This is a genomic window from Ciceribacter ferrooxidans (assembly GCF_004137355.1).
In the GTDB taxonomy this organism is placed as follows: Bacteria; Pseudomonadota; Alphaproteobacteria; order Rhizobiales; family Rhizobiaceae; genus Allorhizobium; species Allorhizobium ferrooxidans.
The window spans coordinates 1-103,028 of record NZ_SDVB01000249.1; the positions used below are offsets into that span (position 1 = coordinate 1).

The window sequence follows — 103,028 nt, forward strand, 5'->3', positions numbered from 1 at the left end:
CCACGCCCATATCCATCACCGCACCTTCATCAACGGCAACCGCACCGTCGTCTTCCCCGCTTCCCCGGGGAGCTATGCGTCGGAGCGAATGGGCTGAGCCCCAGCGACCATTAACCGCAGAACAGATCTATCCCGGCAGGAAGGCTCTGCCGGGATAGACGCCTGCTTTTCCTCTGATAATCTCCGGTCAAGGATTCTCGAGGGAGGCCAACCATGTCCGACAATGCTTCTGTGCAGCGCGCCCGGCTGCCGCGGCCGAACGTCAGTGCGGAACAGGCAGCGAGGATCCTGCGGGAGCATTACGGATTGGAAGGCTCGATCCGCGAACTCGGCAGCCAGCAGGATCGCAATTACCTGATCGATACCGGCGCTTCGCGCTTCGTCTTGAAGATCGCCCGGGCGGAATACGCGACGGTGGAACTCGAGGCGCAGAATGCCGCGATGCATCACCTGGCCGGTCTCCAGAACATGCCGCGTGTACCAGTCCCCCTCGCCGACGGCGCCGGACGGCACATTCTCGCGCTTTCCCTCGATGGAGAGGATTGCCAGGTCCGTCTCCTCACCTATCTCGACGGCGCCCCCCTGACACGGCAGCACTTCCTGTCGACGCAAGCGGTCTCGGCGCTCGGCACGCTCTCGGCACAGATCGCTCTCGGATTGCGCGACTTCTCTCATCCGGGCCTCGACCGTGACCTGCAATGGGACCTGCGCCGGGCGGGGCCGGTGGCGCTCCAGCTCCTCGGCTCCGTGACCGACCATGCGAGACGCGACGCCATCGCCAAGGCGATGGTTGCCGCGGTAAAGCACATCCGCCCGCTGCAAGCAGCCTTCAGGACCCAGCCGATCCACCATGACGTCACCGACGACAACGTCGTCAGCCGCCGAGACCGGCATGGTCGCTTCGTGCCCGACGGCGTCATCGACTTCGGCGATGTCATGACTGGCTGGCTGGTCGCCGACCTCGCGGTCACCTGCGCCTCTCTGCTGCATCATGCCGACGGCGATCCCTTCTTCATCCTACCGGCGATCCGCGCCTTTCACGAGCTTTATTCCCTGAAGGAAGAGGAGTTGCGGGCGCTCTGGCCACTGGTCGTCGCACGGGCGGTGATCCTCGTCGCGAGCAGCGAGCAACAGCTTACGATCGAGCCCGACAACGCCTACGTGCTCGGCAATATCGACCACGAACGGAAGATCTTCGAGGTCGCGAACGCGGTGCCGTTCTCGCTGATGGAGGCGGCAATCCTGCAGGCGGTCGGGATGGACGCGGAAAAACCGCTCCCGCCGATCGGGCGGCTTCTGCCCGGCATCGCCCCCGAGGACGTCCGCCTCACCGATCTCTCGGTCCTCAGCCTCGATTTCGTCAACGACAACTGGTCGGACCACGAGATCGACTGGAAGCTCCTCGCCAAGGCCGCGGCGGAGACCGACGTCGCCTCGACCCGCTACGGCGAATACCGGCTTTCCTACACGCGCCTGCGCAGTGACCGGGCGCCGGCGACCTGCGCACTGCACGTCGATATCTGCCTGCCGGCGGGTGCCGAGGCGGTCGCGCCCTTCGACGCCACGATTGCTCGCAACGGCCATCACCTCGTGCTTGTGTCAGACGACATGTGCCTCCACGTCGACGGCCTCGACTGCCCGCTCGAAGCCGGCGAGGCTGTGACCGCCGGCCAGCCCATCGGCCACGTCGCGGGTGCGGCCGGCGCCGTCGGCGGCTTGCGTCTCCAGCTCTGCCGCGACGCGGATCTCGTGCCGCCGCTCTTCGCGACGCCCGAACAGGCGGCCGCCTGGTCGATGCTCTGTCCTTCGCCCTCGCCGCTGCTCGGGGCCAGCGTCGATGCCCCGGCACCGCATAGCGCCGAACTCCTCGCCATGCGGCAAAGGAGTTTCGCCCGACCGCAGAAGAACTACTACTCCAACCCACCGCAGATCGAGCGTGGCTGGAAGGAGCATATGTTCGACGTCTGCGGCCGCGCCTACCTCGACATGGTCAACAACGTCACCATTCTCGGCCACGGCCATCCGCGGCTGGCGCGCGCCGTGGGCCGGCAATGGTCGCTGCTCAACACTAATTCCCGCTTCCACTATGCCGCCGTCGCTGAGTTTTCCAACCGGCTGGCGGAGCTCGCGCCCGAAGGGCTCGACACGGTCTTCCTCGTCAACAGCGGTTCAGAGGCGAACGATCTCGCCCTCCGCCTCGCCTGGGCCTATGCCGGCGCGCGCAATATCGTCAGCCTGCTGGAGGCCTACCATGGGTGGACGGTGGCGAGCGACGCCGTGTCCACCTCGATCGCCGACAATCCGAGAGCGCTCGAAACCCGGCCGGACTGGGTGCATCCGGTCACGGCGCCGAACACTTATCGCGGCCCCTTCCGCGGCAAGGATTCGACTGCCGACTACGTCGGCGCGGTGGCGAAGACCCTGCAGCACATCGATGACAGCGGAACTGGTCTCGCGGGCTTCATCTGCGAGACGGTCTACGGCAATGCCGGCGGCATCCCGCTGCCGCCCGGCTACCTGCAGCAGGTCTACGGCATGGTCCGCGAGCGCGGCGGGGTCTGCATCGCCGACGAGGTGCAGGTCGGTTACGGCCGTCTCGGCCACTATTTCTGGGGTTTCGAGGAACAGGGCGTCGTACCGGACATCATCACCGTCGCCAAGGGCATGGGCAACGGCCAGCCGCTCGGCACCGTGATCACACGTCGGGAGGTCGCCGATGCGCTGGAACAGGAAGGCTACTTCTTCTCCTCCGCCGGCGGCAGTCCGGTCAGTTGCGTCGTCGGCATGACCGTGCTCGACATTATGCGCGACGAGCGCCTGCAAGAAAACGCCCGCGAGACCGGCGACCACCTGAAGGCACGGCTCGAAGCGCTCGGCCAGCGCTTTCCGCTCGTCGGCACGGTCCACGGCATGGGGCTTTACCTCGGGCTGGAATTCGTCCGCGACCGCGAGACGCTGGAACCGGCGACGGAAGAAACGGCGGGCATCTGCGACCGCCTGCTCGATCTCGGCGTCATCATGCAGCCGACCGGCGATCATCTCAACGTTTTGAAGATCAAGCCGCCGCTCTGTCTCTCCCGTGAGAGCGCCGATTTCTTCGCCGACATGCTGGAAAAGGTGCTGTCAGAGGGCTGGTGACGGCTCCCGCACCTGCCCCTGCGGTTCCCGCTCGGCTTCCTCGACGATCCAGTTGCGGAAGGCGACGAGCGGCGGATAGCTCGCCCGCTCGCGACTGTAGGCGAGATAATAGCGTTCGCTGCTCTCGACCTCCTTGTCGATCGCCGGCACCAGCTCCCCGCGCCGCAATTCCTCGCGGATGAGGAAGACCGGCAGGAGTGCCACGCCGAGCCCGCCCATGGCGGCCTGCGAAGCCGTCGCGAACTGGTCGAAGAGCATGCCGTGCACGCTTTCCGCATGCACGCCGCAACGGGCGAACCACTTCTCCCAGGCATCGGGCCGGGTGGTGAGATGCAGTAGCGACACGTCGAGGAGGTCCGCCGGCTGCTCGATCTTGTGGGCAGCCTTGAAGGCCGGGCTGCAGGCGGGGATCGTCGTCTCCTTCATCAGCAGCGTCAGTTCCGCGCCCGGCCAGACCGGCTGGCCGAAGTGGATGGCCGCGTCGATCGCGTCGAGACGGAAATCGAAGGGTGACAGCCGGGTGACGAGATTGATGGTGATCCCCGGGTTGGCGTCGAGAAACCGTCCGAGCCGGGGGGCGAGCCAGCGCGCGCCGAAGGTCGGCAGGATGGCGAGGTTCAGCGTGCCGCCACGCGGATTTGCCCGAAGGTTCAAGGAAGCGCTGGAGATGCGGCGCAAAGCCTCGCGAATCTCGTGGGCGTAGCTTTCTCCGGCGACGGTGAGGCGGATCGTCTGCCGCTCGCGCACGAAGAGATCGACCCCGATCTGGCTTTCCAGTGCCTTGATCTGGCGGCTGACGGCGCTCTGCGTGAGATCAAGCTCCTTGGCCGCGGCGGTGATGCTTCCCGTCCGCGCCGCCGCCTCGAAAGCAGCCAGCAGAGAGAGCGAAGGCAGGAAGCGCCGTGCGGGCAGCATGTTATACCCCTTGGGAATGAACTCTTGAGAATTTATCGGTACTGCTGGATAAAATCCTCTTCTAATTTCCGCAAGACAGCGCGCACGGAATGAATGGCCGCTTTGGCCCGGCAGCGGACCCGGACCGAATTTGACCTTGCTGCATCCCGATGTCGGGCCGAAGGATTTACCCGCCGCGCCGGAGCGAAGCTGCCGGCAGGCATCACACGGACGACACTCATGTTGAATGATCCACGCTCCCACGGCCTGTGGGAGAAGACCGCTCCCGCGGCTCCTCGAACATCTCCTCTCGCCGGCGACCTTACGGCGGATGTCGCCATCGTCGGCGGCGGCTATACCGGCGTCTCGGCGGCGCTGCATCTCGCCGAGAAGGGCGTGAAGGTCGTTCTCCTCGAAGCGACGGAAATCGGCTTCGGCGGCGCCGGACGCAATGTCGGGCTGATCAACGGCGGCATGTGGGTCATGCCTTCGGAGATCCCGGGTGTGCTCGGATCGGTCTACGGCGAGCGCCTGCTCGACCTCCTTGGGAATGCACCGCTGCTCGTGCGCGAACTGGTCGAAAAGCACGGCATCGACTGCGAGATCGAGAAGAACGGAACACTGCACTGCGCGGTCGGCAAGTCCGGGCTCGACGAGATCAAGGAGCGCTGCCGCCAGTGGGCGGAACGGGGTGCCGATGTCCGCATCCTGTCGGCGGACGAAACGGCAAAGCGCACCGGCACGACCGCCTATGCGGGCTCGCTGCTCGACATGCGCGCCGGGACGCTGCAGCCGCTGGCCTATGTCCGTGGCCTTGCAAAGGCGGCGATCGCGGCAGGCGCGACCATTCACACGGGGAGCGCCGCCGTCTCAACGGAACGCGCCGGCGACCGCTGGATCGTTCGCACGACAGGCGGTTCGGTTTCCGCCGACTGGATTATCGTCGCATCGGAATTCTATTCGACCGGCCCCTGGGAAGCCGTTCGCAACGAGCAGGTTCTGCTCCCTTATTTCAACTTCGCTACGGTTCCCCTGCCGAAGGAGCTCCTGAAGACGATCCTGCCGGGCCGCGAGGGCTGCTGGGACACCAGGGAAGTGCTCTCCTCCTTCCGCATGGACCGGGCCGGCCGCCTGGTTTTCGGAAGCGTCGGGGCGCTGCGCAACACCGGCCTCAGCGTTCACAAGGCCTGGGCGAAGCGGGCACTCAGGAAACTCTTCCCCGCGCTCGCCGGCATTGAATTCGAGGCCGAATGGTACGGCCGCATCGGCATGACGAGCGACGCGCTGCCGCGCTTCCACGTCTTCGCGCCTAAGGTCGTGGGCTTCTCAGGCTATAACGGCCGCGGCATTGCACCGGGCACGGTTTTCGGTAAGACGATTGCACGTCACGTTCTCGGCGAGCTCTCCGAGGCCGATCTGCCGCTGCCGGTAACGACGGTCGAGAAGGCATCGCTACGCACGTTGAAGGGCGCCTACTACGAAGCCGGTGCGCAGATCGCCCATTTTGCTGGTGCCCGCTTCTAAACAAGGGCATCGCCCCCGAGCCATAGCAAAACGAAAGAACTGGAAGGACCCCAATGACCCTCGCCAATCTTGGCCTTTCGGCCGAAGTCAGCGCCATCCTCACCCGTCTCGGCGTGCCGCAGGCAAAGCTTTCCGGCGGCACGCTCGCCGTCCGTTCTCCGGTCAACGGCGAACAGCTGGCGAGACTCGCCGAGATCAGCGCGATCGAGACGGACAAGGCAATTGCCGCCGCGCACGAGGCGTTCCTGGAGTGGCGGCTGGTTCCGGCGCCGAAGCGCGGCGAACTCATTCGCCTGCTCGGCGAAGAGCTGCGTACCGCCAAGGCCGACCTCGGCCGCCTGGTTTCGATCGAAGTCGGCAAGATCCTCTCCGAAGGCCTCGGTGAGGTTCAGGAGATGATCGACATCTGCGACTTCGCGGTCGGCCTGTCCCGTCAGCTCTACGGTCTGACGATCGCTACCGAGCGCGCCGACCACCGCATGATGGAAACGTGGCACCCCCTCGGTGTCACCGGCATCATCTCCGCTTTCAACTTCCCCGTCGCCGTCTGGTCGTGGAACGCGGCACTTGCTCTCGTCTGCGGCAACTCGACCGTCTGGAAGCCGTCCGAGAAGACCCCGCTCACCGCGCTCGCGACCCAGGCGATCTTCGAAAAGGCGCTTGCACGCTATGTCGCCGAGGGCGGCAAGGCACCCGCCAACCTGTCCACCCTGCTCATCGGCGGCCGTGATGTCGGCGAAGTGCTGGTCGATCACCCGCGCGTCCCGCTCGTATCGGCAACCGGCTCGACGGCCATGGGCCGTGCCGTCGGGCCGCGGCTCGCCAAGCGCTTCGCCCGCTCGATCCTCGAGCTCGGCGGCAACAACGCCGCGATCGTCTGCCCGACGGCCGATCTCGATCTCACGCTGCGTGGCGTCGCCTTCGCTGCGATGGGTACGGCCGGCCAGCGCTGCACGACGCTTCGCCGCCTCTTCGTGCACGAGAGCGTTTATGACAAGCTGGTTCCGCGGCTGATCCAGGCCTATGGCTCGGTCACGATCGGCAATCCGCTGCAGTCGTCGACGCTCGTCGGTCCGCTGATCGATGGCGGTTCCTACGAGCGCATGCAGAAGGCGCTTGCTGAGGCAAAGGCCGCCGGTGGCAAGGTTTCCGGCGGCGATCGGGTGCTGCAGAACGAAGCGGCAGACGCCTTCTACGTCCGGCCTGCCGTCGTCGAGATGCCGGCCCAAACGGGACCGGTGAAGGAAGAGACCTTCGCCCCGATTCTCTATGTCATGAAGTACAGCGACTTTGACGAGGCGCTGACACTCAACAACGACGTGCCGCAGGGCCTCTCCTCCTCTATCTTCACCAACAACATGCAGGAAGCCGAGACCTTCGTCTCCGCCCGTGGCTCCGATTGCGGCATCGCCAACGTTAATATCGGCCCGTCGGGCGCCGAGATCGGCGGCGCGTTCGGCGGCGAGAAGGAGACCGGCGGCGGTCGCGAATCCGGCTCGGATGCATGGAAAGCCTATATGCGCCGCGCCACCAATACGGTGAACTACGGCAAGACGCTTCCGCTGGCACAGGGCGTGAAGTTCGACGTCGGCTGATCCAACCGGCCGATCCGGCAATCGTAAGGCCGCGCGACGCCCCTGTCGTGCGGCCTTTTTTTGTACCGTTTCAGCGCCCGTCGGCCGATGGTCGCAGGCGCGCAATAGCGTATGGCCATCGCTACCGGAATCGGACAAGGTGACATGAGACTGTCGCGCCGCATGGAGAGCGAATGGACATTCAAGACCAGTCCCCGACGATCGATTTTCTCACACGGGGCGAAAGTTACGGCTTTACCGGTCCTGTCAAAGTCATCGAAACGCATATCTCGATCGTCTTCCTGATCGACGGGCGCGCCTTCAAGCTCAAGCGCGCGGTGAAGCTCCCCTATGTCGACTTCTCCACGCCGGAACTCCGCCTCGCCTTCTGCTATCGCGAGGTAGAACTCAATCGCCGCGCGACACCTGAACTCTATCTCGGCGTCCGGCGGATCACCCGTGAGGCAGACGGCAGCCTCACCTTCGGCGGCGAGGGCGAAATGGTCGATGCGGTGGTCGAGATGGAACGTTTCGCCCAGCATTCGCTGTTCGAGCGTATGGCCGCCGAGGGCAAACTCACGACCGCGATGATGGAGGAGACGGCCGAGATAGTTGCCGCTTTTCACGCGACGGCGCCATTGGTCCATGAAACCAGCGGCTCAGCGAACATGGCCGGCGTTCTCGATATCAACGAGGCGGGCTTCGCCACCAGCCATGTCTTTGCCGAGGTGGACGTTCGCGCTCTGGCCACGGCTTTCCGGAATGCCTGGGCGGATGTCGCTCCGCTGATGGACGAGCGCGAGGTAGCGGGAAAGGTGAGGCTCTGCCATGGCGACCTGCATCTCCGCAACATCTTCATGGGTGACGCCGGACCGCGCATGTTCGACTGCATCGATTTCAACGATCGGATCGCGACCGTCGACGTACTTTATGACCTCGCGTTCCTGCTGATGGATCTGTGGCATCGCGGCTTCTATGCCTTCGCCAACGTCGTCATGAACCGCTATTTCGACCTGACCGGCGAGGATGCAGGTTTCCGGCTCTTGCCGTTCTTCATGGCGGTTCGGGCCGCCGTCCGCGCCCATGTCACCGGCACGCAGATCGAGGAGGATGCCGATCCGGACGGTGCGCTGACCCGATCCGCCAAGGGCTATTTCGATTTCGCGCGAGAACTCCTGCACCCCCACTCACCGCGACTCCTCGTCATTGGCGGCCTGAGCGGATCGGGAAAATCGACGCTCGCCGACGCCTTGGCTCCACGGCTCGGCAGCGCGCCGGGCGCACGGATTCTTGAAAGCGACCGGTTGCGCAAGGCGATGTTCGGACGTCGACCGAAAGAGCGGCTGCCGCCCGAGGCCTATCGGCCCGAGGTTTCGGCCAGGGTCTACGATGCACTGTGCGAAAAGGCAGGCGCCATTCTGACCGGCGGCGGACAGGTCGTGGTCGATGCCGTCTATGACACCGAAGAGCACCGCAATGCGATCGAAGCGGTGGCGACGAGGCTGGGAGTTCCCTTCGCCGGGCTCTGGCTCGATGCCGACCCCGAGGTTCTGAAAGAACGGATCAAGACACGTCCGGAGGGAACCTCAGACGCGACCGTCGACGTCCTCGAGCGACAAATGGCGAGAGATCCGGGAACGATCGGCTGGAACCGGCTGAGCAGCAACACGGCATTGGACGAGCTCGTCGGGAAGGCGGAGCGGTACGCTGCAAGCGTTATCGGGACGTCCGAGCGGCGCTGATGCGGCCGCTGCCTTCTATTGCGCGACCTTGCCTGCCATACCGCATCTTCTGTGGAAGGCGAGCGCCCTCTCCAGACGGCCGTCATAGCCGAACTCGTCCATCATGTCGGCCGCTTCCAGCATCTCCGCCGTGCTCGCCGGCTGATGCTCGGTACTGTCGCGGCACATCACCTGGACGAGACCGGCCCAATCGACGGACGGGAAATCCCCAGCGAGGCTCTGGTATACGGCCTTCTCGACGCCGGCATGGCGCGCGATGGCCAGGCAATCGTCGAGCAGGGCTTCGAGGCCCTCAACCAGGAGATTGCGGCAAAGCGCTGCCGCCGACACACGTCCGAGATCGGCCGAGAACGGCGTGATGCTCATGCCAAGAGGATTGAGACGGGTTGCGAGAACCATCGCGTGAGCGCCGCCCGAAAGAATGGGGACATGCAGGCCGCGCTCGGCGACCGGGGCCATGATGGCGCCTTCGACGTAAAGACCGCCGGCACACTCGATATGCGATGCCGCTCGCTGCTTCGTCTTCGGCGAGGAGGAGTTGAGATCGAAGTAATACTGCCCCGGGCTGATGCAGTCCGCCGCCGCCATAGCGGCTTCCTCGCACTCGTCGGCAGTGACTGCCGAAATCACGACATCGGCATGGCATGCGCCGAGCGAAGGGCAATCGACCGCCTGAACGCCCATGGCGCAGGCGTGATCCCAGAGCCAACCGCCCTTGCCCAGGAACTGGGTATCGAAAGCGGCAACCGACACATGGTTCCACTTCAACAATTCGGTGGCAAACGCTTGCCCCACGTCCCCGAAGCCCACCAATGCGATTTTCATTATATCCCCCCGCACCGGAGAGGGCGATGGTGAGGTCGTCCGTCCGGCATGCGCCCCACTGCTTCCAGGAAGGCAAGTCCAATTCTTCTTTTTTGTCGGCACAACCGACCAAGAGCCCTGCAGTCGACGCACGGTGCCTTCGGCCGGAGGCCGGATCAGTATCCTCGCGGATACCGACGAACGCTCCTCCATCCTGGCAGCGGACATGATGTACACCGATCCGCGCAGATTCCGCCTCGCCGACCGCCGTCACCGCAGTGAGACGGCCCGACATCCGTCCAAGATGTCGATCCGCGTAAGGTCCCACCCCCGCGCCAGACTAGGCATCGAATAAGCGCAGAACCACCGTGCAATTCAAGGGGTATTATGCGCTCAGACCGGGCTGACATCGATAAAGTGCCTCTAAAAGTACGATTCTTGGCCAACGAGTGGGCATGCAACCTTGCAGATCCGCGACCCCTCAGGCTGGCAACGTTGATTTTTGTCAAAGAGACCAGCGCACGTAGGGCCTATGGTCGAGGCATCACTGATCATGTTCCGCCACGTCCTCATCTGTTCGGGAGGCTATCCATGTCTGCAGTCGCTCAATCCATCGCATGGTTCGAAACGCTTGGTCGCCGCGACGTTCCGCGCGTGGGCGGGAAGAATGCCTCCCTCGGCGAGATGGTGCAGACGCTCTCGTCGAAAGGCATCGACGTCCCACCGGGCTTTGCCACCACGGCGGACGCGTACTGGAACTATGTCACGGCCAACAAGCTGGAAGACCGCATGAAGGGCCTGCTCGCCGACTGGGAAGCAGGCAAGGCGACGCTTGCCGAGACGGGTCAGGCGATCCGTGCAATTTTCCTGCGGGGGGACTGGCCGGCGGATACGGAAAAGGCAATCCTGGAAGCCTACCGCGAGCTCTCACGACGCGCCGGTGTGTCGGACGTCGAGGTTGCCGTCCGCTCGAGCGCCACGGCGGAGGACCTGCCGGACGCCAGTTTTGCTGGGCAGCAGGAAACCTTCCTCAACATCAAGGGCGAAAAGGCGCTGATCGACGCCTGCCGCCGCTGCTACGCCTCGCTGTTCACGGACCGCGCGATCAGCTACCGGAAAGCCAAGGGCTTCGACCACATGAAAGTCGCATTGTCGATCGGCGTGCAGCAGATGGTTCGGTCCGACCTCGGCGGATCGGGGGTCATGTTCTCGATCGATACCGAGACCGGCTTCGACAAGGTGGTTCTGATCAATGCCGCTTGGGGGCTCGGGGAGAACGTGGTCCAGGGGACCGTCGATCCCGACGAGTACCAGGTCTTCAAGCCTCTGCTCGGAAAGCCCTCGCTCATGCCGATCATCGAAAAGAAGCGCGGTGCCAAGGACATCAAGATGATCTACGGGACCGGCGAGACGCCGACACGCAACGTCCCGACCTCGAAGGCGGAGCGTGCCGCCTATGTCCTGAGCGATCGGGAAATCCTGACGCTTGCCGAATGGGCGACCACCATCGAGGCGCACTACGGCTGCCCCATGGACATGGAATGGGCACGCGACGGCAAGACCGGCGCCATGTACATCGTCCAGGCACGGCCCGAAACGGTGCAGGCACGGCGCGGCGCCGGCGTCTTCAAGACCTACGAGATCAAGAACAAGGGGAAAGTGCTCGCGAGCGGCCTCTCGATCGGTGATGCGGTGGCGACCGGTCAGGTGTGCCTGATCGAAACGGCCAAGGATATCGGCAAATTCGTCGACGGCTCCATTCTCGTCACCCAGACGACGGACCCGGACTGGGTTCCGATCATGAAGCGGGCCGCAGCGATCGTCACCGATCATGGTGGGCGGACCTCCCACGCGGCGATCGTCAGCCGCGAACTCGGACTACCGGCCGTTGTCGGTACCGGCAACGCGACCGAACTCCTCCATACCGGACAGGAGGTGACGATCTCCTGTGCCGAAGGCGACGAAGGCTTCATCTACGATGGGATCGCCGACGTGACCGTCAACGACCTCGACGTCAGCGACCTGCCCCTGACGGCAACCGACGTGATGCTGAACCTCGCCAATCCCGGCTCCGCCTTCCGCTGGTGGCGGATGCCGTCCGACGGCATCGGCCTCGCCCGCATGGAATTCGTCGTCAGCAATGCCATCCGCGTTCATCCGATGGCGCTCGTACATTTCGACAAGCTGAAGGATGAGGCAGCGAAGACCGAAATCGCCGCGCTGGCGGCCGGCTACGACAACAAACCGGATTATTTCGTCGACAAGCTTTCCCGCGGACTGGCGCGCCTGGCCGCAGCCGTCTTTCCGAAACCGGTGATCGTCCGCATGAGCGACTTCAAGACGAACGAATATGCCGGCCTCGTCGGCGGTGCCGAGTTCGAGCCGGACGAAGAAAATCCGATGATCGGCTTCCGCGGTGCATCGCGCTATTACTCGCCCCGCTACCGCGAAGGCTTCGCTCTCGAATGCAAGGCGATCAAGCGGCTGCGCGACGAAATGGGCTTCACCAATGTCGTCGTCATGATCCCCTTCTGCCGTTCCGTGGGCGAGGCAGACAAGGTCCTCGGCGTCATGGAGGAAAACGGTCTGAAACGCGGCGAAAACGGCCTTCAGGTCTATGTCATGTGCGAGATCCCGTCGAACGTCATCCTCGCGGCCAAGTTCGCCGACCGCTTCGACGGCTTCTCGATCGGCTCGAACGACCTGACACAGCTCACGCTCGGCGTCGACCGCGATTCGGGTGAACTCGCCGACCTCTTCGACGAACAGGACGAGGCGGTGAAATGGATGATCGAGAAGGTGATTACCGAAGCGCGCAAGGCGGGTGCCAAGATCGGTCTCTGCGGGCAGGCCCCGAGTGACCATCCGGAGTTTGCCGAATTCCTCGTCGACTGCGGCATCAATTCGATGTCGGTAAGCCCTGACAGCTTCATCGCCGTGAAGCGCAAGGTTGCCGAGGCGGAGGCGCGGAAAAGCCGAAAGTAACCGAGGGGAGTTCATCGGGGTGAAGACTTTCCGGCGCGCATCCGCAAAGTTTATTTCACTTGATCCTTATCAAAGGAAGTTCGAAAATTAGCTATAATTTCGACAGTGCTCACCCGTTTCCCGCAAGCGGGACCGGATGAGCGAAACAACGTCGAAATACAGGCAGATTTTCAACAAGCGGTTCCGGGGTCTCTCCGGCAATCGATGAAAGCTCCGGGAGGTCACCATGCTTTCGGTAAAATCGCTTATGACGGCGGTGGCCGTCACTGCATTGCTGATGCCGGCATCTTCTTATGCCGGCGGAACTGTTGAAGTGCTTCACTGGTGGACGTCGGGGGGCGAGGCGAAGGCCGTCGGCACCCTGAAGGAAGCCTTCGAAAAGAAGGGCGGCACGTGGATCGATTCTCCGATCGCCGGTGGCGGCGGTGATGCCGCAATGACGGCGCTGCGAGCGCGGGTCATGGCTGGCAATCCGCCGGCCGCCGTGCAGCTCAAAGGTCCCGGCATCCAGGAATGGGCCGACCAGGGCAGCCTGAACGACGTCGAGGACGTGGCCAAGGCCGAGAACTGGGATTCCGTCCTGCCGCCGAGCCTCGCATCGATCATGAAGTACAAGGACAAATACGTCGCCGCGCCGGTCAACATCCACCGCGTCGACTGGATGTGGGTCAACCCGACCGTGCTGGCGAAGGTCGGCGCCGAGGTTCCGACCACCTGGGAAGAGTTCAATGCCGTCGCCGACAAGCTGAAGGCCGCCGGCATCACGCCGCTCGCTCATGGCGGCCAGCCGTGGCAGGATGCGACCGTGTTCGAGACGATCGTCCTCAGCCAGGGGGCCGACTTCTATCGCAAGGCGCTCGTCGAGCTGGACCAGGACGCGCTCTCCGGTGAGACGATGGTCAAGGTCTTCGACCAGCTCCGCAAGCTGCGCGGCTACGTCGACCCGGGCTTCTCCGGACGGGACTGGAACCTTGCCACCGCCATGGTCATGAACGGCGAGGCTGCGTTCCAGATCATGGGCGATTGGGCGAAGGGCGAGTTCCTCGCCGCCGGCAAGGTGCCGGGCAAGGACTTCCTCTGCGCGCCGACGCCCGGCAATGGCTACATCTTCAATGCCGACAGCTTCGCCTTCTTCAAGGTTTCCGGAGAGGACCAGGTCGAAGGACAGAAGGTGCTGGCGAGCCTGATCATGTCGCCGGAGTTCCAGGAGACCTTCAACCTTGCCAAGGGCTCGATCCCGGCACGCACCGACGTCGGCCTCGACAAGTTCGACTCCTGCGCGCTGAAATCGCACGAGGATCTGACGGCATCCGTCAAGAACAATGCCTTCGTACCCTCGATGGCGCACGAGATGGCGATCCCGCGGACGGTTCGCGGCGAGTTTCTCGACGTCGTGACGAACTTCTTCAACTCCGACATGAGCTCGGCCGACGCCGCCAAGGCGCTGGGCGAAGCGGTCAAGCGGGCGCAATAGCCCTACACAGCGACCGAGCCGGGCTCCCCACGGCGCCCGGCTCATGAAAAGACCGTTCCGGCAGGCGGCCCGTGCGTGGGATCACGGGGGAAGGGAGGAGCGCAAGCCATGGCAGGTTCAAAGACCGGGCGGGTCGTATTCGATCGCTTCCTCGAGCGATGGCTGCCGCAAATCGTCGTCTCGCCACTGTTCGCGACAAGCCTTCTCTTCGTCTACGGCTTCATCGCCTGGACCGTCTACATCTCCTTCACCAGGTCCGGCGTGATGCCGAACTACACCTTCTCAGGGTTCTCCCAGTACATCCGGCTGTGGACCACGCCACGCTGGCTGGTGGCATTGGAGAACCTGTTCGTCTTTACGAGCCTGTTCATCGTCGGCTGCATGGTCATCGGGCTGCTGCTCGCCATCCTGCTCGACCAGCGCATTCGTTCCGAAGGCCTGATCCGCACCATCTATCTCTACCCGATGGCGCTCTCCTTCATCGTGACCGGCACGGCGTGGAAATGGATACTGAACCCGACGCTCGGCATCGAGAAGATCATCCAGGGGCTCGGCTTCGAGAGCTTCAATTTCGACTGGCTGGTCGACCCGAAGATGGCGATCTACACCGTCGTCATCGCCGGGGTCTGGCAGTCTTCGGGCTACGTCATGGCGCTCTTCCTTGCCGGGCTACGCTCCGTCGACGACGAGATCATCAAGGCCGCGGCAATCGACGGCGCCGGGCCAGTACGCATCTATGGCTCCATCATCCTGCCCATCGTCCGGCCGGTCTTCTTCTCCGCCTTCGTGATCCTGTCGCACCTGGCGATCAAGAGCTTCGACCTCGTCATGGCACTGACGGGCGGCGGACCTGGCTATGCGACCGACGTACCGGCGACCTTCATGTATTCCTTCGCCTTCCAGAGGAGTGAACTCGGCACGGCGGCGGCGAGCGCCGTCATGATGCTGGTCACGATCACTGCGATCTATGTGCCCTACCTCTATTCGGAACTGAGGAGGCCCACGAAATGAGCAGACAGGAGTCCGGCATCGTCCGTCCCAAGGGCCTGCGGCAGGCCGTGTTGCGCGGCCTGCTCTTCGCGGTGCTCATTCTCTTCTGTCTTTACTATCTCATGCCGCTCATCGTGATGGTTTCGACCTCGCTCAAGTCGCTGGACGAGATCCGCACATCCTCGCTCATCAGCCTGCCGCAGGCCGTCACCTTCGAGGCTTGGGCGAAGGCCTGGTCGTCGGCCTGCGTCGGCGTGCGCTGCACCGGGCTCGAACCATATTTCATGAACTCCGTGCTGATGGTCGTGCCGTCGGTCATAATCTCGACGATGCTCGGCGCGCTCAACGGCTATGCGCTGACAAAGTGGCGCTTCCGCGGAGCGGACGTCATCTTCGCCCTCATGCTCTTCGGCTCGTTCATTCCCTTCCAGGTGGTACTGTTGCCGATGGCCCGCATGCTCGGCTATTTCGGACTGGCGGGCAGCGTCTACGGCCTCATCCTCGTCCACACCGTCTACGGACTTGCCTTCACCACGCTCTTCTTCCGCAACTTCTTCGTCGGCGTCTCCGACGGCATCGTGAACGCCGCCAAGATCGATGGGGCCGGCTTCTTCACGATCTTCTTCAGCGTCCTCCTGCCGATGTCGCTCCCGACCATCGTCGTGACGGTCATCTGGCAGTTCACCCAGATCTGGAACGACTTTCTCTTCGGGATCGCTTTCACCGTCGGCGACAGCAACCCGGTGACGGTCGCGCTCAACAATATCGTGGCGACCAGCACCGGCGTGAAGGAATACAATGTCGACATGGCGGCCGCGATCATTGCGGCGCTGCCAACCCTCCTCGTCTACATTATCGCCGGCAAGTACTTCGTCCGCGGGCTCTCTGCCGGCGCCGTGAAAGGTTGATGGAATGGCTCGCGTGGAACTGCGCAACGTGTGGAAGAAGTTCGGCTCCGTCGAGGTCATCAAGGGCGTGGACCTAGACATCGAGGACGGCGAATTCATCGTCCTCGTCGGTCCGTCCGGATGCGGTAAGTCCACCCTGCTCAACCTCGTGGCCGGTCTCGAGACACTGACCAGCGGCGACATCCGCATCGGCGAGGATGTCGTCAACGATGTTCCTCCCAAGGACCGCAACATCGCCATGGTATTCCAGTCCTATGCGCTCTATCCGACCAAATCGGTGCAGGAAAACATCACCTTCGGCATGCAGACCCGTCGTATCGCGCACGACCTGCAGGAGCGTGCCCTCGCAGACGTGTCGCAATTGCTGCACATCGACCAACTCCTCGACCGAAAGCCGGGCCAGCTTTCGGGGGGGCAGCGCCAGCGCGTGGCGATGGGGCGGGCACTGGTGCGCAATCCGGATGTATTCTTGTTCGACGAGCCGCTTTCGAACCTCGACGCGAAACTCCGCATCGAGATGCGTACCGAGGTCAAGAAGCTACATTTGAGGCTGGGCAAGACGATCATTTACGTCACCCACGACCAGATCGAGGCGATGACGCTCGCATCGCGCATTGCGGTCATGGACAATGGGCACATCCGCCAGTTCGGCACGCCCGAGGAGATCTACGAAAACCCCATCGACCTCTTCGTCGCCGGCTTCATGGGCTCGCCATCGATGAACATCGTGCGCGGTCGGGTAGCCGGGAACGGCGGTACGGTCATCGAAGTGAGCGACGAGGAAGGAACCGTGCAGTTTCCGCTTTCACCGAAACAGGCGGAGAAGGTTGCAGACCGGCTCGGGAGCGATATCTATCTCGGCATGCGCCCGGAGACGATCGCCCACAGGGGCGCCCATGGAGCTGATGGCGGGGAAACCTTCGTCTTCGAACGCAAGGTCGACGTCGTGGAACCGACAGGTCCGGATACGATGCTCGTCTTCACGCTCGGCGGCACGGAGGCGATTGCAAGGGTGCGGCCGGAAGAAAAGGTGAAGCCGGGCGAGTTCTTCTCGTTCGAAGTCAACATGGCGAAAGCGAAGCTGTTCGACGCCGAGAACGGTAACCGCCTTTAGGTCAACCGGCTCTACCCGCTACAGGTCAGCGCATTGCCTTGGCGTGTGCCGCATGGGCCCCGTAGAGGTCGAGCACGTCCTGTCTGCGGCAGAGCTCGGTTCCCGGCGTCATCACCGCGGCGGCGCCTGCAGCAAGCCCGAAGCGGAACGCCTCGCCGATATCGTGCCCCTCCGCCAACGACCAGGTCATGGCGGCAACAAAGCTGTCTCCGGCCCCGACCGCGGACTGGACCGGCACCTTGATTGCCGGAAGACGCACGACATCGTCGGCGGTCGCCAGCAGGGCTCCATCCTTGCCCATTGTGAGGGCGACGTACTGCGCCGCACCGCTCTGGACGATCTCACGTGCAGCCTCCCCGGCTGTGCTGTGGTTCAGCCGGCGCCCGACCAATCCTTCGAGTTCCCCGACGCTCGGTTTCACCAGAAAGACGCGTGACCGCGACAAGGTTACCTTCAGCGCATCGCCGGAGGTGTCCAGGACGAACCGTGCGCCCTTGCGTGACGCGATGTCGGCCATGCGTGAGTATATGTCCGTTTCTACGCCGCGCGGCAGACTGCCGCTCGCGATGAAATAGTCGGCGTCGCTCTTCTCCAGAAAGTCGAAAAGCGGCTTTACTTCTTCTTCGCTCACAATCGGCCCCTCCGGCACGAAGCGGTATTCCAGTCCCGTCGACGCCTCGTGCACCATGTAGGCGATGCGCACCGGATCCTTGATGTGGACAGGAACGTGCCGCACGCGGATACGCTTCAACATATTCTCCAGCAGTTCGCCCGTTGCTCCACCGGAAAGGTAGACGAGGTCACATTCGCCGCCGAGTTCGGCGATCACGCGGGCGACATTGATGCCGCCCCCGCCCGGAAATTGCTGCTGGTTATGGGTTCTCGTCTTGTGCGTGTGCCGTATGTGGTCCGCTTCGCTCGCGATGTCGATGGCCGGATTGAGTGCGATCGAAAGTATCTTTGCCATGTCGGTTGCCAGCGTTCCTGTGTATCGGCGGCGGATGTGGGAACAGTCCCCGCCGCTGCGAGGGAGATAGCGCCGGAGGGGCTCCATACCGTTGGCGACCACCCGGACACACCGCGCTTCTTAGCACGCCTCGCTGTCCAACCGGTAAACGCAAATGACGGCAGCGGTCGGGACCTTCGCGCAGGCTATCTAGAAGCCGGGGGAGAATGTCCCGGACCGATCCCGACCAAGGCCCCGACAATGGCAAGGTAGTCCGCAGGCTTTCGGGCACAGAGGTCCAAGGGCACGCCCCCGGCTGCGAGTTCCGCGGCGGGCGATCCCGTGACAACCCGGTAGGGAATATGCCGCTCGGACAACCGTTCGATCAGAGGTGTCACGGTTCCGTCGCGGACATGAAAATCAAGGATGGCGGCGGATATGTCCTCGCGCTCGAGGATGCCGATCGCATCGGTGACGCTTTCAACGGTGACCGCCTCCACGCCGGCGCAACTGACGCTGTCGGCAGCATCCATGGCAACGAGGGCATCGTCTTCGACAATCAGTACGAGGGCTTGCTTCCTGGACATCGGTCAGCTCCTTTTGAACTCAGAACGCATCGCACCTCTCTTTGTTCAGCATTCGCTGATTAACGGATTGGATATGGTAAACAAAACGTTGTATCATATTGAAACATTGGCGGTGCGTTCGACGCGGCAAAACAATGCGACGCCCTCGACGGGGAACTTCCGCTACCCGATCGCGTTCCCCAAGGAACGCACAGCAGGGGAGAAAAGGCGATGCAGGTTGTCGGAATTCAGGTTCACGAAGAAATGGGCGGCAAGAGCGGCTATACCGTCGAGTTCGTCGGCGACGGCGGGGAAGTCATCTCCGTCCTGATGCGCCAGTCCGAAACCGGCCAAGTGAACCGCCTGAATGCCGTCGAAAAGGCAAAGGTGCTTCTTCTCCAGGTCGGAGGCATGCCGGAAGGGGACGAGGGCGGGATGACAACGAGGGAAAGCGCTGAGAAGTGGACGCCAAGCGCTCGCAGGAAGGGCGACGCCGCCGAACTCGAGGAAGAACTGCAGGAGGGACTGGAGGATACCTTTCCTGCAAGCGATCCCGTTTCGGCGGCCTATTCATCGACGCCAGGCGCAGCGAAGCCCACGAGAGAATGACGGTAACCGCGAGGGCACTGGACGACGGGAATCGTTGGGATTCGTGGATGGAAAACCTGCTGACCGATCTGGGAGTAACGACTTGGCTTCCGGATTCACTGGTTGCGGTCCGTCTCTTCGCCGCGCTGCTTTGCGGCGCTGCAGTCGGGTACGAACGTGAGCGCCGGAGCCGTGCAGCAGGATTGCGCACCCACATGCTCGTGTGTCTCGCAAGCGCGGTCGTCGCGCTCCTGACAATCGAGATCACCCACCACAAGGATTTTGCCGAGCAATCCATCCGCGTCGACCCGATCCGGCTGATCGAGGCGGTCACGTCGGGCGTCGCCTTTCTCGCCGCAGGGCTGATCGTCTTCACCAAGGGCGAGGTGAAAGGGCTCACGACCGGAGCCGGTCTATGGCTTTCCAGCGCGACAGGACTGGCTTGCGGTCTCGGCCTTCTGCGGCTCGCATTGCTCGCCACCGCCCTGGCGCTCATCGTTCTCTGGTTGCTGCACATCCTGGAGATTCGATTGAAGCTCCGGGACAAAGGCTGACCGCATCGATCACGCTCAGCCTTACTTGGAGGCGTGCTCCGGCTTTCCCTTCCGCTTCGTCGACGCCAGATCCTCCAGTTCTTTCTCCGTCATGGACTTCAGCATCCCCTTTGATGCCCCCTTCAGATCGCTCTTCTTAGCCTCGCCGCGCTTCGCCGCCAGGGCAGCGCCGGCCGCCTTCTGCTGTGCTTTCGATTTCGCTGGCATATGTGCCTCCCTTTTTCCGGTCGCGACCACGTGACAACCGTCAGGGCTGCAACCGGAGAAGGGCAAAAATGTTCCACATCGGCCAATGTCGGGCTTACTCTGCGGCGAGCGGAAGTTCCTCCTGTCGAGGTTCGGGCTCCCGCTCCAGCTCCGGCGCATGTGCGTTCTTCGGTTCGCGACCGAAGAACAGGGCGTAGCCTGCAGGAAGAGCAAAGACCGTCAGCAGCGTTGCCACGAGGATGCCGCCCATCATCGCATAGGCAAGCGGCCCCCAGAATACGCCCCGCGAAATCGGAATGAGCGCAAGCACCGCGGTCATCGCCGTGAGCGCGATCGGCCGGAAACGCCGCACGGCCGCACCGATGATCGCATCCTGCCGCGAGACCCCGGCGGCGATGTCCTGATCGATCTGGTCGATCAGGATGATCGAGTTGCGGATGATGATGCCGAGGAGCGCGATCACCCCGAGAATGGCGACGAAGCCGAACGGTGCCCCGGTGATCAGCAGCGCTGCAGCCGCGCCGATGATGCCGAGTGGCCCCGTTGACAGGACCAGCAGCGCCTTGCCGAAATGCTGCAATTGCACCATCAGGAGAACCAGCGTGACCACCAGCATGATCGGCACCTTGGCGGCGATGGACGCCTGGCTCTCTGCCGATTCCTCCGCACCACCCTGAATCTCGATCGCATAGCCAGCCGGCAGGCTATCGCGCAGATCCTGCATGCGTTCGAAGAGCTTGAGGCCGACCTCGCTGCCTTCTGCGCCGTCCGGGATCGTACCGCGCACCGTGATCGCCGGCAGACGGTTGCGGCGCCATTCGATTCCCTGCTCCAGTGCGGGTTCGACCTTCGCAATCTGCGAGACCGGAACGAAGCCGCCGTAATCGGTCGGGATATAGACGGACTGGACCGCTGAGAGAAGGTTGCGCGAAGCATCCGGCTCCCGGGCAACGATCGAGACCGTTTCCTCGCCGTCGCGGAAGGTATCCAGCGGAACGCCGGAAACCGCAGCCTGGACCATCTGCCTGACGCGCTGCGACGTAACGCCGAGCGCCCGCGCCCTGTCCTGGTCGATGACGAGTTTCATCGTCGTCACTGGCTCCAGCCAGTCGTCGTGAATGGTCCCGATCAGGGAATCCTCGGCGAAATAATCCTTCACCTTGTCCGCGATCACGCGAACCTCTCCAGGCTCCGGTCCGACGACGCGGATCTGTACCGGCCAGCCGACCGGCGGACCGAGGAAGAGGCGGTCGACCTTCGAGCGGACGGACGGGAAGTCCTCGGCAAGTATGCCGCGCAGCTTGGCAATCATTCGCTCGCGAGCGTCTTCGTCCTTGGCCATCACCAGCAACTGCGCGAAATTGGGATTGGTGAGTTGCTGGTCGAGCGGCAGGAAGAAGCGTGGAATCCCTTCACCGATATAGGTCGCGACGAAGGTCTTGTCCGGATCATCGAGAACCCGCTTTTCGAGTGCCTTCGCCTGCCGTTCGACTTCGAGAATGCTTGTTCCCTCGGGCAACCACATATCGACGAGAATTTCCGGACGAGAGGACCTCGGAAAGAAGCTCTGGGTGATGGCGGTGAACGAGAGAAGGCTCGCCACGAAGACCGCAAGTGTGAGCGTCAGGACGATGACGCGGTGCCGGACTGCCCAGCCGACCGCCCCGTGTAGCCGCCGATAGGAGGGCGTGTCGAAGACATCGTGATGCCCCTGGCCGGCATGCGCCCGCTGCTTGAGGATCATGTGGCCGAGCCACGGGGTAAAATAGACGGCGACGAACCACGACGTCACCAGCGCGATGCCGACGACGTAGAAGAGAGACCGGACATATTCGCCTGCGGTCGACGCCGCAAAGCCCACCGGAATGAAGCCGGCGACGGTGATCAGCGTACCCGTCAGCATCGGAAACGCGGTCGACGAGTAGGCGAAGGTCGCCGCTTCGAGTTTCTCGAGCCCCTCGTCGAGCTTCCGCTCCATGAGTTCCACGACGATCATGGCGTCGTCGACCAGCAGCCCGAGCGCGATGATCAGAGCGCCGAGCGATATGCGCTGCAACTCGATCCCGAGCTGGTACATGATGGCCAGGGTCGCGGCGAGCACCAGCGGTATGGTGATTGCGATGACCATGCCCGATCGCCAACCGATCGACAGAAGCGAAACCACGAGAACTATGACCAAGGCCTCCATGAGCGCCTGGGAAAATTCGCCGATTGCCTCGTGCACCACCTCCGGCTGATTGGAAATCTGGTCGACGGACACGCCGACCGGCATCGATGCTGTGAAACGCTCGTAGGTCGCTTCGATCGCCTTGCCGACATCCGTCACCTTGAAGCCGGGCGCCATCACGACGCCGATCTGGACACTGTCACGACCGTTGAAACGGAACTTCCGGGTATACGGTTCGGCGAGACCCGATGAAACATAGGCAATGTCGCCGAGACGAATGACCTCACCACCGGCCTTGATCCGCAACTCACGCACGTCATCCTCCGAGCGGACGTCGCCTTCCACGGAAACGCGCACGGACCGAGCGGCGGATTCGACCGAGCCCGCCGAGTCGACATTGTTCTGTCCGGAAAGGGCGGCCTGAAGGTCGCCGAGCGTCAGCCCGCGCTCGGCGAGCACCTTGGAGGAGACGTCGATGTGGATCTGCCGCGGCTGATCCCCGAGGATCACCGCCTTTTCGACGCCGGGGGTGGCAAGCAGCATGTCACGCGCGCGGATGGCGAAATCCTTGAGTTCCGGGAGGCTGTAGCCGTCGCCGGAGAGCGCGTGCATGGTGACGAAAGTGTCGCCGAATTCATCGTTGAAATACGGCCCCATCAGACCATCGGGCAGTTCCTGCTCGATGTCCCCGACCTTCTTGCGAACCTGGTAGAAGGCATCCTTCACCTCCGCGGCATCGGTGTCACCCTTGATGTTGATGGTCGTGATCGCCATCCCGGCACGTGTATAGGAGTGGATATAGTCGAGATGCGGGGTTTCCTGCAGCTTCCGCTCGATCTTGTTGACGACCTGGTCCTGCATTTCCTCGATACTGGCGCCAGGCCAGACAGTCTGGACGACCATGACCCGAAACGTGAAGTCGGGGTCTTCCTTCTGTCCCATGTTGGCGATCGCGAGCGCGCCCGCCACGATGATCAGCGCGAACAGAAAACGCGCAAGACTGCCGTGCGCGATCGCCCAGCGCGACAGGTTGAACGGCGTCTTTTCTCGGTCGGACGTGCTCATAAGGGGCCCTCTGGTGGAGACGTTTTCAGGAGCGAGCGTCAGCGCGCCACGATGGCGGCGGGAGCCGCATTCACGGCCGTCTGCTGTGCATCCGCTGCGGAGACTTTCACTTTCATGCCATCGCGCATGAATTGCGTGCCCGCAGAGACAACCATCTCGCCGGGGGAAAGCCCTTCGCTCACCACCACCCCGTTATCGGAGAACTCGCCGAGCCGGACGGAGCGCGGACGAACGGTGTCGGAAGCCCGCTCGACCACCCAAACCACCGGATTGCCATCCTTCTCTGCAAGCGCGCTCACGGGAATATCAAATCCCGCGGGCCCGCCACCGACCTGTGTTTCGACCGTTGCAGTCATTCCAAGCAGCACCCGCGGACCGTCGGGGATGCGGACCCGTACGGAAAAGGTTCGAGAACGAGGATCGGCACTGCCGGCAACCTCCCTGACGGTGCCGTCCAGCACCATTCCCTGCTGCGACCAGAACCGAACCTTCACTGCGGCACCCGCCGCGAAGTTCGTGATTTCGGTCTCCGGTACGGCAACCTGGACCTCCTTCTCTCCGTCCATCGCGACAGTAACAACCGGCGTGCCTGAGCCGACCACCTGGCCCGGCTCACCATTGACGGCCGTAACGATGCCGGCCATGTCGGCATGAAGCCTCGTATAGGCAACCTGGTTCTTTGCCTGTTCCAAAGCGGATACGGCCGACTGCTCAGTCGAGAGAGCCTGGTCGTAGGCAAGCGTGCGCTGGTCGAGTTCGGCTTTCGACGCAGCATTCTTTGCATAAAGCGTCTCGGCACGCTGCTTGAACAGTTTGAGCGTGCCGACCTGCTTGACGGCCGAACGAAGATCGGCCTCCGCACGAGTGACTGCGAGCTCGTAGTCGGCAGCGTCAAGTCGAGCCAGAAGGTTCCCCGGACGCACCCTGTCGCCGACATCAACCGGGCGCTCGGTGATCTTGCCGTTGACCCGGAAAGCGAGATTGATCTCGTAGCGAGCCTTGACCGCGCCCGAGTATTCGAGCTTGCGCCCGCTCTCGCCGGCCGCCACCTCGATCACCTTGACGGGGCGAACAATGGCTTCCGCCTTGCTTTCCTCGTCGCCGCACCCGGAGGCCAAAACCGCCGTCGTCAGTAGGGACAGGCCGATCAGCAGCCTACCTGCGAGTCCGTTCATACTCGACCTCATGCTATGCTCCTGATGTGTCAGATTGGCGAGGCGGCCTCTGCCGCGGTCTAGTTCTTCACGGCCTTCAGAGCGAATTCGATCAGTTCTTCCGCGCCCGGACGGTTCTGCTTCATCAGGCATTGGGTCACCATCTGCGGATGAATGAGGATGGCGAGAGATGCGCTGAAGCAGCGTCCGGCGCTCTCTGCATCTTGCGGAGGAAATTCGCCGGCCTCGATCCCGTCACTGATGATCGAGGTAATCACCTGGTCGAGGCGGGTGACGTGTGCATCGATGACCGGCCACGCCTCCTCGATGGCGACAACCACCATCTCATGAACCTTCTCCTGATCGAGCATCGTCTCGACGGTCATGTTGTGCATCGCATGTCCGTACCGGCGGAGCCTCTCCTCGGCACTGACCGGCAAGCGTGCAATCGCCAGGGCCACCTCGTAGCCCGCATCCAGCATGCGCTGCGCCAGCGCCTGGTGAATTTCGGCCTTCGATGAAAAGAACCGGTAGACGTTTGCCGGCGACATGCCGAGGTCCTTCGCGATGTCGGCGACATTGGTCTTGTAGTAGCCGTAGTGGCGAAACAGCCGCTCTGCCGCATCGAGGATGCGGGTGACGTTGTCTTGCCGGGCGCTCTCTGCCGTATTGTCGGCGGCTTCGGACATCTGCTTCGCCTTGATATTACTTGTGACGTTTTTCATATTTCGTCAGTCGTAAATCAAAAGAAGGTATCAGTCAATTCTGGAAGCGGGAACCTTTCGCATGGAAACACCTGCGCGGCGGTCCTACGCGCCACCGACAGCCGCGGAACATCCTTGCCGGGATGCCGTTGCTCGCGGTATCTGGGATTATCATTCAAGGAGAACAGTCATGCGAAGGACCATTGCCGTCGCGATCGCGGTCGTGCTTTCATCCTGTACCGCGACACCATACCTTGGCGGCCCACGACTGGAGCCCGTCCCGGGCAGCATCACCTATGGTGGGCAGCCCCGTACCAAGCTGACCAAGGCCCCCGTTGGCAGCACGTTCGAACACCGCTTCCAGGACCGGTTCGGCCGAACCGTGATCGAGGTCTACCGCATTGAACCGGATAGAAGCCTCACGATCGTCAGGCGCTATGTCAGAAACATCTTCCCCGACTTCTGATCCGTTGCCACCGCTGCATGGAGGTACCCTCGACGGCTTCTTCGACCGCAGCGCGGTCGACGTCGCACGGGATCTCATCGGGGCGACGATCACGCTGGAGGGCGTCGGCGGCATCATCGTGGAAACGGAGGCCTATGAAGGGGACGATCCCGCGTCGCACAGCTACGGCGGGCAGACCCTGCGCAACCGTTCGATGTTCGGCCCGGCTGGTCACGTCTATGTCTACCGATCCTATGGGATCCACTGGTGCCTGAACGTGGTCTGCCGCACGGCAAGCGCCGTTCTCGTCCGCGCGATCGAGCCGGCGTGGGAACTCGAAAAGATGCAGAGCCGGCGCAATCGCACGGACCTGAAGACGCTTTGTTCGGGGCCGGGCCGCCTGACCGAGGCATTGGCGGTCACGCGGGCACACGACGGGTTGCCCCTGCTTTCCCCGCCGTTCGGCTTTGCTCTGCCAGCGATGGACCTTCCGGTCGCGGTCGGCAGGCGAATAGGCATCACGAAGGCAGTCGACCGGCCCTGGCGATTCGGCCTCGCGGGATCACCCTTCCTGAGCCGGAAGTTTCCGGATTTACCCGCGGTTTAGAAGCCTCTGCCGTCGCGTCAGCCGGCAGGCTGCAGCAGGCGCACCACATTTCCGGAGCTGACCGGCACCGGCGCATTCCGATGGAGTGCGCAAATGGCTTCGAGATCGTATGCTTCACCAGCAACCAGCAAGCGTTTTCCCGAGATCAGGACGGGAAGCACTCTGCCGTCAACTCCCCGGATCTCGGCGGTCTCGGAATTGTAGCCGCCCTGCTGCTCGAGCAGTTCGAGACGGCGTTTGCGTCCGGGGCTGTCGACAGCGACGCCGCTTGCCAGCATTTCGCAACCGTTGAGGTCGGCCCACGAGCGTCCCGTCAGGTCCAGGTAGGACTGATTTACGCTCACGAAGCGAGAGCTCTGATACCCGGTCGTGGATACCGAAAAGGCCACGGGCGCAGTCTCGAAGAGCGCCTCGTCGATCACTTTCTGCAAGCCCGCGGGGATGCCCGGCTTTCCATTTTTCGCGACCGAGACCGCGGTCAGATGGTTCTTGCCGCCGGCGAGCAGAAACTCGTCCCGGAGAACAGCCACCATCCTCCAAGTATCCGCCTCCAGAAAAACAGGTCTGCTCGATTCCCGGACATCAGCCAATGTCCTCGGCACAGAGCCGGCGGCGCGACACAAACGCAGACGTTCCGTCGGCTCTTCCGTCTTTATGGCGTGAGAATTCAGAACCTCGAGCGTCAATTGCCGGGCGATCCGGTAGCCCTCGTCGAGCAGGTCGTAGCGGACCCTGTTCGCGCCGGCCGCGGGCGCGGCCTCGAACGGCGTATCGATCAGTACCTGCAGAATACGCCAGACATCCTGCTCGCCGGCAGGTGTCCATGCCCTGGCCTTTCCGAGCGCGGGCGCGGAACGCACGATTGCGAAGGCTGTCGCAGCCGGCAAGCAGTCGCAGTCGACCTCCTCGAAGACACCGTCGTGCAGACGGTTCCCGGCAAGGCGCAGAGGGGCCCCGTTGTCGTCCAGATAGAGGGAAACTTCGATAACGTCGTCCGAGAGGTGCAACCAGGGATGATCAGCTCGAAATCGCGAGAGCGCATGCCTGTCTAAAACAATGACTGTATTCATTCCTGTCCAAACAGTCCGAAGAGTTTCGCCGCAGCAAGAGATGGGGGACGGCCGGCACGCGATCCAGCACCCCCTTCATCGATTTCGAAATACGCTATGAAAGGAAGAACTGAAATTAGCCAATCCGCGCATATAAAGGCCCGGATCGCCGCCGCGGCGCGACGGAAGCGGCTGATTTAAATCGAAGATTTCTGAGTCTGGGACAAATCGATGAGAGTGCGACCTTTTTTGGTGCGTCGTGCCGAAATGCATGGCTTCCCGGAGCAAAGGATGCGTCAGAGAGCCGCTTGCCCCTTTTGTGTGCAGACCACGATCGAAGGTCGCTGACACCGAAAAGGTCGTCGAGGCGCCTGTAAGGCGTCGTGACACTCCCTTATCGACCGCCGAACCCTGTCGCCTTGCGCAGGATCGCGATCTCGCTGTTCGTCAGGCGACGAACGTCGCCTTTCGGCAGGTCGCCAAGCTCGACGTCACCGATCGCCACGCGGACGAGGCGCAGGCACTCGACGCCGATCGCTTCCAGCATCCGGCGTATCTGACGGTTGCGCCCCTCCTCGAGCGTCACCTCGAGCCAGGTGTTCTTTTCCCCATGACGGATGATCCGGACGGAAGCGGCACGCCATGTCTCCCCCTCCACCGGCACGCCGCTCTTCAGTTGTTTGGCCTGACGGTCGTCGAGGCGCCCACCGACTTGCACGTGATAGATCTTGGGCACGTGGGTCGCGGGGTCCAGAAGCCTCTGGGCGAACACCGTATCATTGGTGAAGAGCAGCAAGCCTTCGCTCGCCTTGTCGAGCCGCCCGACCGGTGAAAGAAAGCCGAATCCCGCATCCTTGAGGCAGGAATAGACCGTCTCCCTGCCCTCCGGGTCGTCCCTGGTGGTGACCAGGCCGCGCGGCTTGTTCAGCATGACGTAGACCTTCTCTTCGGCGGCAACGGCCAGGCCGTCGACTTCGATGCGATCCGAATGAATATCCACCCAGGTCTCGAAATCGGTGACAGCTTTGCCGCCGACCGAAATCCGCCCCTCAGCCAGCAGCCTCTCCGCCTGCGTGCGAGAGCAGTAACCGAGCTTCGACAGCGCGCGGGTGATCGTCACCCGGTTGCCTGTTCCGCCTTTTGCCGTTCTTGCCACGAGTAGTTTCCGCACCGGTCGAAGTTGTTCGGACTTACCGCCGTGACGGATCACGACGACTAAAGGCCATTGATCGAACGACACGACAAGTCAAGCAAGAGGTTCGGATATGGAAAGCTCATCGTCGGTTGCGAAACAGGATCTCGCCCTTGCCGAACACTGCATTGTCGCCGCAGACGCGGGTCGGCGCGGTTCCCAGCAGCGGCTTATCGAGGATCTTCTCCGCGATCAGGAAGCGGTCGAACAGGCCGGAAAAGGCAATGTCGGCATTTCCGCAATCGACGAATGTCAGCGAGAGCGCCTCCGGCTGCCGGTCGAGGAGAAGCGACCCCCTCTTCATGAGATAGCCTGGCATGACGCCGACCCGACCCGTCACGACGATAGTTCCGGCGATCATGCCGAGCCCGAGATAATCGCCGCATCCCTTGAGCACCGCGATCAGTCCGCGCCGCATCCGCTCGCCGGCGCGATGCCCGGCCTTGCCACGCACGACGATCGTTCCGCCGCTGACACCCTGCAGCTCACCTGCCAGCGGAGCACCGAGGCGATCCCCGGCATTGCCGGTCACCTCGATACGGCCTCCTGAGAGACCGGAACCGAGTTCCTCGCCCGCGCTGCCGTCGATGACCAGCATACCGCCGCCCATTGCCCGGCCCGCCCTGAAGCCGACATCCCCGACGACGCGGATATTGCCGGACGTCATGCCCGCGCCGACCTGATCGAAGCGCCGCGATCCTCCGGCAAAAACGATGGATGATGTGTCCTTGCCCGCTATCCTGAAGAGGTCGCCGGCCTTGAGGCCGGTCCGCGTCGTTCCGACCGGCAAGGCCGCGATATCCGATACCGGCAAACCTGACAGGCGGTCCGGGACGAGCGCCGACAGATCGAGCCTCTCTTCGGGTTCGGCGAGGAGCGTGAAGGTCAGCGGCTTCATGGCAGCAGCTCCTTGAGGTGGTAATGGAACTTGCCGAGCTTGCCGCCGTAATTGCCGGCGCTGATCCTGAGTGCCCCCTGTTTCGGTCCGAGCTTGACGACGGCCTTGAGGCCGGCACGCATCGCGTCCGCGACGGCATCGCTGGTCTCGCCGTCGATCACGATCTCCAGCACCGCATTGGTGCCGGGCTCGAGCGCCGTCTTCACGGCTCCCTTGAGCGTCGGCGCGAAGGCGTCGTTGGTCGACGCCATCATCCCCTTGTACTTGCCGCCGACCTTCGAGCCGGAGCGCACGATCCCTCCCGGGAAGGGCATGATGACCCCCGGGACCTTCTCGATGGCGGCAACGGCGGTCTCGGCGGCCTTGAGCGCCTTTGCCCAGTCGGCGGCAAGAAGCAGCATGTTGCCGCCGCCCACGGCCTGCTTGGTCAAGCCCGTCGTCGCCTCGCAGAGGAACTCTCCGTCCATCACGGGGACACGCCAATAGTGCTTGCCGCCGAACCTCTTGGATATCTGCCAGCCGTCGCCGAAATAGCGGAGCGCCGAACCGAGATCGAGCGGTGCGCTGCCTTCCAGACCAGCGAAGCAGGCACTGCCGGGCGAGGTCAACACGCACTGGCCCAGGCGCGTTTTCAGCTGCTTCTGCAACTCGTCCGTCCCCATCGCGAACAGCATGACCCGGCAGCCGGGACGACCGTCCGGCGTCTCGGTTTCGGGCACATCCATATCGATGCCCGCCTCGCATCCGCAGCCGATAACGGAGGTGGCAAAGCCGGTCATGGTGATCGCGGCCTGACGTGCCCACTTAAGCGTGGGAGCGGTGATGATGATTGCGGTCGCCCGCATACCGAAGGCTTCGGCAAACGTGTCGTCGATGACGACGCCATTGCGGATCAGCTGTTGCATGGGACCTCCGCAAAGGCGTCGGCGCGAGCGATCGCCGTCTCCGGAAACGTGAACCAATCAAGACCGAGCCCGTAGCGGCTTTCGAAATAGTCGACAAGGCGGCGGGTCATCGCCCTGTCTTGCGGCGGATCGAGGCGCAGTGCCTTGCCCCACCGGTAATGAGTGACGGCACCGTCCTGAACCACGAGATCACCGTTCTTGAAGACCAGCGCCGCCTCGCGGAACATCCGGGCGATGTCCTTGCCCCGCCTGTAGACCGCAACGTCGGCGATCGCACCCGCACCGAGATGACCGCGATCCTTGAGCCCGAGGAGCCTCGCCGGGGCGGCACGGGTCATGATGGCAATCTCGTCGAGCGTGTATTCGCGCGCGATCGCAGACAGCGTCGAGTGCTTCAGCGCCGCCTGGTTGAGCTTCTCCGATTGGATGTCCCGCGCCTCGCGGCTCATCAGGAGTTCGAAAAGCTCCGGATAGGTGGTGAACGGCGCACCGTTCGGATGATCCGTCGTAAAGAAGACGCGCCACGGATCGGTGATCAGCAGGAAGAGCTCGAGCCCGATCGCCCATTGCAGCGAGCCGTAATAGTCCTGCTTGTAGCGGTAGGGCACGATCCCGCCACCATTCGCGTCACCGTCATAGATGACGGACTTGCGCGGGCTCGCGTGGCCGATGGCCGAGAACTGGCGAATAACGTCGGCGGAGATCGTCACCGTCTGGCCAAACATGACCTGACCGACATCGATCGTGACTTCGGGAGTTCCATTGACGAGTTCGGCGAGCCGGGCCGCCTCGGAGGAGAAGCCGCGTTTCCCCTCCGTCCCGTAGCCGTAGAACTGCAGGTGCGCGAGGTGGAGCCTTTCCCCCTCGGCCGCGCTGATGGTCTCCGCCGCCGTCGCGGCATTGCCGGGTATGCCGAGATTGTTTGCATGAACGTGGAGCGGATGCGGAATGCCGAGGCGACCGACGGCCGCCTGCAGGGTCTTGACGATCCTGCGGGAACTGGCGCCGTAGGCAGGCACCACATCGTCGAAGGAGAAGGCGCGAACGTTTTCCTTGAAAGCCGCCGCACCACCGGCATTGATGACCTTAACGCCCAGCGACCGGGAGGATGAAACGGTCCAGGCGACGTAATCGTCGATCATCGCCGCCGGCTCATTGTCCCGGATCATCGAGAGCAGGAAATCGTCATTGCCGAGGATCGCAAGCGTCGCCTTGTCGATAATCGGGATGTCGGAGAGTTCCAGATGCGTGTGGAGCGCGTTGAGCGGGTTCATCGCCGGCTCGACCACCGTCGTGAAACCCATCTGTGCGTAGAGCGTCCCGGTCCGGAAGGTCGACCACCCGGCATTGGAAAGCGGGGTGTGCAAGGGACGGGTCTGGTGCGCGCGATGGTGCTCGGGCAACAGCAGGCGCGCCGTGTTCACGTTACCGCCGCCGACATGGGAATGAATGTCGATTGCCCCGGCCATCACCACGCAGCCGGAAACGTCGAAAGTCTTGTCGGCGCGCCGGCCTTCCGGCCTCTCGACGATCAATCCGTCGCGAATCCACAGGTCCCGCCGGCGGCTTTCACCGTTCACCGGGTCAACGACCTCTCCTCCCGCCAGTCGGATCAGCACGGCAGCGCCTCCTTCTCCGGCAGGGCATCCGCCAGTTCGCGGAGAACCCCGGAAACACTGGGACGATGCGAGGGCGCGGACGCCTTCACCGCCATCAGCGTTCCGATACGGCTCGAATAAAAGACGCCGTCGTGGTCGACACCGGCCCGCCCGACGGTGATTGTTACCGCTGCCCCGGAAACCGCACCCTCGCCCGGAACGAAGGCGACGAGCGGCAGGCCGCGGCGATGCGCCGGCGGATCGCCTTCTCCATCCGAAATCCAGAGATGCAGGTCCACCTCCCGCTCGGCGATCATCCGCGTCACGTCCGAGAGCTGTGGATCGTAGACCGGCTTGCCGGCGCCGAAGCCGGTTCGCGGCGGAAAGCCTGTCATCCAGACGGATGCGAGCATGAGGCCCCAGGCACGATCATCGGAAGGCAGGAAGAGGCTGGTCGCACGTCGACTGCGATTGAGATCACCGACCAACCCCTGCAGCATGGCAAGCGTAAAAATCCCCTGCTGCCGACCAGAGAAGACAAAGACGGGAAATGCGGCTTTGCCCAGTGCGGCCGCCAAGTCATCAAGCCCCTCGACAACTCCGACGCTCTTCCTGCCGCCGAGACCGGCCCGCACCGAGGCGAGAACGGCTGCCAGCAGTTGGCCGGGAGCCTCGACGACGCTCGCCTTCACCCGTTTCAGTATGGCGGCGATCTCGGATGCGGTGTCCTCGCGTCTCGCGTCCGATATGTGGAACCAGCGCCGCTTGTGCGAAGGCACCAGGTCCGGACGCGCTGCATGCCAGGACAGAAGGAGTTCGTGACGAGCGGCCGGGATTTCGCCGACCAGAACGATCAGGTCGGCCCGCCGGCGGGTCTCGAGCGGAGTCGTGAAGAAGCCGCCATGATCGGTGAAGAGCGCCGCCTCTTCGGCGAGTTCGCATCCGCGGACATGGTCATAAGCCGCTCCGACTCGTTCGGCCAGCGCGATCACACTTCGACAACCATGAATATCCGAATCGACTGAAATAACCGGGCAGCGGCACGACACCAGAAGCTTCGCCGTCTCCTGAATAGCGGCTGTCAATGAAACTGCCTGGTTGCCTATCCACGCAACCGACATACCCCACAACTTTCTGGTGCCGGTCTAGATTCTAGCCAATTCTCTGAGAAAGTGAACCCCCGCCCGGAATCAAAATCGCCGATCAGTCGTCGTACTTCAAGTAGGCAAACCGCTGGTCGGTCCGCGGAGTACCTTCGAGGGCGCCGCCTTCCCTGCCGGGTTGCCACTGCACGACTTCCTCGATCTTGCGGGCGAGTTCGAAGTCCTTGTCGGTGATCCCCTTGGCCACATGCGTCATCAGCTTGACCTCGACCCAGGCATAGGACGCCTTGAGATCGGGATGATGCCACGCAGCTTCGGCCAGGTGGCCAACCGTGTTGATGACCATCAGCGTCGATTTCCAGCTGTGGGTCTTGTACTTGCGGCGCAGCCAGCCATCCTCGTAACGCCAGTGCGGCAGTTCACGCTTCAGCCTCTCGAGGATCTCGGCTTCGGAGTAGACACGGTCCGCCTTGCCGGCGGCATCGGTGTGGTCGTTCATCGACATGGCCTCCCTCATTCTTTGATCACGCCGCTTGCGCTGCGACCAAAAGACGATATCATATCCCCCGGGCCCGATATTCTAGATTGTTAGAATTACATCAAATGTCGGACTCCGTCACCATTCAGGTCCCTGCGCGCTTGCATCTCGGTTTCCTCGACATTCCGGGAAAGACGAGCGGGCGTTTCGGCAGCATAGGCCTTCCCCTCGAGACGATCTCCACGGTCCTGACGGTCGCCAGAGCGCGCGAAACCAGCGTCGAGGGCGGGGAGCAGGCGCGTATTCGCGCGCATATCACCAAGCTGAGCACGCATCTCGGAATTGATAGCCATCACAAGGTGATCGTGCATCGCACGATCCCGAGTCACTCTGGCCTCGGATCGGGAACGCAGCTCGCGCTTGCGGTTTCCGCAGCGCTGCGGACGCTTCATCAGCTCCCGTTCGCCATTCGCGACGACGCCGTATTTCTCGGCCGCGGCACGCGCTCCGGCATCGGTATCGCCGCATTCGACCGGGGTGGGCTGATCATCGATGCCGGCAAGGGGCAGGATGACCAGGCCCCCACCGTGATCTCGCGGATTCCCTTTCCCGAGAACTGGCGCATCATCCTCGTGTTCGACCATCGCCATGAAGGTATCCACGGCGAGGCCGAAATCGCCGCCTTCCGCGCTCTCCCGCCGTTCGCCGAAACGAGTTCGGCAACCATCTGCCGCACGACGCTGATGGCGTTGATGCCCTCTCTGATCGAAGGTGATCTCGCCGCCTTCGGCAAGGCCGTGGAGACCATCCAGGCCGAAATCGGACGCTACTTTACTCCCGCACAGGGAGGCCTCTTCACCAGCAAGGCGGTCGAAGCCGCCGTCCGCAAGCTTGCGGTTCACGGCGCGGTCGGCATCGGGCAGAGCTCCTGGGGTCCGACCGGTTTTGCCTTCAGCGAGTCGCAGGAGGCGGCAGAACAGATCGTCGACGACGCCGGCATCGATCAGCCGGGCCTGAGTACCCGCATCGTACCCGCACGAAACCTCGGCGCGAAAATCACCCAGACGGTGATGCCGCCGCAGTTCGGCCTGAGACAAGGGCGCTTTCACTGAGGAGGAACGAGAACCTTGAGCCGCAAGACCATTCTCCACATGCTCACGCCGCTGAAGCAGATGAGCCCATTCGACGTCAACATGGCGCTCGATGCGGGGTATGATCACGTCATCCCCTATACCGACGTAACGCTCGCCGACGTCGGCAATCTCGTGCAGGACGCGATCTTCTCGCGGCCTCCGGATGCGGGCATGGCGACGGGGATTTTTCTTGCCGGCAAGGATGCGGCACTGGCGCTCGACATGCTGGATGCAGCAAGGAAGGCCATGGTCCCGCCGTTCGAGGTCTCGGTGTTCGCCGATCCAGCCGGGTCTTTCACGACGGCGGCCGCGATGGTTGCCAAAGTCGAGAAGGCGCTGGCAAAGCAGCACGGCCGCGACCTCGGCGGGGCAAAGGTAGCGATCTTCGGCGCGACCGGCGTCGTCGGCTACTGCACCGCCGTCATCGCGGCCAGGGAAGGCGCCGCGGTCACCATCGCCGGCCATGACGGCGTCGAACGCGTACGGCACGTCGCCCAATCGGTGAAGGATCGCTTCGGCGTCGATGTCGAAGCTGTTGACGGATCGACGGAAGACGGCAAGAGGGCGATACTCGCCGAGGCGGAAATCGTCTTGACGGCCGCGAAGGCGGGCGTACAGGTGATATCCTCGGAACAGTTACAGTCATCCGGGAAACTCCTCGTCGCTGCGGACGTGAACGCCGTTCCACCGGCGGGCATCGAGGGTCTCAAGGTCAATGCCAACGGCGAGCCCCTCCATGGGCAAGCGATCGGCATCGGTCCCCTGTCGATCGGCAACGTCAAGTACAAGACCCAGGCGGGTCTCTTCGCACGGATGATCTCCGCCGAGAAACCCGTCATCTTTGATTTCCAGGATGCATTCACCCTTGCCCGCAGCCTCGCCAAATAGCCCCACGATCCTGGTGGTGGCGATTTCCGGGCGGTCGCTCGCAACAGCAGCCCGCCGGGCGGGGTATCGCGTGCTGGTGGCCGATCTGTTCAACGACATCGACACCTGTCGGCTGGCCGAACGGGCGACGATCCTGCCGGGCAGCTTACACAACGGGATCGACGGCCGTGAAATCGTGCCGAGCCTCCGGAGACTTGTCGGAGAGGACCGGCCGGAGGCACTCGTCTACGGCTCGGGCTTTGAACGCAGGCCGGAGATCGTCGAGATGCTGGCGGAGACTTTTCCGGTTGCCGGTAACAGCACGGATGCGATCAGGCGGGTGAAGGATCCTCTGTCACTTGCGTCGCTTTGTGGCGAGATCGGCATCCCCCATCCGGAGATATGCTTCGAGGCCCCGAAAGATCGACGAGGCTGGCTGACGAAGGTCCCCGGCGGCGCCGGCGGCTCCCATGTGCGGCAGGCCACGTCTTTCGGTTCCTCTCCGTCGGGCAGCTATTTCCAGCGGCACGTTCCGGGAGTGGGCCTCTCCGCCCTGTTCCTCGCCGGACGAGGTCGTACACGCGTCGTCGGCTACAGCCGTCAGTGGTCCTCGCCCACGGCGACAAGCCCGTTCCGCTATGGCGGCGCCGTTCGGCTCCCGCGTTTTCCCCGCGAAAAGGGGGAGAAGGTCAGCGGCTGGCTGAACGACCTCGTCGCCCGGACGGGGCTGGTCGGCCTCTGCAGCGCGGACTTCATCGATGGACCGGAAGGAACGTTCCTTCTGGAGATCAACCCGCGTCCGGGCGCGACGCTCGACATTTTCGACGGAGAAGACACCCCGTTGCTGACGCAACATCTTCGTGCGGTTCGCGGCGAGAGTATCGAGATCCCCCGTTTCCGGGGGGTGATGGCGTCGGCGGTGGTCTATGCCGCCCGGCCGATTCCCCGCTTTCCCGACCTGGAATGGCCGCCGCTGACGGCGGACCATCAGCGCCCCGGCTCCGCGCTCGATGCGGGCGATCCGGTCTGCACGGTGCTCGCGCAAGCCCGCTCCGCCGCGGCGGCCGAACGAGCGGTCAAGGCCAGAATAAACGAACTGACACCCCATTGGGAGGAGAATGCAGGATGAAGGACGGAGAAGCCTTCCTGAACAGAAGCGCACAACAAGTCGTCGACGGCATGATCGCCGAGGCCGGACGGCTCGGCATCGGCCACAGCCGCGGCAGCCTCGGCGAACACCTGATCGACGCGGGCGCACAAAGCCCCGGCTCCCTCGAGGCCGGGCTTCGCATGGTCGATATCTGCATGGGCGGACTCGGCATCGCATCGGTAAGTCTTGACCGACATTCCTCGCGCAGGCCGCTTTCGATCGAGGTCCGCTCGTCCCAACCGATCCTCGCCTGCCTCGCCAGCCAGTATGCCGGATGGCAGCTGACCCATGAGAAATACTTCGCCATGGGATCGGGACCGGTGCGCACGCTCGCCCGCGTCGAGCCGCTCTTTGAGGAAATCCGTTACAGGGAACCGGGAGCCGAAAGCTCGGTCGTCGTTTTAGAGACCGCAACACCGCCGCCCGCAGCCATCGTCGAGAAGGTGGCCAAGGCCGCCGGGCTCACACCGGACCGGCTCACCTTTGTTTATGCGCCGACGCAGAGCATCGCCGGCTGCGTCCAGATCGTCGGCCGCGTGCTGGAAGTGGCGCTGCACAAGGCGCACGACCTGAAGTTCCCGCTGGATGCGATCGTCGACGGCATCGGAAAGGCGCCTATCCCGGCGCCGCATCCCGATTTCCTGAAGGCAATGGGACGCACGAACGACGCCATCATCTATGGTGGCCTCGTCCAACTGTTTGTCCGGGGTTCCGCGGCGGCCGCCCGTGATCTTGCCGAACACCTCACAAGCGAGGGATCGCGCGATTACGGCCAGCCCTTCTCGGAAATCTTTCGCAAGTTCAATGGTGACTTCTACGCCATCGACCCGCACCTCTTCAGCCCGGCCGAGGTAATCGTTACCGCGATCGAGACCGGTGAGACCTTCCGCGCCGGAAAGACCAATATCGACATGCTGGAGCAGTCCCTTGGCTGACATGACACCACCTGTCCTGCGGGACAAGATACTGATTACCTCCGATCGTACCGACAGTCAGGTGCAACAGCTGAGCGCCGCCTTCGCGCGGCTTGGGATGGACGCCGTCTTCCTACGGCTTGCCGATGTCGCGTTCGATTCCCGCCACGTGTCCGGCATCGCCATTCCGGGATTCGATGGTGCGCTGCCGGCGGCGGTTGTCGTCCGTTCAATCTCTTCGGGCAGTTTCGAGGCCGTGACCCGGCGCCTCGGGATCCTGCATGCGTTCGGCCATCTCGGCGTACCGGTCTGGAATTCGGCAAAGGCGATCGAGCGCTGCGTCGACAAATCGACGACGACGTTTCTCATGGCCCGCGCCGGCCTTCCGGTGCCGGAAACTTTTGCCGTCGAGTCGATCGCCAATGCCCGCGCCATCGCCGAACGCGAACTGCCGAAGGGGCCGCTGGTCTTGAAACCCCTCTTCGGCTCTCAGGGCCGCGGGGTGCGGCTGATCGAAACGGTCGAACAGTTGCCGGACGGGCTGGAGGTCGACGACGTCTACTACCTGCAGCGCTACGTCGCCAGACCCGGTACGACCTTTTGCGACTACCGGGTGTTCACCTGCAACGGCGCCGTCCTCGGCATGATCGCACGTCGCGCGGACGGATGGGTGACAAACATCGCAAAGGGTGCGCGTGCAGAACCCGTGACGGGACCGCTTCGTCCGGCGCTGGAGACGCTCGCGCTTTCCGCCGCCGCGGTGATCGGAACGGACTTTTCCGGGATCGACATCATTCCTGCGGCAGACGGCAGACTCCAGCTTCTCGAGGTCAACAGCATGCCGGCATGGACAGGACTGCAGTCGGTGATCCCGGTCCGGGTCGCGGACTGCATCGCGGAAGCATTGGTGTCCCACATCGCCCCCGCGGAAGGAGAGAGGCCCGCCGCCTGATGCCGAAACCCGCCGAAATCGACGCAGCTTACCGCCACGCCTGCAGGATGGAGATCGAGGCGCTGAAGCCCGGCAACGTGCATCGCTTCGCCGACGGACACCGCATGTCTGCGCAGCAGTTTCTCGACAGTGCCGATGTATCGGCAGCCGCGGTCTGTCATTCGGGATGGCCGGTCGGGCGGCGAATCCTCCACGCAATCCGCGCGACGCGGGAAACCGTCGGCACCAACACCAATCTCGGGATTGTCCTGCTGTGTGCGCCCATCGCCAAAGCGGCAGAGGGGGGAGGAGACGACCTTCAGAAAGAGCTCGCAACTGTCCTAGGCGCGATGGATGACGGTGATGCGCAGGACGTCTTCCGGGCGATCGCGCTGGCCAATCCCGGAGGGCTTGGCGACGCGGAAAACGACGTCGCGGAACCACCGAGAGTGCCACTCCTTGTCGCGATGCGCGAAGCCGCCGACCGCGATCTGATCGCCCGGCAATACGTGAACGACTTCGCCGACATCTTTTCGGGCGGGCTTGCCGCCTACCGCACGGCCGAGGACAGTGGAGAAACGAGCATGTGGCCCACCGTCTTCACCTATCTCCACTTTCTCTCGCGATTTCCGGACAGCCACGTGGCGCGCAAGCACGGTATCGGAACAGCTGAGGAAATCCGTCTGGAGGCGGCTTCGGTCGCAGGCCAGCTCGGCGAGATCACCGCCGAACCGGAACGCCTGCAGCTGCTTGCCGATTTCGACCGACGGTTGAAAGCAGAAAACATCAACCCCGGGACGTCGGCAGACCTGACGGTCGCGACAGTTTTCGCCGAGAGGCTCAACTTCGTCTTGCATAATTCGCAGGTAAGTGCTTGAATTTCACCGGCGGAAGATTGGGCTTCTGCTGCTATCTGGCCAACCGACCCGAGTACAAAGGGTGCTGTGAACAAGGATAGCTGTCCATCGAGCGTCGTGTCTCGAAGGTACGGCATCTTTGGACAAACCATTTTGGAACGGTACAGGGAGGTACATGGCCGTGGCAAAAATCAATAAAGTTCTGGTTGGCGAATCTCTTGTTGGCGACGGTAACGAAGTCGCCCACATCGACCTTCTCATCGGTCCGCGCGGAAGTGCGGTCGAGTCTGCATTCTGCAATGCCCTGACGAACAACAAGGACGGATTTACCTCCCTCCTTGCAGTTATTGCGCCCAATCTGCCCTGCAAACCGAACACCGTGATGTTCAACAAGGTGACCATCAAGGGAGCCAAACAGGCCGTTCAGATGTTCGGTCCCGCCCAGTATGGCGTCGCCAAGGCGGTACAGGACAGCGTCGCGGACGGCACTATTCCCGCGGACGAAGCGGACGACGTCTTCATCTGCGTCGGCGTCTTCATCCACTGGGAAGCCGCCGACGATGCCAAGATCCAGGACTTCAACTACAGGGCGACCAAGGAAGCCATTCAGCGTGCCGTTGCCGGCAAGCCGACGGCGGCCGAAGCGACCGCGCAACGCGATCAGGTCAAGCATCCCTTCGGTGCCTAGATACGAAGCAACCCCGCACAGAGCACGCCCTCTGTGAATTCGGATGGCCTGTTGCGCCGGTTGGCTAAGATCTTCGGATTCTGAAGCATGGAAAGAGGGAGAAATCCCTCTTTCCAGTCACTCAACGGACCTGCGCGACGGTGTCCGTTCTTTCCATCATTCCGGCAATGGACTCACGCGTCAGCGTCCCGTTGTGAATCGACGTGGCGACGAGCGCGGCCGAAATGCCCATGCCCTCAAGCTTCCGCAGGTCGGCAGCATCGCGCACTCCGCCCGCTGCGACCACTTGCCGGGCGCCTGCCCGCACCTTGATCTCCGCAAGCCGGGCAAAGTCAGGGCCGGTCTCGGAACCGACACGAGCAAGAGTCATGACGATGACGCGGGAAGGCCAGAGGTCAGAGCGGGCAAGGACCTCCTCCGGTCCGGCAAACTTCTCGCCTTGGAAGTCGAGAGAGAGAATGGCGCGGGGATAGGCCGAAAAGTGGGTGAGGAAAGCCGCGTCGGTAAGCGATTCCGATCCGATGACCGGCGCCACGCCAGGCAAGGCGTGTGCGTGCGCAAGGCTTTCCGAACTCGGAAATCCGGCATCGAGCCAGACACCCGGCGCTGGCGTCAGCCGCGCGAGACGAAGAGCAGCGGAACAGTCACCCGTGCCGGTGGCAATCGCGTCGAGATCCGCGACATAGAAGATGGGAAAGGGGTAGACACTACGTAAGCCTTCCGCGACATCCTCCAGGGCGGGGCAAAGGCTCAACGGCGTCTCGATCGCGCGATACGCCTGCCGTTCGCCGCGGCGGGCATGGACGACGAGAGCATCTTTGATGTCGAGAACCGGAATGATAAGCACGAGCAGAAACCCAGAGAGGACGAACCACTCCATGGAAGACCGGAATTCCGCAGAAGGAAAGCGCTTTGTCGCCGGATGGGACATCGGCGGCGCTCATCTGAAGATGGCGCTCTGCGAGAATGGCGTCGTCACGCATGCGGCCACGCTGAAGACATCGATGTGGCTCGGCATCGACGACGTCCGAAAGGGCCTCGAAACCTTGCGGACGGAAGTCCCCGCCGGTGCCGCAAACGCCTTCACCATGACGGCCGAGCTTTCCGACGGATTTGCCAACCGGGGCGAAGGCGTGGGGGGTATTCTCACCCTCATCGAAGAAGAATTCGGCATGGAGCACACTCGTATCTATGCTGGCCGTGCCGGCTTTGCCGACACGGCGCATGCACGCGACCTCGCGACCGAGATTGCCTCCGCCAACTGGCATGCGACAGCCGCGCTCGCGGCAGGCATGGTCGGAGAAGCCCTGTTCGTCGACATGGGTTCGACGACCACCGACATCCTCGCTCTGCGGGACGGCAAAGTGGCAAACACAGGCTATTCGGATGCCGAGCGACTACTCTCCGGCGAACTGGTCTATACCGGTTTCACACGATCGGCGCTGATCGGCATCGCCGAGCGTGTTCCAGTCGGCGGCACAATGACGCCGCTGATGAACGAGTACTTCGCCAATACGGCCGACATCGCGCGTATCCTCGGCATGCTCGACGAGGCGGATGATCAGTATCCCTCAGCCGACCGGCGGGAGAAGACCGTGACCGGATCGATCGGCCGGCTGGCGCGAATGATCGGTCGGGACGGACCGGATCTATCGACCGAGGAATGGAGCGGTATTGCACTCTGGTTCAGCGAGCATCAGCTGCGGATGGTGCACGACGGCGCTTTCCGCGTCACCGCCGATCATCGGCTTGCCCGCGGAGCCCCTGTGGTCGGCGCCGGCATCGGCCGATCACAGATCCGCAGACTCGCCACACGACTGGAGCGGCCGTTCGTCGACTTCGGAACACTGATCAACGCGCTCGAACCCGTCCGCGACGCCGCCTGCAAGGCGGCGCCGGCTGCCGCCGTCGCTTTGCTCGCGGACGCGGAGATCAGCAAACCTGCGGATGCAGGCTAGCCTGCTGTCCGGTGCTGCTCGACCCGTGCCATGAGCCAGTTCCAGGCCTGCTGCTCGTCGGGGCCGGACGTCTTGTCGACGGCGATCTTCAGGTAGTCGATCTCCCGCTCGACCTTGTCTTTGGGCAGCATGTGCAGCCGGCTCACCAGAATGGCGAGTTCCAACACGGCGGCCTTGGCTCGGTTGAGCCCGGTGAAGGGCGCATGCATTGCCTCACCGACGACCTTGCAGAAGTGTCGAGGACGCACGCCGTCGTCGTCGACCGAGACCACCTGCAGCAGTGAATGGCTGAGCGCCGATTGCAGCCGCGGCACCGGCCAATCGGCGACAGGTACGAGCGGCCAGTCTTTCCGCCCGGTCAGGCAACCCGCGAAGACCAGCATGTCGTCGGTGTAGTTTGCGACGGCGAACGGCACCGCGGTCAGATTGTCGAGCGTTCGGGAGGGCCGAAATGGTGCGATCACCCAGCCGTCACCCTCGGCGATGATGCCGAGCGGCGCGATATGCGGATTGCCGGCAGCATCGACAGTGGTCACGATCACTTCGCGGATATAGCTCACTTGCCCTCCTTCTTCGCACGCAGCGTGTGGCCCGCCTCGGCGAGCCGCGTCCGGTCATCTGTCTTCTCCGGCACGGCGACACCCCAGGCGAGCGGCTCATCCTGCACGTAGCGCTTGCCGAGTTTCCAGGCAATTTCGGCCTTGGTGAGCTCCGCGCCGAGATAGAAGGCATGCGCACCGTCGGTCGCAACGTCGAGATCGGGAAAGAAGGAGAACGTATCCTGTCCGGTCCGGTGGCCCCGCACATTGAAGACATGCACGCCGTCCGCCGCGGTCATGATGCGGAAGTTGGCGTCGCGGACCGTGCTCGCCAGAGCCTCGATGTCATTCGTCGTAGAGGGGAACGGCTTGCGATCGTGCACCTGCAGTAGCCCCGGATCGTAGCCCTTCGGCAGAGCGCCATCGCCTTTGGCCGCGTACATGATCCGCCGCGCGCGATCATGCTCCTCCACCGTCCGCGCGGTGTGCGGGCTCACGTTCACCACCAGCACATTACCGATCGAGAGCTCGGAACAAAGGCCGAGGAGCACGGCCGTGACGCCGGAGGAATCGGCATCCGTGAGTTCCGTCAGGTTTCCCGTGCCCATCAGCATGGGAACGTCGGGCCAGCGCCGGCGCGCCTCGATAAAGCGGCCGAGCGAAGCTGCAAAACCGAAATGGATGGGATCGAGGACTGGATCGACGATGAATTCGATGCCCGCCTCGCGCGCCATCTCGATGGCCCGTCCGAGAGAGTCGAGATCGCCGGGGATGGCAGGAATCAGAACCGGCGTGACATTGTAACGGGTGGCAAGATCGAGCGTGTGTTCCGTGAGGCTCAGGAGAAAGTCCGCGCCCGCTTCCGCCGCCGCTTCCAGTTCGGCGAGATCGGCGGAGTCGACGCTGACGGTCAGTCCTTCCGCCTTCAGCCGTCGAACCGCCTCCTGCAAGTGCCCGAAAGGCGTATCCGGCAGGCATCCGAGATCGATGACATCTGCGCCCGCTTCGGCCAGTGCGCGGGCGCGCTCGAGCAGTAGGTCGGTCGGTAGCGCCGACGCATCGACGATCTCGGCGAATATGCGGAGGTCGTGGCGTGAGAGATCAACTTCCCTCCCTTTGCGTCCGAGAAAGACCGGCAGATCGGCGATCTCGTCCGGTCCGCGGACAAAGCAGACGCCAAACTCCGCCGTCAGCCGCTCGATATCTCCCCGGAAACGGCCGGGGAGAATGACACGATCCACCGCGGCAGGGCATTTGAGCCGCCGTTTGATGATCTCTTCCGTCATCAGGGCCGCAACTTTCACGCCGATATCGACAATATCATAGGTGAAATCTCTGTTCTCCAGCCCGGCGAGCACGCTCTCGAGCCTGGTCTTCGCCAGATGTCCGGTCAGGAAGACAAGATGTTCAACCATCGCCGGCGAGGGCCTCCTTGCGATGTGCGATCGCGAGTCTCAGCTCCGCCAGCGACTCGACGACCTGTGTGCGCTCGAACGTCTTGAGCTTTGCGGTGTTTTCGAGATCGATCCTCCGGGGATAAACCTTCACCATGCCGCCCGGCGCCATGGTCTCCAGCTCCGGCGCGGTATCGCAGGCGAAGACGATCGACGGCACCCGGCATTTTCCAGCCTGCGCGTAGACGTTCGTCGCCAGCGTGTCGGAAATGCCGACGACACATTTGGCAACCGTATTGGAGGTTGCCGGTGCTATGACGACGGTGTGATAGACACCATGATAGAAGCTGCCGACGGGAACCGAACTCGCCGTCTTGTCGTGCAGCACGCGCATCGTATCGGGAAAATCGAGCTTCAGCCTGTACATCCGCAGCACTTCGGCCGCGGCCTTCGACACGAAGACGTCGCAGTGGGTTAGCGTATGGATGAGTTCGAAGCTCTCGACGAAGAAGTGTCCGGAACCGGTCAAGACCCAGGCCCAGCGCGGCGTTTCGAGACGCGTCATGCCCCGTGAACCTCCTCCGCGAGCTTGCGGGCAACCAGACGACCGGGAACGTCCGATGCAGCAAGGGCGTCGCGTGCACTCCCGAGGCTCTCCGGTCCCGCGATATAGAGCTCCGTCTCGCCGCTCAGCGCACGCGGCAGGTAATCATCGACCAGTTGTCGAGCCACCAACATTTCGAGATCCACATCTTCGGAACCAATCTCGACCTGCTTGATCAGGAGAAGCCTTTCGGCCCGGATACGACCGGCCAACCAGGCCGCAAGGGAGTCGGACGTCACGCGCCAGGATTGCAGGATATCCGGCGCTCCGCGCGTCATTGTCGACGGCAGCCAGACCGGCACGAGCCCGGCGTTCCACGCCTGCTCCATGTCGCGGATCGTCATACTTGGCCGGAACCGTTCGTTTCGCTCGGCCACGACAAGCCCGAACTGGTCCATGGCAAGAATCGCCATGTCGTGAGCGGCCTCGTCGGAATAGCCGAGCGGCTTCTGCATCGCGCGGATATGGTCTGCAAAAGGACCGCCGCCAGGCACCAGAACCAAAGGCAAGGAAGCATCCGCGAGGAGATCGATCCATTGCTGCATCTCGTTGCTGCCGGCCGTGCTTCCTCCCAGCTTCACGACCAGCGGCTTCATGACGGCAGGACTCCCTGCCCCTGCCGGACAGCCGCAGGCCCGCCGGATCGCTCCCCGGCCCTCACCGCATTCTGCCGGTCCTGCTTGCGCTCGATGATCACCCCAACCCCACCCGGGCCAAGCTCCAGCTTTTCCGCCCGCACGACGACGTTGGTCACACGCGGATTCTCGAGCACGAACGCGGCGATCTGCTCGGCCAGCGTTTCGACCAGCTCGACATGACCCCGCGCAACGAGCGAGCGGATGCCGTCCATGATGATGTCATAGGAGACGACGTGCCGCATGTCCTCGGGGTTGCGGGTGACCCGCAGGACATCCGCCGTCACGTCGAAGCGCATTCGCTGCGTCTTGCCGTGCTCGAAGCTGTAGGCACCGATTTCCACCGGAAGAACGAAATCCCGAACAAAAATCTTGTCGGTTCCGAGGCCGAGTTCGGATGCATCCGGAAAGTACCCGCGCGCCGCCAGAAGCTTGTAGTCGACGCGCGATTGCGTGCCCGCCGGCTGTTCCTCGGGGATCAGCGCCCGCACCTTCAGCGCCGCGTCGCGATCGATCGCAGCGCCGCGCTCCAGATTGCTGCACAGCGCGCCCCGAAAGCCGATGAAATCGGGATTATAGGCAAGAAGCCGCGGCACGTCCGGCGCCTCCAGCGACCCGGCCAGACCGGCTGTGAGCCCACGGGCATGACACTCAGCGACGAAGGTGCCGAGACGGTCGGTGCTCAGATGCTGCAGCAAGCGACCTTTCGTCTTGTCTGCAGTGTCGATCATCACACCGTGGAAGCCCGCCTGCGCGAATATGTCGAGCACGTTCTCGGGATACACATGATCGGCGAAGAGAACCGCCACGAGCTTTTGGTGTGTCGCAATGCCGGAAACTGCCGTCGCACAATCCACCAGACGCTCCGACGGAAAAAAGCCGATCTTGACGAAATCAACACCGGTCGCGGCCAGCTCTTCGACCTTTGCGTGCACCACTTCCGCTTCCATCGGCAGGTCACCCGACGCGGCGCTGGTGGGCCGGCGACCATTCACGACAGCGACAATCTCAACGATGTCCTTCGTATCCACGGCGCCGAGCGCACCGCGCGTGGGTTCCTTGAGATCGATGATATCGGCACCGATCTGCAGGGCGACTTCCGCTTCCTGCCGGTTCCGAACACTTGCCAGCATCTTGGTCATCAAAATTCTCCTCGCACGAAAGGGTTAGCGTCTCCCGGGCGACGAGAAAAGCGTAAATCGAGACTTGAGATTACGGATAGGTTGTATAAAAACAACTTGGGCACCTTTACTGCGTCAGCCGTCGTCACTCGTGTGACGGCGTGGGAAGTGGTTTTCCTGCGGAGAGCACGGTGCCTGAAACTCTCGCGTTTTTATTGGGCTTTTTTTTGCTGCTCGTCAATGCGGCGAACCTGCGCGCGCAGGATGCCGCCGCGTCGCCGGCGCCGACTGAAGTCAGCATCGGCTACCTGCGCGCCTACGAACCGCAACTGGCGCTGTCCATCCTCGATGTCCCTCCGCGCGACGAGGGCGTGGCCGGCGCGACGGTCGCGATCAACGACAACAACACGACGGGCAAGTTCCTCGGTCAGTCCTTCAGTCTCGACGTCGTGGAGGTCAAATTCGAGGCGGACGTGGTCGCCACATTCAAGGAGATGTTGGCGCGCGGCGACAAGTTCGTACTGACCGACATCTCGGCTGCGCAATTGCTCTCGATCGCCGACCTCGCACGCGAAAACGGCGTTCTGCTCTTCAACGTCGGCGCCACCGACGATGTTCTGCGCGAGGAAGAATGCCGCCCAAACGTCTTCCATACGGCGCCGACCCGAAGCATGCTGGCCGATGGTCTCGCGCAGTATCTCGTGTGGAAGCAGTGGCGCAAGTGGGTACTGCTCTACGGCTCGCACGAGCGCGACCAGCTCTATGCCGACGCGATCCGTCGCGCTGCCACGCGCTTCGGTGCGACGATCGTCGAGGAACGTCTCTACCAGGATACGGGCTCGGCCCGCCGCACAGATACGGGTGTCATCCAGGTGCAACGCCAGATGCCCGTCTTCACACAGAACCTGCCGGAGCACGACGTCGTCATCGTTGCCGACGAGAGCGAAGTGTTCGGCAGCTACGTCCCGTACCGCACCTGGACGCCACGTCCGGTCGCCGGGACCGCCGGGCTCATCCCTTCCAGCTGGCATCCGGCCAGCGAACAATGGGGCGGATCGCAGATCCAGAACCGTTTCTCCAAGGCAACCGGCAGGCGCATGCTGTCCAAGGACATGCAGGCATGGACCGCCGTGCGCATCCTCGGCGAAGCCGCGACCCGCACGCAGGGCAACGACCCCAAGAAGATCGAAGCCTTCATGAAGTCGGACGACTTCTCGATCGCCGCGTTCAAGGGGCAGAAGGTCACCTTCCGCACCTGGAACTGGCAGTTGCGCCAGCCCATCCTGTTGGGCGACGGCCGCGGAGTCGTCTCGACCTCCCCCCAGGAGGGTTTTCTCCATCAATTCTCGGAGCTCGACACCCTCGGCGTCGACCGGCCCGAAACCAAGTGCAAGCTGAAATAGGAAGAGTGGGAGAAGAGGAATGCAGCGACTTCTCAGGCAGCTTTATTGCGCCGCCGTGGTGACGGTCATCACCCAGCCCGCTTGGGCGAATGCGGTCTACGTGTCCAATGAAAAGGACAACACCGTGACCATCGTCGACTCCGGCACGATGGAACCGGTCAAGACGATCAATGTCGGGCAGCGTCCCCGGGGAATTACCGTCTCCCGCGATGGCAAGTTCCTCTACGTCTGCGCCAGCGACGACGACACCGTCGAGATCATCGACACGACGACGCACGAGATCGTCGGCAGCCTGCCATCGGGTCCGGACCCGGAACTCTTCGTCCTGTCGCCTGATGGCAAGACGCTCTACGTCGCCAATGAAGATGACAACCTCGTTACCGTCATCGACGTCGAGCAGAAGACCGTCCTTGCTGAAATCCCGGTCGGCGTGGAGCCCGAAGGGATGGGCATAAGCCCCGACGGAAAAACCATGGTGAACACGTCCGAGACGACCAACATGGCCCACTTCATCGACACGGCGACCCACGAGATTGTTTCCAACGTGCTGGTCGACGCACGTCCGCGTTTCGCGGAGTTCAAGCCGGACGGCTCGGAGGTCTGGGTGAGCGCGGAGATCGGCGGAACGGTGTCGGTGATCGACAATGCCAGCCGTGAGGTCAAACACAAGATCAGCTTCGAGATCCAGGGATTGCGGTCCGAAGCCATCCAGCCCGTCGGCGTTCGCATCACCGCCGATGGCAAGAAGGCTTATGTTGCCCTCGGCCCCGCGAACCGTGTCGCGGTCGTCAACGCAGAAACCTACGAGGTGGAAAAATACGTCCTGGTCGGCCAGCGCGTCTGGCAGCTCGCGTTCACACCGGACGGCAAACACATCATCAGCACGAACGGACTTTCGAACGACATCACCTTCATCGACACGCAATCCGACGAGCCGGTCAAATCGGTGACGGTCGGCGCCCTGCCGTGGGGCGTGACGGTGGCACCAAACTGACCTGTATCGAGAAAAACGGAGGAACGAATGTCCAAGTTCAAGCTCGTCACCTGCGCAGCTATCATAGGCCTACTTTCAATCCAGCCTTACGCAGCAGCCCAGGAGGAAGACGACAACGACCAGCCGAAGGTCACACGCGCCAGCAAGAATCTGCCGGAATTGATCCTCGGCTCGAAGGAGGATGTCTACGCCGTCAACCAGAAGGACTTCGAACTCGTCGCCGGCCAGGGTTATCGCTGGAAAATCACGTCGGCGGCGGGCCTCGAATACAAATTCGTAACGGATCTCTTCCGGAACGTCTGGATGAATCAGATCGTCATCGACGATCTCGAAGTACACATGAACGGTGCTCCGGCCTGGCTGGAATTCGACGCAGAGGGGACGATCAACGTACAGTTCACGACCGTCAGGCCGGGAGAATACACCTGGTCCGTGCCCAATCTCGCCGAGAAGGGCATGAAGGGCAAGATCATCATCAAGTGACTGCCCACTTTCCGTGCAACACAGGGGCGGGTGGCGGCGTACCATCACCCGCGGGAAGGGGAACCTCCAATGATCAAAGCCGGATTGCCCGAAGACGTAAACACGAAGCCGAGACAGGATGCGGCACTGCCTCCGCTGGAACTGAGTTCCGTCAGCTACAGCTACGGCAGCCGCAAGGTGCTTGACGACGTCTCATTTTCGATCGAGGCCGGCCGGTTCGCGGTGCTGCTCGGTCTCAACGGTGCGGGCAAAACCACACTTTTCTCGCTGATCAGCCACCTGTTTTCACCGCAGACCGGCACGATCCGCATCTTCGGTCACGACATACGTCGCAAGGCCGGCAGTGCCCTTCGCCGCCTCGGCATCGTCTTCCAGGCACGCACTCTCGATCTCGATCTCACCGTCCAGCAGAACCTCGCCTATCACGCCTCTCTCCACGGGATCGGCTCGGGCGCGGCGCGGGACCGTATCCGGGAACTGCTCGCCTCGATCGACATGGAGGACCGGCTGCACGACAAGGCGCGCAGCCTCTCCGGAGGACAGATGCGGCGGGTGGAGATCGTCCGTGCACTGCTCCATCGTCCGTCGTTGCTGCTGCTGGACGAAGCGACCGTCGGGCTCGACATCAAGTCGAGGGCGGCGATCCTCGCCGATATCCGACAGCTCGTCGCGCAGGAAGGCATCAGTGTTCTCTGGGCGACTCACCTGATCGATGAAGTCAATCAGGCGGACCAGATCGTGGTTCTGGACGCCGGAAAGGTCGTCGCCGACGGCGCGGTAACCGAGGTGATCCAACAGACCGGATCCGCGACGCTGCATCAGGCGTTCTCCAGGCTCACCGGCATCGTCGACATTCGCGGAGGAGGGACACGGCCATGACCGATATCACGGGACATGATGGAGCGATGTCGCACTGGGCACCGCGCGAGCGCTTCGGGCTTCTGCAATATCTCGTCTGCCTGAAGGGTATTCTGAAACGTGAGGGCCTGCGTTACCTGAACCAGCGGGAACGCTTCATCTCCTCGCTCGTGCGGCCCCTGCTTTGGTTGTTCATCTTCGCGGCCGGGTTTCGCCAGGTCCTCGGCGTCTCGATCATCCCGCCCTACAAGACCTATGTGCTATACGAAGTCTACATCACACCTGGCCTCTGCGGAATGATCCTGCTCTTCAGCGGCATGCAGTCTTCCCTGTCGATGGTCTACGACCGCGAGATGGGCAACATGCGGACCCTTCTCGTCAGCCCCTTCCCGCGTTGGTTCCTGCTGGTCTCGAAGCTTCTTGCCGGCGTCGCGGTGTCGATCGTGCAGGTCTATGTCTTCCTTGCCATCGCCTGGTTCTGGGATGTGAAAGCACCTGTCGTGGGCTACCTTCTGGTGCTGCCGGCGCTGTTCCTGTCGGGCCTGATGCTGGGTGCTCTCGGAATGCTCCTGTCTTCCCTGATCCGACAGCTCGAAAACTTCGCCGGGATCATGAATTTCGTGATCTTCCCGATGTATTTCGCATCCTCCGCGCTCTATCCGCTGTGGCGCGTACAGGAAGCATCTCCCCTGCTCCATCGGATCTGCCTGGTGAACCCGTTCACCTATGCCGTCGAACTGGTGCGCTTCGCCTTCTACGGCCAGGTTGAATGGACATCCATTCTGGTGGTCACCGCCTTCACGTTTCTGTTCCTGGCAGGCGCCATTCTCGCCTACAATCCGAGCCTGGGCCTCACGACCCGCAAGCAAGACACGGGAGGAAACACATGAGGAAGTCGATCATTGTCTTGGTCGCTGCCGGCATCAGCATGTTGCCGGACCTCGCGGTGGCCGCCGGCAACAACGATCCGGACTGGCCCTGTATTCAGCGCAAAGTCCCGGAACTCTCCGTCGCGCAAGTATGGAGCGGCGACGCGCTTCCCGAAACAGCCAAGGAATGGAACAAGGATGCGGCCGTCACGCAGCTCGTCGACGAACTCGCAGCGCGACGTACTTCGATGGATGCAGCACAAAAGCAACTCGAGGCATTCGTGACAACGCTGCCCGCCGACCAGGCCGGCGAGAAGCTTGCGCAGGTCTTTCAGGGCCTGTTCGAAAAGCTCAACCGGGAACGGGAGCAGGTCATCTCCGGTATCGCCCGCTATGCCGGCAAACAACGGCAAATGGCGGCCGATCTCCGCAAGAAGGCATCGGATATCGACAAGCTGAGGCGCGATACGAATGCCGACCCGACCGAGCTCGAGAAACAGGGCGACCAGTTGAAGTGGGAAACACGTGTCTTCGAAGAGCGCGTTCAATCGCTGAGCTACGTTTGCGAGGTGCCCACGATCATCGAACAGAGACTCTACGGCCTGTCAAAACTCATCGGCCAACTCATGCCGAAGAGCTGACGGAGTGACGCGTCCGATGCGCCTGTACTGGAAACTCTGTACAGCTGCGTTTCTCTTCTCTGCCAGTTCCGCCATGCGGTGATGGAATGGCGACTTGATGCAGGCAGGATCGGTGGCGGCTGCGTCTCCGGCAATCGCCAGAGCCTGGCAGCGACAGCCGCCCCAGTCGATTTCCTGACGGTCGCAAGTGCGGCAGGGCTCGGGCATCCAGGTGGTGCCACGGAAGGCATTGAACGCATCGGACCGATACCAGATATCCGTAAGAGTGCGCTGACCGAACCTGTCGAACGTCAAAGAGGGAATGGTGGCCGCAGCGTGGCACGGCAGCACCGTCCCGTCGGGGGAGACGACAAGGGCATCCCTCGCCCAGCCGCCCATGCACGGCTTCGGATAGACGGCGAAATAATCCGGCGTCACGAAGTCGATCGCCATAATCCCGTGCAGCCGCTCCTGGGCCGCCTCGACGATCTCGACCTGCCGTTCGACATCCGCCCTGTCGGGCATCAGTGAGTTGCGGTTGAGAAGCGCCCAACCTGCATACTGGACGTTAGCGATTTCTAGCCGCTCCGCCCCGAGCGACAGGGCGAGTTCGATGAAGGCGGGCACTTCGTGCATGTTGTGCCGATGAATGGGCGCATTGATTGTAAGTGGGAGGCTGGCGGACCGCACCTGGCGAGCGGTCTCGAGCTTTTTGTCCTGCGCGCCCTTGTGATTGCCGATCAGCTCGGTTGTCGCAGCATTGACGCCCTGGAAACTCAGCTGAACATGGTCGAGGCCGGCATCTGCCAGTGTCTGGATGCGCCCTTCCGGTATGCCGACGCCGGCGGTGATGAGGTTGGAATACACCCCACGACGAGCGAGGCAGGCAACCAACTTTTCGAGATCGGGGCGAAGCGTCGGCTCGCCACCGGAAAGGTGAACCTGCAGGACCCCGAGATCGGCGGCCTCTTCGAAGAGCGACAACCAGCTTTCCGTCGAGAGCTCCCGATCGGCCTTCAATAGCTCCAGCGGGTTCGAGCAATAGACGCATTGCAGCGGACAGCGATGCGTGAGTTCGGCGAGCATGCCAAGCGGTGGAAGAATCTCGCTCATAACGCCACCACCAGCCTGTCCGCCCACTCCTGGAGAAAGTCTTCGACATCCTCGGCGATCTCCTCGGCCGGGGTCTCGTACTGCACAGCCAATCGGTCTACGACTTCGCGGACAGATCGCTGTCCGTCGCACAGCCGCAGGATCTCGAGACTGATCTCGTTCGGCCAATAGACCCGCTCCGGCGCCAGCAGCGCCCAGGCATCCCGGACGGGGTCGAATTGCAGCCGGCAGGACCGCTTCAGCATCGGCCTGGATGACGGTGAAAGAACGGCACGTTCCCTCACGAGGGTCATTACGCCGCCCCCGGATCGAAGGCGCCGGGCGGAATGTGCCCGTCCTCGCCATAGGCGTGTTCGAGCGCGTCCAGCATCGACCAAAGAAGATCGCATTTGAAAACGAGCGCGTCGATGACCGCCTGCTGCTTCCGGGGACTGTCGGCGTACTTCAGCACATAAGCCAGCGCGAACTCCGCATCTCTCGATGCCTGCACGGGGCGCGGCTTGAAGTAGGCGAGGATATCCTCGGTTACATAGTCGTATTTGGCGAGCATGGCCGGCACGCGTTCACCGATGATGACCGGTGAGAACAGCTCGGTCAGCGAGGAGGCGACCGCTTCCAGAAGACTGCGTTCGGTGCAGAACGAGAGATAGGCTCCGACCGCGAAACGGGTCGCCGGAAGCGCCAGACGTTCGCTCTTGACCATGGCTTCGTCGAGGCCGAGGCCTGTCGCAAGCTTCACCCAGCGGGCTATGCCGCCATCCCAGCCGTTGGTGCCGTCATGATCTTCGATACGTTTGCGCCATTCGGCACGGAAGCCCGGATCCTCCGCCCGTGCCAGAATCATCGCGTCCTTCCGCGGAATGATCGCCTGATAGCAATAGCGGTTCAGGGCCCAAGCTTGGAGCTGCACCCTGCTCAGCGCGCCGGATACCATCTTGTGATGCAGCGGATGGCGATTGTGATAGCGCGCCGCCCCCACCTCCCGCAGGAGCGCTTCGAGCGCGGCCGGCGTCAATCCATTCTTCGCAGCACTGGAAAATCTGGTCATAGTTTGATCTCCATCCCGTCATGACCGATCTCCCAGCCGTTCGCACGGACACCGTGGTGTTCGGGCGAGCCCTCATCGAGGATCGGATTTGTATTGTTGATATGAACGTAGACGCGCCGGCCGACCGGCACGTCGGCGAGCAGCACCATCGAACCCTGCGGCCCCGATATCTGCAGATGTCCCATGCGTTTGCCGGTCTTGGAGCCCACCCCGGCTGCAGGCATCTCGTCATCGGTGAAAACGGTACCGTCGAAGAGCAGGCAGGCAGCACCGGACAGGCGCGCCTTGAGACTCTCGTCGACCGCAGCGCAACCGGGAATGTAGAATGCCGAAGACCCTACATCCGGCTCGAAGATCCGCAAGCCCACGGTATCACCCTCTTCGGTGCCGAAGCCGTCGGCGGCGCGATCGGCATCCTCGAGGAAAAGGGCTATCTTGCCGGGAACAGAAAACGTCTCGACCAGGATGCCGGTCGGTTGACCGTCGCTGTCGGCAATCGGGATCACGCCCCCAAGGGGCAGGAGACGCCGCTCCACGTAATGCGGATCGAGCACATTGAAGATCGTATTTTGCTCGAGGACCTTGAGGACGCGATCGGTCGCGTAGATTACGAAGCGCTCACGCTCCCTGAGGCTCAGCAGGCCGGCGATATGGTCGACGTCCGCATTCGTCAGCACGACGGCACGAATGGGTGTCCCGCGAAGCTTGCCGTCTCGCGGCGGCTGCAGTTCCGGCGTGACGGCGATCTGGGAACGGATGTCCGGCGAGGCGTTGAACAGCACCCAGTCCCGACCGTTCGCGCATGCTGCAAGGCTCGATTGGGTCCGCGGGCGGAATCCCTGTTCACCGCTGCGGACCGACCTGCTCAGCCGATAATTGCAGTTCCACTGCGGAAACCCTCCGCCCGCGGCGGATCCCAGGACTTTCAACAACATCCGACAGATCGTCCTCCAGCAATGCATCGAAGGAGCCGCCCCGCCCGACACGGACGGGGCGGCCAAGTGTCTTACTTCTTCAGCTGTGCCGGGAAGTACCGCGACATTTCCATGCCCGCGGCGACAGTGCACATGGTCGGCTTCGTCCAGGTCTTCTTCATCAACTCCTCCTTCTCTTTAGGACCGAAAATGGTCTTGCTGGGCATCATACGCCTCATCGGCGTAAGATCTCGGGTTGCAGGGGAACCGCTTTTTCGACCGGCTGCCCGGCGGCGGTCCATCCGTCCGTTCCGTGCGGATACCAGAGAACCTGCTGGTATCCCCATTCAACTGCGCGCCTTGCGGCGTTCCAGGACATCCAACACTTTTCCTGGCAATAAAAGAGCAGAGCCTTCTCGTGGCTGCCGCTGGTGAGCTTTTCCAGGTTGGCGCGAAAAAACGCTTCCATCTCCTCGTTGAGCACGCCGTAACCGACATTTGCGAGCCACACACTGCCGGGAATGCCCTCCCTTATCTTGTCCTTCCAGACCGTCCCCGCCGGAAGCTCCGGCGGCTTCGGCGTGTAGGGCAGAACGTCGATGAAGACGGCCGCATGCTCCTTCCAAAGCTTGACGACCTCCGGCGTGTCGACGACCCGCGCACCCTTCAGAGTATCCGGCACCTCGGCACGGTAGTTCTCCGTCCTGTATTCCGACGGCTCCGGCACCGGCCCTGCGACGGCGTCCATCGCCGGCAGGAGGACCGTCGCTGCGGCCAGTACAAGTTCGGGCATTCGCATGGCCGTCGCGTGCTCCTCCCCGTGTCCGGACTACTCGGTAATCGGACGACTGTTCTCGTCCACCAGCGGAACGTTGTAGCCCAGCAGGATTCGGTTGATCTCCTTCTGATTTTCTCGAATGACCTTGTTCAAGGTCCGCTTCCACTCCTGGTCCGAAGGCCGAACGCCCATGGTGATGCGATAGGACATGTGATCCGGCTTTTCCTTCAGAAGAGGCACGACGACGAGGTCGCTACCGACCTGCTTCGCGTAGTAGCCGGCCATAGGGCCCCAAAGGACCGCAACCTCGATCTTCCCGGCCTCCATTTCCTTGAGCATCACCTCCGCCATCGATGGCGCAAAGCGCGTATCGACCATCAGCGGGTAAGGCTTGACCGTCCGCATCAACCCCAGGCGGGCGAGCGTCGCCGCCGGCGGCGTGCCGGCGACAACCCCGATCTTCTTGCCTGCCAGGCGCTGGTCCGAAAGGGAGTCGATGCCGTCCAGCCCGTCGCCCTTGCGATGCACGATCACATAAGTCGACTTGTAATAGGCATTGGTGTTCTGCACGAGCTCATCGCCTTGCGCGTATCCTATGACGACGTCGCAGAGATTGGCGCGCAGCGTGTTGCGAACGAAGCCCGTCGCCATCGGATACCAGGTATAGGCGACGGATTTCCGGCCGGTCTTTGCCGCGACGAGTTCCGCCAACTTGTTTTCGAAGCCGCCGCCGCTTTCATCGCTGAAGGGCATGTTCGACGGATCGGCGCAGACACGCAGCACGTCGGGATCGACCAATTCTCCCGCCGCGCCGAGCCCGGCGCCCTGGGCGAAGCCCGACGCCGGCAACGCCAGTATTACCAGTGCAGCGACAATACTCGAACGAAAGACGCCTCTTGCCATCTCATCCACCCATGCAGGAGGTTTCATGGTCCTTTGCGGCCTGCGGCTTCTCCTCCTTCTTGGCGGGGCGGCCTCTCGGAAGATCGCCGACGGCCCGGGCGCGAAGGTAGACATAAATATCATCCAGATAGCAGTAGACGTTCTTGTTGTTGCCAAAGGATGGCATCACGCTCTCCTTGCCCGCCGTCAGGTTCTTTCTCCCCTCGGCGACGATCTGCAGGAACTCTCCGTAAGTCAGAACTTTCAGAGAATCGGCAAGCACCGGTGCAAAGGACGATCCGGCGCCATCCGCGCCGTGGCAGACAAAGCACTCCGAATTGAACCGCCGGTAGCCGCTGTACGTGTACCAGTCGACGGTACCGTCTTCGGCAATCTTGAAGGTCGGCGACCCTTCGGCATCGAAATACTTCCCGTCCTCGTTGGTGACGGCTGCCGCGGCGGCCTTGTCGTCGGCGAAGGCCGAAGGCACGCCCGCCGGTAGCAACAACGCGAGCACAAGCGGAACATACTTGAAGGTAGAAGGCATAGGCACCTCGTGTTCGGCTTCGGCGGCCAGCCAGCGCCGCCACCCGAAGACCTGGAAAAGTCGTGAAGTCGAGAGACGATGAACCCGGCCCGCGGTCGCGCGACCGGGTTCATCCTGCTCAGGAGGTCATTCGAAGCTATGTTTCGCGTCCTCGGCTTACTTGCCGGGCAGCGCGAACACCGTCAGCTGGCCACCAAGGGTCGTGTAATCGGAAAGGCCGGCATAGCCGCCGACGGCACCGAGGCCGTCCGTTCCCTTCGTCAGACCCGCAGCGAGACCGATCCCGGCCCAGCCGCCCACGCCGGACAGCACGGCTATGTACTGCTTGCCGCCGTGTTCATAGGTGGTGACATTGCCGATAATGCCCGAGGGCGTCTTGAACTTGTAGAGTTCATTGCCCTGCAGGTCGACCGCCTTGATGTAGCCTTCGAGCGTACCGTAGAACACGACGTCACCCGCTGTCGCGAGTGCCCCGGACCAGACCGAGAACTGTTCCGGTTTCGACCAGACGATCTCGCCCTTCGCGGCGTCCCAGGCAATGAAGTTGCCCATGCCGCCGTGGCTGTTCGGTGCCGGATACATGGACAGCGTTGCCCCGATATAGGGCTGGCCGGCCGTATAACTGACGCGATACGGTTCATAGTCCATGCAGACGTGGTTGGTCGGGATGTAGAACAGCTTGGTTTTCGGCGAATACGCCGCCGGTTGCTGATCCTTCGTTCCCAGAGCCGCCGGGCAGATGCCGGTGGTGTTCACGTCCTCGCCGCCCTTGTGGGTGGAATACTTGTCCACCACGATCGGCCGACCATAGTCAGGGCTGTTCTTGTCCATGACCACTTCCGTGGCCCAGTTGACCGCCGGATCGTACTTCTTGGCAACCAACAGTTCGCCGGTCGCCCGGTCGAGCGTGTAGGCGAAGCCGTTACGGTCCGGATGGAACAGGATGTCCCGCGGCTTGCCGTCGATTTCCACACCGTCGGCAAGGATCATTTCATTGACGCCGTCGTAGTCCCATTCGTCGTGAGGCGTCATCTGGTAGAGCCATTTGGCGACACCGGTGTCGGCATCACGCGCCATGATGGTCATCGACCAGCGGTTGTCGCCCGGGCGCTGGCTGGGGTTCCACGTCGACGGATTGCCCGTACCGTAGAAGATCAGGTTGAGCTTGGGATCGTAGGAATACCAGCCCCACGTCGTCCCGCCGCCGATCTTCCACTGGTCGCCTTCCCAGGTATTCGTACCCGAGTCGCCGCCGACCGGCTTGCCGAGATGGGTGGTCTTTTCCGGATCGATGAGTGTCTCCTTGTCAGACCCCATCGAATAGGCCCGCCAGGCAAGAGAGCCATCCTTGATGTTGTATGCTGTCAAATGACCGCGCACACCGAACTCACCGCCGGAAATGCCGACGAGGACCTTGTCCTTGACCACCATCGGGGCAGACGTGCCGGATTCCCCGGTGCTGCCGTCGGCCGTCGAACCGTTCTTGACGGACCAGACGGGCTCGCCGGTCTTGGCATCGAGCGCTACCAGGGTGGTATCCGCCTGATAGAGGAAGATCTTCCCATCAGCATACGCCACGCCACGGTTCACCGTGTCACAGCACATGATCGGGATGACATTGGAATCTTGCTTCGGCGTGTATTTCCAGAGAATTTTGCCGTCGTTGTTCAGGTCGAGAGCAAAGACGGTGTTCGGGAACGGCGTATGTACATACATGACGTCGCCGACGATCAGCGGACCACCTTCATGGCCGCGAAGAACGCCGGTCGAGAAGGTCCAGGCGACCTGGAGATCCTTCACGTTATCCTTGTTGATCTGGTCGAGTTGTGAATATCGCGTATTGGCATAATCCCCGCTCTGGATCGCCCAGTTTTTCGAATCGGACATCATGCCTTGAAGATCATCATTCGCCATGGCTCCTCCAGCCAGGGCAAACGACAGAGCAGTGGTGGCCAGAGCCACGTTCATTACAGTTCTTGCAGGTTTCCGTGCACGCATATCGAGTCCTCCCTAAGTCCAAAACGGACGAGCTAGGCGGCATCCGCCTCGAAAGGCCTCACCGCGCCATCAGCTCACGCAAATGGGAAGTATTTCCGGCAGCGTGTCACGACCGAAGCCAAGGCGAGCGGAGGGCACCGTTACCGCCCACCCCGCTTTGGCCTGCGAAGACTGTCACCACTCCCTTGACGGCAACGTCCTTGAAGCCGGAAACAGGGAGACGATAGGTTATCGAAATCAAATGCGCAAGCGGTTTGTGAATTAATGTCTACTGCAGCGCAATATATCTATTCCGCAATGCAGTATACCATGAATTTTCATTGGTTTATTCGCAAAAGAAACGAAGGACGCCGTAAGCTTGTTCGACGATTGTTTTTAACGTTTGCCATCCATCAAATTCTACTGCTATTCTTTCTTTACACTTTACTGCTGTGCAGCATGAGGACCACCCATGAACGCGCCAAATGTCATCCAAGCTTCGATTCTCGCAATTGTCGCCGCGACCGGCTCGACAGCGGCAGCAATGGGGGCCGCCGGGTATCCGACGGCAACGGTCGCCGAATATGTCTACGGTTGCATGAAGGCAAACGGCGAGAACCGCGAGATGCTTGATCGCTGCTCCTGCTCCATCGACATCATTGCCTCCATCATTCCCTACGAGCACTATGTGACAGCCGAGACGTTCAAGGGCATGGGCCTCGTCGCAGGCGAAAAGGGAACGCTCTTCCGCGAGACGGCGCCCGCCAAGGCCGCTATGACCGAACTGAAGCGTGCGCAGGCAGAGGCCGACATCCGCTGCTTCTAGCCTCCGGAACGTTCAGGCGGGATCGAGCGGCCAGTGCCCCTTGAACACCTGGCCCTCCGTGTCGGTCGCCTCGACTTTGATCTCCTCGCCCGGCTTCGCAGCAAACTGGAAGCGGAAGTTCGGATCTTCAGAGATGGAGATGCCGCCCTCCATCTTCAGAATCAGTCTGTCTCCTTGCGAAATCGTCAGGCCGTGAACGAAATGCGCAGGAATGTAATACCGGGTGATCTGATCCATTTGCAGGCCTGAATTGTTCGGGTGGCGGATCATCAGTTGCACATCCGCCGCCTTCGACAAATCGGCGCCGCCCGATTGGACCGGGAAGATCCGGAGCTTCATCTTGCCGAGCGAGGCCATCGCCTCGTCCTGGTTCTTGCTGGCCGGGGCGCCACAGCCGCCGGAAGCCTTGACGAAGGTTTGCGTCATGTAAAGCTTACCGTCTTCCGTCTCCGCTATCGCCCGCACATAGGAGTAGGAATCGACGCGGATGCGGGTTGCGAGGTGCGTGATGCCGGCATCCTTGCCGAAGGTGAAGGTGGCGGCAACGGGAGACGGATTCTCGTCGATCACGAGAGTCACCGTCTTGAGAGCCGCGGTCCCCGTCCGGTCGGCGAAATGAAGATCGATCGGCACGATGGCCGCATCTTCGGCCCGTGCCGGCGCGTCGATCGTGACGATGCCGTCGGCCGCTTCGATTGTCCTGCTCCCGAAGATATCTGTCTTGAGGCCGTCCCACGTCGCCGTCTTAGCTGGAGATTGCGCCCAGACCGGCACACTCCCGACGGCGCAGAGCGAAAGGACAAAAAAAGCTATTGCGACTTCACGTCGCGTCAGCAGGTCAGAGCCATGTACAGTCATGTCTGCCTCCACCACAGAAACTGGCGGTGCCCGGCGACAGCAATAATAGCACCAAGGCCCGTGTCTCGGCAAATCACGGTTCTGCGTGCGGCGCGGCAGGCCCGCGCAGCCGCGCTACTCCCATTCCAGCTCCGCAAAGGCGGCCGTGGCATTACGAAGGTGATGCTCCTCGAAGAGCCTCCACCGATCGCGCTCTTCCGGCGCGATCCTGCCGACCGCCTCGGCCATCGGAATGCCGTCGGCGATTGCTTTGCGGACATCCCTGACGAGTGCCTCGAAATAGCGTCGCTCGTCTTGAAGCGCGTCCGGCCATTTTGCCGCCACGGGTCCGTGTCCGGGCACCGTTCGCTCGGCACCGATCGCGGCAAGGGGCTGAAGCTGTTCGATCCAGCCGCGGATGGAGCCGTCGAGCGTTGGCAGATGTTCCATAAAACAGAGATCACCGGCAAAGAGTGTCCGCGTCGCCTCGTCAAATACGGTGAGGTCATTGTCCGTGTGCGCCGGCTCCCAGGCCCTGAGGACGAGCAGCCTGCCGCCGAGATCGAGTTCTCGCTCTGTCTCCACCAGCACGTCCGGCGGCACGATACGGATGTCCCGCATGAGATCTCGGCCCATCGCGTCCGCGTAGCCCGACAGATAGAACGGGCCACGGTTTGCGAGCGCCCGCGGCAAATTCCGATGCCCGACGATCTCAGCACCGATCTCCGCAAAAGCGGCGTTGCCGAAAATGTGGTCGGGATGCATATGCGTGTTGACCAGATAACGGATCGGGCGGTCGGTGACGGCATGGACCGCCGCGATCAGCGCACGCCCCTCGACGACGCTTCCGCCGCTGTCGATCACCGCAACGGCATCCTTCCCGATGATGAACCCGACATTGCAGATCTCGCCCTGATTGGAGGCGTCCATCAATTCGTGCTTGCCGCCGAAGACGTGAATGCCTTCCGCAACCTCACGCATGGGCAGGGCCGTTCCGGCCGCGTCAAGTCGCGCAGCGGGCAGCAATGGCGACAAGCCGAGAAAGAGACCCGTCCTGAGGACTCTTCGCCGGTTGGGCAGGTTCGCCATCGGTCCGCTCCTCACCTGTAATCGGGGAACTTCTCCCGAAACGAACGTAACAGATCACTTCTGACCTGTTCACTGCGCATCTCCCTCGGAATACGGATCACGAACACCCCGGCGACCCGCGAGGGGCGGGGCGAGAGAAGGATGATCCGGTCGGCGAGCAAAATCGCCTCCTGCAGGTTATGGGTTACCATCAGGGTCGTCATCGGTCGTTCCGACCATGCCGCCGCCAACATGTGGCGGAGCTGGTTCGCGGTAGCCTCATCGAGAGAGACGAAGGGTTCGTCCAGCACCAGCAGATTCGGCTCGATTGCCAACGCCCGCGCGATTGCCGCCCGTCGGGCAAGGCCGAGGGAAAGTTCGCCCGGAAAGAACGACCGCATCGTCGAAAGGCCGAGCAGGGAGAATAGCTGATCGAGATTCTTGTCGCGCAGCGCCTTGGGCAGCGCGAGCCGCACGTTCGCCTCAACCGTCCGCCAGGGGAGCAGCAGGGGTTCCTGGAACACCACGCCGACGCGCGGGTCATCGGCGCGCGGCAACCGAATGCCACCCTCGAAATCCCTTTCGAGGCCGAGCAGCACCCTCAGCGTCGTCGTCTTTCCGCAGCCGGAGGGACCGATCACGCAGGCGAATTCGTTCTCCTCCACCTCGATGTGCAGATCGCGCAACACCTCCAGCATCTCGCCGGAGGCGGTCCGGAATGTCTTTCGCTCTATGTCGATCTCAAGCCGTGCGCCGGCGCCAACGGATGGATGCATGTTCAATGGGCTGTACCACCACCAATTCGATGAAGAGCATGACGGCGACGAAGGCCAGCGTGTAAGCGAGAATCGTCGCGACGTCGAAAAGCTGGAAATAGAGGTTGATCTGGAAGCCGACGCCGTCAGATCGCCCGAGCAGTTCGACGACGAGGACGATCTTCCAGATCAGCGAGATGCCCGAACGTCCGGCTGCGGCGAGATAGGGTTGCAGCTGCGGAAGCAGGACGTGTCGAAACCGGTCGAACGCACTGAACCGGTAGACTTGCGCCATTTCCGAATAGCGCAGGTCGAGCGCGCGCGTTCCCTCGCGCATTGTGACGACGACATTCGGGATCTTGTTGACCGCGACGGCGCCGATCGCAGCCGCCTCGGTGAGGCCGAACCAGATATAGGCAAGGACGATGATGACCAGCGCCGGAATATTGAGGAAGAGGATCACCCAGGGCTGGAGGAACTCGTCGACCCGCCGGTGGCCTCCGAGATAGATGCCGATCGCCGATCCGATCACCATCGCGAGTGAGAAGGAAGCAACGACCCGCCACAGCGTAATTCCGAGATGGTGAGGCAGTTCACCGGTTGCCATCTCGCGCAGAAACGCCACCATGACGTCGGCCGGAAGCGGCAGCGACCGGCTTGGCCAGATCGTTGCCGCCAGATGCCAGGCGAGGACAAGGCTCGCGAAGGAGATCGCGACCGTCATCATCGGGGCGCCGAAGCCGCGGCGCCGGCCTGCAGCACGTCCCGGCGAGGAAGCTGTCGCCCCGTCCGGCACCATCGTCATTTCGCTCTCCAGTACGTGCCGGGCATCAGCGTCTTCGACGAGCCGACGAGCTTCTCTCCGCCGAGGTCCGCAAGGACCGCATAGAGCGCGGCGGCGTCCTTCTCCTCGTCGTCGATCGTCCGCTTCGGGATGCCTTCGCGATAGCGATCGCGCAGCACCGTGAGCGCCTGGCCCTCCGCCTTTATGACAGGAGCAAGCCGCACCCATTCTTCATCCGAACTGCCGAGCAGCACCTTGGCTTCCGCGCTTGCAGCCATGAAACCGGCGACCGCGTCCGGGTGGTCGTTCGCCCAGCCTTCATGGAAAATATAACCGAGGGCGGATACCGGCCCCGATGCGCCGAGGGCCTCTGCCGCCTCGTTGGCGCTCACCAGCCGCCGGAAACCGGCGGCTTCCAGTCGGGCGCAGTAGTGCCAGAAATTCAGCACGGCATCGAGTTCGCCCTGCTGCGCCTTTTCCGCAAGCAGCGGAGGCGCTCCGTAGGCGACGTCGTTGTCGGCCGCGAGATCACCGGTCTTCTCCTTCCGCGCAAGTCCCTGCAAGAGCAACCAGCTCTTGTCGATTGGCCCGCCGGCCACCCCGATCTTCTTCCCCTTGAGGTCTGCAAGGGACCTTATCGTCGACCCGGCCGGCACCATGAGGGCACCGACGGAGGTCGAGTAAGGAAACATCGTCAGGTCCTCGCCGGACGCACGCTGCCGGGAAACCCAAAGCCAGTCGGAGACGATGAAATCCACCTCGCCGGCCATCAGGGCGACGTTCGTCGCGTCCTCCCCGGCGAAAAAGCGGATGTCGACGTTAACACCGTGCTTCTCGTCGATCTTGTGGTGCTTGATGGTGTCGAGCTCCCAATTCACCGTTCCGAACTTGAGGACGCCGACCCTGACGGTTTCCGCGGCCCTTGCGTCGACGCTCGGGATAAAACCGACGACCAACAGGGCCCCAAGCAGCCACAAACGGCAGCAGCAAAGCATATTCCGCATTCCCTCACCCCTCGTTGACCAGCAAGTAGACAGACTTCCGTTGCTAGATGTTGATGTCCCGTGAAGGATAGGCGCACCGCCACTTCACGACGCGCATGTTCGGATGCTCCTCCGACCATTTCGCGATATGCGTCGGCGCGAGAAACAGGCAGTTCAGCAAGCTGCCTGAAGCCTCGAAGTGCAAGCTCTGCTCACGGCATTCGCCGGGCGAACCTACGAGGCAGATCGTCAGAACAAGATTGATGATGTCCATGTCGCACCTTCCGTCCCGACGGCAAACTCCGTCACCTCTCCCGAGGAAGAGGACCGTCGCCATCACGTCAGGTTTCTCACGGTGCCCGGATAAGAAACTGAAACAAAGTTAGAGGCATCCGGCTCCCCCGTCAATCGCCCGGCAAAGGACGTGCCGGTTGACCAAGGTGACGGAAAACTCGTTCAGGCACGGGACCGATCAAGAGCGGCGTCATGTGATGATGATCTTAAGACGCGCCATCAGGGCGAAACTCTCTCTCTGGCCTCTCACGACGGCGATTTCCATTTTATCGAGCAGCCGATCGACACGTGTTGCTCCGCCGGACCGCGCCCGGTCCTCGCGACCTCCAGCATGGCCTCATAGAGATCGCGACGCAGGCCTTGATCGACGGCCTCCTTCCGCGATGCATCGAGACGACCGCGGTACTGCAGCTCGCCGGCGGCATTGAACCCGAAGAAATCCGGCGTGCAGACGGCACCGTAGGTCCGCGCGACGGACTGGTCCTCGTCGTACAGATAGGGAAAGGGCAGCGCATGCTCGGCGGAGAAGCGCTGCATGTTTTCGAAGGAATCCTCCGGATAGGTGAGCGCGTCATTGGAGTTGATGGCGACGAATCCGACGCCCGCGCCGGCAAGATCGCGCGCGTCGCGGACGATGCGGGCGATCACCGCCTTCACATACGGGCAATGATTGCAGATGAAGGCGACGACGAGCCCTCTCGGGCCTGCGTGATCAAGGATGGACGAAGTGCGGCCATCGACACCGGGAAGTCGCGCATCGACAGCCTTCCAGCCGAAGTCGCAAAGGGGAGCGGTCGCAGCCATTTTGCCTCCTCGCAAAGTATCGAGATTTGGTCAGGCGGCTTTCTGCCCTAGCGCTGCATCCGCAGCTGCCCGGATCGCGCTAATATTCTCCCTATACGCCTCCTTGTCACCCCCCTTGAAGACCGCCGAACCGGCCACCAGCACGTCAGCGCCGGCCGCCGCCACCAGCGAAGCGGTCGCAGGCGTGACCCCGCCGTCGATCTCGACGTGGATAGGTCGGTTGCCAATCATCGCCCGGACGCGACGCACCTTCTCGACCACGGCCGGAATGAAGGCCTGCCCCCCGAAACCGGGATTGACGGTCATCAGGAGGATGAGATCGACACGGTCGAGCACGTATTCGATGACGTTTTCAGGCGTGGAAGGATTGAGCGAAACACCGGCCTTCTTCCCGAGCCCCCTGATCGCCTGCAGCGAACGGTCGAGATGCGGGCCCGCCTCGGCATGGACGGTGATGATGTCACATCCGGCCTCGGCGAAGGCTTGGAGATAGGGATCGGCGGGCGCAATCATCAGGTGACAGTCGAACACCGCATCGGTGCGGTCGCGGATCGCCTTGATGACCGGCGGGCCGAAAGTGATATTCGGCACGAAGTGGCCATCCATGATGTCCAGGTGAATCCAGTCTGCACCCGCATGCACGACGGCCTCCACCTCGTCCCCGAGACGAGAGAAGTCGGCGGAAAGCACGGAAGGGGCGATGATGGTTTGACGTTTCATGGGTTCTCCTCCTGTCTGCCCTTCGCAGCGAACCGGAACACGCGGCTGACGGCGATATCACGGGCTGTGATGGTCGACAGCTGCTCCGCATCGACCGGCCCTTCAGCTTCCTCGAAGAGGCGGTTTGCCTGTCGCAGGCGGGCGCGGTCGAGCGCGTTGCGTATGGAGCGCGCATTGGCGAAGTGCGGCTGCGCACGGCGAAGGGCGATGTAGTCCGCCATGACCTTTTTCGCTTCCTGGTCGAGGTGGTAGCCCTGGCGCTCCAGCATGCTTTCGGCGATCAAAAGCAATTCGCCGTCGTCATAGTCGGGAAAATCGATGTGATGGGCAATGCGCGAACGGAAGCCGGGATTGCTTTCGAAGAATCGATCCATCCGGTCCGCATACCCCGCCAGGATGACCACCAGATCGTCACGCTGGTTCTCCATCACCTGCAGCAATATCTCGATCGCCTCCTGTCCATAGTCGCGCTCGTTGTCCGGTCTGTAGAGGTAATAGGCCTCGTCGATAAAGAGCACGCCGCCCATGGCCTTCTTCAGCACATCCTTGGTTTTCGGTGCCGTGTGGCCAATATATTGCCCCACGAGATCGTCGCGGGTGACCGAGACAAGGTGCCCCTTGCGGATATAGCCGAGCCGGTGGAGCAGATTGGCCATGCGTAAGGCTACTGTCGTCTTGCCTGTGCCGGGATTGCCCGTGAAGCTCATATGGAGCGACGGCGGCTCGTGGCTGAGCCCCATGGCTCGGCGGGCGCGCTCGACGAGGAGCAGTGCTGCCGTCTCGCGGATGCGGCGCTTGACCGGCTTGAGGCCGACCAGCTCGCGATCGAGTTCTTCCAGGATCTCGGCGACGCCGGAGGCCTTGTATTCCTCGGCAAGGTCGACTGTCGTCGGCGGTGTCTCGGTGATTGTCACGGCTTCCGGCATCGGTGTCTCCTTCTCGCTCAGCGGACCGCCGACCACGAATAGTGCTGAGAGCGGCCGACGACATCCGTTCGCGTCATCCTGAGTTTGGGCTCGACGTCGGGACGGTTGACGATGAAGGACATGGTCACGGTCTCGAAGCCGCGAGTGGAATCAAAGGCGTTCAGACGGATGTAGCTCTGCGGATGGGCCTTGCGGCATTCCTCGAGTTCCATCATCACACCCTTGGCGTCCTTCAGATCGAACATCGGATTGCCCCACATTTCCCAGTAAGTGTTACGCGGATGCGGGTCGTCGGTATATTCGACACCGATCGCCCAGTTCCGGCCCAAGCAGTACTCCACCTGGGCGGTGATCTGTTCGTCGGTGAGATCCGGCAGGAAAGAGAAGCATCCCTGGGTGATACGCATAGTCGTGTCTCCTTTCATGGCCTCACAGCGCGGTCGCCGTCGGAACGAAGTCCGAGGTGTCGGTCGAGGTGTAGTTGAAGCTGATGTTGCCCCAAGTATCGAGCGCGGCCTCGAGCGGCTTGCACCACTTGGCGGCGGCGCGCAGGATTTCAGGGCCCTCGTTGACGATGTCGCGGCCTTCGTTGCGCGCGAGCACCATGGCTTCGAGCGCGACGCGGTTGGCGGTCGCGCCTGCCTGGATACCCATTGGATGGCCGATCGTGCCTCCGCCGAACTGAAGAACCACGTCATCGCCGAAGAGATCGAGAAGCTGATGCATCTGTCCGGCATGAATGCCACCCGAGGCGACCGGCATGACCTTCTTAAGGTCCGCCCAGTCCTGTTCGAAGAAGATGCCGCGCTGCAGGTCGATCTCGTTCTTCATTTCCCGGCAGACGTTGTAGTAGCCCTGCACCGTCATCGGGTCACCTTCCAGCTTGCCGACTGCGGTTCCCGCATGCAGGTGGTCGACACCGGCCAGACGGAGCCACTTGGCGATGACGCGGAACGAGATGCCGTGGTTCTTTTGGCGTGTGTAGGTACCGTGGCCGGCCCGGTGCATGTGCAAGATCATGTCGTTCTGGCGGCACCATTCGGAAATAGACTGTATTGCCGTCCAGCCAATGATGAGATCCACCATGACGACGACTGAACCGAGTTCCTTGGCGAATTCGGCACGTCGGTACATCTCCTCCATCGTACCGGCGGTTATGTTGAGGTAGTGGCCCTTGACCTCACCGGTTTCCGCGCTGGCCTTGTTGACGGCTTCCATGCAGTAGAGGAAGCGATCGCGCCAATGCATGAAGGGTTGCGAGTTGATATTCTCATCGTCTTTCATGAAATCGAGGCCGCCCTTCAGGCCCTCGTAGACCACGCGGCCGTAGTTCTTACCGGAGAGACCAAGCTTCGGCTTGGTGGTTGCCCCGAGCAGCGGCTTGCCGAACTTGTCCAGCCGTTCGCGTTCGACAACGATGCCGGTCGGCGGTCCCTTGTAGGTCTTCACGTAGGCGACGGGGAAACGCATGTCCTCGAGACGCGCGGCCTTGAGCGGCTTGAACGAGAAGACGTTGCCGATGATCGACGCCGTGAGGTTGGCGATCGACCCCTCCTCGAACAGGATCAGGTCGTAGGCGACGTAGCAGAAATACTGGCCGGGCGTACCGGGAACGGGATCCACACGGTAAGCCTTCGCGCGGTACTGCTCGCAAGCCGTCAGACGGTCGGTCCACACGACCGTCCAGGTGGCCGTCGAGCTTTCACCGGCAACGGCGGCCGCGGCTTCGATCGGATCGACGCCTTCCTGCGGGGTGATGCGAAAAAGGGCGATGAGATCGGTGTCCTTCGGCTGGTAATCGCCGTCCCAATAGCCCATCTGTGCGTACTTCAGCACGCCGGCCTTGTATCGTTCCTTGCCCTTGATCTCGGTCTTTGCATCAATGTTCATGAGACTATCCTTTCGATCACGGAGGGGATCAGGCCGCCTTGGCGGTCGCTATTTGCGGGTCGAGTTGTCCGGTCGAATAACGCTTGGCCATTTCGTCCATCGGAATGACCTTGATTTTCGAGGCATTCCCGGCGGTACCGAAAGCCTCGAAGCGAGCCCGGCAAAGGTCGCGCATCGCGTCCATCGCCGGTTTCAGGAACTTGCGCGGGTCGAATTCCCCGGGCCGTTCCATCGCGACCTTGCGGAACTGACCGGCCATCGCCATGCGGCAGTCGGTGTCGATATTGACCTTGCGCACGCCATGCTTGATGCCGCGGACAATTTCCTCGACGGGGACACCGAAGGTCTGGGGCATTTCGCCGCCGTACCTGTTGATGACGTCCTGCAGTTCCTGCGGAACGGAAGACGAGCCATGCATCACGAGGTGTGTGTTCGGCAGTTTGGCGTGAATCTCCTCGATGACGCGCATCGCGAGGATGTCGCCGGTCGGCTTGCGGGTGAACTTGTAGGCACCGTGCGAGGTGCCACAGGCAATCGCCAGCGCATCGACCTTGGTGCGGGTTACGAAATCGACCGCCTGGTCGGGATCGGTCAGCAGCTGGTCGTGGCTGAGCTTGCCCTCGGCACCATGACCGTCCTCGGCTTCGGACTCGCCGGTCTCGAGCGAGCCGAGCACGCCGAGTTCGCCTTCCACCGAGGCGCCGACCCAATGGGCCATGCGGGCAACGCGCTCGGTGATTTCCAAATTGTACTCGTAGGAGGCGGGCGTCTTGGCGTCGGCCAACAGCGAGCCATCCATCATCACTGAGGTGAAGCCGTGGCGGATCGCAGTCATGCAAGTCGCCTCGTCGTTGCCGTGGTCTTGGTGCATGCACACCGGGATGTCGGGGTAGATCTCGGCGAGAGCGTCGATCATCTTCGCAAGCATGATGTCGTTGGCGTAGATGCGGGCACCGCGCGACGCCTGAATGATGACGGGCGCGTCACAGGCTTTCGCCGCCTCCATAATGGCGAGGCCCTGTTCCATGTTGTTGATGTTGAATGCCGGCACGCCGTAGCCGCGTTCGGCGGCGTGATCTAGCAGTTGGCGCAATGTTATCCTTGCCATGATCCGTATTCCTTCCACGCGAGTTCCAAGTGCCGCCGCAACGGCGGCGGCGATGACGGCCTAGCGCACCAGCCTGCAAGCCGCCTCCACCGCGGCCTCGGCGGTGATGCCGAAATGACGATAGAGCTCCGGCGCCGGCGCACTCGCGCCGAAGCCGTTCATTCCGATGAAGGTGCCATTCTCGCCGATGTAGCGATCCCAGCCGAGGCGGCACGCCGCCTCGATCGCCACGCGCGGGCCCGTGCCGAGCACCGAGAGGCGGTACTCGGGCGTCTGCTCCTCGAAGAGCTCCCAGGAGGGCATCGACACGACGGCGGCCGAAATCCCGTGATCGGCCAGGAGCCGCTCGGCCGCGGCGATGGCGATTTCGACCTCCGATCCGGTCGCAAGCAAGGTGACGTCCCGCGCCGTTGCCGCCTCCCTCAACACGTAGGCGCCGCGCACAGACAGGGCCGTCGAACTGTAGCCGAGTCGCAGCATCGGCAGGTTCTGGCGGGACAATACCAGCACGCTCGGCCGGTCCTGCTGCCTCAGTGAAATTTCCCAGCACTCGGCCGTCTCGACGATGTCGCAGGGTCGGAAGACGGTGATATTGGGTGTCGCCCGCAGCATTGCGAGATGCTCGATCGGCTGGTGGGTGGGGCCGTCTTCCCCGAGACCGATGGAATCATGGGTCATCACGTAGATGACCTGCTGGCCCATGAGCGCCGAAAGGCGCATGGCCCCGCGGGCATAATCGGAAAACACCAGGAAGGTGCCGCCATAGGGAATGAACCCACCATGCAGCGCCAGGCCGTTCATGGCCGCCGCCATGCCGTGCTCACGGATGCCGTAGTGGATGTAGCGACCGGAGAAGTCCTTCGCGGCCACATCCTCCATACCCTTGGTGACCGTCAGGTTGGAATGCGTGAGATCCGCAGAGCCGCCGATCGTCAGGTCCGTGAGATTATTGACCACGCCGAGCACCATCTCCGAGGCCTTGCGGGTGGCAACCTTGGTCGCCTTCTCGACATGCTCCCGGCGGAAGCCGTCGAGCGCCTCAAACAATGTCTCCGGCAGTTCCTTCCGAATCGTTCGCTGGAACGCCTCGGCCTCCGGCGAGGCTTCGAGCCGCGCCGACCAACGACGCCGTGCCTCGCTGCCGCGTTCGGCGACCTCGCTCCAGCGGTCGAGGATCGCCTCCGGTACCTCGAAGGGCGCGTGCGGCCACTGAAGCACCTCGCGGGCGGCCGCGATCTCCGCGTCGCCGAGCGGCGCGCCGTGGGTCTTCTCCGAGCCCTGCAGGTTCGGAGCGCCCTTGCCGATCACCGTTCTACAGGAGATCAGCGATGGCCGATCGGATTGCCTTGCACGGGCAATCGCCCGTTCCACCGCCTCGAAATCGTGTCCGTCGACCTCCTGAACGTCGAAGCCGGCCGCCGTGAAGCGCGCAAGCTGGTCCATCGAGGTCGAAAGGCTCGTCGGACCGTCGATCGAGATCGAGTTGTTGTCCCAGAGCACGATCAGACGCGACAACCGAAGATGACCGGCGAGATCGATCGCCTCGTGGCTGATCCCCTCCTGGAGGCATCCGTCGCCGGCGATCACATAGGTGTAGTGATCGACCAAAGCGTCGCCGAAACGGGCATTGGCGAGGCGTTCGGCGATCGCCATTCCGACGGCGGTCGAGATGCCTTGCCCGAGCGGACCCGTTGTCGTCTCGATGCCGCTGGCATGCCCGTATTCGGGGTGGCCGGCCGTCCGCGCGCCGAGCTGCCGGAAGCGCTTGAGCTCCTCAACGGTCATGTCCGGATAGCCTACGAGATAGTGCAGCGCATACTGCAGCATCGAGCCATGTCCCGCCGACAGAACGAAACGGTCGCGATCCGGCCAGTCCGGATGGGCGGGATCGATCTTGAGGAACCGCGTGAAGAGGACCGTCGCAACGTCCGCCATGCCCATCGGCATTCCCGGATGACCGGAATTCGCCCGCTGCACGCCATCCATGGCAAGCGCACGAACCGCGTTCGCCATGTCGCGATCACTCACCGCCACGGGTTCGGGACTCATCTTCAGGGCCTGTTCTTGCATGGGTTCCTCCTCAGGATGCGCGATTGCGGCGCTCGATCAGTTGCAGGATGAGCGGGGTCAGAATGAGCTGCATGGCGAGATCGAGCTTGTTGCCGGGGACGACGATCGAATTGGCCCGCGACATGAAGGAATCGTGGATCATCGACAGCAGGTACGGAAAATCGATTCCCCGCGGCTTCGCGAAGCGGATGACGAGCATGGATTCGTCAGCCGTCGGGATCCAGCGCGCCACGAAGGGATTGGACGTGTCGACGATCGGAACGCGCTGGAAATTGATGTCCGTCTGGGTGAATTGCGGCGTGATGTAACGGACATAGTCGGGCATCCGCCTCAGGATCACATCCATGACGGCCTCGGTCGAATAGCCGCGTGTCGCCCGGTCCCGGTGGATCTTCTGGATCCATTCGAGATTGATGACGGGGACGACCCCGATCTTCAGGTCGCCGAAGCGCGCGAGATTGACCTTCTCCGTTACTGCGCAGCCGTGCAGTCCTTCGTAGAAGAGGAGGTCGCTCGGGCCGAACTCCCGCCAGTCCGTGAACGTGCCGGCCGGCGCATTGTATTGGGCCGCCTCTTCGTCGTCGTGGATGTAGGTTCGGGTCCGACCCGAGCCGCGGCGGGAATATTCGTCAAAGACCTGCTCGAGAATTTCGAGCTCGTTAGCCTCGGCGTTGAAGTGGGTGAAGTTGGGATTGCCGTTCGCCTGCTCTTCGGCGACTTTCGCCTTCATGGCCTGGCGGTCGTAGCGGTGGAAGGCGTCGCCTTCGATGAACGCGGCCTCGATGTTCTCCCGGCGGAAGATCTGCTCGAAAATCCGCTTTACCGAGGTTGTGCCGGCACCGGAGGAACCGGTGATCGAGATGATCGGGTGCTTTGTGGACATCCGTCTTGCCTCCCGTCAGGCCCTGAACAGGCCGCGATTGTTGAAGAGAGGCGCACGCTCCCCGATGGAGCTCGGCTCCGTGTGGTAGCGGGCGATCCGGTGCACTTCGCGCGCCGAGCCGAAGACCAGCGGCACCCGCTGGTGCATGCTCTGCGGCGTGAGATCCAGGATCCGATTGACCGTATCCGTCGCCGCACCGCCCGCCTGCTCGATAAGGAAGGCGATCGGGTTGGCCTCGTAGATGAGCCGGATCCGGCCCTCGCCATAGCCCTTGCGTTTGTCCCCGGGATAGAGAAACACGCCGCCGCGCATCAGAATGCGATAGGTCTCGGCGACGAGCGAAGCGATCCAGCGCATGTTGAACTCCTTTTCCCGGGGGCCTTCCGTTCCTTTGAGGCAGTCGTCGACATAGAGACGGACCGACTCGTCCCAGTGCCGATAGTTGGCGGCATTGATCGCGAATTCCTGGGTTTTGGGCGCGAGCACCACGCTTTCATAGGCCTGCATGAACGTCCCGAGCCGCGATGAGAAGACGAAGACGTGCGTACCGTTGCCGACCGTCAGCACCAGCGCGAGCTGCGGACCGTAGATAAAAAAGCCGGCAGCGAGCTGGGCGCCTCCCGGTTGGAAGAAGGAGGCGTTTCGCTCGCTGACCGGTTCACCGACCACAGGGAGGATCGAAAAGATCGTGCCGATCGAGACGTTTGTGTCGATATTTGAGGAACCGTCGAGCGGGTCGATCGCGACGGCAATCGGAGCGCCCGGATCCAGCACGACAGGATGTTCCAGTTCTTCCGAACCGTAGAGGCAGACCGGCGCCTGCCGCATCGCCTCGATGAACATGTCGTCGGCATGGACGTCCAGGTCCTTTTGGGCGTCGCCGTCGCTGTTGGAACGCCCGCGATGCCCGGCGAACGCGCTGCCAAGGGCACCCTGGTTGATGGTCTTGCGCATCGTCACGGCAGTCAGGGCCAACTGCCGAACCGTCTGGGAGACCGCGAGCCTCAGCGGGTCTCCGCCTGCAACGTAGGAACTCAGAAAGGCGTCTAAGGTCGCCGAAACCATTGTCCTGTCCTCCCGCCCACTCCTCTTGTGGGCATGGAGGCATCGAAACAGAGATATCGAGCTTAGTAAAATTTATTATATTTACGTCGATGCTAAGAAAATTTAAGCTCACCTATTATGCGCAACCTGACCTTGAAAAATCTGCGGGCCATAGAGGCCGTTCTGAAACATGGGACCATCGCCGGTGCCGCGAACGCGATCGGATTGACTCCGTCGGCGATCACCATCCAGTTGAAACAGGTCGAGGAGGAGGCAGGCCTGCTTCTCTTCGACCGCACGAATGAGGGACTGCGCCCGACGGCCGCCGGATACGCCTTCGTCGATACGGCACGAACCGTCGAGGAACGCCTGCGGCTTCTGGACGACGAACTCGACGCGATCAAGGGACTGCGAGCAGGTAGCCTGACGCTCGGCTGCGTGTCGACGGCGAAATACTTCGCACCTCACCTGATGGCGACTTTTAAGAAAGAGCATCCGGACATCTCGATCACGCTTTCGATCGGGAACCGAGCGGAGATCATATCGAGCCTCAAGAACCACGAGATCGATATCGCTTTGATGGGACGCCCCCCGAAGGACCTGCCGCTGAGTTCGTCGATCTTCGGCGATCATCCCCTGGTGATGGTCGCCGCGCCGGATCACCCGCTTGCCGAGAAGCGCGGCATCACCAAGGAAGAGATCGCCCGGGAACATTTTCTGATTCGCGAACGGGGTTCCGGGACCCGCATCTCACTCGAGATATTCCTGAGCGAAATTCCGGGCAAGCTGGACGACCTCGGCACCGAAATGGCCTCGAACGAGACGATCAAGCAGGCCGTGATGGCGGGACTGGGTGTTGCGTTCATCTCCGCACACACGATCGCCATGGAGTTGGAATACGGCAAGCTGACGATGCTCGACGTCATCGGCATGCCGATCCGCCGGCAGTGGTTTTCGGTCATGCGCACGGACAGAACACTCTCCCCTGCCATGGCGGCTTTCCAGGACTTTCTGCGCCGTCGCGGGGCGCAATGCCTGCCCTTCTTCAATCGTCTTTATCCGGAAGTCGCCGGTTAGCAGCTCCACGCGGGGTAGCGCACGGTTCGGGGCCACCTGGCCCGGTGGAACAAACCGCCGCAGGCAGCGCCATTGCCTTCAGGGTCACCTATGAGATATCCCTAACGGGAACCGAGGATTCACGGGCGATGGCGAATCGACACAAGACGACACGCGGGCTGCTGCACGTTCTGTGCACGCTTGCGCTGTTCTTCGTCGGATTTGCGCACAAGACCCCCGATGTCTTCGGCAGCCCCTCGCCGCAGGAACTGGCCGCCTATACCTTGCCGGACGGCACGCTTCCCGAGCTCTGCCTCCCCTCCACGGACGGCAGCGACCATGACCATGGGACAGCCGGCACCGGCTGCGAGGCCTGTATCATCAGCGCCTCGATCATCCTTCCCTTGCCCACTGATATCGCAGCCCGGCCGCTGCTGCAGGTCGAAGAGGCCATTCTCCCCGTCCGCTACGAAGCGTATTATCGCCAACTCTATCCGCCGAACGCGGCTCCGAGAGCACCCCCTGCCGGTCTCGTTGTCTGAACACCGCGGCGCTTGCGCCCGGATTTCATCAACATGGCCGGCGACCCCGCCTGAACTCCGCCAGTTAGGAAGGAGCGGGTGACCGGCCAAGACCGGAATCACCACCATGCTCAACATTTCCGTTCCCAAGGACGCGGCCCACGTGGCACCGCCCGAACTCGCCCTGCCGTTCTCGCGGCAGGCGCGCTCCACCCAGAGCCGGATCATTTCGCCCGGGACGACGATCTACTTCGAAGGTTTCCGCCGTTCGCCTGCATACCGTCTCGTCGACGGTTGCGTGGCGATATCGCAGGCATTGCGCGACGGTCGCCGGCAGATCGTCGACATCCTGGGTCCCGGCCGTCTCTTCGGCCTCTCCCTCGGCGACAGCAACCCCTGCTCGGCAGAAAGCCTGACCTACAGCCACATCGAACAGCTGGACGAAAACCTGGAACCGGCCGAGGCCCAGCAGGAGATACACCTCATGCTGCGGCGGGCCCAGGCACACGCGACCCTCCTCGGCCGAAAGACGGCCATGGAAAAGGTCTCTTCCGCAGTTCTCGATCTTTCCTGCCAGTTCGCGCGCGCGTCGAGATCGCCGAAACGCCGTCGCGTGACCTTCACGCTCTATCTCACCCGCGCCGACCTCGCCGACTGGCTGGGCCTGACGGTCGAGACGGTCAGCCGCTGCCTCAACCAGCTCAAGCGTGAAGCACTGATCGACTTCACCCAACCGGAGATTGTCACGATCCTCGACCGCGACGCTCTGCTGGAGATCGCCGACGTCAACGGCACATGCCGCTCGATGTGAGGGCATAGACGCCGGAGCGGCACGGGAACCTACCTGTCGGGGAACAGGGCGAGCCCGTGCCACAGACTTCTTTCAAACACAGGGGACTATCCGATGAAGACACTGCTCAAATGCATGATCGCCGGGTTGGCGATGATCCTCGCCGGGCCTGCAATGGCCGAGATCAAGGTGACGGACGTCAAGGGTCGCGAGGTGACGCTCGCCGCGCCCGCAAAACGCGTCGTTCTCAATTTCTATTATGAGGACTACCTCGCCGTCGTCGGGCCGGGTGCGATGGACAAGGTGGTGGCCCTCTCGCTTTCCACCTGGAAGGATTGGCGTCCCAAACAGTTCGCAAAGTATCTCGAAGCCATCCCCGCAATCGCCGACATCCCGGATGTGGGCGACGCCGAGAACGGAACCTTCTCCGCCGAGAAGGTCATCGCAGCCAAGCCCGACCTCGTCATCCTCGGAGCCTGGACCTATGACGCCATGGGCGACACCGTGGGACAGATCGAGCAAGCCGGCATTCCGGTCGTCACGCTCGACTACAATGCCCAGACACTCGAAAAGCACATCCAGTCGACGCTCATTCTCGGCAAGGTCATGGGTTCAGAGGACAGGGCCGAAAAGCTCGTCGCCAACTACAAGAGCGCGATGGACGACATCGCAGCGCGGATCAAGGCTGCCGGCCCGTCGAACAAGAAAGTCTATGTGGAACTCGCGCAGAAAGGTCCATCCGAAGTCGGCAACAGCTATGGCAACGGCATGTGGGGTACACTGGTCGACTCCCTCGGCGGCCTCAACATCGCCAAGGGACAGGTCGAGAACTGGGGACCTCTCAGCCCAGAATATGTGCTGACCCAGAAACCCGACCTCATCTTCCTTGCCGGTTCGGAATGGCTGAACAAGCCGCTGGCCGTCTCGGTCGGCTTCGGCGCCGATCCGGCCGTCACGCGCGAAAGGATGAAGGCTTATCTCGGCCGGCCAGGCTGGTCGGAACTGCCGGCCGTTGCCACCGGCAACGTCCACGCCATCTATCATGGCGGCACACGGACGCTCTCCGACTACGTCTACGCCCAGTACATAGCAAAGCAGCTCTATCCGGAGGCATTCAAGGACGTGCATCCGGCGAAGAACCTCGCGCAATATTACGAGACATGGCTGCCCATCAAGGCCGACGGCGTTTTCGTTCTGCCCTATCCGGCGCCGGGTCAATGACCGCCGAAGCTTCGACGATCGAAAGGTTGCGCGGCGATTATCGCCGTGCAACCCTTCTGCGGGCGCTGGCACTGGCCATCGCGTCCGTCGGCCTCGTCGCTTTCATGGTCACCGACCTCGCGACCGGACCGTCTGGGATGCCGGTTTCGACCGTCTGGTCGACGCTGCTGGCCGGACCGCACGGTAACGACACGATGGCGACCACGATTCTCTGGCAGCTGCGGATGCCGCAGACGTTGATGGGCGTACTCGTCGGCGCCAGCCTCGGCATTTGCGGGCTGCAGATGCAGACCATCCTCTCCAATCCGCTTGCGAGCCCCTTCACGCTCGGCTTTTCGGCCGCGGCCGGTTTCGGGGCCGCACTCGCGATCATGTTCGGCGGGCTCCTGCCGCTTCCGGATCTTCTCGTGGTCCCGGTTTCCGCCTTCCTGATGACGCTCGTCGCCTGTGCACTCGTTTATTCAATCGCATCGCTTCGCGGCGCGACACCGGAAATCCTGGTGCTCGCCGGTATCGCCGTGCTTTTCTTCTTTCAGTCGATGCAGTCGCTGTTGCAGTTCCTGGCCTCCCCCGAAGTCCTGCAGCAGATCGTCTTCTGGCTCTTCGGCAGCCTCCTCAAGGCGACCTGGCTCAGCGTCGCGGTCCTTTCGGTCGTGCTCGCGCTCGCCCTGCCTTTCGTGCTGCGCGATTCATGGAAGCTGACCGTCTTGCGGCTCGGCGACGCCAATGCCGCGAGCCTCGGGCTGTCGGTGGAGAGCCTCCGCACGAAGACCTTCCTGCTGGTCGCCGTGATGACGGCAGCCGCAGTTTCCTTCGTCGGTACCATCGGCTTCATCGGCCTGATCGCCCCGCATGCGGCGCGAGCGGCTGTCGGCGAGGATCATCGCTTCGCCCTGCCGATGGCCGCACTGGCCGGCGCGACGATGCTGGTCGCGGCCTCGGTCTTCGGCAAACTCATTTCACCGGGTGCGGTCATCCCGGTCGGCATCATTACGGCGGTTGCCGGCGTACCCGTGCTGTTCGCCGTCATCGCTCGACGTGGTCGTGGAGGCGCCTGATGCTGGAAGGTCTCATACTGGACAAAGTAGCCGTCGAGCGTGGTCGAACAACGATCGTCAACCGCTTCTCGGCCGCTCTCGTTCCTTCGCAACTCGTCGCCCTCATCGGACCGAACGGTGCGGGTAAGTCCACCCTCCTCGGAGCGATCGCCGGCGACATCCCTCATAAGGGATCGATCCTCTGGAACGGACAGCCCATCGCGCGCGCCGCCGTCGGCTTCATGCCGCAATATTGCGCTGTCCGGGCGGAACTGTCCGTGCTGCAGGTCCTGTTGCTCGGCCGCCACGAAAAGCTCGGCTGGCACGTGCGCGAGGATGATCTCTTGGCTGCGGCCGGAATTCTCTGCTCCCTCGGCCTCGACCATCTGGCCGAACGACCCATGACGACGCTTTCCGGCGGGCAACAGCAAATGGTGCTCCTCGCACAGAGGCTCATGCGCGAGCCGCGCCTGCTCATCCTCGACGAGGCGACCAGTGCACTCGATCTGCGCCACCAGATCGGCGTGTTGGAGCTCCTCAAGGACTATGCGAAGCGAACCGGCGCGCTCGTTCTGATCGCCATCCACGATCTCAATCTTGCCGCCCGCCATGCCGACAGCCTGATGCTGCTGCACAACGGTGCGCTCGTGTCCCACGGAACCTCCTCGGAGGTCCTGACACTGCCGGCCATCCGGTCGATCTACCAGATCGAGGCGGAGGTGCTGCGCTGCCGCTCCGGACTGCCGGTCGTCGTTCCGCTCGGTGCCGCCGCCTTCGGCTCTATGTCCGACGCCGCACAGTAGCGCGGGTCACCCGCGCCCCTGACGGAAAATCAGATGTGCAAGGCGTGGCCGAGGGTCTTCAGTGCCGCTTCCTGCAGGGCTTCCCCACGAGTTGGGTGCGCGTGTACTGTCGCGGCGATATCCTCGACCCTGGCGCCCATCTCGATGGCGAGCGCGAAAGCGCTCGCCAGTTCGGATACGCCGGCGCCGACTGCCTGCAGACCGAGCACGACGTTGTTGTCGGCGCGTGCCACGACCCGCACAAAGCCGTCTTCGGCGAGCATGGTCATCGCCCGGCCGTTGGCGCTGAACGGGAACTGTCCCACGCGCACCTCAAGACCGTTGCGACGCGCCTCGTCCGGCGACAGACCCGCGCTGAGGATCTCCGGATCGGTAAAGCACACGGCCGGAATGCAGCGCTTGTCCCACCCGCGTTTCAGCCCCGAGGCGATCTCGGCGACCATCTCGCCCTGTGCCATGGCGCGGTGGGCGAGCATCGGTTCGCCGGTAATGTCACCGATGGCGAAGACACCGCGCATCGATGTTCGGCATTGGTCGTCGACACGCAGGAAGGGGCCCGAGCGGTCGAGATCGAGCCCGTCAAGCCCGGCCATGTCTGTGTTCGGCTTGCGCCCGACGGTAACGAGTATCCTGTCAGCCTGCAGCTTGTGTTCCTTGCCATCCTCAGTCTCGATGATGAGTGCATCACCTCCACTTGCGAGGCCCTTCGCCTTTCCCCCCGTCAGCACGCGAACGCCCAGCTGCTGCAAGTGCTTCTGGACAGGGCGGACGAGTTCCCCGTCATATTGCGGAAGCACCTGAGCCGCGGCTTCGACGACCGTCACCTCGCTTCCGAGTTTTGCGAAGGCCGTTCCGAGCTCGAGCCCGATATAGCCGCCGCCGACCACCACCAGCCTCTTCGGAAGTGTCGTGAGCGAGAGCGCCTCGGTCGAGGAGATGACAGGTCCGCCGAACGGCAGGAAGGGCAGCTCGACCGGCTTGGAGCCGGTCGCGATGACGACCATCTCGGCGCGGATCACCTGCATCCCGGTTTCGGTCTGTACCTCCACGGTCTTGCCGTCCCGGAAGGCGGCACACCCCTGGACGATCTTCACCCGTGCCTTGCGCAGGAGACCGGAAACACCGGCGTTCAAACGGCCGACGATGCCGTCCTTCCAGGCGATTGTGGCGGCGAGGTCGAGGCTCGGTGGCGCATGCAACGAAATGCCGAGCGGGCTCCGGCCCTCCGCCATTTGGCGGATCTTCTCGTATTCCTCCGCCGCATGGATCAGCGCCTTGGAGGGAATGCAGCCGACATTGAGACAGGTGCCGCCCGGCTTGCCCGCCTCGACGATCACCGTGTCGACGCCGAGCTGGCCGGCCCGGATCGCACAGACGTAGCCGCCGGGACCGGCACCGATGACCAGGAGCTTGCAGGAAATTTCCTTCATTGCTGTCAGTCCTCGATGAAGATGAGGGCGGGCGTTTCGAGCAGCGTCTTGATCCGCTGCACGAAGGTTGCGGCGTCCCAGCCGTCGATGATCCGGTGGTCGAAGCTGGACGAGAGATTCATCATCTTGCGCGGCACGAACTGGTTGCCGTCCCATACCGGCCGCACCATCATCTTGTTGACGCCGATAATCGCGACTTCCGGATGATTGATGATTGGTGTAGTGGCGATGCCGCCGAGCGCTCCGAGGGAGGTGATCGTAATCGTCGAGCCGGTCAGCTCCTCCCTGAGCGCGGTGCCCGAGCGAGCCGCGTCAGCAAGACGTGCGAGTTCGGCGGCACAATCCCAGATGCTGCGTGCTTCCGTGTGGCGAACCACCGGAACCGTGAGCCCCGTCGGCGTTTGCGTCGCGACCCCGATATGCACCGCGCCAAACCGGGAGATGATGCCGGTATTGTCGTCGAAGGTTGCGTTGACCTCAGGCTGGCGGGCGATCGCCTTCACCATGGCCCGCATCAGGAACGGCAGGATGGTAAGCTTCGGATGATCCGGCTTGCGGTCCCTGTTCATCGTCGTGCGCAGTTCCTCGAGGTCGGTCATGTCGACCTCCTCGACGTAGGCGATGTGGGGGATCCGCGAGGCCGAAAGCGTCATCCGTTCGGCGATCCGCCGCCGCATGCCCGTAAGCTTCACCTCCTCGACATGGGTGTTGCGGACCGGGCCGTGCGACGCTGCCAGTTGCGGTGCGCCGGAAGCGAGAAAGAGCTCGATATCCTCGTGCGTGATCCGACCTGCCGGGCCTGTGCCGACGACCTGACGCAGGTCTACGCCGCTCTCCCTCGCCCGCAACCGCACCGCAGGAGACGCGAGCGGCTTCTGCGATTCAGGCAGCGGGGACGGACGCGACGCGGGAGCAGTACCGGAGGCGCTCGGCGCCGCCTTCGTCTCGATCGTCGGCGAAGCCGCGGCGGCTGGCGTTACGCCCGCATTCTCCGTCGCGGCAGAATCGCCTTCATTCTCTCCTGAGGAGGACCCGTCGTCGTAACCGGGCACCTCGATCCTGAGCAGCGGCGCCTTGACGGCAACCGTGTCGCCGATCTCGGCGCCGACCCAAGTCACCACGCCGGCGACCGGTGACGGAATCTCGACGGTCGCCTTGTCGGTCATCACGGCGGCGAGCACCATGTCCTCACGCACCGGGTCACCGGGTTTCACATGCCATTCGACCAGTTCTGCCTCGGCGACGCCTTCGCCGACATCCGGCATCTTGATGGTGAATTCACCCATAGGTCAGCCCTCCATCACTTCGATGAGCGCGCGCCCAACGCGGGCGGGGCCGGGGAAATAGTCCCATTCCTGCGCGTGCGGGTAGGGCGTGTCCCAGCCGGCGACACGCACGACCGGCGCTTCGAGATGGTAGAAACAATGCTCCTGAACGAGAGCGGCAACTTCGGCACCGAAGCCCGACGTCAGTGTCGCTTCGTGAACCATGACGCAGCGACCTGTCTTGTTCACCGATTGCACGATGGTATCGAGATCGAGCGGGAGGAGACTGCGCAAGTCGATGACTTCGGCATCGACACCCGTCTCCTCCACCGCGGCAAGCGCGACGTGAACCATCGTCCCGTAGGCGAGAACGGTGGCCGCGGAACCCGGTCTGCGCACCTCGGCCTTGCCGATCGGGATCGCATAATGTCCCTCCGGCACTTCACCGAGCTCGTGTTTGGACCAGGGCGTCACCGGTCGCTCGTGATGGCCGTCGAAAGGACCGTTATAGAGGCGCTTCGGCTCCAGAAAGATCACCGGATCAGGATCTTCGATGGCCGCGATCAACAGGCCCTTGGCGTCGAACGGATTAGACGGCACCACCACCTTCAGTCCGCAGACATGGGTGAAGAGCGCCTCGGGGCTCTGGCTATGGGTCTGACCACCGAAAATGCCGCCACCCGTCGGCATCCGCACCACGATCGGGCAGGTGAAGTCGCCGTTCGAGCGATAGCGGATACGGGCCGCTTCCTGCGTAATCTGGTCGTAGGCCGGATACATGTAGTCGGCGAACTGGATTTCGACACACGGCTTCAGCCCGTACGCCGCCATGCCGATAGCGGTGCCGAGGATGCCGGATTCGCTGATCGGCGTATCGAAGCAGCGGGTCTTGCCGTATTTCGCCTGCAGCCCCTGGGTACAACGGAAGACACCGCCGAAATAGCCGACGTCCTCGCCGAAGACGACGACGTCGTCATCGCGCCCCATCGAGACGTCCATTGCGCTGCGAACGGCTTCGATCATGGTCATTCTGGGCATATCAGTAACCCGCCTTCTGCCGTTGACGACGGATGTGCGTCGGCATTTCCGCGTAGACTCCTTCGAAGATGTCGCGCACCGAAGGCTTGCCACCGGCGTGGAGCGTGCCGTGGCTTTCCGCCTCCTTCTGTGCCTGGATTACCTCGTCCATGATTTCGGATTCGGCCTGCGCATGTCGCTCGACCGACCAGCAGCCACGGGTGATCAGGTGCTTCTTCAGGCGCAGGACCGGGTCGCCGAGCGGCCAGGCCTCCGACTCGGCCTTGGGCCGGTAGGCACTCGGGTCGTCCGAAGTCGAATGGGCACCGACACGATAGGTGACGTATTCAATGAGCGTGGGTCCGAGATTGCGGCGGGCCCGCTCGGCCGCCCAGCGGGCAACCGCATGGACCGCGAGGTAGTCATTGCCGTCGACGCGGAGCGACGGAATGCCGAAGCCGAGGCCGCGGGCCGCGAAAGTGCCAGCACCGCCACGGGCGATGCCCTGGAAGGTGGAGATCGCCCACTGATTGTTGACGATGTTCAAGATGACCGGAGCCTTGTAGGTGGAAGCGAAGACCAGCGCCGAATGGAAGTCGGACTCCGCCGTCGAACCGTCACCGATCCAGGCCGCCGCAATCCGCGTGTCGTTCTTGATAGCCGACGCCATGGCCCAGCCGACCGCCTGGACGAACTGCGTGGCGAGATTGCCGGACACCGTGAAGAAGCCGTGCTCCTTCGACGAATACATGATCGGCAGTTGGCGGCCGCGCAGTGGATCCTTCTCGTTCGAGAATATCTGGTTCATCATGTCGACCATCGGGTAGCCGTCGGCAATCAACAGCCCCGCCTGGCGGTAGGTCGGGAAATTCATGTCGCCCTTCGCCAGCGCCTTGCGGAAGGCGCAGCTCACCGCCTCTTCGCCCAGATGCTGCATGTAGAACGAGGTCTTGCCCTGGCGCTGCGCCATCAACATGCGGGCATCGAAGGCCCTGAGGCGCATCATGTCCTTGAGACCAGCGAGCAGTTCTTCATCCGATAGCAGACCCGCCCAGGGGCCGACCGCCTCCCCTTCCCGGTTGAGCACCCGGATGATGGAAAAGGCGAGGTCGCGGATCGTCTCCGGTGCGACATCGACTTCCGGCCGCGGAACCGAGCCCGCCTTCGGAATCTTGACGTTCGAGAAATCTGGCTGGTCGCCGGGCCGGACCTCCGGCTCGGGTACATGCAGGCTAAGACGAACCGTCTCGTTCATGCCTTTCTCCTCCTTGTCGGCTCGACACCTTCCGTCCTCCCGGAAGGCAGAGCCGGAAACATTATAGACTGCGCGCGATCACGATGCGCTGCACATCGCTCGTTCCCTCATAAATCTGGCAGATCCGGACATCACGGTAGATGCGTTCGACCGGATAATCGGACATGTAACCGTAACCGCCATGGATCTGGATCGAATCGGAACAGACCTTTTCTGCCATTTCCGAGGCGAAGAGCTTCGCCATCGACGCTTCCGTGAGACACGGCTCTCCCCGCTCCTTGAGGAGCGCCGCATGCAGGGTGAGCTGGCGCGCCGCCATAATCTTCGTCGCCATGTCGGCGAGGCGGAAGGCAACGGCCTGGTGATCGATGATCGGCTGCCCGAAAGCATTCCTTTCGCGCGCATAGTCCCGCGCCGCCTCAAAGGCCGCACGCGCCATGCCGACAGACTGGGCAGCGATGCCTATGCGTCCACCCTCGAGATTGGCGAGCGCGATCCTGTATCCCTCTCCCTCTTCGCCGAGCCGCAACTCTGCGGGCACCCGCATATCGTTGAAGGCGATCTGGCAGGTATCCGAGGAATGAAGTCCGAGCTTGTTCTCGACGCGGACCACCTCGTAGCCCGGCGTGTCGGTCGGGACGATGAAAGCGGAGATGCCTTTTTTGCCGAGTTCCGGATCGGTCACCGCGAAGACGATGATGACCTGTCCGTTCTTGCCTGAAGTGATGAACTGCTTTGCGCCGTTCAGCACATAGTGATCTCCGTCACGGCGCGCACGCGTGCGCAGGTTCGAAGCGTCCGAGCCCGCCTGGGGCTCGGTGAGCGCGAAGCCGCCGATCCATTCCCCGGAGGCGAGTTTCGGCAGGAAACGTTCCTTCTGCGCCTCGGTGCCGAACTTGAGAATGGGTACGCAACCCACCGAACTGTGTACGCTCATGATCGTGGAACACGGTCCGTCGCCGGCCGCGATCTCCTCGAGTGCGGCGGCATAGGCGACGACGCCGGTATCCGACCCACCATAGGCCTCCGGCACCAGCATGCCGAGGAAACCGAGCTCGCCCATCTCCTTCAGCTCCTGCTTCGGGAAGGCATGCTCGACATCGCGCTGGGCCGCGCCCGGCGCCAGCCTTTCGCGGGCGAAGTCGCGCGCCATGTCGCGGATCTGTTGCTGTTCCTCGGTCAGTATCATTCCGGCTCCTCCCAGCCCCCTCAGTGTCGCTGCACGGCGATCGCGGTCGCTTCGCCGCCGCCGATGCAGACAGCGGCCATGCCGCGCCTCAGGTCGTAGCGCTCCAGCGCGGCGAGCAGGGTCACGATGATGCGTGCTCCCGACGCACCGATCGGATGCCCGAGCGCACAGGCTCCGCCATGGACGTTGACCTTCTCATGGGGCAGGCCGAGTTCATGCATCGCCGCCATGGGAACCACCGCGAACGCCTCGTTGATCTCGACGAGGTCGACATCCTTGAGATCCCAGCCGGTGCGCACGCCAAGCTTCCGCAACGCATCGACGGGGGCCGTCGGAAAGAGATGCGGCGCCTGTGAATGGGTAGCATGGCCGATGATGGTCGCAAGCGGCGTCCGGCCCTCCCGCTCGGCCTGCGAACGGCGCATCAAGACGAGCGCCGCGGCGCCGTCCGAAATCGAGCTGGAATTCGCGGCCGTCACCGTCCCCCCTTCGCGGAAAGCAGGGCGCAACGTCGGTATTTTGTCGAGCCTGGCCTTGCCGGGCTGCTCGTCGATGCACACGGTCGTTTCGGTCTTACCGTCGGCGATTGTCACCGGCGCGATCTCCGCCTCGAAGTCTCCGTTGGCAATCGCCTTCTGTGCGCGGGTCAGCGACGCGACGGCGTAGGCGTCCTGTGCGTCGCGGGTGAAGCCGAAGGCTTCCGCGCAGTCCTCCGCGAACGTGCCCATCAGGCGTCCCCTGTCATAGGCGTCCTCCAGGCCGTCGAGAAACATATGATCGATGACACGGCCATGTCCCAAACGATAGCCGCCGCGGGCGCGATCAAGCAGATATGGCGCGTTGGTCATGCTTTCCATGCCGCCGGCGACCGCCATGGTGGCGCTTCCGGCGAGCAACAGGTCATGTGCCAGCATTGTGGCCTTCATGCCCGAGCCGCACATCTTGTTGACGGTCGTGGCGCCCGTCGAGACGGGAAGGCCCGCCCCGATCGCCGCCTGACGGGCCGGCGCCTGACCCAGCCCTGCGGGGAGCACACAGCCGAACACCACTTCATCGACTTTCTCGGCGCTGACGCCGGACCGGGCAAGTGCCGCACGGATCGCGGCCGCGCCGAGATCCGGAGCCGTCGCGCGCGAAAGCACCCCCTGGAAGCCGCCCATGGCCGTGCGCGCCATGCCGACGATGACAACCGGGTCCTGAGGCATTCCCTGCATCTCCTGCATCACTGCTCCTTCAACGCGCACCCATGCGCAAAGCTCCGTCGAGACGGATCACCGTTCCGTTGAGCATCCTGTTCTCGCAGATGTGGCGGACAAGGCCGGCATATTCCTCCGGTCTGCCGAGACGGGAGGGGAACGGCACGCTCTTGCCGAGTGATTCCTGAACCTCTTGCGGCATACCCGCCATCATCGGCGTCTCGAAGATGCCGGGTGCAATCGAGACGACGCGGATGCCGTAGCGCGCAAGCTCGCGGGCGATCGGCAGGGTCATCCCGACGACGCCGCCCTTCGACGCCGAATAGGCGGCCTGGCCGATCTGCCCCTCGAAGGCGGCGACCGAGGCGGTATTGACGATGACGCCACGCTCGCCGTCCTCGTCCGGCTCCTCCCTGGAGATCGCGGCGGCGGCGAGCCGGATCATGTTGAATGTGCCGACAAGATTGATGCTGATTGCCCGCGTGAAGACGGCGAGCCGGTGGGGGCCTTCGCGGCCGATAACCTTCTCGCCGGGGGCGATACCGGCACAATTCACCAGACCATGGAGATGTCCGAACGTCTCCGTTGCAGCTCCGACGGCGGCCGCTGCATCATCCTCCGACGTGACGTCGGTCTTCACGAAACGAACGCTGTTCCCGAACTCTGCGGCAACCTTCTCACCGACCTCGGCGTTGACGTCGGCAATGATTGTCCGCGCTCCGGCAGCGGTAAGCGAGCGCACGACGGCGAGACCGAGGCCCGACGCGCCTCCGGTCACGATGAAGACCTTGTCTTCGATCAGCACTGAAGAACTCCCACGGTCGCGGAACGCACGACAATGAACACTCGATGCGCCATGCCGTCCTCCTCCTCAACATTCTGCATGCGAACCGGCTCCTCCGCCGATCCTTGTTGCCGGACTCTATGCGGACAGTATATTGCAAGCGATGACCAAAGCGGCCAGATTTTTTGGACAGTTTTACCATATCGGAGGGGCGAATGGCCGAGCCGGACAGACGGATGATTTCGCCTTCCTTCATCGAGGAAGCGCTCGATTGCCTGCGGCGACACGGCAAGCCGACGGCGCCGGTTTTGGCGTCGGTGGGGCTGCCGCCGGTGGTCAACCTTCCGGTCTCCGCCGAGATCTACGGCGCACTCTGGCTCGCCGTCGCAGCCGAAGTGGACGACGAGTTCTTCGGCATGGGTGCCCGACCGATGCGCAACGGCAGTTTCACGCTTCTCTGCCACTGCGTGCTGCACGCGCCGACGCTGGAGCACGCCCTGCGACGGGCGCTCCGCTTCCTGAACGTGATCCTGGAAGATCCCTCCGGCCGACTTGAAATCAATGAGGGTCTCGCCGAAATCGTGCTCGAGGACAGAACGGGACCGCGCTCGGCCTTTGCCTACCGTACCTACTGGATCCTGTTGCACGGCGTTGCCTGCTGGCTGGTCGGCCGACGCATTCCGATCCGCAAGGTTGATTTCCGTTGCGCCGAACCTGAACAGGGTGCCGACTACCGGCTATTTTTCGGTGCGCCGGTGCACTTCGGACAACCGGTCAGTCGCCTCTCTTTCGACCGGCAACTGCTCCGGCTGCCGATCGCCCGCACCGAACAGGCACTGAAGCAATTCCTCCGGGGCGCGCCCGCCAACATTCTCGTGCGCTACCGCTACGACGCCGGCCTCGCGGCCGGCATTCGGCGCAGGCTGCGGCAGACCCCGCCAACGAACTGGGGCAGCTTCGAGGGCATCGCGGCACAAATGCGCATGTCGCCGTCGACCCTGCGCCACCGGCTGCAGGCCGAAGGCCGGAGCTTTGCCGGGATAAAGGACGAGATCAGGCGGGAGCGCGCGATGGAACTGCTGCTCGAGAGCCGAAACAGCGTCGGCGAGATTGCCGCCCAGCTCGGCTTTTCCGAGCCGAGCGCCTTTCACCGCGCCTTCCGGAAGTGGACCTCCAGGAGCCCGGGTGTGTTTCGCCGTGAAGCCGCGACAGCCCGGATCTTAGAGGTCAGACGCCAGCGCCGCTCGCCAACGACCGACATGGGAGGTGACATCGAATAGCGGGGAAATGACAGCCGGGTGTCCTGCCCGCGGCCGCACCCCGGCGAGCATCGCCGCGCCGAGCGCGGTGCCGCTCACGCCGCCTTCGGCGTCGATTATTACGTCACGACCAGTGATCGACGCCAGCGCGGCGAGGAAAACGCTGTTCCGAGCCATCGGCCCTTCAACGACGATCGGCCCCGCGGCCTTCACAAGATCGAGGCACGTCGCCGTCATCATCGCCACGTAGAGCGAGACGGCAGCGACCCGTTCAGTATCCGACGCAGGCTCACCGACCCACCGTCCCTTGCGACCCGGGAAAGGTCCTGATCCTTCGACTGCATTGGGTAGGATCATCACGCCCTTGGCAATGACCGTCCTGGCGGCCGACTCCAGTGCGTCTGGCGACGGTTCGGCCACGCCTTGCGTCAGGATCTCGTATTCGCGACCACCCATGAAACGGGCCGACGGTACCGGCCGGGCGAAGGCGTCGACATTGGAAAGCGTGTCGCGCGCGGGATCGAGCCCTGCGGGATTTCCTCCGACCGCAAGGCAGATGACCCAGGTGCCCGTCGACACCACCGAGAAAGGCGGCTGTCGCATAACGAGATGCGGCAGTAATGACGCGTTGGAGTCGTGGATACCACAGTAGACCGGCACGGCGACGTCGAGACCGATCGTTGTGCGGACCTCCGGAAGCACCGGGCCCAGCACGTCGAAGGCAGAGCGTACCGACGCCATCTGCGCCTTTATTTCGAGCCTGTCGACGAGGGTCGAGTAAGCACCTTGCCCCGGGTTCCAGAGGTCGGTGTGGCAACCGAGGGAAGTCACCTCGTTGACCGCCACGCCGGTCAGACGGAAGGCCCAGTATTGCGGATAGGTGAGGATCGTCCTGACCTGCGCGAACGCCTCGGGAAAGACGGTTTTCTGATAGTGAAGCTGCGCTCCGAGATTGAGGCCGACCGGAAGCGCGGGTGAACAGGTCTCGGAAAATGCAGGACGCAGCGCCTCGTATTCGGCGACGACCTCCGCCGGATAGCCATGCTCGTAATCGAGGACCGGCATGGCGAGTTGCCCCCCGGCATCGAGGAGCGCTGCACTCGCGCCATGCGTGGTGATCGAAATCGCATCGTAGCCGGGTACTTCGGCAAACGAAGCCAGAGCAGTCAGGATGAACGACCACAGGGCCTCGACGTCGTAGTGGGGATAAGGAGGACCGGCGACGACGCTATTCGCAGTCTTGCGGATCGCGATCTCGGCACCGGTTTCCCCGTCGAGCACGACGACCTTGGCATTGGTCTTGCCGATGTCGATGACGGCGACGCGGGCGTGTTGCGCGGCAGTCATGGCAGGTGGAACACCGGAACGAGATCCGTGGCAACCGGAGAGTTGTCCGGATTGCTCTCCATGATGTCGGCCATGTGCGCCCACCAGCGCTTCATCACCGGATGCTGCGGCAGGCTTGCCATCGTGTGATCCTTCGGACGGGTCAGGACGCCAAACAGGATATTGGTCTCGCGGTCGAGATGGATCGTGTAGTCGCTGACGCCGGCCTGATGCAGCAGATCAATGAGTTCCGGCCAGATCTCGTCATGGCGCTTCCTGTATTCCGCCTCCATGCCGGGATTGAGCTTCATCTTAAAGGCATGCCGTTCCAGTTTGCTCATTTCGCTGGCCTCGCCTGCTTGATGCGCCGGCCGATGATCGGCAGCGCGATGGTGACGATCAAAAGCAGACCGATGAAGATCGACATGACGATGCCGGGCACGTTGAGGAGGCCGAGGCCGAAGGTCACGAGGCCCATGACGAAGGCGGCGATCACCACGCCGGCGATCGTGCCGGCACCGCCGAGGATTGATACGCCGCCAAGCACCACCATGGTCACCACTTCGAGCTCCCACCCCTGCGCGATCGACGGACGGGTCGAGCCGAGGCGCGAGGTGAGGCAAACGGCGGCGATGCCGCTCATCAGGCCGGTGAGCAAGAAGAGGATGAACTTCACGCGCTCGACCGGAATGCCGGAGAAGCGCGCGGCGAGCGGATTGTTGCCGATCACATAGACATGCCGGCCGAAATTGGTCGCATGCAGTAGCACGGCGAACAGGACGGCCATGACCAAGAATAGCACGAACTCGAAGGAGAACACCCAGAAGACATAGCCCTGGCCGAAGAAGGCGAAATCCGCCGGATACTTGCCATACGCCTGGTCGCCGAGCACGATGTAGGAAATGCCGCGGAACAGGCTCATCGTACCGATGGTGACGACGATCGACGGCAGTTTCAGCCCGGCCACCAGGATGCCGTTGAAGGCGCCGCAGGCAAGCCCGGTGCCGATCCCGATCGCCACCAGGCCGGGAGCGCCGATGCCTATCTGCGCGGCATAACCCATGGCGGTCGAGGCCAGTGCGATGATCGCAGCGACCGAAAGGTCGATCTCGCCGGCGATGATCAGCAGCGCCATGGCAAAGGCGATCATCGCCTTTTCGGTGAAGTTGAAGGTGGCGTCGGACAGGTTCCAGGCGTCGAGGAAATAGGGCGAGGCCAGCGAGTTGGCGATGAAGATCACCACCGCCACGCCGAACAGCAGCACTTCCCAGCTGGCCAGCAGCCGCTTGAACGGCGTCCCCAGCCGGTCCGGGATCTGCCGCCGGGTGGTCGCGGTTTCGGAAGTCGCGGTGCTCATGCGGTCACCTCCTGGCTGTCCTTGGCTGCGCGGTCGCGCAGGATGATGCGGCCCTTCTTGGCCTCGGCCCGGGCGTTGAAGACGACGGCAAGCACGATGACGACGCCGGAAATGGCCATCTGGGCGAACGGCGAGATGCCGATGACCGGCAGCGCGTTTTTGATCACGCCGAGGAACAGGGCGCCGAGGACCGTGCCGATCACCGAGCCGATGCCGCCGGCGATCGAAACGCCGCCGATGACATTAGCCGCGACGCTGTCCAGCTCGAAACCGGCGGCAATGTCGACATAGGCGACCGCATAGCGCGACACCCAGAGATAGCCCGAAAGACCGGCCAGCGCGCCGGACAGCACGAAGGCGAGGAAGCGCGCGCGTCCGACATCGATGCCGGCATAGACGGCAGCGGTCGGGTTGCCGCCTGCGGCATAGGTCGAGCGTCCGAACGGCGTGCGGGTCAGCACGAACCAGATGAGGAAGACGATCGCGATCGCCACCCATGACAGGATCGGCAGACCGAGGACGGCGATGCGCGGCAGGTCGAGGAAGTCGGGCGTCATCTGGTGGGCGTTGACCCAACTGCCGCCCGACAGCACGAAGGCCATGCCGCGATAGATGGTGAGCGTGCCGAGTGTTACGACGATCGGCGGGATCTGCAGGAGCCAGACGAGGAAGCCGTTGATGGCGCCGAGGGCCGCACCGATGCCGATCGCGAGAACGACCAGCAGCGCCAGCGGCAGGCCGGGATAGGCGGCGTCGAGCATGGCAACCGCCATGCCGGTGAAGGCGAGATTGGCGGCGACCGAGAGATCGATCGACTTGGTGAGGATCACCGTCATCTGGCCGAGCGCCAGGATGATCAGAATGGACGTGTCGTTGAAGATCGTCGCCAGATTGCCGGGCGTAGCGAAATTCGACGCCCGCGTCGAGAAGCCCGCGATCATCACGACGATGATCAGCGCCAGCAGGATTTCGCGGTTCTTGAGAAGCCGTTGCATGTCGAATGTCCTTAGCGGTTGCCGGTGGCGGCGCGCACCAGCGTCTCGGCAGTCAGTCCGTCGCGGTCGTAAAGCCCGGCCATCAGCCCCTCGTGCATCACGAGCACGCGGTCCGACATGCCGAGGATTTCCGGCAGTTCCGAGGAGATCATAATGATCGACAGCCCCTCGCCCGCGAGTTCCGAGATGAAACCGTGCACCGCCGCCTTCGATCCGATGTCGATGCCCTTGGTCGGCTCGTCGAGAATGATCACCTTCGGCCGGGTGGCGAGCCACTTGCCGATGACGACCTTCTGCTGGTTGCCGCCGGAAAGCGTGCCGACAGGCACGGAAAGCGCCGCCGCGCGCAGGTCGAGCCGCTCAGCATATTTGCGGGCAAGCGCGAATTCGTTGATCGCCTTCAGGAATCCGCGGACCGAGGTGCGCGCCAAGGACGGCAGCGACATGTTCTGGTAGATCGGCATTTCGAGCGCGAGTCCGTGACGCCCGCGCTCTTCGGGCACGTAGACGATGCCGGCGGCGATCGCATCGGCGGGCGTGCGGATCGTTATCTCCCGGCCTTCCAGCGTGAGCCGGCCCGACGCCGGTGTCGTGATCCCGAACATCGACTGGCAGAGTTCCGAGCGCCCGGCACCGATCAACCCGTAGACGCCGAGGATCTCACCCTGTTTCAGGTCGAAGGAGATGTCGCGGAACTCGGTGTCGTGGCAATAGCCCGCGACAGAAAGCACCGTGCCACCAATCTTGACGGGCAGCTTGGGGAAGACATCGTGGACGTCGCGGCCGACCATCAGGCGGACGATCTCGTCCTGCGGCGTGGTTTTTAGCGCGCCGGAACTGACCATCTTGCCGTCGCGGAAGACGGCGTAGTTCTCGGCGATTTCATAGAGTTCGTCGAACTTGTGGCTGATGAACAGGATTGCCTTGCCCTGGCGCTTGAGGCCCTCGACGATGCGGAACAGGTCGTCGATCTCCTTGCGCGACAGAGCCGCCGTCGGCTCGTCCATGATGACGATGCGCGCCTCGACCGACAGCGCGCGGGCAATGGCGACCAGATGGCGCTGTGCGATCGACAGATCTTTGAGACGGATGGTCGGGTCGATATTGCTTTCGAGCTCCGCCAGCAGCTGGCGGGAACGCTGGTTGATGGTCTTCCAGTCGATCAGCCCGAAACGCGTACGCGGTGCGTGGCCGAGAAAGATGTTCTCGCCGACGGTCAGCTCGTCGAACAACACGGTTTCCTGATGAATTGCGGTCACGCCCGCGTCGATCGCGCCTTGCGCATTGGCAAAGGCGATCGGCTGCCCGTCGATCAGGATCTCGCCCTCATTGGGGCGGTAGATGCCGGTCAGGATCTTGACGAGCGTCGACTTGCCGGCGCCGTTCTCGCCGATCAGCGCGGTCACCTGGCCGGGATAAAGCGCGATGTTCACCCCGTCGAGCGCCTTCACCCCTGGAAAGACCTGCGAAATGCCACGCATTTCGAGGATCGGCGTGTCGGCGGGCGCTGGCGCATCGAGCTTTTGGGTTTGAACTGTCATCATCCGGCTCTGCTTCAAAACCCCTCCCCACCCTCCCCACAAGGGGGAGGGCTTAACCTGGCCGCAGCGTGGAAGCCCAATTCGGACAACACGGATGCGGCAAGGTTTCTCCCCCTTTGTGGGGGAGATGGCCGGCAGGCCAGAGGGGGACTTGGTTTACTCAATCAGCGAGTTTCAGCAGATCAGAAGATCTTCGAGAACTCGTCGATGTTCGACGAATTGTAGACGAACGGATCGGCCATGGCGGCTTCGCCGTTGTCGCCGACCTTGATCTTGCCCATGCGGCCGGCTTCGATTTCCGCGCCCGGCGCACCGTCGGTGTCACCCTTCACCAGGTGATAGGCGATCTGGGTGGCCGAGTAACCGAGGTCGATCGGGTTCCAGATGGCGAATTCCTTGGTGGCACCCGACTTGATGGCGCCGGCCATTTCCGACGGCAGACCGAGGCCGGTTACATAGACCTGGCCGATCTTGCCGGCATCCTTGACGGCCTGCGAGGCGGCGAGAACACCGACGGTCGTCGGAGCGACGATGACCTTGACGTTCGGCGAGGACGACAGGAGGCCGTTGGCTTCGCGGTAGCTCTTGTCGGCCAGGTCGTCACCATAGACGGTCGTGGCGAGGTTGAGGCCCGGGAAATCCTTGAGCTGCTTCTTCATCTCCTCGATCCAAATGTTCTGGTTGGTCGAGGTGGTGGTCGCCGACAGGATGGCGAAGTCGCCCTTGCCACCTTCGAGGTGGTTTGCGGCGAGCTGCAGGCACATCTTGCCGATCAGCTCGTTGGAAGACGGGTTGAGGTGCATGATGCGGCCTTCGGCGGCAACGCCGGAATCCCACGAGATGACCTTGATGCCGCGCTGGGCGGCCTTCTTGAGCGCCGGAACGACGGCGTCCGGATCGTTCGCCGAGATCGCGATGGCATCGACGCCCTGGGCGATCAGCGAGTTGATGACTTCGATCTGGCCTTCGGCCGTGGTCGTCGTCGGACCGGTATAGATGATCTCGACGCCGCCGAGTTCCTTGGCGGCTTCCTCGGCGCCCTTGTTGGCAGCTTCGAAGAAGCCGTTGCCGAGCGACTTGACGACGAGTGCGATCTTCATGTCGGCCGCGTTGGCCGCGGACGCCATTGCCATGGCGGCAAAGGCCACGCCGGCGAGCAGTGTCTTGGACAGTTTCATTTCGTCTTCCTCCCAGGTTGATAGACTGCTTTGAACTCCCCCACGCGGCCTGATCACATCATGCGACCGACGTGGAATCCTCCTTCTCGGACGAAGCCATCGGCTTGACCGTTATGAGCTTCACACCGGCATCGGTGACCATTGCGGCCGCCTCGTCGGGAATCTTGTCGTCGGTTATGATCGTCGAGACATTGTCGAGCGGACACAGGATCAGGCTCGAGCGCTTCGAGAACTTGCTGGAATCGACCATGATGATCAGTTCCTCGGCCTGGCGCACCAGCTTCTGCTCGCTCTGGATGACCAGAGCGTCGGACTCCATTACGCCATGCGCATTGATGCCCTGCGCACCGATGAAGATGCGCCGCGCATAGAAATTGCGGATCGCGTCATTGTCGAAGGGCGACAGGATCAGGCTCTGGTCGCGGTAGATCGCGCCACCCGGCACCGAAACCGTGCACTTCGAATGCTTGACCAGATGCTCGGCGATGGCAAACGAATTGGTCATTACCTGCAGGCGGCGCGCCGACATGAAATGCACCATCTGGAAGGTCGTCGTGCCCCCGTTGATGATGATCGAATCGCCTTCCTCGCAGAGATCGACGGCGGCGCGCGCAATTGCGCGTTTCTTGTCGATATTGACCGATTCCGAAACGCGGAACGGTCGTGCGGCGAGATTTCCAAGCTGCGGCGGATGCACCGCCTCAGCGCCGCCGCGGACCCGGCGGAGCTTTCCCTGCACGTGAAGCGCTGCGATGTCGCGGCGGATCGTGGCTTCGGAAGCCTCGGTCAGCTCGGCGATATCCTGCACGGTGATGACCGGCTTTTCCTGGATCGCGCTTAATATGATGCGATGACGTTCGCGTTCGTGCATGGGCTCCTCCTGAGCGTGATTTATGCGGATTGCTTCTACGCTGTCAATCACAAACGATCAAAAAAGATAATGTTGCGTCGCACAATGAATGTTTGTGATCGAAATTGATTGACAAGCGTTCAGCGGATGCGCGATACCGTGCAGCAGAAGGAGATGGGTCCCGGTCGGGTTACCCATGAATCGACACGCACAGGGAGGAAGCAATGACGGGCCAAACCCGCCTTCTCGAAAACCGTTGGGACGACGCCTACGCCGCAAAGCTCAACGAGCCCGGCAAGCTGCTTTACCGCTCCAACCTCTTGGGCGCCGACAAGCGCATCACCAACTTTGGCGGCGGCAACACCTCCGCAAAGGTCATGGAAACCGATCCGCTGACCGGCGAAAAGGTCCGCGTCATGTGGGTCAAGGGCTCGGGCGGCGACGTTGGCACCATCAAGCTCGACGGTTTCGCCACCCTCTACATGGACAAGCTCGAGGCGCTGAAGACGCTTTACAAGGGCGTCGAGGACGAGGACCGCATCGTTGGCTTCCTGCCCCACTGCACCTTCAACCTGAACCCGCGCGCCGCCTCGATCGACACCCCGCTGCACGGTTTCGTGCCGTTCACCCATGTCGACCACATGCACCCGGATGCGATCATTGCGATCGCCGCTTCGAAGAACTCGAAGGAACTGACGCAGAGGATCTTCGGCGCCGACATCGGCTGGCTGCCCTGGCGTCGCCCCGGCTTCCAGCTCGGCCTCGACCTCGAAGCCTTCGTCAAGGCGAACCCGACCGCAAAGGGCGTCGTGCTCGAAAGCCACGGCCTGTTCACCTGGGCGAACGACGCCAAGGAATGCTACCTGCTGACGCTCGAGATCATCAACAAGGCGATCGAGTGGTTCGCCGAGGAAACCGAAGGCAAGACGATCTTCGGCGGCGCGGTGACCAAGAGCCTTCCGCAGGCCGAACGCCGCGCGATCGCCGCCAAGCTGATGCCGGAAATCCGCGGTCGCATCGGCAAGGCCGAACGCAAGCTCGGTCACTTCGACGACCAGGCCGCCGTGCTTGAATTCGTCAACTCGAAGGACCTGAAGCCGCTGGGTTCGCTCGGCACCTCCTGCCCCGACCACTTCCTGCGCACCAAGATCCGCCCGCTGATCGTCGATTTCGATCCGGCAAAGCCCGATGCCGACGCCGTGATCGCCGGCCTCGACAAGGCGCTCGAAGATTACCGCGCCAACTACACACGCTATTACGAGACCTGCAAGCACGACAACTCGCCTGCCATGCGTGACCCGAACCCGGTCATCTTCCTGGTTCCGGGCGTCGGCATGCTGTCCTTCGCCAAGGACAAGGCGACCGCCCGCATCGCCGGCGAATTCTACGTCAACGCCATCAACGTCATGAAGGGCGCCTCGACGGTTTCCGAGTATCAGGGCCTGCCCGAACAGGAAGCCTTCGACATCGAATACTGGCTGCTCGAGGAAGCCAAGCTCCAGCGCATGCCGAAGCCGAAATCGCTGGCCGGCCGCGTGGCCTTCGTCACCGGCGGCGCCGGCGGCATCGGCCGGGCGACGGCCGAGCGCCTGATGTCCGAAGGCGCCTGCGTGGTGCTCGCCGACATCGACGCCAATGCATTGGCCGACACGCTCGCCGACTTCTCCAAGCGCTACGGCGGCGACAGCGTCCGCTCCGTCACGCTAGACGTGACGAAGGAAGAAGCCGTCACGTCCACCTTTGCCGAAGCCTGCGTCGAATTCGGCGGCGTCGACATCCTCGTTTCCAACGCCGGCATCGCCTCTTCGGCACCGGTCGAGGACACCACGCTTCAGATGTGGAACAAGAACATCGACATCCTGGCGACGGGCTACTTCCTCGTTTCGCGCGAGGCATTCCGCCTGTTCCGCCGTCAGGCGATCGGCGGCAACATCGTCTTCGTCGCGTCGAAGAACGGTCTTGCCTCCTCGCCGAACGCATCCGCCTATTGCACCGCCAAGGCCGCCGAGATCCATCTCGCCCGCTGCCTGGCGCTGGAAGGCGCCGATGCCGGGATCCGTGTCAACACGGTCAACCCCGATGCCGTGCTGCGCGGTTCCAAGATCTGGAACGGCGAATGGCGCGAACAGCGGGCGGCATCCTCGAAGATCGAGGTCACCGATCTGGAGGAGCACTACCGCAAGCGGTCGATGCTGAAGCTCAATGTCTTCCCGGAAGACATCGCAGAAGCGATCTACTTCCTCGCCTCTGATCTCTCGGCCAAGTCAACCGGCAACATCATCAATGTCGATGCCGGCAACGCCCAGAGCTTCACGCGCTGAGCAAGCTTTAGCACCCCCTCTGCCCTGCCGGGCATCTCCCCCACAAGGGGGGAGAAGAACAGGAGTTGACCGAGCGTAACCGCGATGACTTTGCTTGGCGCAAAAGGCATCGGCAAACGCGAGTTAAGTCTCCCTCTTGTGGGGGAGATGTCACTAAGTGACAGAGGGGGAATACCTTTGGGAGGAAAGCCATGACCAATCAGCAAATCGCCGCCGACGTCATCGCGGCCGAAAACGAAAAGCGCGCGGCCGCGCTCAAGTCCGACTATTCGGCGCTCGGCGAAAAGCTCGCCCGCACCGGCACCGACATCGACGCCGTCACAAGCAAGGTCGCCGAATTCTTCGTCGCCGTTCCCTCCTGGGGTGTGGGCACCGGCGGCACCCGTTTTGCCCGCTTCCCCGGCCTTGGCGAGCCGCGCCATATCTTCGACAAGCTGGAAGACTGCTCGGTCATCAACGAACTGACCCGTGCCACGCCAACCGTGTCGCTGCACATTCCGTGGGACAAGGCGGACCCGAAAGAGCTGAAGGCAAAGGGAGATGCGCTGGGCTTAGGCTTCGACGCCATGAACTCCAATACCTTCTCGGACACGCCGGACCAGGCCCATTCCTACAAGTATGGCTCGCTGAGCCATGTCGATGCGGCAACTCGCGCCCAGGCCGTCGAGCACAACATCGAATGCATCGAGCTTGGCAATGCCATCGGCTCGAAGGCGCTGACCGTCTGGATCGGCGACGGCTCGAATTTCCCCGGCCAGTCGAATTTCACCCGCCAGTTCGAGCGCTACCTCGCCTCCATGGCAGACATCTACAAGGCCCTGCCCGACGACTGGCGGCTGTTCTCCGAACACAAGATGTACGAACCGGCCTTCTATTCGACCGTCGTGCAGGACTGGGGCACCAACTTCCTGATCGCCCAGACGCTCGGGGACAAGGCCTTCTGCCTCGTCGACCTCGGGCATCACGCGCCCAACACCAATATCGAGATGATCGTCGCCCGGCTGATCCAGTTCGGCAAGCTTGGCGGTTTCCACTTCAACGACTCGAAATACGGTGACGATGACCTCGACGCCGGCTCGGTCGAGCCCTACCGCCTGTTCCTCGTCTTCAACGAACTGGTTGACGCCGAGCATCGCGGCGTGAAGGGCTTCCATCCGGCCCACATGATCGACCAGAGCCACAATGTGACGGATCCGATCGAGAGCCTGATCTCCAGCGCCAACGAGATCCGCCGCGCCTATGCCCAGGCGCTGCTCGTCGACCGCACCGCACTGGAAGGCTTCCAGAACGACAACGATGCGCTGATGGCGACGGAAACGCTCAAGCGCGCCTATCGCACGGATGTAGAGGCGATCCTCGCCGAAGCCCGCCGCCGAGCCGGCGGTGCGATCGATCCGGTCGCCACCTATCGCGCCAGCGGCTACCGTGCCCGGGTCGCCTCCGAGCGCCCGGCCGTCAAGGGCGGCTCCGGCGGCATCGTCTGATCCACGTGATACCGAAACCAAAAAAGAACGTCGACACGACGCGCTCCGGCCATTCCGGAGCGCGTTTGCATGCACATCAGATGACCATCCGGCTTTCCTTCGTCTTCCGCCGGACGCAAGTGAAAACCAGTGTGGCACGGTCGCCGCACCTCGCAATTTGCCGACCCTGCAGGCGGGGAAAGAGCACTCTCCGGCAGGCTTCGGCAAGACCTGGTTAACCTTTATTTTCTAGTAAGATTGGCAGTGCCCGTTGTTCGTGTTCGAGAGATGTGCAGGTAGCCATGCGTTTCAGCCGTTCCAATTTCTCACGCCTTTCCAATGACTTGAAAGACGAACAGGCGGACGGCGAAGTCGGACGTACCAAGGCGAAAATGCCGGCGCCCCCCCAGATGCCGACTTCGAGCGAAACGGCGCGCAATACCGATTCGATTGCCGCCAGCGAGATCGAGGGCCGCGGCGACGCCCCGATCTGGCAGAGGGCTTTCGTGCTCGGACCGAACGTTCGCTTCACCCGCACGCCCGATACTGCACTGCCGAAGCGCGCCACGCCGGCCGACCCCGCGCCGGCAGGGATCATGAGCACACCCTCCCCTGCCCCCGAACCTTCTGCCACCGCTCCGATGGCGCCGGTCAGACTGCCGTCTGTCGCGGCGGAAAACTCCACGCCGATAGTCGCACAGCCGGAATTCCTTCCGCAGCCGCCGGATGCCACCGGCGCACGCGCCCTCAGCTACCGGCTCCGTCGCGAACTCGCCCGAAGCAGGCAGACCGAGGAGGCACCCGCCGAGGCCTCCGCGACGCAGGAGAACCTGCCGGCCGCCGCAACGATCGCACAGGCGATGAAGATGACTGCGGTCACACATCTCGACCTTGCGCAGAATGACGCGGCAGAACATCCGATAACGCCGGCGGCACCGATCCCCTCGCCGGCTGACGCCCATTCCTTGCCGCTGACCGCGTTCATCTCCGATCACGTTTTCTGGGAAGCGATGTCGGAACCAAATGACGAGACGGAAAGCACCGATCTCCTGCTTCAGGTTGCTCCACCCGTAGCAGCCGTTGTGGCCGCGTCAGCCGCCATTCCGACCCCGGTCATCGCGACAGCGGCGGTAGCGAAAAGGCCGGTCCTCGCACCGCCCACCGCCGACGCAGGCTGGTCGGTCACGTCGCTCTACCGGGAAGTCGGCCTTGACCGGATCAGCCACGCCCTCCCAGGTGCTGCCACCGCTGCCGAGGCGATACCGGTATTCCCGACGGCGCCTGAAGCAGGGGCCGTTCCGTCGGTAGCGAAGGATGCCGCCGAACAATCCCCGATCCGTAATCGCACCGCGAGTGCCCGAACGGTATCGGAAGGGGAATACGATTTTCCCTCGACTGATCTCCTGCAACTGCCGCAGTCTCAGGAGACGCACATCCTCTCACCCGAAGCGCTGGAGCAGAGCGCCGGCCTCCTGGAAAGCGTTCTCGAAGATTTCGGCGTCAAGGGCGAGATCATCGACGTTCGCCCCGGTCCCGTCGTCACGCTCTACGAGTTCGAGCCCGCACCCGGCGTCAAGTCCTCGCGCGTCATCGGTCTTTCCGACGACATCGCCCGCTCGATGTCGGCGCTCTCCGCCCGCGTCGCCGTTGTGCCCGGCCGCAACGTGATCGGTATCGAACTGCCGAACCCTGTCCGCGAGACCGTCTACTTCCGCGAACTCATCGAATCGCGGGACTATACAGAAACCCGCTTCCAGCTGCCGGTCTGCCTCGGCAAGACGATCGGCGGGGAACCGGTCATCGCCGAACTGGCGAAGATGCCGCATCTGCTGGTTGCCGGCACGACCGGCTCGGGCAAGTCGGTCGCCATCAACACGATGATCCTGTCGCTGCTCTATCGGCTCAAGCCGGAGGAGTGCCGTCTGATCATGGTCGATCCGAAGATGCTCGAACTTTCCGTCTATGACGGAATCCCGCATCTTCTCACCCCGGTCGTGACCGACCCGAAGAAGGCGGTGATGGCGCTGAAGTGGGCCGTGCGCGAGATGGAAGACCGCTATCGCAAGATGTCGCGGCTCGGCGTGCGCAACATCGACGGCTACAACGGCCGCGCCGCCGCCGCCCGCGCCAGGGGCGAGACCATCCTCTGCACGATCCAGACGGGCTTCGACCGGTCGACCGGCGAGGCGATCTACGAGCAGGAGAAAATGGACCTCTCCCCGATGCCGTACATCGTCGTCATCGTCGACGAGATGGCAGATCTCATGATGGTCGCCGGCAAGGAGATCGAAGGCGCGATCCAGCGGCTCGCGCAGATGGCCCGCGCCGCGGGCATCCACCTGATCATGGCGACGCAGCGCCCGTCGGTCGATGTCATCACCGGCACGATCAAGGCAAATTTCCCGACACGCATTTCCTTCCAGGTGACGTCGAAAATCGATAGCCGTACCATTCTCGGTGAACAGGGCGCCGAGCATCTGCTCGGCCAGGGCGACATGCTGCATATGATGGGCGGCGGCCGCATTGCGCGCGTGCATGGCCCGTTCGTCTCCGACCACGAGGTGGAGAAGGTGGTCGCACACCTGAAGACCCAAGGGCGCCCGGAATACCTGGGTACTGTGACGGAGGATGCCGACGAAACCGAGACAGAAGAAGACGAAGCAGTCTTCGACCGCTCCGCCATGGGCGAGGAGGATGCCACCGACCTCTACGACAAGGCGGTAAAGATCGTCATGCGCGACAAGAAATGCTCGACGTCCTACATCCAGCGCAAGCTCTCCATCGGTTACAACCGGGCGGCATCACTCGTGGAACGGATGGAGCAGGAAGGGCTCGTGGGTCCGGCCAATCACGTCGGAAAGCGCGCGATCATCGCCGATGGCTCAGAGCGCGGCGACGGCGCCGTCTGACGGAAACTCGAGTTCGGTGCGGCCGCGCCGGCAGTGGCCGGCCCAGACATGTAACCCACAAGGGCCTCGACGAGCGCGCGGGCGAAGCCCGGAGGCGTCTCTTTCCCATTTCCGGCCGGTCAGTCGGCAGGTCGCTTGCGACGCCCTCACTTCTGGTCGACACGACAAAACATCTGCCGATCATCGCAGTCCACCCATGCGGGAAGCGCATGGCGCAGAACACACAGCGCACATTCGCCGACAGTCGTCCCGGCCGGTGCGGGAAACACGGGCCGGTCCGCGATCGCGCTCAATTCCAGCTCTGTTCATCCCCGCGCATGTGGGGCCCTCGAGCTTTGCGGAGGAACACTTTCTGCAGCTGAACGGGATGCTGGTCCACCTGACCTGATGTGGTGGACCAGTATCTCATGGCACGGCAGATGTCGGGCGAGATCGACACCGATCTTAAACAAAAAAAGCTCCTCGACGCATACGCGGAGGAGCTTTCTGTTAAGCGACTTGAATGGCAAAATATTCAAGTTTCATTGGTTGCGGGGGCAGGATTTGAACCTGCGGCCTTCAGGTTATGAGCCTGACGAGCTACCGGGCTGCTCCACCCCGCGTTACTCTTTGAAGCAAAAAGG

97 protein-coding genes, 1 tRNA gene and 1 pseudogene are annotated in these 103,028 nt (G+C 62.8%); 39 read left to right on the forward strand and 60 right to left on the reverse strand.

The annotated features are described in order from the left end of the window. Together purU and EUU22_RS15740 are read left to right on the forward strand one after the other, a co-directional pair. Window positions 1-97, forward strand: a pseudogene (gene purU / locus EUU22_RS15735) (formyltetrahydrofolate deformylase); the annotation flags it as partial. A gap of 116 nt (window positions 98-213) precedes the next feature. After that, window positions 214-3,138, forward strand: coding sequence for an aminotransferase (locus EUU22_RS15740; protein WP_129332931.1), 2,925 nt, complete (start codon window positions 214-216; stop codon window positions 3,136-3,138). Here EUU22_RS15740 and EUU22_RS15745 read toward each other — a convergent pair. Continuing rightward, entirely contained in the window at window positions 3,124-4,053 is a 930-nt protein-coding gene (locus tag EUU22_RS15745; RefSeq protein ID WP_129332932.1) for a LysR family transcriptional regulator, read from the reverse strand. The two genes, EUU22_RS15740 and EUU22_RS15745, sit on opposite strands and share 15 nt — an antisense overlap. Before the next feature lie 219 nt (window positions 4,054-4,272). Here EUU22_RS15745 and EUU22_RS15750 point away from each other — a divergent pair, with 219 nt between their 5' ends. From EUU22_RS15750 to EUU22_RS15760, 3 genes are all read left to right on the forward strand, one after another. Next, a complete protein-coding gene (locus EUU22_RS15750) occupies window positions 4,273-5,556 on the forward strand; it encodes an NAD(P)/FAD-dependent oxidoreductase (RefSeq protein ID WP_129332933.1) in 1,284 nt (427 codons plus the stop codon). Between the two features lie 53 nt (window positions 5,557-5,609). Continuing rightward, entirely contained in the window at window positions 5,610-7,151 is a 1,542-nt protein-coding gene (gene amaB / locus EUU22_RS15755) for an L-piperidine-6-carboxylate dehydrogenase (RefSeq protein WP_129332934.1), read from the forward strand. Between the two features lie 173 nt (window positions 7,152-7,324). After that, complete coding sequence (locus EUU22_RS15760) at window positions 7,325-8,872, forward strand: bifunctional aminoglycoside phosphotransferase/ATP-binding protein (RefSeq protein ID WP_129332935.1); 1,548 nt, start codon at window positions 7,325-7,327, stop codon at window positions 8,870-8,872. Between the two features lie 15 nt (window positions 8,873-8,887). Here EUU22_RS15760 and EUU22_RS15765 read toward each other — a convergent pair whose 3' ends face one another. Beyond that, window positions 8,888-9,697, reverse strand: coding sequence for an NAD(P)-dependent oxidoreductase (locus tag EUU22_RS15765; RefSeq protein WP_165351188.1), 810 nt, complete (start codon window positions 9,695-9,697; stop codon window positions 8,888-8,890). 570 nt (window positions 9,698-10,267) lie between these two features. Here EUU22_RS15765 and ppsA point away from each other — a divergent pair. The 5 genes from ppsA (at window position 10,268) to EUU22_RS15790 (ending at window position 17,147) form a co-directional block, all read left to right on the forward strand. Beyond that, window positions 10,268-12,661 carry a phosphoenolpyruvate synthase gene (gene ppsA / locus EUU22_RS15770; RefSeq protein ID WP_129332937.1) on the forward strand — a complete coding sequence of 798 codons (2,394 nt, stop codon included), beginning with the start codon at window positions 10,268-10,270 and terminating at the stop codon, window positions 12,659-12,661. Between the two features lie 226 nt (window positions 12,662-12,887). Then, complete coding sequence (locus tag EUU22_RS15775; protein WP_129332938.1) at window positions 12,888-14,135, forward strand: ABC transporter substrate-binding protein; 1,248 nt, start codon at window positions 12,888-12,890, stop codon at window positions 14,133-14,135. A gap of 108 nt (window positions 14,136-14,243) precedes the next feature. Further along, complete coding sequence (locus EUU22_RS15780) at window positions 14,244-15,146, forward strand: carbohydrate ABC transporter permease (protein WP_129332939.1); 903 nt, start codon at window positions 14,244-14,246, stop codon at window positions 15,144-15,146. Continuing rightward, on the forward strand, window positions 15,143-16,033 hold the full coding sequence (locus EUU22_RS15785; protein WP_129332940.1) for a carbohydrate ABC transporter permease: 891 nt from the start codon (window positions 15,143-15,145) through the stop codon (window positions 16,031-16,033). Before EUU22_RS15780 ends, EUU22_RS15785 begins: the two co-directional genes overlap by 4 nt. A gap of 4 nt (window positions 16,034-16,037) precedes the next feature. Then, a complete protein-coding gene (locus EUU22_RS15790) occupies window positions 16,038-17,147 on the forward strand; it encodes an ABC transporter ATP-binding protein (protein WP_129332941.1) in 1,110 nt (369 codons plus the stop codon). Window positions 17,148-17,172: 25 nt separating this feature from the next. On the opposite strand, the gene EUU22_RS15795 is transcribed toward EUU22_RS15790, so the two are convergent. Both EUU22_RS15795 and EUU22_RS15800 read right to left on the reverse strand, forming a co-directional pair. Further along, window positions 17,173-18,114: a 1-phosphofructokinase family hexose kinase gene (locus EUU22_RS15795; protein ID WP_129332942.1), complete on the reverse strand. Its 942-nt coding sequence runs from the start codon at window positions 18,112-18,114 to the stop codon at window positions 17,173-17,175. A gap of 185 nt (window positions 18,115-18,299) precedes the next feature. Continuing rightward, window positions 18,300-18,680, reverse strand: a complete 381-nt coding sequence (locus EUU22_RS15800; RefSeq protein WP_129332943.1) for a response regulator — start codon at window positions 18,678-18,680, stop codon at window positions 18,300-18,302. A 210-nt stretch (window positions 18,681-18,890) separates the two neighbouring features. On the opposite strand from EUU22_RS15800, the gene EUU22_RS15805 reads away from it, so the two are divergent. Further along, window positions 18,891-19,268: a hypothetical protein gene (locus EUU22_RS15805; protein ID WP_129332944.1), complete on the forward strand. Its 378-nt coding sequence runs from the start codon at window positions 18,891-18,893 to the stop codon at window positions 19,266-19,268. A 47-nt stretch (window positions 19,269-19,315) separates the two neighbouring features. Further along, window positions 19,316-19,801 (forward strand): MgtC/SapB family protein, encoded by a 486-nt coding sequence (locus tag EUU22_RS15810; protein WP_129333018.1) that lies wholly within the window; start codon window positions 19,316-19,318, stop codon window positions 19,799-19,801. 21 nt (window positions 19,802-19,822) lie between these two features. Here EUU22_RS15810 and EUU22_RS15815 read toward each other — a convergent pair whose 3' ends face one another. From EUU22_RS15815 to EUU22_RS15830, 4 genes are all read right to left on the reverse strand, one after another. Next, a complete protein-coding gene (locus tag EUU22_RS15815) occupies window positions 19,823-20,008 on the reverse strand; it encodes a DUF3008 family protein (protein ID WP_129332945.1) in 186 nt (61 codons plus the stop codon). Between the two features lie 94 nt (window positions 20,009-20,102). Continuing rightward, complete coding sequence (locus tag EUU22_RS15820) at window positions 20,103-23,240, reverse strand: efflux RND transporter permease subunit (protein ID WP_129332946.1); 3,138 nt, start codon at window positions 23,238-23,240, stop codon at window positions 20,103-20,105. 38 nt (window positions 23,241-23,278) lie between these two features. Then, window positions 23,279-24,415: an efflux RND transporter periplasmic adaptor subunit gene (locus tag EUU22_RS15825; RefSeq protein ID WP_245485084.1), complete on the reverse strand. Its 1,137-nt coding sequence runs from the start codon at window positions 24,413-24,415 to the stop codon at window positions 23,279-23,281. 59 nt (window positions 24,416-24,474) lie between these two features. Further along, window positions 24,475-25,083 (reverse strand): TetR/AcrR family transcriptional regulator, encoded by a 609-nt coding sequence (locus EUU22_RS15830; RefSeq protein WP_129333019.1) that lies wholly within the window; start codon window positions 25,081-25,083, stop codon window positions 24,475-24,477. A 205-nt stretch (window positions 25,084-25,288) separates the two neighbouring features. On the opposite strand from EUU22_RS15830, the gene EUU22_RS15835 reads away from it, so the two are divergent. Both EUU22_RS15835 and EUU22_RS15840 read left to right on the forward strand, forming a co-directional pair. Continuing rightward, window positions 25,289-25,564, forward strand: coding sequence for a hypothetical protein (locus EUU22_RS15835; RefSeq protein ID WP_129332948.1), 276 nt, complete (start codon window positions 25,289-25,291; stop codon window positions 25,562-25,564). Continuing rightward, window positions 25,536-26,150, forward strand: a complete 615-nt coding sequence (locus EUU22_RS15840) for a DNA-3-methyladenine glycosylase (protein ID WP_129332949.1) — start codon at window positions 25,536-25,538, stop codon at window positions 26,148-26,150. The genes EUU22_RS15835 and EUU22_RS15840 overlap by 29 nt, the downstream gene beginning before the upstream one ends. Before the next feature lie 17 nt (window positions 26,151-26,167). On the opposite strand, the gene EUU22_RS15845 is transcribed toward EUU22_RS15840, so the two are convergent. The 7 genes from EUU22_RS15845 to EUU22_RS15875 all read right to left on the reverse strand — a co-directional run bounded on the left by EUU22_RS15845 (window position 26,168) and on the right by EUU22_RS15875 (window position 33,394). Beyond that, window positions 26,168-27,010 carry a PAS domain-containing protein gene (locus EUU22_RS15845; RefSeq protein ID WP_165351190.1) on the reverse strand — a complete coding sequence of 281 codons (843 nt, stop codon included), beginning with the start codon at window positions 27,008-27,010 and terminating at the stop codon, window positions 26,168-26,170. 583 nt (window positions 27,011-27,593) lie between these two features. Continuing rightward, a complete protein-coding gene (locus EUU22_RS15850) occupies window positions 27,594-28,355 on the reverse strand; it encodes a pseudouridine synthase (protein WP_245485086.1) in 762 nt (253 codons plus the stop codon). Between the two features lie 118 nt (window positions 28,356-28,473). Next, a complete protein-coding gene (locus tag EUU22_RS15855) occupies window positions 28,474-29,289 on the reverse strand; it encodes a formylmethanofuran dehydrogenase subunit C (RefSeq protein ID WP_129332952.1) in 816 nt (271 codons plus the stop codon). Beyond that, window positions 29,286-30,194, reverse strand: coding sequence for a formylmethanofuran--tetrahydromethanopterin N-formyltransferase (gene fhcD, locus EUU22_RS15860; protein WP_129332953.1), 909 nt, complete (start codon window positions 30,192-30,194; stop codon window positions 29,286-29,288). Before fhcD ends, EUU22_RS15855 begins: the two co-directional genes overlap by 4 nt. Beyond that, window positions 30,182-31,813: a formylmethanofuran dehydrogenase subunit A gene (locus tag EUU22_RS15865; protein WP_129332954.1), complete on the reverse strand. Its 1,632-nt coding sequence runs from the start codon at window positions 31,811-31,813 to the stop codon at window positions 30,182-30,184. Before EUU22_RS15865 ends, fhcD begins: the two co-directional genes overlap by 13 nt. After that, the gene (locus tag EUU22_RS15870) at window positions 31,807-32,784 is read right to left on the reverse strand and encodes a molybdopterin-binding domain-containing protein (RefSeq protein ID WP_129332955.1); all 978 of its coding nucleotides are present in this window, start codon (window positions 32,782-32,784) and stop codon (window positions 31,807-31,809) included. The genes EUU22_RS15865 and EUU22_RS15870 overlap by 7 nt, the downstream gene beginning before the upstream one ends. Window positions 32,785-32,995: 211 nt before the next feature. Then, on the reverse strand, window positions 32,996-33,394 hold the full coding sequence (locus tag EUU22_RS15875) for a 4a-hydroxytetrahydrobiopterin dehydratase (RefSeq protein WP_129332956.1): 399 nt from the start codon (window positions 33,392-33,394) through the stop codon (window positions 32,996-32,998). Between the two features lie 104 nt (window positions 33,395-33,498). Between EUU22_RS15875 and EUU22_RS15880 the strand changes: the two genes are divergently transcribed. The 7 genes from EUU22_RS15880 to fae all read left to right on the forward strand — a co-directional run bounded on the left by EUU22_RS15880 (window position 33,499) and on the right by fae (window position 39,913). Beyond that, window positions 33,499-34,485 (forward strand): beta-ribofuranosylaminobenzene 5'-phosphate synthase family protein, encoded by a 987-nt coding sequence (locus EUU22_RS15880; RefSeq protein WP_129332957.1) that lies wholly within the window; start codon window positions 33,499-33,501, stop codon window positions 34,483-34,485. Between the two features lie 15 nt (window positions 34,486-34,500). Beyond that, window positions 34,501-35,394, forward strand: coding sequence for an NAD(P)-dependent methylenetetrahydromethanopterin dehydrogenase (locus EUU22_RS15885; protein WP_129332958.1), 894 nt, complete (start codon window positions 34,501-34,503; stop codon window positions 35,392-35,394). Beyond that, window positions 35,372-36,502 carry an ATP-grasp domain-containing protein gene (locus EUU22_RS15890; RefSeq protein ID WP_245485087.1) on the forward strand — a complete coding sequence of 377 codons (1,131 nt, stop codon included), beginning with the start codon at window positions 35,372-35,374 and terminating at the stop codon, window positions 36,500-36,502. The genes EUU22_RS15885 and EUU22_RS15890 overlap by 23 nt, the downstream gene beginning before the upstream one ends. After that, window positions 36,499-37,458 carry a methenyltetrahydromethanopterin cyclohydrolase gene (gene mch, locus EUU22_RS15895; RefSeq protein WP_129332959.1) on the forward strand — a complete coding sequence of 320 codons (960 nt, stop codon included), beginning with the start codon at window positions 36,499-36,501 and terminating at the stop codon, window positions 37,456-37,458. The genes EUU22_RS15890 and mch overlap by 4 nt, the downstream gene beginning before the upstream one ends. Window position 37,459: 1 nt before the next feature. Continuing rightward, on the forward strand, window positions 37,460-38,389 hold the full coding sequence (locus EUU22_RS15900; RefSeq protein WP_129332960.1) for an ATP-grasp domain-containing protein: 930 nt from the start codon (window positions 37,460-37,462) through the stop codon (window positions 38,387-38,389). After that, window positions 38,389-39,246, forward strand: a complete 858-nt coding sequence (locus EUU22_RS15905) for a triphosphoribosyl-dephospho-CoA synthase (RefSeq protein ID WP_129332961.1) — start codon at window positions 38,389-38,391, stop codon at window positions 39,244-39,246. The genes EUU22_RS15900 and EUU22_RS15905 overlap by 1 nt, the downstream gene beginning before the upstream one ends. A gap of 160 nt (window positions 39,247-39,406) precedes the next feature. Next, window positions 39,407-39,913 (forward strand): formaldehyde-activating enzyme, encoded by a 507-nt coding sequence (gene fae / locus EUU22_RS15910; protein ID WP_114364823.1) that lies wholly within the window; start codon window positions 39,407-39,409, stop codon window positions 39,911-39,913. Window positions 39,914-40,034: 121 nt separating this feature from the next. Here fae and EUU22_RS15915 read toward each other — a convergent pair whose 3' ends face one another. Then, window positions 40,035-40,793: a HisA/HisF-related TIM barrel protein gene (locus EUU22_RS15915; RefSeq protein WP_129332962.1), complete on the reverse strand. Its 759-nt coding sequence runs from the start codon at window positions 40,791-40,793 to the stop codon at window positions 40,035-40,037. Here EUU22_RS15915 and EUU22_RS15920 point away from each other — a divergent pair. Further along, window positions 40,792-41,871: a hydantoinase/oxoprolinase family protein gene (locus tag EUU22_RS15920; RefSeq protein ID WP_129332963.1), complete on the forward strand. Its 1,080-nt coding sequence runs from the start codon at window positions 40,792-40,794 to the stop codon at window positions 41,869-41,871. The two genes, EUU22_RS15915 and EUU22_RS15920, sit on opposite strands and share 2 nt — an antisense overlap. On the opposite strand, the gene EUU22_RS15925 is transcribed toward EUU22_RS15920, so the two are convergent. From EUU22_RS15925 to EUU22_RS15945, 5 genes are read right to left on the reverse strand one after another with little or no spacing between them, the layout of a single operon-like run. After that, window positions 41,868-42,431, reverse strand: coding sequence for a DUF447 domain-containing protein (locus tag EUU22_RS15925; RefSeq protein WP_129332964.1), 564 nt, complete (start codon window positions 42,429-42,431; stop codon window positions 41,868-41,870). The two genes, EUU22_RS15920 and EUU22_RS15925, sit on opposite strands and share 4 nt — an antisense overlap. Beyond that, window positions 42,428-43,825, reverse strand: coding sequence for a DUF6513 domain-containing protein (locus EUU22_RS15930; RefSeq protein ID WP_129332965.1), 1,398 nt, complete (start codon window positions 43,823-43,825; stop codon window positions 42,428-42,430). The genes EUU22_RS15925 and EUU22_RS15930 overlap by 4 nt, the downstream gene beginning before the upstream one ends. Next, window positions 43,818-44,369 (reverse strand): flavoprotein, encoded by a 552-nt coding sequence (locus EUU22_RS15935; RefSeq protein WP_129332966.1) that lies wholly within the window; start codon window positions 44,367-44,369, stop codon window positions 43,818-43,820. The genes EUU22_RS15930 and EUU22_RS15935 overlap by 8 nt, the downstream gene beginning before the upstream one ends. Continuing rightward, window positions 44,366-45,004 (reverse strand): amino acid kinase family protein, encoded by a 639-nt coding sequence (locus EUU22_RS15940; RefSeq protein ID WP_129332967.1) that lies wholly within the window; start codon window positions 45,002-45,004, stop codon window positions 44,366-44,368. The genes EUU22_RS15935 and EUU22_RS15940 overlap by 4 nt, the downstream gene beginning before the upstream one ends. Continuing rightward, complete coding sequence (locus tag EUU22_RS15945) at window positions 45,001-46,185, reverse strand: (5-formylfuran-3-yl)methyl phosphate synthase (RefSeq protein WP_129332968.1); 1,185 nt, start codon at window positions 46,183-46,185, stop codon at window positions 45,001-45,003. Before EUU22_RS15945 ends, EUU22_RS15940 begins: the two co-directional genes overlap by 4 nt. Window positions 46,186-46,391: 206 nt before the next feature. Between EUU22_RS15945 and EUU22_RS15950 the strand changes: the two genes are divergently transcribed. The 6 genes from EUU22_RS15950 (at window position 46,392) to EUU22_RS15975 (ending at window position 51,412) form a co-directional block, all read left to right on the forward strand. Further along, complete coding sequence (locus tag EUU22_RS15950) at window positions 46,392-47,567, forward strand: ABC transporter substrate-binding protein (RefSeq protein ID WP_165351192.1); 1,176 nt, start codon at window positions 46,392-46,394, stop codon at window positions 47,565-47,567. Between the two features lie 19 nt (window positions 47,568-47,586). Further along, a complete protein-coding gene (locus EUU22_RS15955) occupies window positions 47,587-48,561 on the forward strand; it encodes a YVTN family beta-propeller repeat protein (protein ID WP_129332970.1) in 975 nt (324 codons plus the stop codon). 27 nt (window positions 48,562-48,588) lie between these two features. Continuing rightward, complete coding sequence (locus EUU22_RS15960; protein ID WP_129332971.1) at window positions 48,589-49,044, forward strand: cupredoxin domain-containing protein; 456 nt, start codon at window positions 48,589-48,591, stop codon at window positions 49,042-49,044. A 69-nt stretch (window positions 49,045-49,113) separates the two neighbouring features. Continuing rightward, window positions 49,114-49,923, forward strand: coding sequence for an ABC transporter ATP-binding protein (locus tag EUU22_RS15965; protein WP_129332972.1), 810 nt, complete (start codon window positions 49,114-49,116; stop codon window positions 49,921-49,923). Beyond that, window positions 49,920-50,792, forward strand: a complete 873-nt coding sequence (locus EUU22_RS15970) for an ABC transporter permease (RefSeq protein ID WP_129332973.1) — start codon at window positions 49,920-49,922, stop codon at window positions 50,790-50,792. The genes EUU22_RS15965 and EUU22_RS15970 overlap by 4 nt, the downstream gene beginning before the upstream one ends. After that, window positions 50,789-51,412, forward strand: a complete 624-nt coding sequence (locus tag EUU22_RS15975; protein ID WP_129332974.1) for a hypothetical protein — start codon at window positions 50,789-50,791, stop codon at window positions 51,410-51,412. The genes EUU22_RS15970 and EUU22_RS15975 overlap by 4 nt, the downstream gene beginning before the upstream one ends. On the opposite strand, the gene pqqE is transcribed toward EUU22_RS15975, so the two are convergent. The 9 genes from pqqE to EUU22_RS16015 form a co-directional block, all read right to left on the reverse strand. Further along, a complete protein-coding gene (gene pqqE, locus EUU22_RS15980; protein WP_129332975.1) occupies window positions 51,377-52,504 on the reverse strand; it encodes a pyrroloquinoline quinone biosynthesis protein PqqE in 1,128 nt (375 codons plus the stop codon). The genes EUU22_RS15975 and pqqE overlap by 36 nt on opposite strands. Beyond that, window positions 52,501-52,797 carry a pyrroloquinoline quinone biosynthesis peptide chaperone PqqD gene (pqqD, locus tag EUU22_RS15985; protein WP_129332976.1) on the reverse strand — a complete coding sequence of 99 codons (297 nt, stop codon included), beginning with the start codon at window positions 52,795-52,797 and terminating at the stop codon, window positions 52,501-52,503. The genes pqqE and pqqD overlap by 4 nt, the downstream gene beginning before the upstream one ends. Further along, a complete protein-coding gene (pqqC, locus tag EUU22_RS15990; protein ID WP_129332977.1) occupies window positions 52,797-53,552 on the reverse strand; it encodes a pyrroloquinoline-quinone synthase PqqC in 756 nt (251 codons plus the stop codon). Before pqqC ends, pqqD begins: the two co-directional genes overlap by 1 nt. Beyond that, window positions 53,549-54,487 carry a pyrroloquinoline quinone biosynthesis protein PqqB gene (gene pqqB, locus EUU22_RS15995; RefSeq protein ID WP_129332978.1) on the reverse strand — a complete coding sequence of 313 codons (939 nt, stop codon included), beginning with the start codon at window positions 54,485-54,487 and terminating at the stop codon, window positions 53,549-53,551. Before pqqB ends, pqqC begins: the two co-directional genes overlap by 4 nt. Window positions 54,488-54,558: 71 nt before the next feature. Then, window positions 54,559-54,648 (reverse strand): pyrroloquinoline quinone precursor peptide PqqA, encoded by a 90-nt coding sequence (locus EUU22_RS26420; RefSeq protein WP_500681144.1) that lies wholly within the window; start codon window positions 54,646-54,648, stop codon window positions 54,559-54,561. A 53-nt stretch (window positions 54,649-54,701) separates the two neighbouring features. Beyond that, on the reverse strand, window positions 54,702-55,265 hold the full coding sequence (locus EUU22_RS16000; protein ID WP_129332979.1) for a PQQ-dependent catabolism-associated CXXCW motif protein: 564 nt from the start codon (window positions 55,263-55,265) through the stop codon (window positions 54,702-54,704). Between the two features lie 30 nt (window positions 55,266-55,295). Then, window positions 55,296-56,147: a substrate-binding domain-containing protein gene (locus tag EUU22_RS16005; RefSeq protein WP_129333021.1), complete on the reverse strand. Its 852-nt coding sequence runs from the start codon at window positions 56,145-56,147 to the stop codon at window positions 55,296-55,298. A gap of 1 nt (window position 56,148) precedes the next feature. Next, window positions 56,149-56,673 (reverse strand): c-type cytochrome, methanol metabolism-related, encoded by a 525-nt coding sequence (locus EUU22_RS16010; protein WP_129332980.1) that lies wholly within the window; start codon window positions 56,671-56,673, stop codon window positions 56,149-56,151. 156 nt (window positions 56,674-56,829) lie between these two features. Continuing rightward, window positions 56,830-58,641, reverse strand: a complete 1,812-nt coding sequence (locus EUU22_RS16015; RefSeq protein ID WP_129332981.1) for a methanol/ethanol family PQQ-dependent dehydrogenase — start codon at window positions 58,639-58,641, stop codon at window positions 56,830-56,832. 481 nt (window positions 58,642-59,122) lie between these two features. On the opposite strand from EUU22_RS16015, the gene EUU22_RS16020 reads away from it, so the two are divergent. Continuing rightward, the gene (locus EUU22_RS16020; RefSeq protein ID WP_129332982.1) at window positions 59,123-59,476 is read left to right on the forward strand and encodes a hypothetical protein; all 354 of its coding nucleotides are present in this window, start codon (window positions 59,123-59,125) and stop codon (window positions 59,474-59,476) included. Window positions 59,477-59,488: 12 nt separating this feature from the next. Here EUU22_RS16020 and EUU22_RS16025 read toward each other — a convergent pair whose 3' ends face one another. From EUU22_RS16025 to EUU22_RS16095, 15 genes are all read right to left on the reverse strand, one after another. After that, on the reverse strand, window positions 59,489-60,334 hold the full coding sequence (locus EUU22_RS16025; protein WP_129332983.1) for a quinoprotein dehydrogenase-associated SoxYZ-like carrier: 846 nt from the start codon (window positions 60,332-60,334) through the stop codon (window positions 59,489-59,491). A 114-nt stretch (window positions 60,335-60,448) separates the two neighbouring features. Further along, window positions 60,449-61,402 carry a quinoprotein relay system zinc metallohydrolase 2 gene (locus tag EUU22_RS16030; RefSeq protein ID WP_129332984.1) on the reverse strand — a complete coding sequence of 318 codons (954 nt, stop codon included), beginning with the start codon at window positions 61,400-61,402 and terminating at the stop codon, window positions 60,449-60,451. Between the two features lie 11 nt (window positions 61,403-61,413). Next, on the reverse strand, window positions 61,414-62,157 hold the full coding sequence (locus EUU22_RS16035) for an ABC transporter ATP-binding protein (RefSeq protein WP_129332985.1): 744 nt from the start codon (window positions 62,155-62,157) through the stop codon (window positions 61,414-61,416). Continuing rightward, window positions 62,123-62,941: an ABC transporter permease gene (locus EUU22_RS16040; protein ID WP_439329155.1), complete on the reverse strand. Its 819-nt coding sequence runs from the start codon at window positions 62,939-62,941 to the stop codon at window positions 62,123-62,125. The genes EUU22_RS16035 and EUU22_RS16040 overlap by 35 nt, the downstream gene beginning before the upstream one ends. Further along, window positions 62,938-63,924, reverse strand: coding sequence for an ABC transporter substrate-binding protein (locus tag EUU22_RS16045; RefSeq protein WP_245485090.1), 987 nt, complete (start codon window positions 63,922-63,924; stop codon window positions 62,938-62,940). The genes EUU22_RS16040 and EUU22_RS16045 overlap by 4 nt, the downstream gene beginning before the upstream one ends. Before the next feature lie 43 nt (window positions 63,925-63,967). Further along, on the reverse strand, window positions 63,968-64,177 hold the full coding sequence (locus EUU22_RS16050; protein WP_129332986.1) for a hypothetical protein: 210 nt from the start codon (window positions 64,175-64,177) through the stop codon (window positions 63,968-63,970). Window positions 64,178-64,443: 266 nt separating this feature from the next. Then, the gene (locus EUU22_RS16055; RefSeq protein ID WP_129332987.1) at window positions 64,444-65,001 is read right to left on the reverse strand and encodes a thioredoxin family protein; all 558 of its coding nucleotides are present in this window, start codon (window positions 64,999-65,001) and stop codon (window positions 64,444-64,446) included. 30 nt (window positions 65,002-65,031) lie between these two features. Then, on the reverse strand, window positions 65,032-65,721 hold the full coding sequence (gene rpe, locus EUU22_RS16060) for a ribulose-phosphate 3-epimerase (RefSeq protein WP_129332988.1): 690 nt from the start codon (window positions 65,719-65,721) through the stop codon (window positions 65,032-65,034). Beyond that, a complete protein-coding gene (gene cbbX / locus EUU22_RS16065; protein WP_129332989.1) occupies window positions 65,718-66,647 on the reverse strand; it encodes a CbbX protein in 930 nt (309 codons plus the stop codon). Before cbbX ends, rpe begins: the two co-directional genes overlap by 4 nt. A gap of 17 nt (window positions 66,648-66,664) precedes the next feature. Beyond that, the gene (locus EUU22_RS16070; protein ID WP_129332990.1) at window positions 66,665-67,054 is read right to left on the reverse strand and encodes a ribulose bisphosphate carboxylase small subunit; all 390 of its coding nucleotides are present in this window, start codon (window positions 67,052-67,054) and stop codon (window positions 66,665-66,667) included. A gap of 22 nt (window positions 67,055-67,076) precedes the next feature. Further along, window positions 67,077-68,537: a form I ribulose bisphosphate carboxylase large subunit gene (locus tag EUU22_RS16075; protein ID WP_129332991.1), complete on the reverse strand. Its 1,461-nt coding sequence runs from the start codon at window positions 68,535-68,537 to the stop codon at window positions 67,077-67,079. A 28-nt stretch (window positions 68,538-68,565) separates the two neighbouring features. Further along, window positions 68,566-69,645, reverse strand: coding sequence for a class II fructose-bisphosphate aldolase (fba, locus tag EUU22_RS16080; RefSeq protein ID WP_129332992.1), 1,080 nt, complete (start codon window positions 69,643-69,645; stop codon window positions 68,566-68,568). Between the two features lie 60 nt (window positions 69,646-69,705). After that, entirely contained in the window at window positions 69,706-71,715 is a 2,010-nt protein-coding gene (tkt, locus tag EUU22_RS16085; RefSeq protein ID WP_129332993.1) for a transketolase, read from the reverse strand. Between the two features lie 10 nt (window positions 71,716-71,725). Beyond that, window positions 71,726-72,598: a phosphoribulokinase gene (locus tag EUU22_RS16090; RefSeq protein WP_129332994.1), complete on the reverse strand. Its 873-nt coding sequence runs from the start codon at window positions 72,596-72,598 to the stop codon at window positions 71,726-71,728. A 15-nt stretch (window positions 72,599-72,613) separates the two neighbouring features. Next, window positions 72,614-73,663 carry a class 1 fructose-bisphosphatase gene (locus EUU22_RS16095; protein WP_129332995.1) on the reverse strand — a complete coding sequence of 350 codons (1,050 nt, stop codon included), beginning with the start codon at window positions 73,661-73,663 and terminating at the stop codon, window positions 72,614-72,616. Window positions 73,664-73,780: 117 nt separating this feature from the next. Here EUU22_RS16095 and EUU22_RS16100 point away from each other — a divergent pair, with 117 nt between their 5' ends. From EUU22_RS16100 to EUU22_RS16125, 6 genes are all read left to right on the forward strand, one after another. Further along, complete coding sequence (locus tag EUU22_RS16100) at window positions 73,781-74,719, forward strand: LysR family transcriptional regulator (protein WP_129332996.1); 939 nt, start codon at window positions 73,781-73,783, stop codon at window positions 74,717-74,719. A 128-nt stretch (window positions 74,720-74,847) separates the two neighbouring features. Continuing rightward, window positions 74,848-75,240 carry a hypothetical protein gene (locus EUU22_RS16105; RefSeq protein ID WP_129332997.1) on the forward strand — a complete coding sequence of 131 codons (393 nt, stop codon included), beginning with the start codon at window positions 74,848-74,850 and terminating at the stop codon, window positions 75,238-75,240. Between the two features lie 106 nt (window positions 75,241-75,346). Then, a complete protein-coding gene (locus EUU22_RS16110; protein ID WP_129332998.1) occupies window positions 75,347-76,030 on the forward strand; it encodes a helix-turn-helix domain-containing protein in 684 nt (227 codons plus the stop codon). Window positions 76,031-76,123: 93 nt separating this feature from the next. Beyond that, window positions 76,124-77,230, forward strand: coding sequence for an ABC transporter substrate-binding protein (locus tag EUU22_RS16115; RefSeq protein WP_129332999.1), 1,107 nt, complete (start codon window positions 76,124-76,126; stop codon window positions 77,228-77,230). Beyond that, window positions 77,227-78,288 carry a FecCD family ABC transporter permease gene (locus EUU22_RS16120; protein WP_129333000.1) on the forward strand — a complete coding sequence of 354 codons (1,062 nt, stop codon included), beginning with the start codon at window positions 77,227-77,229 and terminating at the stop codon, window positions 78,286-78,288. The genes EUU22_RS16115 and EUU22_RS16120 overlap by 4 nt, the downstream gene beginning before the upstream one ends. Then, on the forward strand, window positions 78,288-79,070 hold the full coding sequence (locus EUU22_RS16125) for an ABC transporter ATP-binding protein (RefSeq protein WP_129333001.1): 783 nt from the start codon (window positions 78,288-78,290) through the stop codon (window positions 79,068-79,070). Before EUU22_RS16120 ends, EUU22_RS16125 begins: the two co-directional genes overlap by 1 nt. Before the next feature lie 29 nt (window positions 79,071-79,099). Here the strand turns inward: EUU22_RS16125 and lpdA are convergent, their stop codons facing one another. From lpdA to EUU22_RS16160, 7 genes are all read right to left on the reverse strand, one after another. Beyond that, window positions 79,100-80,500: a dihydrolipoyl dehydrogenase gene (lpdA, locus tag EUU22_RS16130; protein ID WP_129333002.1), complete on the reverse strand. Its 1,401-nt coding sequence runs from the start codon at window positions 80,498-80,500 to the stop codon at window positions 79,100-79,102. A 5-nt stretch (window positions 80,501-80,505) separates the two neighbouring features. After that, complete coding sequence (locus EUU22_RS16135; RefSeq protein ID WP_129333003.1) at window positions 80,506-81,786, reverse strand: dihydrolipoamide acetyltransferase family protein; 1,281 nt, start codon at window positions 81,784-81,786, stop codon at window positions 80,506-80,508. 3 nt (window positions 81,787-81,789) lie between these two features. After that, the gene (locus tag EUU22_RS16140) at window positions 81,790-82,803 is read right to left on the reverse strand and encodes an alpha-ketoacid dehydrogenase subunit beta (RefSeq protein WP_129333004.1); all 1,014 of its coding nucleotides are present in this window, start codon (window positions 82,801-82,803) and stop codon (window positions 81,790-81,792) included. 1 nt (window position 82,804) lies between these two features. Next, window positions 82,805-84,037: a 3-methyl-2-oxobutanoate dehydrogenase (2-methylpropanoyl-transferring) subunit alpha gene (locus EUU22_RS16145; RefSeq protein ID WP_112690893.1), complete on the reverse strand. Its 1,233-nt coding sequence runs from the start codon at window positions 84,035-84,037 to the stop codon at window positions 82,805-82,807. A gap of 61 nt (window positions 84,038-84,098) precedes the next feature. Further along, the gene (locus EUU22_RS16150) at window positions 84,099-85,226 is read right to left on the reverse strand and encodes an acyl-CoA dehydrogenase family protein (protein ID WP_129333005.1); all 1,128 of its coding nucleotides are present in this window, start codon (window positions 85,224-85,226) and stop codon (window positions 84,099-84,101) included. 20 nt (window positions 85,227-85,246) lie between these two features. After that, window positions 85,247-86,431, reverse strand: coding sequence for an acetyl-CoA C-acyltransferase (locus EUU22_RS16155; RefSeq protein WP_129333024.1), 1,185 nt, complete (start codon window positions 86,429-86,431; stop codon window positions 85,247-85,249). A gap of 28 nt (window positions 86,432-86,459) precedes the next feature. Then, window positions 86,460-87,227 (reverse strand): 3-hydroxyacyl-CoA dehydrogenase, encoded by a 768-nt coding sequence (locus EUU22_RS16160; protein ID WP_129333006.1) that lies wholly within the window; start codon window positions 87,225-87,227, stop codon window positions 86,460-86,462. 194 nt (window positions 87,228-87,421) lie between these two features. Between EUU22_RS16160 and EUU22_RS16165 the strand changes: the two genes are divergently transcribed. Continuing rightward, on the forward strand, window positions 87,422-88,486 hold the full coding sequence (locus EUU22_RS16165) for an AraC family transcriptional regulator (protein WP_129333007.1): 1,065 nt from the start codon (window positions 87,422-87,424) through the stop codon (window positions 88,484-88,486). Here the strand turns inward: EUU22_RS16165 and EUU22_RS16170 are convergent. The 7 genes from EUU22_RS16170 to EUU22_RS16200 all read right to left on the reverse strand — a co-directional run bounded on the left by EUU22_RS16170 (window position 88,427) and on the right by EUU22_RS16200 (window position 95,733). Then, window positions 88,427-89,812 (reverse strand): FGGY-family carbohydrate kinase, encoded by a 1,386-nt coding sequence (locus EUU22_RS16170; protein ID WP_129333008.1) that lies wholly within the window; start codon window positions 89,810-89,812, stop codon window positions 88,427-88,429. The genes EUU22_RS16165 and EUU22_RS16170 overlap by 60 nt on opposite strands. Next, window positions 89,809-90,132, reverse strand: a complete 324-nt coding sequence (gene rhaM / locus EUU22_RS16175; protein WP_129333009.1) for an L-rhamnose mutarotase — start codon at window positions 90,130-90,132, stop codon at window positions 89,809-89,811. The genes EUU22_RS16170 and rhaM overlap by 4 nt, the downstream gene beginning before the upstream one ends. Further along, window positions 90,129-91,148 carry an ABC transporter permease gene (locus EUU22_RS16180; RefSeq protein ID WP_129333010.1) on the reverse strand — a complete coding sequence of 340 codons (1,020 nt, stop codon included), beginning with the start codon at window positions 91,146-91,148 and terminating at the stop codon, window positions 90,129-90,131. The genes rhaM and EUU22_RS16180 overlap by 4 nt, the downstream gene beginning before the upstream one ends. Next, complete coding sequence (locus tag EUU22_RS16185) at window positions 91,145-92,143, reverse strand: ABC transporter permease (RefSeq protein WP_129333011.1); 999 nt, start codon at window positions 92,141-92,143, stop codon at window positions 91,145-91,147. Before EUU22_RS16185 ends, EUU22_RS16180 begins: the two co-directional genes overlap by 4 nt. A gap of 11 nt (window positions 92,144-92,154) precedes the next feature. Beyond that, on the reverse strand, window positions 92,155-93,687 hold the full coding sequence (locus tag EUU22_RS16190; RefSeq protein ID WP_129333012.1) for a sugar ABC transporter ATP-binding protein: 1,533 nt from the start codon (window positions 93,685-93,687) through the stop codon (window positions 92,155-92,157). Window positions 93,688-93,866: 179 nt separating this feature from the next. Continuing rightward, the gene (rhaS, locus tag EUU22_RS16195) at window positions 93,867-94,862 is read right to left on the reverse strand and encodes a rhamnose ABC transporter substrate-binding protein (protein WP_129333013.1); all 996 of its coding nucleotides are present in this window, start codon (window positions 94,860-94,862) and stop codon (window positions 93,867-93,869) included. A gap of 58 nt (window positions 94,863-94,920) precedes the next feature. After that, window positions 94,921-95,733 (reverse strand): DeoR/GlpR family DNA-binding transcription regulator, encoded by an 813-nt coding sequence (locus tag EUU22_RS16200; RefSeq protein ID WP_129333014.1) that lies wholly within the window; start codon window positions 95,731-95,733, stop codon window positions 94,921-94,923. 203 nt (window positions 95,734-95,936) lie between these two features. Between EUU22_RS16200 and EUU22_RS16205 the strand changes: the two genes are divergently transcribed. From EUU22_RS16205 to EUU22_RS16215, 3 genes are all read left to right on the forward strand, one after another. Next, the gene (locus EUU22_RS16205) at window positions 95,937-98,033 is read left to right on the forward strand and encodes a bifunctional rhamnulose-1-phosphate aldolase/short-chain dehydrogenase (RefSeq protein ID WP_129333015.1); all 2,097 of its coding nucleotides are present in this window, start codon (window positions 95,937-95,939) and stop codon (window positions 98,031-98,033) included. A 191-nt stretch (window positions 98,034-98,224) separates the two neighbouring features. Continuing rightward, window positions 98,225-99,517: an L-rhamnose catabolism isomerase gene (gene rhaI, locus EUU22_RS16210; protein WP_129333016.1), complete on the forward strand. Its 1,293-nt coding sequence runs from the start codon at window positions 98,225-98,227 to the stop codon at window positions 99,515-99,517. A 281-nt stretch (window positions 99,518-99,798) separates the two neighbouring features. Beyond that, on the forward strand, window positions 99,799-102,405 hold the full coding sequence (locus EUU22_RS16215; RefSeq protein ID WP_129333017.1) for a DNA translocase FtsK: 2,607 nt from the start codon (window positions 99,799-99,801) through the stop codon (window positions 102,403-102,405). Window positions 102,406-102,930: 525 nt separating this feature from the next. Here EUU22_RS16215 and EUU22_RS16225 read toward each other — a convergent pair. Then, window positions 102,931-103,007, reverse strand: a tRNA-Met gene (locus EUU22_RS16225). Between the last annotated feature and the right edge of the window lie 21 nt (window positions 103,008-103,028).

Coding starts and splice junctions, on each gene's coding strand:
- pqqD (WP_129332976.1), bottom strand. CDS start 52,797: ATGACCCTCGTGAGGGAACGTGCCGTTCTTTCACCGTCATCCAGGCCG.
- amaB (WP_129332934.1), top strand. CDS start 5,610: ATGACCCTCGCCAATCTTGGCCTTTCGGCCGAAGTCAGCGCCATCCTC.
- EUU22_RS16155 (WP_129333024.1), bottom strand. CDS start 86,431: ATGCCTCAGGACCCGGTTGTCATCGTCGGCATGGCGCGCACGGCCATG.
- EUU22_RS15915 (WP_129332962.1), bottom strand. CDS start 40,793: ATGGAGTGGTTCGTCCTCTCTGGGTTTCTGCTCGTGCTTATCATTCCG.
- EUU22_RS15820 (WP_129332946.1), bottom strand. CDS start 23,240: ATGAGCACGTCCGACCGAGAAAAGACGCCGTTCAACCTGTCGCGCTGG.
- EUU22_RS16100 (WP_129332996.1), top strand. CDS start 73,781: ATGCGCAACCTGACCTTGAAAAATCTGCGGGCCATAGAGGCCGTTCTG.
- EUU22_RS16170 (WP_129333008.1), bottom strand. CDS start 89,812: ATGACTGCCGCGCAACACGCCCGCGTCGCCGTCATCGACATCGGCAAG.
- EUU22_RS15810 (WP_129333018.1), top strand. CDS start 19,316: ATGGAAAACCTGCTGACCGATCTGGGAGTAACGACTTGGCTTCCGGAT.
- tkt (WP_129332993.1), bottom strand. CDS start 71,715: ATGCAAGAACAGGCCCTGAAGATGAGTCCCGAACCCGTGGCGGTGAGT.
- EUU22_RS16035 (WP_129332985.1), bottom strand. CDS start 62,157: ATGCATCCATCCGTTGGCGCCGGCGCACGGCTTGAGATCGACATAGAG.
- EUU22_RS16185 (WP_129333011.1), bottom strand. CDS start 92,143: ATGCAACGGCTTCTCAAGAACCGCGAAATCCTGCTGGCGCTGATCATC.
- EUU22_RS16030 (WP_129332984.1), bottom strand. CDS start 61,402: ATGGCGAACCTGCCCAACCGGCGAAGAGTCCTCAGGACGGGTCTCTTT.
- cbbX (WP_129332989.1), bottom strand. CDS start 66,647: ATGCCGGAAGCCGTGACAATCACCGAGACACCGCCGACGACAGTCGAC.
- EUU22_RS15800 (WP_129332943.1), bottom strand. CDS start 18,680: ATGTCCAGGAAGCAAGCCCTCGTACTGATTGTCGAAGACGATGCCCTC.
- EUU22_RS15900 (WP_129332960.1), top strand. CDS start 37,460: ATGACACCACCTGTCCTGCGGGACAAGATACTGATTACCTCCGATCGT.
- EUU22_RS16105 (WP_129332997.1), top strand. CDS start 74,848: ATGGCGAATCGACACAAGACGACACGCGGGCTGCTGCACGTTCTGTGC.
- EUU22_RS15905 (WP_129332961.1), top strand. CDS start 38,389: ATGCCGAAACCCGCCGAAATCGACGCAGCTTACCGCCACGCCTGCAGG.
- rhaI (WP_129333016.1), top strand. CDS start 98,225: ATGACCAATCAGCAAATCGCCGCCGACGTCATCGCGGCCGAAAACGAA.
- EUU22_RS16165 (WP_129333007.1), top strand. CDS start 87,422: ATGGCCGAGCCGGACAGACGGATGATTTCGCCTTCCTTCATCGAGGAA.
- EUU22_RS16150 (WP_129333005.1), bottom strand. CDS start 85,226: ATGATACTGACCGAGGAACAGCAACAGATCCGCGACATGGCGCGCGAC.
- EUU22_RS15815 (WP_129332945.1), bottom strand. CDS start 20,008: ATGCCAGCGAAATCGAAAGCACAGCAGAAGGCGGCCGGCGCTGCCCTG.
- EUU22_RS16215 (WP_129333017.1), top strand. CDS start 99,799: ATGCGTTTCAGCCGTTCCAATTTCTCACGCCTTTCCAATGACTTGAAA.
- EUU22_RS16055 (WP_129332987.1), bottom strand. CDS start 65,001: ATGGCTGCGACCGCTCCCCTTTGCGACTTCGGCTGGAAGGCTGTCGAT.
- EUU22_RS15790 (WP_129332941.1), top strand. CDS start 16,038: ATGGCTCGCGTGGAACTGCGCAACGTGTGGAAGAAGTTCGGCTCCGTC.
- ppsA (WP_129332937.1), top strand. CDS start 10,268: ATGTCTGCAGTCGCTCAATCCATCGCATGGTTCGAAACGCTTGGTCGC.
- mch (WP_129332959.1), top strand. CDS start 36,499: ATGAAGGACGGAGAAGCCTTCCTGAACAGAAGCGCACAACAAGTCGTC.
- rpe (WP_129332988.1), bottom strand. CDS start 65,721: ATGAAACGTCAAACCATCATCGCCCCTTCCGTGCTTTCCGCCGACTTC.
- EUU22_RS16125 (WP_129333001.1), top strand. CDS start 78,288: ATGCTGGAAGGTCTCATACTGGACAAAGTAGCCGTCGAGCGTGGTCGA.
- EUU22_RS15855 (WP_129332952.1), bottom strand. CDS start 29,289: ATGAAGCCGCTGACCTTCACGCTCCTCGCCGAACCCGAAGAGAGGCTC.
- EUU22_RS26420 (WP_500681144.1), bottom strand. CDS start 54,648: ATGAAGAAGACCTGGACGAAGCCGACCATGTGCACTGTCGCCGCGGGC.
- EUU22_RS16075 (WP_129332991.1), bottom strand. CDS start 68,537: ATGAACATTGATGCAAAGACCGAGATCAAGGGCAAGGAACGATACAAG.
- EUU22_RS15825 (WP_245485084.1), bottom strand. CDS start 24,415: ATGAACGGACTCGCAGGTAGGCTGCTGATCGGCCTGTCCCTACTGACG.
- EUU22_RS15750 (WP_129332933.1), top strand. CDS start 4,273: ATGTTGAATGATCCACGCTCCCACGGCCTGTGGGAGAAGACCGCTCCC.
- EUU22_RS15830 (WP_129333019.1), bottom strand. CDS start 25,083: ATGTCCGAAGCCGCCGACAATACGGCAGAGAGCGCCCGGCAAGACAAC.
- EUU22_RS15935 (WP_129332966.1), bottom strand. CDS start 44,369: ATGACGCGTCTCGAAACGCCGCGCTGGGCCTGGGTCTTGACCGGTTCC.
- EUU22_RS16020 (WP_129332982.1), top strand. CDS start 59,123: ATGAACGCGCCAAATGTCATCCAAGCTTCGATTCTCGCAATTGTCGCC.
- EUU22_RS15760 (WP_129332935.1), top strand. CDS start 7,325: ATGGACATTCAAGACCAGTCCCCGACGATCGATTTTCTCACACGGGGC.
- EUU22_RS16070 (WP_129332990.1), bottom strand. CDS start 67,054: ATGCGTATCACCCAGGGATGCTTCTCTTTCCTGCCGGATCTCACCGAC.
- EUU22_RS16005 (WP_129333021.1), bottom strand. CDS start 56,147: ATGGCAAGAGGCGTCTTTCGTTCGAGTATTGTCGCTGCACTGGTAATA.
- pqqC (WP_129332977.1), bottom strand. CDS start 53,552: ATGACCAGATTTTCCAGTGCTGCGAAGAATGGATTGACGCCGGCCGCG.
- EUU22_RS15780 (WP_129332939.1), top strand. CDS start 14,244: ATGGCAGGTTCAAAGACCGGGCGGGTCGTATTCGATCGCTTCCTCGAG.
- EUU22_RS16090 (WP_129332994.1), bottom strand. CDS start 72,598: ATGTCCACAAAGCACCCGATCATCTCGATCACCGGTTCCTCCGGTGCC.
- EUU22_RS16120 (WP_129333000.1), top strand. CDS start 77,227: ATGACCGCCGAAGCTTCGACGATCGAAAGGTTGCGCGGCGATTATCGC.
- EUU22_RS16205 (WP_129333015.1), top strand. CDS start 95,937: ATGACGGGCCAAACCCGCCTTCTCGAAAACCGTTGGGACGACGCCTAC.
- EUU22_RS15835 (WP_129332948.1), top strand. CDS start 25,289: ATGCGAAGGACCATTGCCGTCGCGATCGCGGTCGTGCTTTCATCCTGT.
- EUU22_RS16110 (WP_129332998.1), top strand. CDS start 75,347: ATGCTCAACATTTCCGTTCCCAAGGACGCGGCCCACGTGGCACCGCCC.
- rhaS (WP_129333013.1), bottom strand. CDS start 94,862: ATGAAACTGTCCAAGACACTGCTCGCCGGCGTGGCCTTTGCCGCCATG.
- EUU22_RS15765 (WP_165351188.1), bottom strand. CDS start 9,697: ATGAAAATCGCATTGGTGGGCTTCGGGGACGTGGGGCAAGCGTTTGCC.
- EUU22_RS15975 (WP_129332974.1), top strand. CDS start 50,789: ATGAGGAAGTCGATCATTGTCTTGGTCGCTGCCGGCATCAGCATGTTG.
- EUU22_RS16145 (WP_112690893.1), bottom strand. CDS start 84,037: ATGAACGAGACGGTTCGTCTTAGCCTGCATGTACCCGAGCCGGAGGTC.
- rhaM (WP_129333009.1), bottom strand. CDS start 90,132: ATGAGCAAACTGGAACGGCATGCCTTTAAGATGAAGCTCAATCCCGGC.
- EUU22_RS15740 (WP_129332931.1), top strand. CDS start 214: ATGTCCGACAATGCTTCTGTGCAGCGCGCCCGGCTGCCGCGGCCGAAC.
- EUU22_RS16115 (WP_129332999.1), top strand. CDS start 76,124: ATGAAGACACTGCTCAAATGCATGATCGCCGGGTTGGCGATGATCCTC.
- EUU22_RS16190 (WP_129333012.1), bottom strand. CDS start 93,687: ATGATGACAGTTCAAACCCAAAAGCTCGATGCGCCAGCGCCCGCCGAC.
- fba (WP_129332992.1), bottom strand. CDS start 69,645: ATGGCAAGGATAACATTGCGCCAACTGCTAGATCACGCCGCCGAACGC.
- EUU22_RS15875 (WP_129332956.1), bottom strand. CDS start 33,394: ATGAACGACCACACCGATGCCGCCGGCAAGGCGGACCGTGTCTACTCC.
- EUU22_RS15785 (WP_129332940.1), top strand. CDS start 15,143: ATGAGCAGACAGGAGTCCGGCATCGTCCGTCCCAAGGGCCTGCGGCAG.
- EUU22_RS16135 (WP_129333003.1), bottom strand. CDS start 81,786: ATGGGTGAATTCACCATCAAGATGCCGGATGTCGGCGAAGGCGTCGCC.
- EUU22_RS15880 (WP_129332957.1), top strand. CDS start 33,499: ATGTCGGACTCCGTCACCATTCAGGTCCCTGCGCGCTTGCATCTCGGT.
- EUU22_RS15930 (WP_129332965.1), bottom strand. CDS start 43,825: ATGGTTGAACATCTTGTCTTCCTGACCGGACATCTGGCGAAGACCAGG.
- EUU22_RS15940 (WP_129332967.1), bottom strand. CDS start 45,004: ATGAAGCCGCTGGTCGTGAAGCTGGGAGGAAGCACGGCCGGCAGCAAC.
- lpdA (WP_129333002.1), bottom strand. CDS start 80,500: ATGAAGGAAATTTCCTGCAAGCTCCTGGTCATCGGTGCCGGTCCCGGC.
- EUU22_RS15805 (WP_129332944.1), top strand. CDS start 18,891: ATGCAGGTTGTCGGAATTCAGGTTCACGAAGAAATGGGCGGCAAGAGC.
- EUU22_RS15965 (WP_129332972.1), top strand. CDS start 49,114: ATGATCAAAGCCGGATTGCCCGAAGACGTAAACACGAAGCCGAGACAG.
- EUU22_RS16045 (WP_245485090.1), bottom strand. CDS start 63,924: ATGCGGAATATGCTTTGCTGCTGCCGTTTGTGGCTGCTTGGGGCCCTG.
- EUU22_RS16050 (WP_129332986.1), bottom strand. CDS start 64,177: ATGGACATCATCAATCTTGTTCTGACGATCTGCCTCGTAGGTTCGCCC.
- pqqE (WP_129332975.1), bottom strand. CDS start 52,504: ATGAGCGAGATTCTTCCACCGCTTGGCATGCTCGCCGAACTCACGCAT.
- EUU22_RS16025 (WP_129332983.1), bottom strand. CDS start 60,334: ATGACTGTACATGGCTCTGACCTGCTGACGCGACGTGAAGTCGCAATA.
- EUU22_RS16000 (WP_129332979.1), bottom strand. CDS start 55,265: ATGCGAATGCCCGAACTTGTACTGGCCGCAGCGACGGTCCTCCTGCCG.
- EUU22_RS15795 (WP_129332942.1), bottom strand. CDS start 18,114: ATGGCAAAGATACTTTCGATCGCACTCAATCCGGCCATCGACATCGCG.
- EUU22_RS15945 (WP_129332968.1), bottom strand. CDS start 46,185: ATGACCAAGATGCTGGCAAGTGTTCGGAACCGGCAGGAAGCGGAAGTC.
- EUU22_RS15955 (WP_129332970.1), top strand. CDS start 47,587: ATGCAGCGACTTCTCAGGCAGCTTTATTGCGCCGCCGTGGTGACGGTC.
- EUU22_RS15970 (WP_129332973.1), top strand. CDS start 49,920: ATGACCGATATCACGGGACATGATGGAGCGATGTCGCACTGGGCACCG.
- EUU22_RS15775 (WP_129332938.1), top strand. CDS start 12,888: ATGCTTTCGGTAAAATCGCTTATGACGGCGGTGGCCGTCACTGCATTG.
- pqqB (WP_129332978.1), bottom strand. CDS start 54,487: ATGTTGTTGAAAGTCCTGGGATCCGCCGCGGGCGGAGGGTTTCCGCAG.
- EUU22_RS16180 (WP_129333010.1), bottom strand. CDS start 91,148: ATGAGCACCGCGACTTCCGAAACCGCGACCACCCGGCGGCAGATCCCG.
- EUU22_RS16040 (WP_439329155.1), bottom strand. CDS start 62,941: ATGACGATGGTGCCGGACGGGGCGACAGCTTCCTCGCCGGGACGTGCT.
- EUU22_RS16015 (WP_129332981.1), bottom strand. CDS start 58,641: ATGAACGTGGCTCTGGCCACCACTGCTCTGTCGTTTGCCCTGGCTGGA.
- EUU22_RS16140 (WP_129333004.1), bottom strand. CDS start 82,803: ATGCCCAGAATGACCATGATCGAAGCCGTTCGCAGCGCAATGGACGTC.
- EUU22_RS16095 (WP_129332995.1), bottom strand. CDS start 73,663: ATGGTTTCGGCGACCTTAGACGCCTTTCTGAGTTCCTACGTTGCAGGC.
- EUU22_RS15840 (WP_129332949.1), top strand. CDS start 25,536: ATGTCAGAAACATCTTCCCCGACTTCTGATCCGTTGCCACCGCTGCAT.
- EUU22_RS15960 (WP_129332971.1), top strand. CDS start 48,589: ATGTCCAAGTTCAAGCTCGTCACCTGCGCAGCTATCATAGGCCTACTT.
- EUU22_RS16010 (WP_129332980.1), bottom strand. CDS start 56,673: ATGCCTTCTACCTTCAAGTATGTTCCGCTTGTGCTCGCGTTGTTGCTA.
- EUU22_RS15920 (WP_129332963.1), top strand. CDS start 40,792: ATGGAAGACCGGAATTCCGCAGAAGGAAAGCGCTTTGTCGCCGGATGG.
- fhcD (WP_129332953.1), bottom strand. CDS start 30,194: ATGCAACAGCTGATCCGCAATGGCGTCGTCATCGACGACACGTTTGCC.
- EUU22_RS16200 (WP_129333014.1), bottom strand. CDS start 95,733: ATGCACGAACGCGAACGTCATCGCATCATATTAAGCGCGATCCAGGAA.
- EUU22_RS15745 (WP_129332932.1), bottom strand. CDS start 4,053: ATGCTGCCCGCACGGCGCTTCCTGCCTTCGCTCTCTCTGCTGGCTGCT.